This is a genomic window from Flavobacterium sp. 9AF, from assembly GCF_902506265.1.
In the GTDB taxonomy this organism is placed as follows: Bacteria; Bacteroidota; Bacteroidia; order Flavobacteriales; family Flavobacteriaceae; genus Flavobacterium.
Map to the genome: position 1 here is coordinate 288,358 of NZ_LR733556.1, position 115,343 is coordinate 403,700.

Sequence of the window (115,343 nt, forward strand, 5' to 3'; positions counted from 1 at the left end):
TCTTAAAACTCTTAGAAATGATATCTAAATTCTCAAAAAATTGAGTTTCGAATTCAATTTTTGTAGCCGTATTATTTTTAGCAGTATTTTCTTGAACTAAGCTGCTCTTTTCTGTATTACATTTTTGAACATGATATATTGTATTAATATCACTTTTGTTAATCAAAAATGGTATCAAAAATAAAAATATAATATATCTAAAATATAATTTCATCATTGCAATTAGTGAAGTAAAAGTAGTTGGTTTTTAAATGTAAAAAGCAAAAATAATGTTAATTTATTTTTGCTTTTTGAATTATAGTTGGACTTAAAAACATCTCTTTAAGATGTCATTTTAGCTTTTTTCTCTTTATAATAGGCTTTAGAACTTATATAAATTGTTTTATTTACTTCTGTAAAAATTTTCCCTTTTTTATCGGTAATATGTAATTGTTTAACACAATTTATTTCATTTTCTTTTTTTACATCCTTTTTGATTTGATGAATTTCATCTGAAGTAAAATTAAAAGTGGCAAAAGCATTTTGATAAGCTGGCCTTTTAAATTTAATCTCAGTAGTTTTATCCCAAACCACATAATCCTTTCCTAAAATTTGCATTAATTGAATCATGTAAATGGGATCAGTTGCAGCAAACAAACTTCCTCCAAACATGGAACCAACATAATTTTTATTCTTATATGATAATTTAATCTTTATCTTTACGATATGCAAGTCATCAGAAACATGAGTAATTCTTCCACAACTTCTCCTGTACATTGGAGAAACATTAAACATCGTTTTAAATAAGGTTGCTTTTTTAAAAAACCGATTTAAAAATTGGAATATACTGTCATACATAACATTATACTGTCAGATGTGTAACGATCTCTTTTACTGGCAAAATAGCTTTAGTATGCTCTATACTTGGTCCAGCCACCCAAACTGTCTTATAAGTTACTTGTTTAGCTGCTTTTTCAGTTGCTTTCATTCCAATATAAAAGCGAACCATTTTCACCCATTTTTTTAGCGACTTGTTCTTATTTAAAATACGTTCTAACCAACTTTGTTTGGTTCCAACTTTCTGAACGTAAGGTGTATTAATAACAGTACAAGGCGTTCCAGATATTCTTTCAGTCATAACAATGTCTTTTTCTCCGTAATCTACACATGCTTGTTTGTACTCATCAGAAACACCTGCTTCAATTGATGCTATAAAAGGACTTCCCACAGATACACCAATAGCACCATAACGTAACATGGTATCTAGCTCATCTTTGCTACCCACACCACCAGCAGAAATAACAGGTAAAGAGGTGCCTTCATTTAATTGTTTTATTAATTCTTCCGGATTAATATTACCTCTATGCCCACCCGCTTGATTGTTTACGGCAATTAAAGCATCGGCTTGTAAACTTTCCACTTTTTTAGCAAAATTTAAGTCGGTAACATCGCAAAAAACTTTTATTCCAACCTTATGTGCTTCTCTAATAGTTTCTTCTGGACTACCTAAAGAAGTGATGATAAAATCTACTCCTTCTTCGCATAAAACACGAAGTTGTTCTTTATATTTTACGTTAGATTTATTTACAATTAGGTTATAACCAAAACTACCACCTTCAATTTTTGCAGCTTTTAATTCTTTAATTGAAGCTCTTAATTCTTCTAAAGTTCTATAATTTAATGCTGGTATACAACCTGCAACACCGCTTTTCATTCCTTCAATCACCATTTTAGTATTGGATACTAAAAACATCGGGGCCATGATTATAGGATGTTTGATACCTAATATAGAGGTTAAATTTGGTTTTTCCATTTTACTGTATTTTTATTCAAATATAGTAAAATTTTCCCAAATAGTATGCATGCATACTATTTGGGAAAAGTAATTATCTTTTTTTACGTGTAGTAGATGTCTTTGTACTAGTACCTCTTTTAATTTCATACTTATTTGTAGTTGTATTATATACATAAGTATCGTTTTGAGTTTTATTTTTTAAAGTAAAATCACCATTAGGTAACAAATTAAATTCAAAACCTTCTTTTCTGTTTCTTTCTTGGGTTTCAGAAGCTGTTTTATTTTTATCCAAGAAAACCGTTTCTACTATGTGACTATTCTTTTGTATATTTCCTAATAATAATTCTTTTTTTTCTACATTCCATATTTGTGATTCAATAATACTTTGATCTTCTTTCTTCAATTTTGTATTTGTAGAATTATTTTCTTCCCAATGTAAATAATAGAATTTAAGATTGTTTGTTGTAAAAGGTGTAATTTTAAAATTTAAAGGAGAAAAATTGGAATTATCTGTAGTCTTTACTTTTATGGTATCTTGTACACTTCCATTAGAAACAAATAAAACAATTTGCTTCTGATTCTTAATCGAAATCATTTCGGCAGTAACATTATCAACTTTAGCTAAGACTGTTTTATTATTACTCTTTTTTGAAGTTGTCTTTTTCTTTTGAGAAAAAGAAATGGCTGAAATAAGTAGTATAGCAATCAAAAATATTTTTTTCATATTCTTTTTAATTAAAAGTTTTATTAAATATCTATTCTAAATAATAGTAATAAACTTAAAAAATAAAAATTTATTACATTTAAGTTTACCAAAGTACAAAAAACATTATATAAAATAAAGAAAACACAAAATACTTCTTTTTTGTAATGAAAAAATGGTAAATGTTAAAAAAATGTAATAATTTATGATTATCTAAATAAATCCAGTTTTTTCAAATATTTTTGAACAAAACAAAACCCATCTAACCCATTTTTTATTTATGTTAAAAAAAATAACATTATTTGCAACTTGTGCACTACTTCTATTTGGAGTTGAAGGTTATGCACAAAAAAAAAACAAAAAAAAAGATGCTAAAGCAAACACTACTGCTCTAGCAAAAAAAACAGAAGAAAAAAAAGGCCCAAAGCCTTATAACAAAGTTATTGATTCTTCTGCTGTAACTCAAAAAGGACTTATCGATATACATAAAGTAGATAAAAAATTTCTTTTTGAAATTTCTGATTCCTTAATAGGGAAAGAAATTATGACCATTACTCGATATTCAAAAACTCCTGCAGGAGGTGGAATTTTTGGTGGAGAAGAAATTAACAGACAAGTAGTAAAATTTGAGAAAGGATTAAATGATAATATCCTTTTACGTTCCATTACTTATGTAATTATGTCTCCTGATGAAGACAAACCTATTGCTAGAGCTGTTAAAAATTCTAGTTCAGATCCAATAATTGGAAATTATGACATTTTAGCTTATAAAAAAGATGTAGCAGGTAAAGAAAATATTGCTTATGTAATTGATATGAATAGTACTTTTGATGCAGATGTTCAAACATTTTCATTAAGTCCGATTAACAAACAATTGTTAAGCATTCAATCGTTCCAAAAAGATAAATCTTTTATACAAGATATTAAAAGTTTTCCTATTAATACTGAAATTAGAAGTGTAAAAACTTTCACAACAGAACAACCTAGAATATCTAGAACTCCTACTCCAAAAATTGGTGTAGATTTGCCATCTGGTTTAGATGCTGGAGTAGTTACATTAGAACTAAACACATCTATGCTATTACTTCCAGAAAAGCCTATGCGAAAAAGAGCTTTTGATAAGCGTGTGGGCTATTTTGCTAATCATTATGATGTTTTTAAAGAAGAATCTCTAAAAGCTGATCAAGAAGTATTCGCAGTAAGATGGAGATTAGAACCAAAAAATGAAGAAGATGCACAAAAACAAAAAAATGGAGAGCTAATAGAACCTAAAAAACCTATTGTCTATTATATTGATCCGGCTACGCCTGATAAATGGAAACCTTACATTAAACAAGGTATAGATGATTGGAAAGAAGCCTTTGAATTTGCAGGTTGGAAAAATGCAATTCGTGGAGAATACTGGCCTGAAAATGACCCAACCATGAGCCTGGAAGATGCGCGTTTTTCAGTTTTACGTTATTTTGCAGCAGATATACCTAATGCTTATGGCCCTAATGTACATGACCCAAGAACTGGAGAAATTTTAGAAAGTCATATTGGCTGGTATCATAATGTCATGAGTTTGCTAAGAGACTGGTATTTAGTCCAAACTGCTGCTGTTGATCCTCGAGCTCGAAATAAAAATTTCGATGATAAATTAATGGGAGAATTGATTCGCTTTGTATCTTCTCATGAAGTAGGACATACTTTAGGTTTACGTCACAATATGGGTGCTAGTAATGCTACACCAGTAGAAATGCTGCGCAACAAAGAATTTATCGAAAAAAACGGACATACATCTTCCATTATGGACTATGCTCGTTTTAATTATGTAGCACAACCAGAAGACAACATTACCGATTTATTCCCAAGAATAGGTGATTATGACAAATGGGCAATAAAATGGGGGTATTCTTATTTTAAAGATGCAAAAAATGAAGCACAAGAAAAAGCTTTATTAAATACAATGACTAAAGATGCTTATAATAATCGTCGTTTATGGTTTGGAACGGAAACTAGCCCATATGACCCAAGGTATCAAACGGAAGATTTAGGAGACAATGCTATGAAAGCTTCAGATTATGGAATAAAAAATTTGAAGAAAATTTTGCCTAATCTAATAGAATGGAGTAAGGAAGATGGTGAGGATTACTCAGAATTAGAAGATTTATATGGCTCATTAGTGGGACAATTTAGACGCTATATGGGACATGTAACTAAAAACGTAGGAGGTATTTATGAAACACCAAAAACCTATGACATGGAAGGACCACAATATGAAGTAGTACCAAGTTCTATTCAAAATGATGCTGTAACCTTTTTAAATCAAAATTTATTTAGAACTCCTACATGGATTTTAGATCAAAAGATTCTCTCAAAAATAAATCCAGATAATGGAGTCGAAGCTATAAAATCATTACAAAATAACACTTTGTCAAGTTTATTATCAGGTGATAGATTAGTACGTTTAATTGAAACTTCTTCTTTAAGCAAAGAAAATTATTCTGTAGATGAATTAATGAGTGATTTAAGAAAAGGGATTTTTTCTGAATTAAAAACGGGTACAGCAATTGATATTTATAGAAGAAATTTACAAAAAATGTTTGTAAATGAAATCGTTATTGCATTAGATATTGAGGGTAAGCAGACAGCTAGAACATTAAATAGAAGAACTATTAAATACAATGAAACCGACATTCCTTCTATTGCTAGAGGACAATTATTAGAATTAAAAAGAGACATTAGAAATGCATTAGCTATTACAACCGATAGACTAAGTAAATTTCATTTACAAGATGTATTATCTAAAATTGATGTTGCTTTAGAACCAAAGTAACATCCATCTCTATAATAAAATAAAAAACCCGAGCTTTAACTCGGGTTTTTACTTATATTAAGAAATATTATTTTACTTCTTCAAAATCAACGTCTTGTGTTTGATCGCCTGAAGTAGCTTCCGCTTGAGGTTGTGCTTCTTGAGCCCCACCTTCAGCTTGCGCTTTGTACATTTCTTCAGAAGCATTTTTCCAAGCTTCATTTATTCTTTCTAAAGCTGGAGTAATTGTAGCCACATCTTTAGATTCATATGCTGCTTTCAATTCTTCTAAAGCTCCTTGAATAGTTGATTTATTACCTTCAGATAATTTTTCACCAAATTCAGCTAATTGCTTTTCAGTTTGGAAAATCATAGAATCAGCTTCGTTTAATTTATCTGCTTTTTCTTTAGCTTGTCTGTCTGCTTCTGCATTCATTTCAGCATCTTTCTTCATTTTTTCAATTTCTTCTGGAGTTAATCCTGAAGACGCTTCGATACGAATATCATGTGATTTACCCGTTCCTTTGTCAGTAGCTGAAACTTTAATAATTCCATTTGCATCAATATCAAAAGTAACTTCAATTTGAGGAATACCTCTTGCTGCTGGTGGAATACCATCTAAATGGAATCTACCGATTGTTTTATTATCTTGAGCCATTGGTCTTTCTCCTTGTAAAACATGGATTTCTACCGATGGTTGGTTATCTGCAGCTGTTGAGAAAACTTGTGACTTCTTAGTTGGAATTGTAGTATTCGCTTCAATTAATTTAGTTAATACTCCTCCCATAGTTTCAATTCCTAATGATAATGGAGTAACATCTAATAATAAAACATCTTTTACATCACCAGATAATACACCTCCTTGAATAGCAGCACCAATTGCAACTACTTCGTCTGGATTTACTCCTTTTGAAGGCTTTTTACCAAAGAATTTTTCTACTTGCTCTTGAATAACTGGTATACGTGTAGAACCACCTACTAAAATTACTTCATCAATATCGGAAGTAGATAAACCAGCATCTTTTAACGCTTTAGCCACAGGTTCCATAGAACGCTTAACAAGGCTTTCTGCTAATTGTTCAAATTTTGCTCTAGTTAATGTTTGTACCAAGTGCTTTGGACCAGTAGCTGTTGCCGTTACATAAGGTAAATTAACTTCTGTTTGTGTTGAAGATGATAATTCAATTTTAGCTTTCTCAGCAGCTTCTTTTAAACGTTGCAAAGCCATTGGGTCTTTACGTAAATCAATTCCTTCAGCAGTATTGAATTCATTAGCTAACCAATCAATGATTACTTGGTCAAAATCATCTCCTCCTAAGTGTGTATCTCCATTTGTAGATAATACTTCAAATACACCATCTCCTAATTCTAAGATTGAAATATCGAAAGTACCACCTCCTAAATCATAAACAGCAATTTTTTGATCTTTTCCTTGTTTATCTAAACCATAAGCTAAAGCTGCAGCCGTAGGTTCATTAATAATACGCATTACTTCAAGACCTGCAATTTGACCTGCTTCTTTAGTAGCTTGACGTTGCGCATCATTAAAATAAGCAGGAACTGTAATTACTGCTTTGCTAACTGTAGTTCCTAAATAATCCTCAGCAGTTTTCTTCATCTTTTGAAGTGTCATAGCAGAAAGTTCTTGTGGCGTATATAATCTACCATCAATATCTACTCTCGGTGTATCATTATCACCTTTAACTACTTTGTAAGCAACAGTTGAAGCTTCTTTAGCGCTTTCTGAATATTTATTACCCATAAAACGTTTAATAGAAGCAATTGTTTTCGTTGGATTGGTTACTGCTTGTCTTTTTGCAGGATCACCTACTTTAATCTCTCCTCCTTCTACAAATGCAATTACGGAAGGAGTTGTTCTTTTCCCTTCAGCATTAGCAATTACTACAGGCTCTCCACCTTCCATAACTGCAACGCATGAATTTGTTGTTCCTAAATCAATTCCAATAATTTTACTCATAATCTAATCTTAATTTATTGTGTGTTTTTTATAATAATCTTTAAAACTTGATAGCATATAGTCAATGATTATGCCAATAGTAATTAAATCTTAATTTGTCATATTTTTGTCATTAAACTATTTTTAAAATGACATATTGACATAAAAAAAAGGGTTACCTAATGGCAACCCTTTGACTATTTTGCTAGTTTAGATTATCTTAAATTGATATATTCTTCGTCAGACATCTCTCCTCTAGATATTCTTCCTAATTCTTCCATATGTGACATCATAAAATTATGGAACTCATCTGTTACACCTTCAGGTTTAGCCATTCTATAAGTCCCATTTAATACTCCATTATAATAATAGAAGAAATTATAATCAAAACTTGAAGCTGATAATTTAGAATTTCCTGGGTCTGCTAATAAAAATCCTAAACGTACTGCAGATTTTCTTTGTGGAGGCGTACCGTGGTGACCAGCACTAGTTGTAGAATAATCTCCAATAGCATACGCTGCGTCATAAGCAGTTGCTATAGATGCAAAAGTAGATTTACCATATCCTCTTCTTAAATAGTATCCAGCAAAACCATCTGCTTCTAATTCTGCAGCTCTAGCTGTACTTTCTTGTCTTGATGGTAATCCGTAAGCATATTGCAATTGATGTCCATACTCATGAGCTAGAATCATTACATTGATTAAGTTAGAAGTATCTCTGTTATAAGCCCATTTATAAATTGCTTCTCCAAAATAAATTTTCCCATTGCTATAAGAAATAGCATTAAAAGTAGAGCTTGGATTAGATAAATCTCTTACATAACGAAATGTAGGAGCTGATCTACCCCAAAAGGATGCAATAGCACTGTTTTGAGAAGTAATTAGACTCGAATTTACAGTACTTCCACTATTAGGTAAACTGGTATAAAGACTTGCTGTAGAACTCCAATTACCATCAACATAACCGCAGTCTCCTTCTCTGCTGTTTGGTTGTTGATCCACTACAGATAAAACTTCGTCTTGAGAATCAAGAGTAGTTTCTTCATCTTTACTACATGATAGCATAGTAGATAATGCTAAAGCTCCTAAAAATAGAGATGCATTTCTGAAATTTGTTTTCATTTTAAAATAGTTAAGGTTATTAATGGCACAATATTAAATATTATTTTAATATTAAAATTACATTAAATCTACCTAAAACGTTAATTCTTTACATCATATGCAATATAACTAAAAAATAAAACTTTTATCGATGTTTTTTCTAAAAAAAAAATAAAATTTTAACAAAAAAAGATATTAATAAAAAAAATTTAACTTATCAAGAATTGATAAATAGTAATCAAGATTTAATTTTCTAATTTATATTTGTATCAAAAAAAATTATGGAGTGTATTTCTGTTTTCGATATGTTAAAGATTGGTGTTGGTCCTTCAAGTTCACATACTCTAGGCCCTTGGAGAGCTGCCGAGAGATTTATTAAGGAACTTAAAGAAAAAGAATTACTAAATTCTATAAACCGTATCAAAGTAGATTTATATGGTTCATTGTCTTTAACGGGTAAAGGTCATGCTACTGATTTAGCTGTAATGTTAGGCTTAAGTGGAGCTGATCCAGAATATATTCCTGTTGAAAGTATCGATGTAATTATTACAGCTATCAAAAATAAAAAGGAAATATTTTTAGGAAATGAAATAATTATCCCTTTTCATCTTGAAGCAGATATTGTTTTTAATAGAGAATTTTTACCCTTTCATGCAAATGGTATAAAATTTACAGCTTACTCAAGCAATCACGAATATGAAAACACTTATTATTCAATAGGAGGAGGATTTGTCGTTGTTGAAGAAAGAATTAATTCAGGTATAAAAGAAGAAATAAAATGTGCTTTCCCATTTCCAATAGATAAAGCATCTGAATTGTTAGCATATTGTCAAACACAAAACAAAAAAGTTTGGGAAATTGTTTATGAGAATGAAAAATCTATGCGTAATGAAACTGAAATTCATAATGAATTGATGCGCATATGGGATACCATGCTCGAATGTATGTATATAGGTTGTCACTCCGAAGGCATTTTACCTGGTGGATTAAATGTAAGACGTAGGGCCTATGATATGCATAAAAATCTAATTGGTGTACTTCCTTATGATAGTCCTTATTCTTGGATGCAAATCATTAGACAAACTGAAGTAAAATTCAGGCAAATTTTAAAATGGGTAAGTTGTTTTGCGTTAGCTGTAAATGAAGTAAATGCATCCCTAGGTAGGGTCGTAACTGCTCCTACAAATGGAAGTGCTGGAGTAATACCTGCCGTTTTAATGTATTATTTAGTTATTGAAAACCATCAAGCCAATGAAGAACAAATCAAACAATTTTTAATGACAGCAGGAGAAATAGGTAGCATATTTAAAAAAGGAGCTACAATCTCTGCTGCAATGGGTGGTTGTCAAGCAGAAATAGGTGTCTCCAGTGCTATGGCTGCTGCCGGATTGTGCGAAGTAATGGGAGGTAGTCCAGAACAAGTAATGATGGCTGCTGAAATAGCAATGGAACATCATTTAGGATTAACTTGTGACCCTATTGGTGGATTAGTTCAGATTCCTTGTATTGAAAGAAACACCATGGGAGCTATAAAAGCTATTAATGCTGCTGAACTAGCATTAGAAACAGATGCAAAAAATGCTAAAGTTCCTTTAGACAAAGTAGTAAATACGATGTGGGAAACTGCAAAAGATATGAATACGAAATACAAAGAAACTTCAGAAGGGGGTTTAGCCATAGGTGTCAATTTAGCTGATTGTTAATAATGAAAAATATACTCGCATATCTTATTCTTATTTTATCCTTTTCATCATATAGTCAAAAAAAATATTGGATTGTAAATGATACCCGACTTTATGAAAAGCCATCACTTAACTCTAATTTTCATGGATATTTTAAATATGGAGCTTCAATACAAGTTATCGATGACAATTATTCAGGTTGGGTAAAAATTAAGGCAGATAATAATGATGAAGGATTTGTAGAAAAAAAAGATATTAAAACGGTATTAAATGCTAATGACATCATAAAAACAGATAATGAAAATCCTATAATTAAAGGAAATGATTCTTATCATGGTGGAAATCATTTATTCGTTTTAGTTGCAGGGTTAAAATTAAGAAGTGAACCGAATTCAAATTCGAAAATTATTAAAATTACTTCGACGGGAATGCCTATATCAGTTTCTTATATTCCTATTAATGATGAAAAGTGGGTATGTGTAGATAATGATAAATTTACATTAAGAAAGTTTATTGGAAATAGACCTGATTTAAATAATCTATATACACTATTTAATAAAATTGAATTTACCAATATTCAAGAACGAAAAACAATATCTGAACGCATTGTCGAATTAGCGTGGAATACGGGATATAAGCATTTAAGCAAAGCTTATACTATTTACTATGAAGTTGTAAAACAAATTGGCGATTCTGAATTAATAGAAAAAACTAAAAATTATATTTTACTAGCTAACGGATTATCAAATCAACGCCCATTAAATGAAATATTAGAAATAACAAAAAAAAGTGATTTCATTATTAAAAACTTGAATGTAAATAAATTTCATGCCACTTATTTAGAATTAGAAAAAAACTACAATAACCCATTAAAAATTGCAGAAATTGAGGATGATTGTGGTATATACTTAAATAATCTGTTTCATTACTATTCAAACATGAACGTTTCAGTAGATAAAAAAAATAATAAAATTGAAATTAGTAAAATTTATTTAGATAATAATACAAAATTCAAATTAAACAAAAATACAATTCTAACAAAAGAAACTACTGAAAGAGATTTCCTTTCAAATTTTGGCCAATATATCGATGCTTCAATTGAATCACCAAATAGATATACTTTCGCTTTAGAATACGCTACTCTAATTTTGGAGTTTAAAGTTGGTAAATTATTTTCTGTTGAAGTAATGAATTATTGCTAATCTTTATTTCTGGTATCAATTACATGTATAATTACCCATGCTTTATTCTGATTTAACAATGTAAAAGAGTTCACTCCTTTATGACTTAAAACATTATTAATATAAAATTCATAAGGAGTCCATACATGTGCTAACTCTCCGTCTATTTTAACCTGATATTCTAAAATCCTTTCTTCAAATTTCATAGTATTAGGTATATTACATATAGATTTTATAAAATCAGCATATTTTTCAGTAATTAATTTATCACCCTCCTTTTTTGACCCAATTGTCTGCATAATAATTTTTTCATGACAAACTTTTTGTAGACCTACAGAATCTTTTCTATGAAAAGCATTGAAAAAATCAATTATTGTATTTTTTGGACTCACTTCTTGAGCCCATAAAATAGATGAAGAGAGTATAAAAATATACAGTACGTATTTTTTCATTTTAATTTTATTAGATTACTATTAGTAGTTTTTTACTAAAAATAGTTACAATTTCTAAGAATATCTTAATTTTACAAAGAATTTTGATTTTAAAAACGAGAGTTTCTCAAACTATACTATAATATTATGTCAGTAGCCAAAAAAGATTACAAAAGAATTACCACAAAAACATTAATCGAGATGAAAGAAAATGGAGAAAAAATCTCCATGCTAACAGCCTATGATTACACTATGGCTAAAATTGTGGATTCATCTGGTGTTGATGTAATTTTAGTGGGTGATTCGGCAAGTAATGTAATGGCTGGGCATGAAACCACGTTACCAATTACCTTAGATCAAATGATTTATCATGCTTCTTCTGTCATTAGAGCTGTACAAAGAGCTTTAGTCGTTGTAGATTTACCATTTGGTAGTTATCAATCTGATCCTAAAGAAGCCTTACGTTCAGCCATACGAATTATGAAGGAAAGTGGTGGACATGCCGTTAAATTAGAAGGGGGAAGTGAAATTAAAGATTCTATAAAACGAATTTTACATGCTGGGATTCCTGTTATGGGCCATTTAGGTTTAACTCCACAATCCATTTATAAATTTGGAACCTATACGGTTAGAGCAAAAGAAGATGCGGAAGCTGAAAAACTAATGGAAGACGCTAAAATGTTAGAGCGTATAGGTTGTTTTGCCATTGTCTTAGAAAAAATACCCGCAGCTTTAGCTGAAAAAGTAGCTAAAAGTGTTTCCATTCCTGTAATTGGTATTGGAGCTGGAAATGGTGTAGACGGTCAAGTCTTAGTGTTACATGATATGATTGGAATGACACATGAATTCAGCCCAAGATTTTTAAGAAGATACATGAATTTGTATGAAGATATGACTACAGCAATTAGTCAATATGTTACTGATGTTAAGGCTGTTGATTTTCCAAATGAAACCGAGCAGTATTAAGAGATTTTTTTGATTATTAGATCTTTAGATTACCTAAAAAATAATTATATGCATCGATTTAAAGATTTGGAAATTTGGAAATTAAGTAGAAAGCTTTCTACTGAAATTTATTCTATTACAGCAAATTTCCCTGATAACGAAAAATTTGGATTATCAAATCAACTAAGAAGAGCTTCTGTATCACTTCCTTCAAATATAGCTGAAGGTTGTTCAAGAACTAGTAATAAAGATTTTTCAAGATTTTTAGAAATTGCTATTGGCTCTGCTTATGAAATGGAAACTCAATTATTAATTGCTTTTGATTTAGGTTATATAGATCAAGATAGACTTGAAGTTTTAATAAATAATTTAGATCAAATAGTAAAAATGACTTCGAAATTTCGCTCAACATTAATTTCAAAATAATTAAACGATCCAAGTATCTAACTATCTAATTTTCAGAAATGAAAACAATATCCACAAAAGATAACCTTCAAATTCTTCACGAAGACAATCATATCATTGTGATAAATAAGCGTGCTGGAGATATTGTGCAAGGTGATAAAACGGGAGACAAACCTCTTTCAGATGTTGTAAAAGAATATCTTAAAGAAAAATACAATAAACCTAGAGAAGTTTTTTTGGGCGTTATTCATCGTTTGGATAGACCTACAACCGGTATCGTTGTTTTTGCCAAAACATCAAAAGCTTTAACCCGTTTAAATGAAAGTTTTAAAAATAGAGAAACTAAAAAAATCTATTGGGCAGTCGTAAAAAATTCCCCACCAAAATCTAACGACACCTTAGTTCATTTTCTAAAAAGAAATCCCAAAAACAACACTTCAAAAGCGCATACAAAAGAAGTCCCGGATAGTAAAAAAGCGAGTCTAGAATATCGCCTATTTAAAAAATTGGACAATTATTTTGGCCTAGAAATTCTATTACATACAGGAAGACATCATCAAATTAGAGCCCAATTAACAGCTATAGGTTGCCCAATAAAAGGAGATTTGAAATATGGTTTTGACAGAAGTAATTCAGATGGAGGCATTCATTTGCATGCTAGAAAATTGGAGATTATGCATCCGGTAACCAAAGAAAATTTAGTTTTTGTAGCTCCCACTCCAAATGAAGTGATTTGGAATGCCATCATACAATAAAAAAGGGAACTGATTGTTCCCTTTTTTATTATCTTAATATTGCATTATTTTTTTTAATTCCGCTTCAAATCGATTTTTAGGTAAATATTGATCTTCTAATGCTTTTACAAATGGAATAGCCGTTTCAATACTACCTACTCTTTTCACAGGGGCATCTAAATATTCAAAACAATTTTCCATAATCAAAGCGGAAATATCGCTTGAAATACCACCAAATAGTGTGTCTTCTTGTAAAATAATAACACGACCCGTTTTCTTCACGGAATTGAAAATCGTTTCTACATCTAACGGTTGTAACGATCTTAAATCTATTAAATCTGCTGAAATATCAGTATTATTTGATAAGGTTTCTAAAGCCCAATGTACTCCAGCACCGAAGGAAATAATAGTTACTTCATTACCTTCTTTTAATACAGCAGCTTTTCCAAAAGGAATGGTGTAATAATCTACTGGAACATCTTGATATATACTTCTATACAATTGCTTGTGTTCAAAATATAAAACAGGATTTGGGTCATTAATGGCTGTATTTAAAAGTCCTTTTGCATCATATGGAAAGGCTGGATAAACTACTTTTAATCCTGGCGTTTTGGCAAACCAAGCTTCATTGGTTTGTGAATGAAAAGGACCCGCTTGAGTTCCACCACCACAAGGCATTCTCACTACAACATCCGCTTTTTCGTTCCAACGATAATGTTGCTTTGCTAATAAATTTACAATCGGGTTAAATCCTGTAGAAACAAAATCCGCAAATTGCATTTCCACAATCGCTTTATATCCATTGATTGACAATCCGTTTGCAGCAGAAACGATAGCACTTTCGCAAATTGGTGTATTTCGAACTCTATCCTTACCAAATTCGGCTACAAAACCTTCTGTAATTTTAAAAGCACCTCCATATTCAGCAATATCTTGTCCCATGATTACTAAATTCTCATGTTTTTCCATGGATAATTTTAAAGCACTTGAAATGGCATCAATAACTCTAATATTTTCGGTTACATCAGAATGGAAGAATTGTTCGTGCTCATAGGGCTCGTACATATCATTTAATTCTTCTTCTAAATTGGCTTCTACTTCAGGTTCTAACTGTGTTTTTGCCCAATGCTGATCAATTTCTGCTTTAATGCGCTCTTTAATTAAAACATCATCCTCTTCATTCATAACAAAAGTCCTAAATAAATAATCTTTAAAATTAGCAATCGGATCTTTTTCTGCCCATAGATCCATTAATTCTTGAGGTACATATTTAGTTCCACTCGCCTCTTCATGACCTCGCATTCTGAAGGTTTTAAATTCCAGTAAAACGGGTCTCGGATTTTCAATCATAGATGCTTTCAATTCAGTAATTTTATGAAAAACATCTAAAATATTATTCCCATCTATAACATGACTTTCCATTCCATAACCTACTCCTTTATCTGCTAAATTTTCACAACGATATTGTTCATTTGTAGGTGTCGAAAGTCCATATCCATTATTTTCAATCACAAATAAAACTGGTAAATCCCAAACGGAAGCTATATTTAATGCTTCATGAAAATCTCCTTCTGAAGTAGCACCTTCACCCGTAAAAACAGCTGTAATCTTACCATTTTGCTTCAATTTATTAGCTAAAGCGATTCCGTCTGCAACTCCCATTTGAGGACCTAAATGAGAAATCATTCCTACAATCTTAAATTCTTGTGTACCAAAATGAAAACTTCTGTCTCTACCTTTAGTAAAACCTGTCTTTTTTCCTTGCCATTGTGAAAACAAACGATGCAAAGGAATTTCTCTAGTTGTAAAAACACCTAAGTTACGGTGCATCGGTAAAATATATTCGTCTTTGTCTAAAACCGCAGTAATTCCAACAGAAATTGCTTCTTGACCAATTCCTGAAAACCATTTAGAAACCTTACCCTGACGCAAAAGAATGAGCATCTTTTCTTCAATCATTCTTGGTTTTAAAAGTTTTTTATACAAATCTATAAGTTGAGGATTGCTTAACTCTTTTCTATCAAAGTTCATGGTAATGGGTTTGTAATTATTTGAATTCAAAAATAGGAAAAATAACATTTTCAAATGGAATTGTTATAAAATTTATTTTACCAAAATGTAACAGTATCTCAAAATGTTGATAACTTCCTCATTTTAAATTAAAAATAAATCAATACATTTGTATTTACTTGGGCTAAGCGCCTTTAGATTTATTAACAATAAAGTTTTAGTATGCAACAAATTCCTAGTGTTGACTTACGTGATTTCCTGTCGGATGATCCGACACGTAAACAAAAATTTGTAAATGAAATCGGAAAAGCCTACGAAGAAATCGGCTTCGTAGCATTAAAAGGTCATTTTCTAGATGACAAATTAGTAGAGGACTTATATGGTGAAGTTAGAAATTTCTTCAGTTTGCCTCTAGAAACCAAATCAAAATATGAGATTCCTGGTATTGGAGGACAAAGAGGTTATGTATCTTTTGGTAAAGAGCATGCTAAAGGTCGTTCTGCTGGAGATTTAAAAGAATTTTGGCACTTTGGACAATATGTTTCCGAAGGGTCAAAATACGAAAACGAATATCCTGATAATGTTCAGGTAACGGAATTACCTAATTTTAACCCAGTTGGAAAACAAGCCTATCAAATGCTTGAAAAAACTGGTATTTATGTTTTAAGAGCTTTAGCCTTATACATTGGTTTAGATGAATTTTATTTTGACAAATACATCAAAGACGGAAATAGTATTTTAAGACCTATTCACTACCCTCCTATTACAGATGAACCTAAAGATGGAGCTGTTAGAGCTGCAGCTCATGGAGACATCAACTTGATTACATTATTAATGGGTGCTCAAGGAAAAGGGTTACAAGTACAAAACCATAATGGAGAATGGGTTGATGCCATTGCGCAACCTGATGAATTAATGATTAACGTGGGTGATATGTTATCGCGTCATACAAACAATAAATTGAAATCTACAATTCATCAAGTGGTAAATCCTCCAAGAGAATTATGGGGAAGTTCGCGATATTCAATTCCATTTTTCATGCATCCAGTAAGTGATATGAGTTTAAACTGTTTACCTGAATGTATTGATGAAAATAATCCAAAATTATACGAAGATATAACCGCTGGTGAATTCTTACATGAAAGATTAGTGGAGTTAGGATTAATCAAAAAATAATCGGAATAGTTCCAAATTATAAAATTCCAAATTCCAATTATTTTGGGGTTTGGTTTTTTCTTTTAATTTAAAATCTTAGAAACACAGATTTAAGAAATTGAAAAAATTTAAAATCTATTATAATTTTATTGAAAGTAATTACTTTGATTATATAGATTTATTTAATCTTTTTTAATCTGAATTTTAAAATAATGATAGCAATTAATGAAATTTTTCCCTCATCAAGAATTAACAAAATCAATTATAGGTGTTTATTATGATGTTTACAATGAGCTAGGCTACGGATTTCTAGAAAAAGTATATCATGTTATAACTACATTATTATTTTTTGTTTTACTTATTATAAGTTTCGTTTTACTTTTTGTACCATTAATCATTTCACAAGGAGAAAATTTATCTCTTTTAGATATTAATTCCTTAGAAATTGGTTTTAATGACATGGTTTCTAGCATAAGTAATTATTTAGAAACTTATCATGTTAATTTTAAACAACTTATAGATTCTTCAAATCTAACTTCAAAAATCAATTTTAATTTTATTCCAGATATTTTTAATGGAATAATAAATATTGTAGGCAATCTAGGAATGGGTTTAGCTTCCGTTTTATTTATATCTTTTTTTCTATTAAAAGAAAAAGAACAAGCATTTAAAATTTTCAAATTCATTTTACCTAGAAATCACAAAACAAAAATTTTAGTTTCTATAGATAAAATTCAACATTTACTTTCACGTTATTTTATTGGTTTATTATTACAACTCTTTATTATACTAATTTTATATTTAATTGTGTTCTTAATTTTTGGAGTTGATAATGCTTTTATTATAGCATTACTTTGTGCAGTTCTAAATATCATTCCATATTTAGGTCCTCTATTAGGAATGATTGTTGCTACTTTATTAATAATGATTAGCGGCATAGGTGATGATTTTATTCAAAGTACGTTGCCAAATACTATATATGTAATTTGTGGAATGTTTATTGTTCAATTAATAGATAATAATTTGAGTCAACCTATAATTTTTTCAAAAAGCACCAAATCACATCCGTTAGAGATTTTTTTAGTTATTTTATGTGCTGGTATTTTATTTGGTATAACAGGAATGATTATTGCTGTACCCAGCTACACAGCACTAAAAGTAATAGGGAAAGAATTTTTACCAGAAAATAAGATTATAAAAGCATTAACAAAAGACTTGTAATGAGTATACAAGAAGTATTATTAAGAGAAGACATTCAGAATTTCATTAATACTAACATAGAAAAAGACCCTAGTCATTTAGCACTATTAAAAAGTAGTTTTCCAATTGATCATATAACAATTGTTAATCAAATTGTCTCAAAACAAAAAGCCAGAAAAAAATTACCGACTTGGTTTAAAACTAAAAACATTCTTTATCCACCAAAGATTTCTATTGAACAAACTTCATCTGAAATAACTGCAGCTTACAAAGCTTCTCTTGTTTCTGGAGAAAGTCTAATTGACTTAACGGGTGGTTTTGGTGTTGATGACTTCTATTTTTCAAAAAAAATTACCTCTGTTATACATTGCGAAATTAATGCAGCTTTATCAAACCTTGTGCAACACAATTTTGAACAATTCAATTCAAAAAATATTGTTTGTCTATCTGGAGATAGCACTACTCTTCTTAAAGAGATGAATAAAACATTCGATTGGATTTACATTGATCCTTCAAGAAGAAACGATATAAAAGGAAAAGTCTTTTTATTAGGCGATTGCGAACCAAATGTCCCTAAAAATTTAAGTTTCTATTTTCTATATACTAACAAAATATTAATTAAAACGGCTCCTTTACTGGATATTCAATCTGGTTTATCTGAATTACAATTTGTAAAAAAAATACATATTATTGCCGTTGAAAATGAAGTTAAAGAAATTTTATGGGAAATTGAAAAAGATTATAAGGACCTTATCATTATAAGTTGTGTTAATATTGAAAAAGGAGAAACAGATATTATAAATTTATCACTAAAACAAAATTATATTCCCACTTATTCGTTACCTAAATATTTTTTATACGAACCGAATTCTGCTTTATTAAAATCGGGTTATTTTAATGCAATTTCGGAAATTTTCAAAATTCATAAACTGCATCAACATTCACATTTATATACTTCTGAGGAAAAAATTGATTTTTTTGGAAGAACTTTCAAAATTGATGCAATATTTCCTTTTCAGAAAAAAGAAATCAAAAAACATCTGGAAAATCAAAAAATGAATATCACTACTAGAAATTTCCCTCTTAAAGTAGAAGAAATTAGAAAAAAATATAAAATTAAAGAAGGTGGTTCAATTTTTGCTTTTTTTACTACAGATATTGAAAATAATAAAATAGTTTTGCTTTGCTCAAAAATTTAATCTAAAATGAAGAAATTATTCCTATTCCTTAGCTTAGTTCCATTATTATGTCTTGCACAAAAAAAAGATTGTAAATATGATTTTGAAGAAAAAACAGATACAACCTTTTTAAAGGCTTTGCCTGATAAATTGGTTTATGAAAAAATCTTTGGAACATCAAAAGAATTTATTCAATTTAAATTATTGAATCATAATGGAGTTCCTACATTGAGCTTTCAACAAATTCAAAAGAGTCAGGATTTTATTCCAGTAAAATGTTTTGATGCTAAATCAAAAATTGTTTTTCAACTTGAAAGTGGAAAAATTGTAAGTTTATTAAGTGTAAATACAGAAACTTGCTCTACCCTAACCTATTTATCTGAAGAAAATAGCAATATTCGACTATTAAAAGGTTATTTTGTATTTACAAAATTAAATTATGATGAACTTAAAAAATCAAGAATTACTGTTATGCGAGTGCAATATACAGGAGAATCAAAAGATTATATCATAAACGATGCGATTCAATCAGAAATTTTAAATGAAAATATAAAACCCAGTTCCTACTTTATAGAAAATTTAGAATGTGTAGAATAAAATAATTCTAATATATTAAAACAAAAAAGCCTAGCAATTGCTAGGCTTTTTGTGATCCCGTCAGGATTCGAACCTGAGACCTACTGCTTAGAAGGCAGTTGCTCTATCCAGCTGAGCTACGAGACCAATACTTTTTTAGTCGGGGTGGCAGGATTCGAACCTGCGACCTCCTGCTCCCAAAGCAGGCGCGATAACCGGGCTACGCTACACCCCGAAAACAAAAAAGCGGAGAGACAGGGACTCGAACCCTGGCATCGGTTACCCGATGACAGATTAGCAATCTGCTCCGTTACCACTCCGGCACCTCTCCAATAATCTTACAAAGAACTGATCTTTTTTGCGGTTGCAAATGTATATCTTAGTATTGTAATTTACAACATTTATTTAAGTTTTTTTTTCTTTTTTTTAATATTTTTTCTGAAAAGCTTATCATTCAACAAGATACAAAATAACTTTTTTTTAACTTAAATGAATATTTCATAGTAAGAAACTTCACAAGACCTAATATATTGTAAAAATTACATTTTTTATCAATAAAAATAGTAAATTCGCAATTCAATTAAAAAAACCTTATCATGAAAAAAGTTGTTATAGTTGCTGCAGTAAGAACACCTATCGGTAGCTTTATGGGTTCATTATCTACTGTTCCTGCTACAAAATTAGGAGCAACCGCTATAAAAGGAGCTTTAAATAAAATAAATTTAGATCCAAAAGAAGTTGATGAAGTATTAATGGGAAATGTAGTTCAAGCTGGAAACGGACAAGCACCTGCACGACAAGCTGCTTTATATGCTGGAATACCAGATACTGTTCCTTGTACAACTGTAAATAAAGTTTGTGCCAGTGGGATGAAGGCAATTATGCAAGGTGCACAAGCTATCATGAGTGGAGATGCTGAAGTAGTTGTTGCTGGAGGTATGGAAAATATGAGTTTAATTCCACATTATGTACACTTGAGAAATGGAGTTAAATTTGGTCCTACATCATTAATTGACGGATTACAAAAAGATGGTTTAACAGATGCTTATGATAACAATGCTATGGGAGTTTGTGCCGATTTGTGTGCTACTGAACATAACATTTCAAGAGAAGCACAAGATAATTTTGCTATTCAATCATATGAACGCTCAGCTAAAGCTTGGGAAAATGGTAAATTTGATACTGAAATTGTACCTGTAGAAGTTCCTCAAAGAAGAGGTGATGCTATTATTGTATCTAAAGATGAGGAATACACTAACGTAAAGCTTGATAAAATACCAAGCCTTGCTCCTGTTTTTACAAAAGAAGGTACAGTAACAGCTGCAAATGCTTCTACTATTAATGATGGTGCTGCTGCTCTAATCTTAATGAGTGAAGAGAAAGCAAATGCTTTAGGATTAAAACCATTAGCGTATATTAAATCTTATGCAGATGCAGCGCAAGAACCGAAATGGTTTACAACTGCTCCTGCAAAAGCGTTACCTATTGCATTAGATAAAGCCAATTTAACTATTAATGATATTGACTTTTTTGAGTTTAACGAAGCTTTTTCTGTTGTAGGTTTGGCCAACGCTAAAATTTTAGGTATAACAGAAGACAAAATAAATATAAATGGTGGAGCTGTATCGCTTGGTCATCCGCTAGGATGCTCAGGAGCAAGAATTGTAGTAACCTTACTTAGTGTATTACAACAAAATAACGCTAAATTAGGAGCAGCTGCTATTTGTAATGGTGGTGGTGGTGCTTCTGCCCTTGTAATTGAAAGAGCTTAAATTTAAATTATGAATTATGAGTTAGGAGTCGTAATTTTGCCTAACTCATATTCATAAGTATTTATCATAACAAACCATGTTTGGAATTTGTAATCTAGCCATTGTGCCACTTCGTTTAGAACCATCAGATAGAAGCGAACAAGTTTCACAATTATTATTTGGTGATCATTTTAAAGTTTTAGAAAAAATTGAAAAATGGACAAAAATTGAAACCGCTTTTGATCATTATATTGGCTGGATAGACAATAAACAATATCTACATATTAGAGAAGATCATTTTGCTATACTTGAAGAATCTCCTATAGTGCTAAATGGTGATCTAATTGAGTATATTTCTACACCAAATAATCAATTAATTCCTATTCCACTAGGAAGTTGTTTGTCTTTTTTAGATAATGAACAAATTAATTTTTCAAATTATATTTTTGAAGGGATAAAGATTTGTGGTATTAAAGAAAAGTCAAATTTAATTAAAACTGCTTATATGTATCTCAATGCCCCTTATTTATGGGGTGGAAAAACACCATTTGGTATTGATTGTTCTGGTTTTACCCAAATGGTTTACAAATTAAACGGGTATAAAATTTTACGTGATGCTTCTGAACAAGCCACTCAAGGTGAAGCACTGAGTTTTATTGAAGAAAGTGAGCCTGGAGATTTAGCCTTTTTCGATAACGAAGAAGGTAATATTATTCATGTAGGAATCATGATGGAAGATAATTATATTATTCATGCTTCTGGAAAAGTACGTATCGATCGATTGGATCATTTAGGTATTTATAATGCTGAAACAAATAGACATACGCATAAATTGAGAGTCATAAAAAAGATTATCTAAATCATTCCTCTATTTTTCTTTACCAAATAAAAAAAACCGTTTCAAAATAAAACTTGAAACGGTTTTTTTATAATTTCTCTTAGGTCTTATTTAATCAAAGTCATTTCATCAACTATGTTTTTAGCTCCGGAGAAGTTTTCAATTACCCATAAAACATAACGGATATCAACATTAATTGTTCTTTGCAATTTTTTATCGAAAATTACATCCCCAGCCATAGCTTCAATATTTCCATCGAAAGCTAAACCAATTAGTTCACCTTTACCATTTAATACAGGAGAACCCGAATTACCACCAGTAATATCGTTATCAGTTAAAAAATTAACATGCAAAGATCCATCTTTATCGGCAAAACGACCAAATTCTTTCTTAGCGTTCATTTCTAATACTCGAACAGGTAAATCAAATTCCAAATCTCCTTTTTTGTATTTTTTAACTTGACCTTCTAAAGTTGTATAATTATTAATAACTGCATCATTACGTTTGTCTGCTGGCAATGCTCTTACTTTACCATAAGTTAAACGTAAAGTAGAATTAGCATCTGGGTATTTAATTTCACCTATTTTTGATTCTCTTAATCCTTCTACTAATAATCTAAAAGAAGCTTCAAAATCATTTTGTGCTTTTAGTAATTCTTCACTCTTGAAAGAATAGTGTGTTAATAAATCGTTTGATAAAACATATAATGGATCATTTTTAAGTAATTCTTCAGATGGTAAATCTAAAAAAGCTTTTATTCTGTCTAATGAAGTAAAGATACTTAAATCAAAAATTTCGTTAACATATTTTGAAAAATCACCTCCATTTTCTTTTGCTAATTTTTCTACAATCGGTGCTAAAGTATATCCTGCTTTTTTATTATACAAACTCAATTGAGCAGCCAAGATATCTTTTTCAGCAGGTAAATGAAGCTCCTTGTGCATTCCTTCTGCCATTTCCATTATTGTAGGTGCCATTTGAGTTCTCTTAGTTGCATCTGCTTTGATATAATTTTCTAATTGTCTACCTAAACCTCTACTTACGGTTCCAAAAGCAGAAGTTCTAAATAATTGCATTAAATAATTATCATGACGCGATTTCTCATTTGTCATCGCATAGTAAGCATTAATAGTAGCAACAACATTTCCATATTTCGCTTTATTTTCTGGTTTATTTGCCCATTTATCAAATTTAGCTTCTTGAGCGGCTTTCGTCTTTGCTGTTTCAAATTTGGTTAAAGCATCAATCATCCCTTGACGGTTTTTCCAATAATTGGCAACACCTGCAAATTTTGAAGCATAAACTAAGTTTAAAGCATCACTTTGCACCATATATTTTTTCATGTTATCCATACCTGTTTTAGAACCTTCAACCCAAGCAGGATAAGCAAATTTTACGTTTTGTTCAATTCCACCAGCTGGCATCCAACGATTCGTTCTTCCAGGATATCCTAAAATCATCGCAAAATCGTTCTCTTTTACACCTCCAATATTAACTGGTAAATGATGTTTTGGTTGTAAAGGCACATTTTCTTTAGAATAATCTGCTGGGTTACCATTTGCATCAGCATATACTCTAAACATTGAAAAATCTGCAGTATGACGAGGCCATTCCCAGTTATCTGTATCTCCTCCAAATTTACCTAAACTTTCTGGTGGTGTTCCTACAAGACGAACATCTTTATAGTCTTGGTAAACAAAATAATAATATTCGTTTCCTTGAAAAAAAGGTCTAACTGAAACAGTATATTTACCTCCTTCATTGTTTTCTTTCTCAATTTTTGAAATTTCAGAATTGATGGCTTTTGCTCTATCTGCCTCACTCATAGATGGATTTACAACCGATAAAATTCTTTTAGTACAATCGTCCATACGAACAAAAAAGCGCACATATAAACTTGAAGGTTTTAATTCTTCGGCTCTATTTTTTGCCCAATAACCTTCTTTCAAATAATTTTTATCAGCTGTTGATAATTCAGCGATAGCATCATAACCACAATGATGATTTGTTAAAACTAACCCATCTTTAGAAATCATTTCTGCTGTACAACCACCATTAAATTGAACTATAGCATCTTTTAAGCTATGATTGTTTATACTGTAAATTTCTTCAGCAGTTAACTGTAAGCCCATTTTTTGCATATCTCTGTGATTTAAACGTTCTATAAACATTAAAAACCACATTCCTTCGTCTGCTTTAACCGATGAAGGTAAAAGCGTAATTATGGCAATAAGCGATAATAAAATTTTTTTCATATTAATATAATTCTTTTGTAGCGCGAATATAATCTTTTTTAAAGGAGCAAAAAAATGTTAGATTATCAAAATATGTTATTTTTTTTATAAAATTCTTAATTTATCTAGGTAATTTACTTTTCATTATTAATTAATTCCCAAATTTTTTCATTGTAATTTTCCTTAGTAATTCCAGTAAGTTTTTCAAGTGTTTTATAATATTTTTCATTTCCAGCTTCAGAAGGCCCTACATTTAATAGTTCCCAAACACCTTCAAATCCTTTTTCTTTTTCAATTTTCTTTACTAATAAAGCATTTACAATATAGTCTGCACTATTATTATAATCTTTTGTTTTAAAATTAAATCGTTCTTCCTTAATTTTTTTCCAATCCATTTTACTATCAATGGCAACTTGGTCTAGAAACGCTCTAAAAATTTCATCCCATGATAAACCCCAACTGCCTCCATATAAATAGGCACAACCTTCATCAACTGGCTTATTTATTTTGCTTCTAGAAATAATTAAACTCAATCTATCGTGCCATAAATCATGTGGATCAAAATAATCGAATTGACTATTTTGATTGGCTAGAAAAATCAACTTTTTGTTCGTAAAAACGATACTCCAAATTCCTTCGTTTCTACCATTATAATCTAATTTATAGGAAACACCTATTAAATTTAGAAAATCAAAAGCTGTATTGCAACAATAAAAAGTTGTTTCTTTATCAGAAATTTTAAGTTTTTTATCAAAAAGAGTTGCTAATTTCATATACTGTTTAACTCTTTTTACATTTATACTATTCTCATAGATAAACTGAGTTTTATCCATCTGTATCTGTTTCCAATTCTTGATATTTTTAAGAAATGGAGAAGAAAATAAAAAAATATCATTATTTTGGTGTGCAATTAAATTAAATTGTGCTTTTAATTGAGGTGTATTTTCATTATTCCCTAAATAGGCTATTTGAAGCAAGTATTCGCTATCATTTTGTTTTACTATATTGATAAGATAAGGCTTGTAAAAAAAATTATCATTTAATTTTTCATTTCTTTCCACATTTTTCATTTCATCAAGCAAGATGAAGGTTGTTTCTTTTTGTGATTCCAAAACGAAGGTATTTTTATCATTTTCGTTATCCTTTAAATTTAAAAAATGATTTAATGAAGTTATGATTCTTTCAAAAGCCAATGTATCCGTTGGTTTTCGTAGATTCTCATTCCATAAGACACCTCTGTTTTGTGAAAACAATGGTAAAAGTCCTAAAAGTAGTACTGCTGTAATAGTCATTTTTGATTTCATCATTTTTGTTTTTAGTTGGTTTAACAAAGCTACGTTGCAGTTTTAACTAAAAAAGTTAATGATTTTCAAATCTTGTTAACTATATGTTATTGTTTTACTTATATTTTTCTTAATTCTAATAACTTCTTTTTAATTTCTTCTTTTATTTAATTTAAATCGCAAAGCATCTTTCGTAAAAGTAGTGTTTTGAGCATTTAAATAGTTTAATTCGGAAACAATTTCAGGGTTTTTATCAATATATTCTGCCACAATTTCATAAGAAATTGTTCGTATATTTTTATCTAATTGCTCATTTTTACCAAATTGTTTTTTAATTACTTGTAAAAATATTCGTTTATTATTATCATTTGTTTTTGTATCGTAAATCGTTTTGATTTCTTCATCAATACTATTCTGATTTTGTATAAAATGAAAATAATTTGATAAACAGTCTTCTCTTTGAATGCCTTTCTCCCAACCATCTAATAATAATTGTTGTGCTTCAGTTACATTCTTAATTTTATTTCTAATCAATAGAGCTGCTTTAACATATTGTCCCGATGCAATTTCTTGATTTACAGTTTTATAGAACCATTTTTTTGCTTCTTCTCTATTGTTTAGACAAACATACATATCCCCTACTTTCTCAAAATTATTATGTTTTTCATATAACTTTAAAGCATCGGTATAGGCATTACCTTTTTCAAAACATTCCGCAGCTTTCTTTTCGTCTTTTAAATATTTTAAATGAATTGTAGCCACTTCAATATATAAACCTCCTTCATATAAAACATTTGCAGCTGTATAATTATCTTTTAAAAGTTTCATATATACATGAGCCGCTTTTTTATATTCTTTATTTTTAATATACTCTTTCGCCAAATCTCTATATTTTTGTTCAAGAGTATTATAAACACTAGATTCTAATAGTACATTGTTACCTAAACCTTGATTGTAGGAATTTTTATTATTTCCTAAAGAGGTTAATTTTTTTAATATATTATACAAAACAACGGAGAATATTACTGTAGTAAACATTAAAATTATAAATTGATTACTACTAAGATAGAATCCTGAAATTAAAGAATATATAATCTTGATTATAAGTATTATAAAGACAACCTCAATAACTTTTTTTTCAAAATTGTGTTTATTTTCCATCTTCATCTTTACTTTTAAATATTTCTTTTTCAACATTGAATAAACGATAAATTAATACCGAGATGAAAAGTAAAATCAATAATGAATGCCACTTTGTAAGTCCAAAATTAGAATACATAAAACTTATTAAATAATAGAGTGCTAGTAGTAAGATTAAAACCATTATAACTTTATTAATTGTTGAAGTTTTGCCTTTAAAATCAAATTTAGATTGCATCCACAAACGAATAATTCCCACACTACATATACCTATAAATAAAATAAGTACCAATAGGTTACCCAGCGAAGATCCTGAAAAGTCTTTTGTTATACTTTTTGAATCCAATATAGTATAATTAGTAAAACTCTTGATAAGACTAAACATAAAGAAAATACCTATAACTAATAAAAGTAGATTTAAAATTTTTGAACTTTTTTCACTAGCATTATGAGTAATAGGATTACCCGCATTGTCTGTCCACCCAAAAAAACGAGAAAAAGATTCTTTAAAACTACCTCCAAACTGAAATACTCCAGAATGATTTCCTCTAGCTGTTCCCAATGTATCTAATGGTAAAGCATATTTCATCGCAGCTTCTGGATTTTTATCCATAAACGCTAAAAACTTTTCCATTTCTTTTTTATTTCCAGCCATGAGTTTTTTCATATCAAAAGGCAAGCTTTCTAAATATTCTTGTTCAGATATTGGTTCTTCTAAGGCTTTTAAAATAGTTTCTTCATCATATTCTACATGAACTGATTGTAACTGCTTAGGTATAAAAACACTTGGATAAGGTGTTTTTAGTTTCACATTTATCTGACGAATAGGATTTAGAATTTTACCCCAATCAATCGCTTCTTCTAGTTCGATTAAACCCAATTCTGGATGTAAAAAATGGAAATTAGCTCCTAAAATCTTGTTTGCCTCTTCTTTATTTATAAAGGGAGTAATTGTTGTGAATTCTGGAATAAAAATCTTTTCTTCATAACATTGAACTCTCAAATGTGAATACGCTTTCTTAATTGCCTCAACAGGAAGTATTACCAAACACCCATAGAGTTCGTTTGCCTTTTTACCAGGTATCGAATAACACATATAATCAATTATAGTAATTTCCAAGATTTGCAATTGTTGCAACCATACTAGTGGATGATCTCCTTTGATCAGAATTCCTGAAAGAGGGTACAAATTTTTTCTACACGGTTGCAACGTTAGTTTCATAATCTATAATATGTTGGATAAACGGATTGTAATACTTTTCATGAAAATCTTCTGTTGGGATTGTCTTTAAATTACTTCCTTCTGGCAAAAAATAAGGATTTCCTGAAAATTCCTCATCTGTAGCCATAGCAGAAGGATAATTAGCTATAAAAGGAATATATATTTTTGGAATATGGGTATTACTGCTCTCTAATTCTAAAACACCATTATTACACTTGATGGTACTGCCATCTTTGGAGACAACATGTGTTTCTTTTATATAACATATAGCTCCTAAATTTTCAATATCAATTTTATATTTTAGTGCTTCTTCTTTAGTTATATTTTCAACGATGTTTCTGTATTCGTCATCAACTATCATTTTTGCCTCACTTAAAGAATAACCTAATTTTTCTTTCAAGTATTTTATAATATTAATATGATTACTCACAACTCTTTTTAATACTAATGAGACTCTATTCTCTAAAACTATATATTCGCTTCCTCCTAAACCCTTAATGTAATATTCTACAAAGGTATTGGAATGCAACTTGTATTTATTGTATTGGATAATTTTCTTTCTATCCACTTTATATGGATTAGCTTGCATGTTATCATTTAAAACTCGAACTATTTTCAAATTGTTAAATACAGTATATACCGTACTTCTTTGTTTAAAATTAGTTGTAAATTGATTCTTTTTTGAGAAATAATCTTTAAAATATTCCTTAACAGCTTCATGAGATGTTACTATGCAATCAAAATCATTTGTAATCTTATAGAAAAATTCACCATCCGAAAAATACACGTTTTGTTCTTTTGCAAAAAGTTTTAATTCTAATTCTGTATTAACCACTATCTCTTTACTAGTAAGTTTTTTTTCTTTTAAATTATAAAATGATAAAATTCTTTCCTTTTCTATCCAATTGGCTAATTGAAACATTCCATTTTGATCTTTAAAAAGCGCATATTGTCCTTTTACAAAAGGAATTTGACTCGCTATTATTTCAACACCTTTTTTTAGTGAATCTTCTTGAAAAACAAACAAGTTAGAATTGGTAAACATATAGTAAATCTCTTCATAATGAAATATCGAATTATAGTTTCTTTCTACTGGATACAAAAGCGGAATTTTACTAGTACTAGTTGTTTTTGTAAAGTTACGCTTTGGAATTGACTTAGGGAGATTACTCCATAATTCCTCTAATGGTAGTTGTATCTTTTTAACATGATTACGTGTTCTATTCTTTATCTTATAAATATCTATGGTTCCCAAAAAATCTGTTGTAATGACGAAGTTTATCTTGTCATACGCTTCATTCATAACATTTAAAAAAGGAACAGACTCATAACTTTCTGTAGTAGTTATAACAAATAATTCTACTTCATTAAAGGTTTGATATTCCGTGTCCAAAAAAGTTTGCAATCCTTCAGCACCATTTAAAACACTACTCAACTGATTTTGACTATGAATCACCTGAAGAATAGTATCTAATTTTATAGATAAAAAATCATTTCCAAAAGTATATACCACACATTCAATATCTGTCTTTGGATGTTTAGCAATGGCTAATGCTGTTGCCAAAGCTACTATTTTTGGGTTTCCCCAATTTTTTAACGAAACATCGAGCAACAAAACACGTACTTTTTTATTGTCTTGTGGAGGAATTTCCCGTTGAATGTATAAGGCTTCATTATTAGCTAAACGCGATAAAAAAACAAGATCATCATTGGCAAACTCAGACAATAATAGTCTATCAAAATCTCCTTTATTTGTTAAATCAGAAACACCCCCTAGAGGTTGTTGACTTGGTACATTATGATGAAAAGGAATATTTAATCCAGACCAGATGCGTTGTATTAAACTACCTATTTGAAACGTTTTTTCTTCTTGTATTAATTCTTCAATAAAATCAATCGTTTTATTTGATTGAACTGGTTGACTTACAACTTCTTCATCTATTTCTTCAATTTTTTCAGGTTCGGGTAAAACTGTTAAAGCTTTTAATAAAGATTCTTTGGTTGGAAACTTTTGCTTTAATAAAGCAATCGTCCTAAAATCTTTTATAAAATTGGCTTCGTTGAATGGAATTGATCCAATTATTTCTATATAATCACCTGTAATGGCTGCAAATTCACCAATTAGCTTCTTAGCTACTTCATTACCCACTCTATTATGGCATTTTTCAAAAATAGTTTTGAAAAGCAAAATACGATTGTCCCCTGTTTTATATTCCTCAGGTAAGCTCGCAAGTATCTTTAAAAAATCAAATGCAGCACCTGTTCGATACAAATTAGCATTAGGGAAAGAGGAAACGGTTTCTTTTGATTTTGCATAATCATATAATGAATTCAAAGTAGCTTCACTATTTGGATTCGTTGCCACAATAGCTAACAACAATGAACCAAAAGGCGGAATACAATCATCCGAAAGTAATTCTAAAACTTCTGTAACATATTCTTTATACGCTATCGATGTACCATCTAATGATTCAAAAATGTAACGAAAATTATCCGATTCGTCAAAATAGAAATTACATTTCCAAAAGTAGTCTTCGTATTGTTGAAAGTATTTTTTAAAATCCATTTTTTTATTCGTTTACCGTTAGTCGAAACGAACTAAGGGTTAAAGGTTTACATTCACTCAAAGGAATAGACAAATAACTATTGTTATTTTGAAACAAAAGCAGGCTATCATTATTAGGGTTGAGTTCCTTTTTTATAATTGGGAACAAAATTTCGAATTCCAAGGCATAGCCTGTTGGAAACAAACAATTGTCTTTTAACCAATAGGTTTGTCCTTGAATTGGTAATAAAGGCATTCCTAAAAACAAAATGCTGTCTTCAATAATTATCCATTTTAAGTTTTGCAAACGTACTTTAGGTAAAGCTTCAATATATTCTTTAATTTCTTCTATTTTGGTAATAAGACCAAAAGCTTCTTGCTCCACATTACTTTTTACTATCTTGATATCAATTTTATCATGAATACCAAAATAATTCATATTATATTTAGGCAAATCAATAGGCAATGCATTCAAAATAGGCATCCATAACAAAGCGGTAGGCAATTTTTTAGAGGGCACTAGTTTATCCTTACGAAACAACAATTGCTCCTTCAATTCATACACTATAATGTGTGGAATTTGTAGTAACACGGTATCGTTGATTTGTACAGCAGTAAAGTCTTTAATAAAAACTCTTTCTCCTTCAAAAGCCAATTTCAGGTTGTCCCAATGACGAATTGGAGCCAAATAGTCCAAATGACTTTTTTCTAATTCTACATAGTACATTATGCAAATGTTTTAAGCATTTTCTGCCACAATTGTTCAATTTCCTCTTGAATATACTTTTTTTGTTCTGGATTTTTAATCCAATCGCATCTTGTTTGTACGTAGCGCAATTTATCTTTTATAATATTCTGCTCTTCAAATGATAAAGTACCACTATTCCATTTTTCAGCTAAATATTTCACTTCTTTCATCACTTCTTCAGCATCAGGTACTTTATTGTACATGGCTTGAGGATGTGGCTTTTCACTGGAATCTTTTTCTATAACATGATTTACGATACCTTCTAAAACTTCCATTTGTTCTTCGGTATCCCAAATGTATTTTAATACCCATAAATCAGATAAAATAGCGGTATCTCTACCACAAATAAAAGCACTGGCTGCAATTAAATTTTGAATTTTAACCGCTCTACGATCGGAAACATTGATACCCGCATTACGCAAAGAGTGAATTAAATCGACATATTCTTTACGAATAGGAGCCAAATCTACTTTTCGAGTTGCTGCTTGCAATGCTCTTATCTCATCAGCTTTAATGGTTGGAGTTGTTTCAGCCGTTTTATTTTCTAATTTCCAACCCGCCAAAAGTACTTCGTTCAATAAATCAGGGTCCACATAATCACATTTCACGCGAATTAAAAAACGGTCTAACAAGGCATTTAACGCTTCATCTTCGGGCAACAAATTACTCGCTCCCACAAACATTAAGGCGGGTAATTTCTTTGTTTCTTTACCTCTACGGAATATTTTTTCGTTCAAAGCCATCAATAAACTATTCAAAATAGCCGAATTGGCATTGAAAATCTCATCTAAAAAAACCATAGACGCTTCTGGCATCATGGCTTCGGTATTGGTGACTAATTCACCATCTTTTAATTTTCGAATATCAAAAGGTCCAAAAATTTCATTAGGTTCTGTAAAACGAGTTAATAAATATTCGAAGTTTTTACCATCTTCGATACCATTTGATAAGGCTCTTACAACCGCACTCTTTGCAGTACCCGGGGGGCCTAACAAAAAAGCATTTTCTCTCGCCAATAAGCTAATACCTAGCAAATCGACAATTTCATTTTTACCAATGAAGGTTTCTTTTATATGTTTTAAAAGGGCGTTTAAAGTATCTAATGTGTTCATTTATATCTATAAATAATTTATAATTCGTTCCAAAAAATCGTTTTAAAATCGCCAAAATTGGCTAAAAGCAAAGGTTTAATTACTTCTAAATTGCCTCTGTTTTTATCTTTTTTTTCCACTACTCTATCTAAAAATAATTGGGTCATACAATCGTCTGATAAAACAACGCTATGATCCAAATTTTCTAAGTCCATATCATATCCTATTCCTGAATAGGAAAACTGTTTAAGCTTTTGTTCCAAGACAGGAAGAATCATATCATCTGCATCCATGTGTTGCAATTGCAAAAGCAATAGCGGCAAAAAGCGCAGACACAAATCGGCTGAAAGCATTGCTGATGGTGTAATGGCTTTGCCAAAGTCTGGAAATAACGCACTTATTTTACTAGCGGTATCTTCTCTATTTAAGACCAATTGCGTTGCGAAATAGACTATTTTACTTCCCCATAACGCAGCTGATTCATCAAAATCAGGAGCTTGAAAAGGATAATTGAGTTTTTCTTTTTCATATTCATCCCTTAGAAGTTCAATAACTTCCTGCTCTTCCTCCTTTGAAATATCCAACTTCTTATCATAGATAATCGCATGTTCTCGGGTTCGTAAATGATAAATAGTATCTAAAAAAGGTGTTTTTTTGTTAGTCATTGATTTTGTTTAATTTTTTGATACTTCTTATTTAAATAATGCAATCATTTCCTCATTCTTCGATTCATGAGAAAGTCTATTTCCTAATTTCCAAATCTCATTTTCCCAATGTTTCCAATTTTCACTATTAGGGTTATTCACAGTAATAAAAGTTTTAATATTTCTCGCAATTACTTCATAATCATAGGAAACCCCATCCAATGTTATTCCTTCATTAGCCTTGAATAATTCTAAATTTTGTATCTTATATATTGAATCTGTAAGATCATTTACTTGCTCTTCAAAATAGAACGCTCTAATCTCTCCTTTTTCATCATAAAGAAAAATACCTTGAACTAATTTTTCAGGATTTTTGATACTGCGAAAATGACTTTCTTCTAATTTTATAGTTATCAATCCACCCCAACCAACAAATGACCTACTTATTTTAGTAATCCAAATATAATCTATACTTATTTCATTATCTCTAAATCCTTTTTCATTTCTAATAACATGTCCTCCAGAATAAAGCGCTGTGAAACCTAATTTTATTGCTAAAGATTGCTTCAAAATTTCTCTAAATTTCAAATTTTCAAATTGTATTTCTTTTCTCATCTCTCTTCTATTCATAACAACTACTTAATCCTCCTTCGTTATTTGATCCATTAACTTTAATAAATAAGGCAAACGATAGTTTCCATACATATTTTTTACATGCATTGCCGCTACTTCTTTGTCTAAACCAATGGCAGAAACAAATAGCGGATTTTTACTTTCTCCTCGTAAGATTTCAACTACGGTATCTTTATTGCTTTGAAAGGAAGTTTTTGCAACTCCTATGATAGGAAACTTTTTATCCAATGCTTCATACAAATGTCCTCCAAGACCATATTTCCCTTCGTTATCCACATATATGTATCCATCAATAATTATGATTTCTATTGCATCTAATGAAACTGTTTGTAAAGCATTTAGAATACAAGGCAATTCTCTTTTGTAAAAAGAACCCGGTTCATACTCCATCACGTCTTTAGTAATATGAGTTACTACATTACTTGGGTTTTCACTTTGCCAATTTTCAAAAAATAGCAAAACAGTTTTGGCATAATCGGTTTTATAATGGACATCTATGGTAACAATCATTTTTCTAAGGGTTATAAAAGCAAATATAACAGAATTGCTTTTCTTTTATAGTTCTATTTCAAATTAATAATAGAAACCTTTACCAAAGAAAATCAAGTTAAAGACAACTTCAGTAAAGGCACATCAAGAGTATTTTTATTATAGTAAAACTAATCACTAAGGACTAAGAACTGATCACTCATTCTCAAGACACCAATGTAAAATTTTAGCAATATTCTTGGCATCATCTACACCTCTGTGGTGCGTACCTTCTAACGGAATATCTAAAATTTCCAATGCTCCGTTCATCCCAACTTTTTTATTCAGTCCTTTCACTTCACTAAACCATTCTTTTACGTTGATGTGATGACTTCCCATCGGGTAATTAATTTTCCTAAAAGAGCATTGTTTTTTCAGCATGTTCAAATCGTACTGACCGTAACTTGCCCAAGTGTATTGATCGGGTTGGTATTCCTGTTCCAGCATTTCAATAGCATCTTCAAAAGATATTCCATCCCTATCCAATAATTCTTGCGTAATCGTGGTGAGTTCTGTACAAAAAGGACTCACTTCTGAATGTTGGGGTTGTATTAAAATACCTTTGTTTTTTGTTATAGCACCTGTATGAATATCCAATTCACAAATGCCGATTTCAATGATTTCATTGACTTGCCCTTTAGGTACAGGACCATTCCAGCAAGTCGCTTCTAAATCGATTATAATTATTTTTTCTGTTGTTTTCATGTTCTAAATTTTAACTATTACAACTTATAATAGCTGCGATACATTTTATAATTAGAAGTATTACTTTTATTACTTCTTTAATTTCTATGTTGTTTTCCTCATTTCTCATTATTTCAAAGTTTTTAAAACCTCGAAAAATGAATTCCGAGGTTTTAATTAATCAATCAATAACTGAGTAACAGCTGCTGCATTGATTGCCCATTTTTGATCGTAAACTTCATCCGCTTCAGCTGTGTCAACAATTTGTAAATTTTGAGCTTTTGCTTTAATCGTTAACAAACTACCAATATTTAATTTACTCGATAATTTAGCTAGTAAAGCTTGTACTCCTTTATAATCCAAACCTTGAACAACCTGACCTCCAAACGTCATTTCTAACCAAACAATTTCTTTTTTAGTTACATCCAGTACACCAAAAACCAAACCTTTCGCTACATTTTGTGTTACTCGTACTTGGTGATCTACACAAGAAGCATCATAAGCTACACCTGAACGTTCTGAAATAGTCATTGGATATTTACTATTCATCCAACCTACAACTAGATTAGGTGTAATACTTCCATTGCTATAGGCATTACAAGTAAAGGTTACATATTTTGCTCCAGCTTGTGCCAATTCATTTACATTGATATTAATATATTCAGCTGTACCTATTTGATTTGGAATACTCCTGATATCTCCACTATGTTTGCAACCCGTTGCTTGTAATTGACTATAAGAACAAATCTCTGATTGATTTGCATACGCAATATGACAACTCAAATCCATATCCAAGTGTTGGGCTGGTAAACCTTGTCCCCATTGCATAAACAATCGTACTGTATTTCCTTCTATAGGGAAACGCGTTCCCATTAAGGCTACTGGCAAATCTTGAACTGTAGAACCTCTATCACCTATAGCTACAGGCATATTGAATAATTGTGGAGCAATGTAAATCGTTTTGTTCTCATTCTTTTGAGCCCCAAATCGTTTTTCCATTGCCAACAAACACAAATCTTCAATTTGATTTTGCATCGCTTGTAATTGGTCTTCATTGTATAAACCTAACAAACGGTTAGATGGAATTCTTTTGTTTATTCCTCCTAAAGGTTTTACGCTTCTATTCAGACTTTTGTCAAAATAGTTTTGTGCATACATGTTCAATGTAAATACTAATCGAGCAGGAACTTTATCAATTATTTTCTCAAAAGCGGCTATTGTTTCATTAGGTCCAAACCATAACATATTAGAGAACAATGAACGTGCAAACAAACCTGGTCTCTCTTGTAATAACGCAAATGTTTTATCTGCATTAGAACGCAAACGATAATAATTTACTCTTCCTTGCCATACTTCATACGTTTGATTATAAAATACATCTAACAATGTTTTTAATCCTTCAAAGCCTTTTCTTTTACTATATTCTGGTAAACGCAAAGCTCTAATAAAACGCACCCACATGGCTCTTTTTGGATGCATCATTTCACATGCTTTTTCTGCTTCTAATGGCAAATTATTCAACCAAGTCGCTACCATTAAACATTCCTTTCTCGAATATTTTAATTTCAAATCTATTGCTGTAATCAGTCTTGCCTTTGCACTATTATCTGCAGGAATAAAAAAATGTTGGTGATTGCTTGCAATTCTATTGATGATTGTTTTGGGTTCAATGATTTGCAATAAATTCGTTTTTTTATACCATAAATAACGTAAAATATCTGTAGGAGAACTGAAAAGCATACCCGCCATTTCTTCTTTATCTAAATCAATTAAAGTGTCTATTACTAGCATCAAGGTTTCTTTGATTCCAATAGTAACCTCTTTTGGTAGTGGTAAATAATTCAATAAAGTCTTTAAACTTTCAACCTGTGTAGCATCTAAAGCCGTTTTAGAGCCTAGCAGAGACTTATAAAAATCATTCAATTCCTTTTCAGTCCAAAGTTCCAAAACTTTTAATTTACTACCTTGACCTTCATATTTAGTCCCATCAAACTCAAACGGAGTACCACAATAAGGACAGCCATTATAACGCTCTAATGGAAACGTATTCGCAGGAATAATGTGTCCACATGCTAAAGTAGTTCCTTTATTGGTTTTAAAAACATTGGCAAAAAAAGTAGCAATATGATCGTACAATGATTCACCTGTTGGAACATCCCAATTTTTTACCAATGGTGTCCAATTTTTATTCACTCCTAAAACTTCTTGTATAACATCTTGAATTTCTAACTTATACTTTGGATGAACTGCATTAATAGCTTGTAAAGTGGTTTCTGAAAAAACAAAACCTAACTTGGCAACATTAGCTACTAAAACCGATGTGGGTCCAGTTAAAGTGGTTGTTTTTCCAGTGATGAACTCAGTAGGAATGTATATGGCGTTTTGACGCAAACTGATTTTTAATAATTCTTTTGTTTTCATTTTTATTTGTTTTAAAAATTTAGATAATGGTACTTCTATATTTAACCACAAATCTGAAGTAAGAAGTACTTGACCTTAATTCTAGAAGATAATGGACTAACTAGTTTGACAAATTTTAAGTTTGTAGTTGAAGTAAGCTAATTTTGACCTTCTATAGTGGAGCAGATGGGATTCGAACCCATGACCCTCGCATCCAAATAGTTGGAGTAAGTTTGAATTGACCAAAACACGAATTGAAAATGTACCAACATTTTTGGACTCGAACCAAGACTTCCGAAGAAGTCTAACCTGTTTGAAGTATGTTGGTATTGTCCAACTAGTTCTGATTTTTTGATAATTTTAAAACTAAACATTGCGATGCTCTATCCAACTGAGCTACTGCCCCAAAAGATAAATCAACTGATAATGGTAAAAGTGTACTTTCTGGAAAAAATTTGAAGTAACTTATACTTGACCTTGTTGATTCATTTTTAGTATTTATAAGAACGTTTTATTTTAAATCATTTGGATCAATACTTGTTCCAATCGTGTCGCATTTTTGTTTTAATTCTTCTCCTGTTAGTAAGCCAATTCTAAAGCATCTTAAAAGAAAAAAATAAGCCGTATTAACTAATTCTTTCCTCATATCATTTACTTCATGTTTGTGTTTAAGTACGGGCAAGTTTGGCTTTCCTGAACTAAACTCACATTTTCCATTACAAATGGGACAATATTCATGAATAATAGTGCCGTGGTCTTCAATCCATTTTTTTTGAGCATTATAAATATTATCAAATCGCATTTTGTATTCATCTATAACTTCTAGAGAGTTTATAACTTCATTAAGCCAAAAATCGATATTAGCGAACTGACCAACAACATGATGAGCATAGGAAGTTGTAAACCTTCTCAATTGTTCTTTTATTAAATTTGCTTTTTTTATTGTGTATATCATTATAACTTGTTTAATAGATTCTATTGCTTTACAAAGATTTTAAACATACTACGCAATTATTTTACGTATTATAAAATTTAATATAACTATTTATAAATCAATATTAAATTAAAACAATTTGCCTTTGCGTTAAAAGAACGGAAAAAGAAAGGTTATCTAAAGTGTTACAATGGTTGTCTATCTTTTGCAACAAAAGCTAAGGGTTGCAATTTGATTGAAAAGCAAAATAACAGTTATTTCAATGTTTACTTATTCAGGTCTTCTTGGTTAGTTTCTTTAATAAAGAAAGGGGTACAATTGCAAAAGCAAGTTGTTTTATAATAATTTAAAAGAACGTTTTATTTTCTGATACAAAGATTTTAACAGTATCGCGCAATTATTCTGCGTAGAATAGAAAATAAACTTATTTTTAATGATATCCTAGTTTACAAGCTATTGTAATCATTAATGAGACCCTTTACAGGATGACAAGATTGAGAATAAAATCTGCATGCTTATTTGAACGTAATAAAACTTTACAAAATCAATACAATCAATAATTAATTTAGCCATTAATAAATGCAATAACAGTATCCAGATAAGCTTCTCTAACCGCTTCAAATCGAGTGATGTTTGGAATATGATTTACTTCTAATAAATACTTCTTACCGTCTTTACCTATTATGTAGTCATTTCCAATCATATCCATTTGCATGGCTTTTTGAATGTGTAACGTATCTGCTAATAATTCAGCATCAATTGGCATAAAACCAGCACTCTCAGGATGAATGGATTTTAACCACGTTTCTCCTTCTAGTTTAATTTGCCAATGTTTATTGCCAATCACCATAATCCGAACCGCTTCCCCTTCATAATAAGGTTCAATAGTTGCAGTGTTTTCACATTCCCATTCCCCTGTAAAACGATGTTTGTTTTCGCCACAATGCCAATTACCCCACTTCGCAATCGTATCTTGAGCAGTGGTAACTGATGTTCTTGCGCTTACAAAACCTCGAGGTGCACTAAACTGTGTAAATGACATGGCTTTTACCAAACAAGGAATTTTCAAACGACAATCTAACATTCCCATTGCATTAGGAAAACAAGGTCCGTTCCAAATAGCTAAACCGGAAATAAAATCAAAATCATCATTATAAATACCATAATAGACCACCTTATCGACAGGTAACATACCTACTCCATTCGCTTTTTCCATATATAAGACTTGATCTTTTACTACAATTTTTGGAATAGCTTGATGCCAAATTATACCTCCTGTATAATTAGATCTTATTACTTCATATTCTAGCTGTTCGATGCCAATTAAGGCTATTCTATTATAGGTTTTCATAACTTATCGTTTTAATCGTTCTTGATGTGCTTTATCTCTTTGATCAATGGCTCCAAAAGGGCTTCCTTTGCAATAACCAATATTTACAAAACCATTTTCTTCTGTTATCAGAGATTCTTTTTTTGTCACTGCTCCTGTAAATTTTGAGCCATAGTTGCCTTCTATTTGACCTGTAGCAGGGTTTAAATCACCCCATTTAGGGGTTTTTCCATTATAAATGGGTTCAACAAAATAGATAATTCCTGTTATCCTCGATTTCATTAAAAATCTACCCGTTTCGTCTGTATTCGTTAAAAATCGTTTTAGTATATCTTGTCGCATTTTTTTATTTTTTAAATTGTTCTTTTATTCATTTTTTACAGTCAAAAACTCTTCTTTTATCAAACTTAAAACTTTGTTATTGACTCTTTTGTTAATACTCTTTTGTTCTTCTTTCTCTAATGTTTCCAAAGCGTTTGCATAGTCTTTTTTAAAATCTATCATAACGTCTTGTGAAAACAATCCCGTTAACTTACCTATCATTTTTGGATTAAATTCTCCTTCTTTACTCAACACGTTATACAATCTGTTAATGGTTATATACTGTTGCATTTGTTCCCAAACTATTTGCGATGCTTCTGAAAAATAAACTTCTTTATGTTCTTTTTTCGGTTTATTATTTTTACCTACTTCAGCCCATTTTTCATTTTTATTCTTTAAAATCAATCGTGAACCATTACCAAAATATTTGGGCTCTTTTGGTTTTATAATTACACCTTCACAAATGTTTGTTTCTATTTTTGGTAAACCCAACCATTCTGGAATCAAAGAGTTAAATTCGTTAGGATAACACAATGCATCTTCTAATGTACCCTCAAATAAGGTCTTTGCATAGAAGAATTCTGTTTCATCAAAGACACGATTTACTGAATCCACTGTTAAATAATGTGTACCATTTACTTTAATATCAAAAGCATAAAAATCATTTTCAGGGCTATACTCTACTCCTTTTTGCACTTTGATAGCGTTTTTTACAGCAGGTACTTCTTTGTGATTGTAGCTTCCTCCAAACAACTCTCCAAAAATGACAATGAACTTTGTTTCTTGAAATTCAGATTGAATGATTTTAAAAGCATTTATTACTTTTTCAGTATATTTTTCCAATACTTCATGAGCATTGTAAAAAGTCTCTTCTTCTGTTATGAAATCGGTACGCTTTGCAATTTTTATGGTTTTCCCATCTGTGTAGAATGAGAAGTTTGCTCCGTGTACTTTTTCTTGTACTATGTAGGTTTCTTTTTCAAAACCATGCATTATGATTTGTTCCAAAACTTGTTTTTGGTATGTATTTTCTATTGAGTTATATTTTCTAAATTCCATTTTTTTGTTTTTTTTACGTTTAAACTAATAATCTTCATCTGTGTCACTTGGAGTGCAAAACGTATCGAGAAATTTTCATTTTAAAACTAGTTCTCGATACATTTTTAATGAAATTGCTATTCGCATTTCATTAAAAACACTCGAACTGACGAACTCTGCTAAGGACTAAGTACTAAATCTTAATTACTAATCACAACGGTTCTCGATACTTTTTAACTCCGTTGCTCTTCGTTAAAACACTCGAACTGACGAACTGCTAAGGACTAAGTACTAACTCCTAATCACAACCGTTCTCGATANTATAAAAACTTCTTTTAACGAATTTATTGAAGAAAATAACGTTACTTTTCATTTAGAAATTGATCAAACAATTAGTCCAAATATTATTGGAGATCCTACAAAAATATCACAAATCATCATTAATTTAGTAAACAACGCTATTAAATTTAGTAAGAATGGAGATGTATGGCTATCAATTAAAAATAAATCTGAAACTGCTTCCGAAATTTGTTTATCTTTTGAAGTCAAAGATAATGGTATAGGAATTCCTAAGGATAAACAAGCAACTATTTTTGAAAGCTTTAGTCAAGGGTCTGTTGAAGTGAATCGCACTTATGGTGGCACAGGTTTAGGTTTATCTATTGTAAAGAAAATTGTTGAGATACTAGGAAGCGACATTCATTTGGAAAGTGATACCAATAAAGGAACTAGCCTACATTTTGACATAACTTTTGAAAAAGGAAAAGAACAAGTGGTCACTAAAGAGAACAATTTTTTAACCATAGAAAAATCACCAATAGTAAAAACTAAAAAAATATTATTAGTTGAGGATAATAAAATCAATCAAATGATTACTCAAAAAATGCTCGAACAAAAAGGAATACCCTCTTTTACCATAGATAACGGTGAAGAAGCCATAACGCATTTAAAAGAGAATGATTATGATTTAGTACTGATGGATGTCCATTTACCAGGAATAAATGGTACAGAAGCTACAAAAGAAATTAGAAAATTTAATCCTACTATTCCTATTATAGCTTTAACCGCTATCTCTTTAAACGAAAATAGAGAAATGCTACTTTCTTATGGTATGAATGAAGTTATTATGAAACCATTTGTCCCAGAAGAGTTTTATGAAATTTTATTCCGTTTCTTAAACCCTAATACTGAAGAATAAAATTTTTAATCAAATTTCTTACATGTGGTTCCGCTTTTTTCGCTGCTTGTAATACTTCTTCGTGATTTACTTCTTCGATATTTTCTTCATTACCCATATCGGTAATGACAGAAATACCTAAACAATCCATATTCATATGCTTGGCTACTATAACCTCAGGAACAGTTGACATTCCTACACAATCCGCACCTATATTTTTAACCATTTTGTATTCTGCTAATGTCTCAAATGTAGGTCCTTGCAAAGCCAAATATACCCCCTCCTGAATTTCTATTTCCATCTCGTTTGCTATTTTTTTTACTTTAGCAATCATAGCTTTTGAGTAGGGTTCACTCATGTTTACAAAGCGTGGCCCAAAACGTTCTTCATTATGACCTCTTAAGGGATGTTCAGGCATCATATTCACATGATCTTTAATAATCATGATATCTCCTACTTTAAAATTAGGGTTTACTCCACCTGAAGCATTGGAAACAATTATTTTTTTGATCCCTAATTGTTGCATCACGCGAATGGGAAAAGTTACTTGCTTCATATCATAACCTTCATAATAGTGAAAACGTCCTTGCATTGCCAAGACTTTTTTATCTCCAATTAAGCCAAACAACAAAGCTCCTTTATGACCTTGAACAGTGGAAACTGGAAAATTAGGTATTTCGGTATATGAAATGGTATGCAAAATTTGAATATCATCTGCAAAACCACCTAAACCCGAACCTAAAACAATTCCATATTCTGGTTTAAAATTTGTTTTCTCTACTATATAATTAACTGTTTCTTGTACTTTCTCCCACATAATTTAATATTTTAGAATTAAAAACCGACTCCTTTTGGATTATTTTACTTTTAATTGGCAAATAATAGAGTTGGTTTTTAGGTAATTTACCTTTCAATCTTACATAATCTTTTTCGGTAGTTACAATCTTTCTTGAATTGGCTACAGCCAAAATCTTACGAATATCCTCCTCTGTAAAATGATGGTGATCTGGAAAAATTAGAACAGAATCATTCTGTTTTTGCAAATATTCAAAAAACAATTCAGGCTTAGCTATTCCTGCCAGCAATACTTTGTCTTCTTTACAATCTTCTACAGCTATTTTATCTTCTTCTGAGTACAAAAATTCATCATATTGAATTGTACTAAAAAAAACAGGAATGTTTTTCACTACCAATTGTTGTCTAATTTTATCTTGTGCAATTTCAGATAAATCTTCGGGACATTTAGTGACAATTATCAGGTTTGCTCTTTTTTTTCCTATTTCGGGTTCTCTTAGGTTTCCAAAAGGTAAGATATAATCGTCACTAAATAAATCATTATAAGCAGTTAATAATATATAAAATCCGGCCTTCACTTTTCGATGTTGAAAGGCATCATCTAGTAAAATAACGTCGGGTTTAAGTGCTAATAATTGCATAATTCCTTTTCTTCTATCGGCATCAACTGCAACTAAAACATCTGGAAACTTAGAAAAAAACTGAAAAGGCTCGTCTCCAATTTGTTTTGCGGTAACCGATTCATCAGCTAAAATAAAACCTTTAGATTCTCTTTTATATCCTCTACTTAGGGTAGCAATTTTATATTCGTGTAATAAGCGAATCAAATACTCTATTTGTGGTGTTTTTCCAGTTCCACCTACACTTAAATTTCCAACAGCAATAATAGGTATCGTAAAAGAGTGGCTTTTAAAAACACCCAAATCGTAAAAAACATTTCGTATAAATGTAACAATCCAATATATAATTGCTAGTGGAAATAATACTTTTCTTAAAAAAATCATAGTACGAAAGTAGCATTTTTTTATCTTTGAAATAAATATTTGTACATGAAACTTTTTGAAATAATTGCAATTCTTGAAGAACTAGCTCCATTAGCTTATGCAGAAGATTTTGACAACGTAGGTTTATTAGTTGGAAATCAAAATACAGAAATTAATGGAATTTTAGTTTGTCATGATGCTTTAGAAAATATAATTGACGAAGCTATTTCAAAAAAGTGCAACCTAGTAGTTTGCTTCCATCCTATTTTATTCTCTGGTTTAAAGAAAATTACAGGCAAAAATTATGTTGAAAGAGCAGTTATAAAAGCTATAAAAAATGATATCGCTATTTATGCTGTTCATACTGCTTTAGACAATCATCAATTAGGAGTCAATAAAATTTTCAGTAATGTGCTGGGCTTAGAAAATACTAAGATTTTAATTCCCAAAGAAAATTTCATTAAAAAGTTAGTCACTTATACCATTCCTGAAAATGCAGTGACTTTGCGAAACGCTTTATTTGAAGCTGGTGCTGGAAAAATAGGTAATTATGAAGATTGCAGTTTCTCTAGTCAAGGTTTAGGAACCTATATGGGAAATGAAAATAGCCGTCCAGAAATTGGTGAACAATTCGAATTTGTAGAAAATCCAGAAATAAAAATTGAAGTAACTTTTGAAAAACATTTAGAATCCAAAATTCTATATGCTCTATTTAAAAATCATGTGTATGAAGAAGTAGCTTATGAACTTTATAGTTTAACCAATAAACATCAAAATATTGGATTAGGCATGATTGGAGAATTTAAGGAAGGAAAATCGGAAATAGCTTTTTTACACCATATAAGAGAAAAAATGCAATGTGGAGGTATTAGACATAGTGCTTTTACAGATAAAAAAATAAAAAAAGTAGCTGTTTTAGGCGGTTCAGGCAGTTTTGCAATAAAAGCTGCAATTCAGGCTGGAGCAGATGCATTTATTACTGCAGATTTAAAATATCATCAGTATTATGAAGCCGAAGGAAAGCTTCTTTTGGCAGATATTGGTCATTTTGAAAGTGAAAGATACACAAAAAATTATATTGTTGATTATCTTAAAGAAAAAATCACTAATTTTGCAGTCGTTTTATCAGAAGAAAATACAAATCCTGTTCAATACTTTTAATATGGCTAACAAAAAAGAACTTAGCGTAGAAGATAAATTAAGAGCACTTTATGCTTTACAGCTAGTGGACTCAAAGATTGATGAAATACGTAATGTAAGAGGTGAACTTCCTCTTGAAGTGGAAGATTTAGAAGACGAAGTTGCCGGTCTAACTACTCGTTTAGATAAATTAAAATCAGATTTAGAGACTATCGATGCGCAAATTAAAGAAAAGAAAAATGCCATTGATGATCATAAAGCTAACATCAAAAAATATTTAGAACAACAAAAGAATGTTCGTAACAATAGAGAATTTAACTCTTTAACCAAAGAAGTTGAGTACCAAGAGTTAGAAATTCAATTAGCTGAAAAGCATATTAGAGAGATGAAAGCTTCTATTGAACATAAAAAAGAAGTTTTAGCTCAATCTAAAGAAAAATTAGAAGCGAAACAACAACATTTAAAACATAAAAAAGCTGAATTAAGCGATATTATGTCTGAAACTGAAAAAGAAGAGAACTTTTTACAAGAAAAATCAGCAGAATATCAAGCTCAAATTGAAGAGCGTTTATTACAAGCTTACCAAAGAATTAGAGGAAGTGTAAGAAATGGTTTAGCTGTAGTTTCTATTGAAAGAGGTGCTTCTGCAGGTTCTTTCTTCACTATTCCACCACAAACGCAAATGGAAATTGCGGGTCGTAAAAAAATCATTACTGATGAGCATAGTGGTAGAATTTTGATCGACAATGTCTTAGCAGATGAAGTAAAAGAAGAAATGGAACAATTATTTGCTAAGTTATAATTATTCCTTTTTTATAAAATAATAACAAATCCCGAAAAAATTCTTTCGGGATTTTTTTTGCTTTGTAGCTAAAAGTAATATTTTTTATAGCCCCGATAGCAGCGGCATCCTTTTTTATTTTGGATTGCTTTTTAGTGGTTTACCTAAGTAGTCATGAAAAATAAAAAAGATATAGCGAATAGCGGGACGGTTGTAATTAAAAGCCATTTTGTGGAGCTTCAAGTAACCAAAAATATACTTCTTCCCTTTATTAATTTCTATATATTAACAGGTAAAAAAACTATCTTTGTCACATGGAAGAAGGAAATCTAATTAGAGTTAATAAGTTTTTATCTGAATCGGGGTTTTGCTCACGAAGGGAAGCCGATAGGTTAATTGAACAAGGTCGTGTAACTATCAACGGACAAGTACCTGAAATGGGAACCAAAGTGGGGCCAAATGATGAAGTGCGTGTAAATGGCCAATTGATTCAAGAAAAAAAAGAAGCTAAAATTTATTTGGCTTTTAACAAACCTCCAGGTATTGAATGTACGACCAATTTAGAGATTAAAGAAAACATTATTGATTTTATCAATTATCCAGAACGTATCTTCCCTATTGGGCGTTTAGACAAAGCTAGTGAAGGCTTGATTTTTCTTACCAATGATGGTGATATTGTTAATAAAATTCTACGTGCTAGAAACAATCATGAAAAAGAATATATCGTAACAGTAAACAAACCAATTACCGATCGTTTTATTCAACGAATGAGCAATGGTATTCCAATTTTAGACACCATTACTCGCAAATGCAAAGTAGAACAAGTAAGTAAAACAGTCTTCAGAATTATTTTAACACAAGGATTAAACCGTCAAATACGCAGAATGTGCGAATATCTAGACTATGAAGTTGTGGCTTTAAAACGTACACGAATTATTAATATTGCGCTAGATGTTCCTGTAGGCAAATACCGATTATTATCTGAAAAAGAAATTAAAGATTTAAATCAATTAATTGCTCCTTCTAGCAAAACAGAAGAAGCCAGTTTACCCAGTAATAAAAGTAAATTTTCAGGCAAACGAAATTATAGAGATAGAAACAGGTAATTTTAAATGTTTCTACTTTTTACTTTTTACTTTTTACTTTTAATTAAACACAATAAAAAACCCTCAAATAGTTTATCACTTTTTGAGGGTAATGCGAAATGCAATCTTTTATTTAGTAAACAATACTAATTGTTTTCTTGTTCCGCTTGTTTTTTAGCTCTCTTTTCTTTGATTAATTCATTAATAGCACCACCTAACCAATATGGAACGAATGAAGCTAAAAAGATCATTAACCAAAAACCTATTGTTAAAATAGTTAAGAAAAGTAAAAAACCTAAGTACTGATCAAATTCAAACATGTTTTCCGGAATTTATGAATTCTTGCCAAAGATAATAGTAAATATTTTTTTTAGCAATATAATAACAGTTTTTATTTCTACACCGAGATGATAAATTGTAATTTTATAGAAATAAATAGACCTATCATCATGAAATATAGAATTGAAAAAGATACTTTAGGAGAAGTTCAAGTTCCAAATGATAAACTTTGGGGTGCACAAACGGAACGTTCTCGTAACAATTTTAAAATTGGTCCCGAATCATCTATGCCTTTAGAAATTATAAAGGCTTTTGCCTATTTAAAAAAAGCGGCTGCTTATGCCAATGAAGCATTAGGCGTTTTACCATCTGAAAAAAGAGATTTAATTTCAGTTGTTTGTGAAGAAATTTTAGCCAATAAATTAAATGACCAATTCCCATTAGTGATTTGGCAAACAGGTTCGGGAACTCAATCTAATATGAATGTAAATGAGGTAATTGCGAATCGAGGACAAATGCTATCTGGTAAAAAGATTGGTGAAGAACCTGTCTTAAAAGCGAATGATGATGTGAACAAATCACAATCTTCAAATGATACTTTTCCTACAGCAATGCATATTGCGGCATATAAATTATTAGTTGAAAAAACAATACCACAAATTGAAAGCTTACAACTTACTTTAGCCGAAAAAGCCAATGTATTTAAAGATGTCGTTAAAATTGGACGGACTCATTTAATGGATGCAACTCCACTTACTTTAGGACAGGAGTTTTCTGGTTATTCCCAATTATTAGTAAATGGTATTAAAACTCTTAAACAATCATTATCCGCTTTATCAGAATTAGCTTTAGGAGGAACGGCAGTAGGTACTGGTTTAAATACTCCAAATGGATATGCTACTTTAGTAGCTGATTATATTTCAAAATTTACAAATTTGCCATTTATAACTGCTCCCAATAAATTTGAATCACTTTCTGCTCATAATGCTATTGTGGAGAGTCATGCTGCATTAAAACAAATAGCAGTAAGTTTAAACAAAATTGCCAATGATATTCGAATGATGGCTTCTGGGCCACGTTCTGGGATTGGGGAAATTTTACTCCCTGAAAACGAACCAGGTTCATCGATTATGCCAGGAAAAGTAAATCCCACACAATGCGAAGCACTCACTATGGTATGTGCACAAGTAATGGGAAATGATGTTGCTGTAACTATTGGTGCTACTCAAGGACATTATGAACTAAATGTATTTAAACCCATGCTTATTGCTAATTTTCTAGAATCTGCTAACTTATTAGGAGATGCATGCCATTCGTTTAACGAACATTGTGCTAGAGGTATAACTCCTAATCTTTCAAAAATAAATGAATTAGTAAATAACTCGTTAATGTTAGTTACTGCTTTAAACACTAAAATTGGTTATTATAAAGCAGCAGAAATTGCTCAAATGGCTCACAAAAACGGTACAACCTTAAAAGAAGAAGCTATACGATTAGGTTATGTTACATCCGAAGATTTCGATCATTGGGTAAATCCTAAAGAAATGGTTTAATTAAAACCATTTCTTTTTTTTAAAGTAATATAACATCAGTAACACTAAAATCAGCATTACACCTAGAGTAATAAAATACCCATATTTATAATGTAATTCTGGCATATTTTTAAAATTCATACCATACAACCCTACAATAAATGTTAACGGTAAAAAAACAGAAGAAATAACGGTTAAAGTTTTCATTACTTCATTCATCTTATGATTTTGGGCTGTATAGAAGAAATTTGTTGCACTATCCAATGTTTTCATATCATAATCTATTTGCTCCAAAAGCTCAATTGCCTTTTGATGTAATCTACCAAAGAAAATATAATTAGAAGGTTCTATACAATTAAATTCATCATCTTCTTTAATTGTTTTTATGGTGAATAAAGCATCTCTTAATGGCACAATAGCCCTTTTTAGCAAATGAAAAACTTCTCTAAGCCGTTCTATATCCTCCATAATAACTGGACTATCTGCTATTTTAGAAGCTAATAATAATGATTCGATATCATTTTCTTTATTTTCAATTGTAATATAAAAATTCTCAATAATAGAATCGAGCATGAGATAAAGCAAATAATCTACTTTTTTCTTACGAACAATTCCAGTATTTTCTCTCAAACGTTCTCTAATATAAGTAAAAAAATCACCTCGTTTCTCTTGAAAGGAAACAATCAAATTATCTTTAAGAAGGAAACTTATTTGTTCGATAAGTATCGTTTCGTCATCATTTTCATTAGGTAATATTGATTTAATACTAAAAAACAAAGTATCATCTAATTCATCTAAACGGGTTCCTCTAGAAATATTTAAAATATCGGAAACAATAATGGTATTAAGTTGTAAGTTTTCAGAAAGTGTTTTAATTAAATCAACATTATTTAAGCCATGGATATTAAGCCAATTATTGAGCGATAAATCTTTAGCTTCATTAAATTCTGCAACCGAAATATTTTGTATTTCCTTCACTTTCTGTTCATTATACACAAACAATTGCATTTCAGTAGCTTTGCCAGTATAAACACCCGTGTATTCTAGATTAGAAACACTTGCTTTTCTTCCTTTTTTATATCTAATTTTTCTCAAAATTATCTGTTTTAAAGCTAAAGGTACTGGTTTTTAAAAAAATCGTACTTATTTTTACAAAAAAATATACTATGCAAACTCTCTTTATCAATATTAAAGAATTACTACAAGTAAGAAACGAACCAATAAATATGGTTTCAGGTAAAGACATGGCGGTTTTACCTAAAATAGACAATGCTTATTTATTGATACAGGATGACTGCATAGTAGATTTTGGTTCTATGCAAAATTGTCCAAAATTAGAGTATGGAGATGTAATTGATGTAACAGGAAGAGTAGTATTACCTACTTGGGTAGATAGTCATACGCATATTGTATATGCTGGAAATAGAATTCAAGAATTTGTAGATCGAATAAACGGGTTATCTTATGAAGAAATTGCCAATCGTGGTGGTGGTATATTAAATTCCGCTAAAAGATTAAATGAAACTTCAGAAGACATTATCTATGAAGAATCTAAAAAACGATTAGAAGAAATTATGCGATTAGGAACTGGAGCAGTTGAAATTAAATCGGGTTATGGTTTAACAATTGAAGGAGAATTAAAAATGCTTCGTGTGATTCAACGGTTAAAAGAAAATTACAGTTTACCCATTAAAGCAACATTTTTAGGAGCACATGCCTTTCCTTTAGAATATAAGGAAAATCACAGCGCTTATATTGATTTAATAATCCATGAAATGTTACCCAAAATCGATGCAGAAAATTTGGCTGATTATATTGATGCATTTTTAGAAACAGGCTATTTTTCGGTAGAAGAAACGATTAAAATAATGGAAGCTGGGAAAAAATTTGGTTTACCTGCAAAAATACATGTTAATCAGTTTACTGCTATAGAAGGTATAGCTGCTTGTGTAGCAAATGATGCACTATCAGTTGACCACTTAGAAGTTGTTACTGACGCAGACATTGTGGCGTTAAAAAACAGTAAAACTATGCCTGTAGCTTTACCTAGTTGTTCTTATTTTATTAGCATACCCTACACACCGGCCAGAAAAATGATTGCTGCAGGATTACCTTTGGCCTTAGCCACAGATTATAACCCTGGAACAACTCCTTCGGGGAATATGAATTTTGTTGTTGCAACTGCTTGTATAAAAATGAAAATGACTCCAGAAGAAGCTATTAATGCAGCTACTATTAACGGCGCTTACGCTATGGAAATTTCTGCTACACATGGAAGTATTACCAAAGGTAAAAAAGCCAATATTATTATAACTAAGCCTCTTACCTCTTATTATCAGTTGCCTTATGAATTTGGAAACAATTTGATAGAACGAGTAATGATTGATGGGAAATTTGTTTAATTTTTTTTTTTTCAATAATTTTAAATTTTGGAAAGTAAGGAATTAGTTTCGTTTTAGTCGTATTAAAAACATATCTATTTGTAAACAAACTATCGGTTTCTATAATAATATCGTTTCTTAATAAGTATAACGTATCTTTATACATTTCAAAATCACCTACGAATGTACAACTGAAATCAGCATAATTATGCGTTGCTTCAAATGTATTGTTTTTGTACAAAGACAAAATACCATTTTGAGGTTTTCCTTCCATTTGGATACTCCCTGACCAAGTTATTGAAGTCCATAACTTTTTATTGCCTATTTTCTCTAAAAACAGTTGAGAAATTATAAAAAAGATAAAAATTAGGTATATTTTAAAATCAATTTTTACTTTTCTTCTAACTACTTGAATTACGTTTTGAATACTCAATATCAAAAATAAAACCAGAAAAAGTCCTCCAAAAAGAATGAATTTTAACCCCTCAAATAGTCCTTTACAATAATCTCCAAAAGGGAAATAATGTTTAATAAATAAAAAACCAAATACACATAGGGCAATATATTTTAATTGCTTCATCCTTTACAAAGTATCTGGTAGCACTTTCCCAGGATTCATAATAGCAAGAGGGTCGAAAAGTTGTTTAATACCTTTCATTAAATTCAATTCAGTAGCATTAAAAGCTAAAGGCATATAGTCTTTTTGTACATATCCAATGCCGTGTTCTCCTGAAAGTGTTCCTTTTAATTGTACGGTTAATTCGAAAATTTCAACGATTCCTTTTGGTACTTCTGTAATCCAGTTTTCATCAGACATCTCCCCTTTTACAATATTGATGTGTAAATTACCATCACCTGCATGTCCGTAACAAACTGTGTGAAAACCATACTTTTTTCCTGCATCTTTTACTCCTTTTAATAAAATGGGTAAAGCATACCTTGGCACCACTGTATCTTCTTCTTTATACACCGAATTTGATTTTACGGCTTCCCCTACTGCTCTTCTCAATTTCCATAAGGCATTTTTTTGATCTTCCGTATCAGCAAATAACACTTCGTCAATCTCAAATTGTTCTAAAACTTCTGTAATTTTTTCAGCTTCTTGAAACAAAACTTCCGGATAATTGCCATCTACTTCAATTAAAAGATGGGCTTGTATTTCCTCTTTTATAGATACACTTACGCCCTCAACATATTTCATGGTCCAATCAATCGCGTCTCTTTCCATAAATTCTAAGGCACTCGGAATAATTCCTGCTCTAAAAATAGCCGAAACAGCTTCGCAGGCTTGTTCTGCTTTGTAAAAAGGGACTAACATTAATATATTATGAGTGACTTTAGGAATTAACTTCAATACAATTTTTGTAATAATTCCTAGTGTTCCTTCACTACCTACCATTAATTGAGTTAAATTATAACCTGTCGAATTTTTTAAGGTATTGGCACCAGTCCAAATAATTTCACCATTGGGCAAAACAACTTCTAAATTCAACACATAATCTTTGGTTACACCATATTTAACAGCTCTTGCTCCTCCCGAATTTTCAGCGATATTACCGCCAATAAAACAACTTCCTAAACTACTCGGGTCAACTGGATAAAACAAACCTTTTTCTGCAACAGCATCTTTTAGAACTTGAGTAATAACTCCTGGTTCAACAATTACTTGAAGATTTTTATCGTCTACCTCTATAATAGAGTTAAATCGTTCCATAGAAAGTCCTATACCGCCATGAATGCTTAAAGCACCACCACTTAATCCTGTTTTAGCACCAATGGGTGTAACGGGTATTGTATGTTCAGTAGCCAATTTCATAATGGCTGAAATTTCCTCAGGTGTTTTTGGTTTTACCACAACTTGAGGAGGAAAATTATAATCTTCAGTTTCATCATGACCATAATTTTTCCTTGTATCTTCATCTGTAAAAACATATGAAGTACCTATTATATTTTGAAGCGATAGAAGGATATCTGAATTAAAAGACATAAATAAATAGTTTGTATAAATGTATTAAAATGTATTGAGAATCCAATACCATAAAGCTAATGTAATAAACGACAAGGGAATACCTATTCCAATCATCATACTGCCTAATTTAGGTTTTAACCCATAACTTGAAGCCAAAATCACTCCTGTTATCATAGGTGCCATAGCTGCTTCCATAATAGAAACATCAATCACTATACCAGAAGCGTGTGCTATTTTTTTATATAAAATGTAAAAAAACAAAGGTGTTAGAAGTAATTTAAAGCCTAAACCTAACCAGAGGAATTTCCAATGTTTACTGTTTCTTTCGATTTTTAATTGTAAGCCTACTGCTACTAACGCAATAGGTGTAACCGTACTTCCGATGCGTTGAAAAGCACTTTGCAACACCATAGGAAAATCAATTTGTATAAAATTCATTAGTAAAGCTATAGAAAAAGCAATAAATGGAGGAAAAAGAGCTATTTTTAGCACCATTGTTTTGGCACTCAATACTTCTCTAGAAAATAACGTTGCCGTAATAATTCCTAAGGTTGCCATTACCACAAAGGAACCTGGCTGATCTACAATAATGGCTGTTTTCAAGCCTTCAGTTCCATACAAAGCTTCAATTACTGGAAAACCTACAAACGACGTATTCCCTAAACCTGCAGTAACAATTAAAAATCCAGTTAATTTTTTAGACCAACCAAAGTATTTTCCGAGACTAAAAAAAAATATAAATGATACTATGAACCCGAACCAAGCTATTCCTAAAGGGTATAACAAAGCTGTAGAGATTTGAATTTTTGGAATATAATACAACCCTAAAGCAGGCAATGAAACATAAATAACAAACTGATTTAAAGACAAGTGCATGTTTTTAGGAAATACTTTTACAAATTGAAAAGCAACACCTATGAATAAACAAATAAATAATAGTAAAATATTGTCCATGTAGTCCTAAAAACACAAAGGTATAAGCTTTATTCGATTCGCCATCGGAAACCTATTTTTTTTCAAAAAAATTGTACTTTTACAACAACAACTAGGATTTTGGAAAATAAAAATAACAAATCGACTTTATCAGAAATTAATGGAGTAGATCAACCTGACTCTATCAGTACTACTGTTGCTCAAAATATTTTACAATTTCGTAGAAAACAACCTTCTGCAAAAGAATTAATTTCAGCCATTACTAAAGGTGATAAAATTGCTTTAAGTAGAGCCATCACTCTTATAGAAAGTACCAATGAAACACATTTAGACAAGGCTAATGAAGTAATTCAAGGTTGTTTGCCTTATGCCAATCAATCGGTTAGAATAGGAATAACAGGTGTTCCTGGAGTGGGTAAATCTACCTTTATTGAAGCTTTTGGCAAATACCTCACATCCTTAGGTAAAAAAGTAGCAGTTTTAGCGGTTGACCCTAGTTCGTCTATTAGTCATGGTAGTATTTTGGGTGATAAAACCCGAATGGAAGAATTAGTAAAAGACGAAAATGCTTTTATTAGACCAAGTGCTTCTGGTGATAGTTTAGGTGGTGTCGCTAGAAAAACCAGAGAAAGTATCATTTTATGTGAAGCTTGTGGTTTTGACACCATTATTATAGAAACCGTTGGTGTAGGACAAAGTGAAACTGCTGTACACAGTATGGTGGATTTCTTTCTTTTATTGAAAATAGCTGGTGCTGGAGATGAATTACAAGGTATTAAAAGAGGTATCATGGAAATGGCTGATACCATCGTTATTAATAAAGCGGATGGCGACAATAAAGCAAAAGCCAAACTAGCAAAAACAGAATTCAATAGAGCATTACATTTATTTCCTGCAAAAAAAAGTGGTTGGATACCTAAAGTTACTACTTGCAGTGCTATTGATAAAGAGGGTATTGATACTGTTTGGCAATTGATTGCTGATTATATAGAAATTACAAAAAAGAACCATTATTTCGAACATAAAAGACAAGAACAAAACCAATTTTGGATGTTAGAAACGATTAATGAACAATTAAAAAATCGTTTTTACCATCATTCTGAAATTATTACTTTACTGGAAGCCAATAAAAAAGCGGTTCAAAACAACGAAATTTCTCCTTTTGCTGCTGCCCAAATTTTACTAAATCATTATTTTAATAAATAGTTATTTGTTGTTTACTTTTAGAAAATCTTCTAAATTAATTTCTTCAGCTATTAAAAGCCTAATGTCATTTAAAGGCAGATCAGTCTTTAGTTTAATAGCACCTGCTTTTAGCTGCTCGTTAGAAATAATAAATTCCCAAATGGTGTTTACAAATTGTTCAAAAGGTTGATCAACATCATAATTAATCAATTTCATTTCTCCCATTATTAATAACATTTGTCTTACTAGTTCTCTTGATTCTTGCGTTTTTTTTTCAAATGGTTTAACAACTTCTAATATTGTTTTTTGAAGGTCATATAACACTTCTGAAGCTACTTTTAAAACAACCTTTTTTTTTGAATTACTGTTGGACTCATTAAACCTTTGTGCTATAATCTTACTTCTTAGTCCAGCTATTTCAGAAGTTTCACTTATGTTATAAGTAGCTAATATTTCTTCTACAGTTTTCATCCAAATAAATAAATGTTCTAAGAAATAGACTTCTTTATGTTCTAACCGATTAACTAGAATAGGAAATTCTATTAATTTTTCTCTCAAAACATGTATCAGATTTAAAATTGATTTTTTCATTTTTTATTATTCTTTTATTCTGGTAATAATTTTGAAATAATTTCTCCTTTACTATTTTCTGAATTATTCCATTCCATTCCTTCTTCTGAGATTTTCACCTTAATATAAACTAAGCTTTCTGGAGCAAATTCTTTTAACTTACTTGCTTCTACGATTACATTAAGATTCTCAATGCTACTTTCTTTTTTTGTTACCACAATGGCTTCATGCATAATCTTTTGTAACGATAACGCCATACTTTCGGCAGTAACTCTCAGTTTAATAGTTTTGGTAATCAAATTATTTTCTGTTGCTAGAATATAACACTTCTCTGAGATAGTATCACTATATAAACTAACTAAATCATTATAATTAGTAATTTCAACCTTATTTACAAATTCACTAATTTGACTTTGAATTGCATTTAGAAACTTTGTTTTTACATCAGTATTAGTAATAGATAACTTTAATGTATTTACAACAGTATTATAAATTGATGTAGTTAATGGGTCTTTTTGTATGGGTTCTAATTGTACATCAGATTGTACATTCATTGAATTAATCCCGACTGGAATTGTCATTTCAATATCGTCGATACGCATTCTAGGCACAGAAAAATGTTGCAAAAATTGATGATTTGCATATTGTTCAGCAATTTTTGTGGTTTGCAAATCCGAAATAACTCTAGCATTAGTTATACTCGTCATTATACTTCCTAAATATTCATTTAAATTTGGCATATTTTTACTTTTAAAGACAGGTTACTTATCTAAGTAACCTATCTAAAATTAAACTTATTAATTATTTACACTCGCAATACTATCTTCTAACATCGTTAAAACCCTATCTAATCCAGCAGGAATTTCGTCATTTACAGCTCTAACGTGCACTCCCATATTGTATGTTTTTTCAATATTTGAACCCGAATTAGAGGTTCTTTTATAAGAAGCAGAAGCTTTAAAATTTACAATCTTATAGTTGATTCCTAATTCTGCTGATGCTGCAAACTCGCTAGAAACATTTGAGGTTTCAGTTGAAGTTAATTTTGCATTGAAATCGATAACTACTTCTTCAATTCTTAAACAAGGAATACTTAAAGTTGTTAAGAAAGGTACAGCAATAGTTACTTCACTGTCAATGAACTTTTGATTTGATGGGCCTGTTGGCAAACTCGAATCATAATCTGGATTAGGGACAGATTTTTTATAATTAAAATCTACATATCTTAATTTTTTAGGTAAAGGATTGGTAGCTGTTGATGAAGGATCTTCTTCAAAACCTACAGATTGAATAAAATTTACTTGCGCCATTGAAGCTGCATTTTGTGCTTGAACTGCTGCTTGTAATGGTCCTCCAATATAGACGCTAAAGTCTAAACTGTTTAATTCTGCTACTAAATTTGGCATAATACTATTTTTTAATTTTTTTACCTACTCTTACTACAGTTTTCGGTTTCCCTGTTTTTCTGTGACAAAATTGGAAAACATTCAAAAAACTATTGACGAGTCATTAACTCTAATTTAGAAAGGAGAAATAAGGTATTTTTAGGGTTAATTAACCCTATATAAAAAACGTTTTTAAACTTTCATTAAAAAAAGTAAAGAGTTGTTTCTTTGTAATGAATAAAAAAGTAATTTCATAACTTAAAAAAACAAGATGATAACAACAGTACTTTTAATTGTAGTAGCAATTGCATTTGGAGTTTATGTATATAAATTCCCTCCTAGAAAAAATCCATGTCCTTGTGCAGATTCAAATAAAATATGTTTGGATTATAGTAATAGCCAAATAAATGAACTAAGAGTGGATCTTATTCATACTATGACGAATAAATATCGTAGTAATCAATTGAACTTTGTCAATAGAAATACTGATTTCTTAGGTTACAATAAAAAAGATGCTCATTCCATATGGTTTGATTTGATTACCTTAAAAAAATTCATTTATCATATTGAAAAAACATCTCGTGATTTGGGAGCTGGGATTAATAGAACTATTTCGGATAAAGATTTAGGAATACGCATTTACTATGCGGCTTATCCAAAAAAAGAAGAAAATTGGAAAGCTAAATTTCCTGATTTAATTGATTTGTATACTGACCCGAATAAACAATTATACGAACATTTACATACATTAGTAATGGTTCCTACTCTTAATATTGAAGGTAAAATGGTAGATTTTAATCCAAAAGACACAAATACCTATCCAAATGGACTATACGACATGCCAGGTTATATAGTAACACCATCAATTAGTAGTTCTTTAAAAACCGTAGCAATGACTGGATCAACAGAGAATGACCCAAATAATTTAACTGGTTCTCAAAATCATGGAAATTTAATACCGCCAGCTAACCCAGATTCAGAAGGCTTTTAAAATTTATCTTGAATGTATAACTCCTATCCTAATTTATTAAAATTGCTGTTAGGACTTGAATTTTTATCCTGTATAACAGCAATTTTTTATTTTAAAAATTTGAATAAATCATTTTGGGTTTATTTTTGTTTTTACCTTATCATTCTAACTTTTAGTGATTTTTTTATTGGTGCTATTTCTAAAGCAACACATATAAAAAAACAACATATATATGCCTATTTTATTATTCCATTACAATTTATTTTCTTTTATTGGCTTTATGCCTATAAATCGTTACAAAAGAAAAAATTATTCTGGTTGTTTTTGTTTTTATATATTCTTTCCTTTATACCAGTCGAATTGTATTTTGCCCGTTTAACAGTAGTTTATTCATTTAATTATACAGTGGGTTCCTTTTTATTAATGATTTTGGTATGTTTAGAATTTCTAAAACAAATAATAAATGATGATATTTTAAAATTCAAGCAAAATAAAATGTTTTACATAAACATAGGTATCATGCTCTTTTATGTGGGCACTTTACCTTTTTTTGGTTTGTATAATTTAATAGTAAAAGAGCCAGAAATATGGAATATCTATTATCTTTATTTTTTACTTTCTAATTGTTTAATGTATTTGTTATTTACAGCATCTTTTATATGGGGAAAAGCGAAATTATAGTCACTATAATACTTTTTAATTTATTTTTTATCCTATTCTTATTAGGAATAATTGTATTTATAAAACAATACAAGGAAAAGAAAAAGGAACATGAAAATAAATTATTCCTACAACAAAAAGAACATGAACAAGAATTATTAACTACACAATTGGAAATACAAACGCAAACCATGCAGTATATAGGTAGAGAAATCCATGACAATATTGGTCAGAAATTAACACTTGCGAGTTTATATACACAACAATTAGCGTATGAAAACAAAGCACCACAAATTACTGAAAATATTGAAAATATTAGCACTATTATAAATGATTCGTTAAGTGAATTAAGACAACTATCCAAATCTCTAACAGATAATAATATTGAACAAAATTCAATTTTAGACTTACTAAAAGCAGAATGCAAAAAAATTAATGAATTGAAAAAATGCGAGGTTCATTTCTCTTATCAAGAAAGTATTGACATTCCTAGTTATCAAAGTAAGAGCATTCTATTACGAATTACACAAGAATTCATTCAAAACAGTATTAAACATTCAAAGTGTAAAAATATTACTATCACATTAGAAAAAAATGGCTCCTATGTTCAACTTACTTTAAATGATGATGGAACCGGTTTTGATATTTCTCAAAAATCGAATGGTATTGGCTTATTGAATATGAAAAAACGAACAGAAATGATTGGTGGCGCATATACTTTAGATAGCATAGAAAATCTTGGAACTAAATTAACGATACAAATACCTTTTTCAAAATGAAAAAAAAAATAGTTGTTGTAGATGATCATATATTAATAGCTAATGCGTTAGCTGGTATTATTTCAAATTTTGAACAATTCGAAGTGCTATATGTATGTGAAAATGGTAAAGATTTACAAACAAAAATGCAATCTCAACCTTTACCTGATATTGTACTTTTAGATATAAGTATGCCGATAATGGATGGATTTGAAACCGCAAATTGGTTAAAAAAAGTACATCCCCAAATTTTAATCATGGCTTTAAGTATGCAAGATGATGAACACAGCCTTATAAAAATGATAAAAAATGGAGCCAAAGGGTACTTATTAAAAAATGCGCATCCTAAAGAATTAGAAGAAGCATTAGATAAAATGATAAAAAATGGACAGTACTTTCAAGAATGGGCAACTAGTAAAGTATTATCTACATTATATGGAAATGGTAAATCTTCAGATGGAATTACTATTTCAGATAGAGAAAAAGAATTTTTAAAATACACGATTACCGAGATGACCTATAAAGAGATTGCTGAAAAAATGTTTTGCAGTCCACGTACTATTGAAAATTATAGAGATAGTCTTTTTGAAAAATTGGAACTCAAAACAAGAGTAGGTTTAGCAGTTTATGCCCTTAAAAATGGATATGAAGAGTAAATTACTCTTCATATCGTTCCATTTCTCTATCGTAAAATTCTCCAGCTAGTGTTATTAAATGTTCCATTTCTGATTCTAACTCTTTTTCATCTTCATCTTCAATATCTTCTAAAAATTCTACCTCATCATCTTTTAAATTAATAATAAATTGAGGAAAATCTAAATGAATGATAAAGATATCGTCTGGAAAATCGGAATTGTCAGCAATGACAAATTTTGGTAAATTCATGATTTCTATTTTAGTTTACAAAAGTATTAATTCTGCCCTATTTATGATTGGAATGGATTAATTTTTTAGTCTCTGCATTAAAACGTACAAAAAGAAATAATGCTGCAGCAGTTAAACCTGCCAAAAGCCCGATCCAAATTCCCGTTGCCTTTAAATTAGTAAATAATCCTAAATAAATTGAGGTAGGAAAACCAATAATCCAATAAGCAACAAAAGTAATGTACATCGGTATTTTTACATCTTGCAAACCTCTTAAGGCTCCTAAAACCACAACTTGTAATCCATCCGAAATTTGAAAAACTGCTGCAACTAATAATAATTGTGAAGCAATTGAAACAACTTCTGTATTCTTAACCAAGTCTGAAACATTAGACAAATCAACAAATAATGCAGGCAATTGTGAATGAAAAATTACAAAAATTAATGCAAAAATTATTTCTAAAATTATGGCTAAAAAGAAAATAGAAAAAGCTACTAAACGCAATTTTTTATAATCTTCTAATCCTTTTTGATTTCCAACTCTAATCATTGCCGCTACACTTAGTCCCATAGCAAACATAAAGGTAAATGAAGCTAAACTCAAAGCAATTTGATTGGCAGCTTGGCTTGTAGTTCCTAAACTACCCGACAACCAAATAGCACCTGTAAACAAAGCTACTTCAAAAAACATTTGCATCGCTGAAGGAGTGCCTAATCTTATAATTTTTAAGTTGATTTCTCTTTTAATTTCTTTTAAGCTAAAACCTTTAAAAAAGGGATGAAACTTCTTTTTTAAATTCATCATGTAATGCATATATCCTAACATGACAAATCGAGAAGCAATGGTTCCAATTGCTGCACCTACAATTCCTAATTTCGGAAAAACCCATACACCATAAATGAATAAATAATTTAATCCTACATTCGTTACATTAGCCAAAATAGTAGCCCACATAGAATATTTGGTTTCACTCATTCCATCTGCAAACTGCTTATAGGCTTGAAACATAATTAATGGAATCAAAGAAAAAGCTACAATATCTAAATAGGGCTTGGCTAATTCTACCACGTGCTTGGGTTGACCCATAAAAGCAATTAATGGTTTTGAAAAAAAGATAATAGTAAAAAGAACTACTCCTAAAATCGTACACAAATACAACCCATGATGAAAAGCACTTCTTCCTTTAGCCACATCTCCTTTTCCATCTGCTTCTGCTACCAAAGGTGTTATCGCTGTAGAAAATCCAATCCCTAATGACATGGCTATAAACACAAAACTATTCCCTAAAGAAACGGCTGCTAATTCAGTAGGGCCAAGTTTTCCAACCATAATATTATCGACAATCCCTACAACGGTATGTCCTAACATTCCTAAAATAATTGGATAAGCCAATTTCAAGTTATAGGAAAACTCTTGAAAATAGGTTTTTAAATGCATTGTATTAAATTAAGTCTGCAAAACTACGCATTCTTCCACAAACGTTTTGAGGTATCCTCAAAATATTTCATTTTCTTAAACATTAAAAACCAGCAATTTAAAAAATAATTATACTTTTTTTGTTTTTTTATGTAAGATTTTATCAGGTTGTGTTTCTAAAGAATAAAATCAATATCCAATCCAAAATAACATCATATGAAAAAATCATTCTTATTCTTAGCATTAACTTTGTTTAGTTTTACAATCTCTTTTTCTCAAAATGCTGTAACGATAAACAAAATAAGTTCTAAAGGTGATCCTATTTTCTTTTTCCCACACATTGGTTGTTCTTCAGAAATGTGGGATGAAGTAGCACAAAAACTAGCCTCCAAAAACAGTATTTATTTAGTAGATTTAGCTGGGTTTAATGGAAACGAACCTATTCAAGATAATTTTACAACTACTTATCTTACTGAAGTGGTGAATTATATAAACAAAAACCAATTAAAACACATTACATTTATTGGACAAAATTATGGTGCTTTTTTAGCGTATCAGGTTGCCAATTCCATCCCAAAAAAAACAAAAGCCTTTATTGGTTCTGATTTTTACCCAAAATTAAGCATGATTTTAGGTAATCCTGATCAGGAAAAATTAAATCAATTTGTAACTTCTTTGAGAGACATGACCATAAAAACGGATGAAGCTACGTTTACTAACAATCAAAAACAAATAGCACTTTCTATGAATTTTATAGATACTACCTATGTAGATAAATTTGTTTCTTGGCAAAAAAAATCGGATCGCAATACCTTAGCTGAAACTTTAGTAGAACAATTACAAGGCGACTTAATTCCCATGTTTGAAAAAAATGAAATACCTACTTTAGTATTTAATACTTGGTATTTTGCAAAAAACTATAAAAAAATGGAAATTAGCGAAGCAGAACCTATGATGCAATCGATGTTTCCCAATGCACAAAATGTGACGCATAAAGTAACAGAAGAAGCCAAAGATTTTATTGCGAATGACCAACCGGAATGGTTTGTAACAGAGGTAAACCAATTTTTAAAAGACAAATAATAAACGTGACAATAGATAAAAACAAATTGTTTGAAAGTTTATTTTCAGACTACAAAGAAAAAATTTATCGCTTATGCTATTCCTATTCTAATGATAACGATACAGCCAAAGATTTACTTCAAGAAAGTTTTTCTAAAGTTTGGACCCATTTGGATACGTTCCAAAATAAATCGGAGTATAGCACTTGGATTTATCGAATTGCAGTGAATACTTGCTTGAACTACTTGAGAAGCACTAAAAATAAACGGGTTGAATTTAGAGATGCGCTTCCAGAAATGAGAGAGGAAGAAATAGATGTGGAAACCCAAATTAACCACCTTTACATCGCAATAAAAGAATTAGAAGAAATAGACCGATTACTCATCTCAATGGTTCTTGATGATATTTCCTATAAAGAAATAGGTACTATTTTGGGAATTTCCGAAAATAATGTAGGTGTTAAAGTACATCGCATAAAAAAACAATTAAAAGATATTTTAACTAAAATGAACCCATCATGACACAAGAATTAGATAATTTTAACGAATTAAAGTCTCTTTACCAACAAAAGAAAGAAACAAAAAATAATATTTCCTCAACTGAAATAAAACAAAACGCAACCCACAAAATTGAAGTACTGAAAAAGAAAAATTTCAAACAATATTTCCTTTTCTTAGCTACTGCTGTTGCTCTTGTTTTTATAAATAATATTAGTTCAAAAACAATTGAAACCTCCAAACTTGGCTTTGGTATTTTATTGAGTTGTTCTCTATATTATGCGATTTCGAAAGTCTATTTAAATCAAAAACTTAGTAAAATTTCACCTTTAAATTCAGCTAAGGAAAATTTAGAATCGTTAGTAAACTATAGCAAACTTGTTACTTTTGTAAGTATCTTTCTAGAATTTATATATGCTGTTGTATTGAGTATTGGAGTATATTTATACATGCAACCTATTATCGAAGCGAATAGTGCTTCAGGGAACTATTTTCCATTACTTGCGAAGCTGGTTTGGGTGTTTTATTTAATTTGGGCTTTTATTTATACCTTTATCATTAAAAGAAAGGAAGTAACAAAAGAGAAAAAAATAATAGAATGTATGATACAATCCTTAAAAGAAAATCTATAAAATGAAAAAAACGATCCTTCTCATTGCCTTTTTTATTTGCTTTTCCTGTCAAGAAGCAGAAAATGCTACTCTAGCGCATGCAATTGCTTCACAAAACGAAAAATTACATGAAGTAGTTCTTACTAAAAACATCGATTTATTAGACGAAATATATGCTGAAGATGCCTATTTTTTGGCTCCAGGAGATACGGTTGTTAAAGGAATTAAAAATATAAAATTAAAGTGGCAATCCAGCATTAACTATATGTCAGACATGCATTCTGAAACGCTTGATGTAATTGGTAAAGGTGAAATAATAACAGAAGTAGGCATTGTTAAAACCACCATTAAAACTTCTGATTCTACCTATATTTATAAAGCAAAATATACTAATGTTTGGAAAAAAGACAAAAAAGGCACTTACAAACTAACTGTCGACATATGGAATACCTTATCCAATTAGCTCCAGAAAATGTTACTTTTCTGAAGCTAATTTATCATGATACATTTTAATATTTTCTTTTACCTCATCTTCTAATTCTGGCTCTTTAATATCGGTATATTGTTGTAGTGTTTCTAAAATAATTTTGGCAACTAAATAACGACAAGTTTCTTTATTATCGGCTGGAACAACATACCAAGGAGCGTATTCTTTAGATGTTCTGTTGATAGCATCTTCATAACAGTTTTGATACGCATCCCAAAGTTCACGTTCTTTTAAATCGCCTGGAGAAAATTTCCAATTATGCTTTTCGGTTTCTAATCTTCGTAACAAACGTTGTCTTTGCTCTTCTTTGCTCAAATGCAAATAGAATTTTAAAACGATGATTCCATTAGTCGCAATATGCTTTTCAAAAGCATTGATACTTTCAAAACGGTTGTCCCAAAATGCCGAAGTAATATCTTCAACCGTTTCAATACCTGGAATATTTTCATTTAAAATATAATTAGGATGCACGCGAGTAACTAATACGTTTTCATAATGGGTTCGATTAAAAACTGAAAATTTTCCCTTTTCAGGCAAAGCCAAATAATGTCTCCATAAATAATCGTGTTCTAGTTCCGTTGAATTAGGGGTTTTAAAACTATGCACCACTACGCCTCTAGCATTAAATTCTTTAAAAACTTCTCTAATCAAACTATCTTTTCCCGCTGTATCCATACCCTGCAAACAAATCAATACGCCATATTTATTGTGTGCATACATTTTATCTTGTAGACTGCTCAGTTTTTCTCTTATTTTTTGTAACTTTTTTTCTTTCTTTTTTTCTGAAGTGGCTACATCAATAAATGTGGGTATTTTATGCAATTGTATCGTTTGTGTTACTTTTAAAGACGAAGTATCAATATGTTTCATTTTGTCATTTTTATTTATAAAGATAAATGTATTTTTGAAACCTTAAAAAATTATCATTCAAAAATGGAAAAGTTTCAGTTGCAATTGTTTTTTCAAATTATTGGGTTAGGTTCTGCTTCTGGACTTTTATATCACAATCATTTACTTTATTTAATTTCAGACAATAGCACTTATTTATATGAATATAAAATAGAATCGAATGAATTAACTAAAATTGCTTTAACAGAGAATCCTGCTGAAAATATTTCAAAAAAAGAAAAACTTGATTTTGAATCCATAGCTCTTAAAGGAAATAAAATAGTTTTTTTGGGTTCGGGTTCTACTGAAAATAGAAATATTGCTAAAAGTTTTCATTTAAAATCAAAAAAAATAAAAACTTTTGATTTCATTAAGCATTTTGAAAATTTTAGAAAAATTACATCTTTATCAAATGATGAGTTAAACATTGAAGGATTAATTATCATTGAAGATAAAATTCTATTTTTCCAGAGAGGAAATGCTATAAATGCCTCAAACGGAATATTTATAATGAATGAAATTACTCAAAATATTATATTTAAAACGGTTAGTTTACCAAAGATAAATAATGTAGAAGCTTCTTTCACTGATGCTATTTTAGTAGATAAAACTATTTATTTTTTAGCCACTGTAGAAAATACAATTTCAACCTATGACGATGGAGAAATACTAGGAACATTTGTAGGAGAAATGAATCTTGAAAATTTTAATATAGAAAATACTATTTTAATTTCCAAAACAAATAAATTTGAAGGAATAACTTTGTTTAAAAATACAGAAAGTGAAATGGAATTTTTACTTTGTGAAGACAATGATACCGAAGAATTAAAATCAAACATTTATAAATTAACAATTAATAAAAAATGAATCCTATTTTATCCAAGAATGTATTTCTTGTTAAAGAGCATGTAGGCATGTTCAAAGCTTCAAACAATTTCGACATCTTTAATCCAGAAACAGGAACACTAATGATGACTTGTAGAGAACCTAATTTAGGTTTTTTTACAAAAATGTTTCGTTTTACAGACTACAAACGAATGACTCCTTTTCATATTGTTATTAGTGATGCTCAAGGAAAAAAGATACTTAGCATTAAAAGAGGTGTTACTATCTTTAGATCCGATGTGGAAGTCTTTGATGAAAATGACAAAAGAATTGGCGTTTTCAAACAAAAATTTTTCTCTTTTGGCGGCAAATTTGAAATTCATGACAACCAAGACAAACACTTGTGTACTTTACAAGGTAAATGGACTGGTTGGGATTTTAAATTTTTACAACATGGAAAGGAAATTGCAACAGTTTCAAAAAAATGGGCAGGTATAGGGAAAGAACTTTTTACAAGTGCAGATAATTATGTTATTAACATCAACGAGTCTGTTGCTCCTGAGGACAATTTAAGATCATTGATTGTGTCTGCTGTTATGTGTATTGATATGGTGTTTAAAGAATAAGTCAAAAAAACTTTTAAAATAAAAAGGCATATGTATTTAAATACGTATGTCTTTTTTTATTTTTAATGTCTTGTCCTGAAATAGCGATACACAAATTTCATCGTTATGGAAACACCTCAAGAAATTAGCTATGTAAAGCGTACTCAGAAAGACTATTCCATGTCTTTAAAACTTCAAATTGTTCAAGAAATCTGCGTTGCTCTTCGTTAAAACACTCGAATTGACGAAATGCTAAGGACTAAGTACTCTTCAATAATCACTAATTACAACGGTTCTCGATACATTTTAACTGCGTTGCTCTTCGTTAAAACACTCGAATTGACGAAATGCTAAGGACTAAGTACTCTTCAATAATCACTAATTACAACGGTTCTCGATACATTTTAACTGCGTTGCTCTTCGTTAAAACACTCGAACTGACGAACTGCTTAGCACTAAGTACTCTTCACTAATCACTAATTACAACGGTTCTCGATACATTTTAACTGCGTTGCTCTTCGTTAAAACACTCGAACTGACGAACTGCTTAGCACTAAGTACTCTTCACTAATCACTAATCACTAATCACTAATTACTAATCACTATTTACTTAAACACCAGAAGGAATCGAACCTCCATCTTCAGCATACTAAGCTGTTGCTCTACCCTTTGAGCTATAGCATTTTTTTGTCTGGGAAGCAGGATTCGAACCTACAACCTCTCGCATCCAAAGCGAGTAAACAACCATCGTTATCTTCCCAGCGGTTACTCAAAGTCAAGTCTTTTTGAGAGACAGTCAAAAAAACCATCATTTGAGTGGGTGTTCCTTTCTAAGAACGTTTGTTGATTTGTCAGGATTCGAACCTGAACAAAGAGAGTCAAAGTCTCTTATGCTAACCCATTACATCACAAATCAATATTCTCCATCTACGTCACTTCGAGTGCAAAGCGTATCGAGAAGTTTTCATTTTAAAACTAGTTCTCGATACATTTTTTATAAAATTGCTATTCGCACTTTCTAAAAAACACTCGAACTAACGAGCTACTAAATACTAATCACTAATTACAACGGTTCTCGATACATTTTAACTGCGTTGCTCTTCGTTAAAACACTCGAACTGACGAACTGTTAATCACTAAGGACTCTTTACTAATTACTAATCACCAATTTCAATGATTCTCGATACATTTTTTATAAAATTGCTATTCGCATTTTCTAAAAAACACTCGAACTGACGAGCTACTAAATACTAACCACTAATTACAACGGTTCTAGATACATTTTAACTGCGTTGCTCTTCGTTAAAACACTCGAACTGACGAACTGCTAAGGACTAAGTACTCTTCACTAAACCAGCGGCTTATACGAGAATCGAACTCGTAGCTCCCGAGAGACAGTCGGGAAGGTTAACCATTACCCCAATAAGCCAAAGTCCCTTTCTAAAGACTAAATGTGATGCCAGAAGGAATCGAACCTTCAACCGTCGGTTTAGAAAACCGATACTCTATCCAATTGAGCTATGGCATCTTCTGTGATTTTGTCAAGATTCGAACTTGAAACCTATTGCTTCGTAGGCAATTGCTCTGTCCAGTTGAGCTACAAAATCAGTTGCGGAGAGCAAGGGAATTGAACCCTCATTACCTTGTGAGTAAACCGATTAGCAGTCGGATGTAACAAACCAATATTTACCTACTCTCCTAGTTTTAAGCATAAAAAAAGCACCTTATTAAGGTGCTTCATGTTTACAAATAAGATACTATTATCTCATTGCCTATATTGATGCACCTGCCTATTTCTTCCCTCTGCAAAGTCGAAACTTGGTTTAACTGAAAAACTACGATCTAGTGAAATTAAATTCATATTTTGTTGTCCGTTATATTGTATATCTAGTGTTCTCATTTTCTTAATTATTTTGTTGTTAGTACTTTGTGGATAGTCCTTAGTACATAACTATTGTTATTAATTTTTAGTTTTTAGTTATTAACTTTTAACTAACTTCTCTTTCAAAATTTCTGCTGCAAAGATAAAGTCAAAAAAAAGTAATTTCCAAATATTTTTTAAATTTATTTTATTGATTATCAATTAGTTATACTTAATTTTAAACAAATAATACCCTGTCCGTTTACTAACAGATATTTTGAAAATGGTCAAATGACTGTCTCTCATTTGTTTGGCTTTCAAGTTTTATTTTGTATTATTTTTACTACGCATTAAACATTTTTTTATTTTTTTTTCATTTTGTTGTTGTTTACCCTTGTTTTTGGATTGTTTCAACGTCATTAATATTTATTTTTTTTACTATTTTATCTTCTCTGCTCAGCCCTAACTCCTATTTCCTAATTCCCAATTCCTAAACCCTATTTAGCTAAACAAAAAAAGCGCCCTCTTTTGAAGGACGCTTAGGTATTTTGGTTGGTATAAATGTAAATTCTTAAACCGGATAAAACACGACAAACGACCTAGTTCCCTTAGCAGGAAATGCTCCTACTAAACGGTAGTTACTATCTTTTGATAGCGCAATATGTTGTCTTTGTGTGCTCATTGTGTGGCAAATATAGGACTTTTTTTAAAATATGCTCTTTTTTTTATTCTAAAAATTCTTCAATTGATATTACATTTTCTTTTCCAAACCAATTTCTTGCAGTTGCTAAAACTTTTTCAGAAGGTGTTATATAATAAACTACTAAGTTTTCTTCAGTTCTTGCGCTACTTATGGGATGCTTACAGCATGACAAGTTTGTGGAAATTGTGGTTGGTTGGTGGTTAAACTTTAATTATTAATCACAATATTGTCACCCTGTAAGGGTCGCATTAAAAAACATCAATATAGTTAAGATGCTGAAACAAGTTCAGCATGACAAGATGGTGGATGTGGTTTGTGGTTATTGGTTAAAATTTAATTGTAAAATCACAATATTGTTAGCTTTAATTTGGAAGTTTACCAGTTTGTGGTAATTGGAATTATTATCTTAGATTGTGTAATGAGTTGTTTACATTTTTTCTGTAAACATAGTTAAAGTGCTAATAGTAAAACCTTTAAATTCTATTTTTTACTTACTTTTAGGATATTAACAATCAAATTTAATCGTTATGACAAACAAGATTTTAAAACTAAAAGGTGTTACTCAATTGGAAAAAAAAGAATTAAAAACCATTCAAGGTGGTCGAATGAAATGCAAAGATGAATATGGAAATTGCATTAAATTTGGTACTATGTGTGCAGAATTAGAATGCGTTTATTTGATTGACTAATTTTCTTTTCCGTATAATAAAAAAGGGTATATGAAATTCATATGCCCTTTTTACCATTAACTAACCAAAATTAAAAGCGATTTTAATTAATCCCTTTATATGGATTTAAACTATAAGTAGTACTGAAACTGCCTAAGTTTTTAAAGTAATTATTTACCAGTTTCGCTGGATCTGTAGCTAATTCTCCTGCTCCTGGATTATCATCTTTGTCATCCCAATTCCAAGGTGTATTTGCATTACCTGAACCTTGTGTAGAGGGAAAGGATTTCGCATTATTTAAAAAAGCCGTATTAAATCGTTTGTCCCAAAAACCATTGGCTTCAAAAATGTTGACTAATTTGTATTTTACATCGCGATCATCATTATTTGATGGAACTTCTGCTGTGGTTAAACTTGGATAGTATTTAATTCCATCGCCTATGATATTATACGCGGGCCAAGCTTTTAAACCATGTCCTTTCGATTCTTGAGCGGTTACTGGGTGTGCTTCATTATTGTAATTTTCAAAAGAAACGCTTCCATCTATACTTTCTTGATTACTTTGTAACGGACTTCCTGATGGTGTAAAAGAATAAAAATCGGAATGTGCAACAGTAACCATTCCTTGAAATTCTCCATAACCATTATTTGCCGCCGATTTTTTAATAATGGATAATTGTCCTTCTAAATCATTTTCATGATAATCAATGCCAAAAAAACAAATATTGGCCCAATCTCTTGGGTGATAAAACGCATAAATAATAAAATAATGGGTACTTGTTTCTACTACAGAATAATAGCAATGTGCGGTAGGTTGATATCCTTTATTAGGTTCTATATTATTCCAATTGTTAGTAGAAACCCAATCGTTATCAAAATTAATTGCTGTAATATAATCGCCTCTTCCATTCATGGAACCACAACCTGCGTTATCTACATCTTGATAATGTATAGGTGCCCATCGCAACACTAAATTATCATAGAAAGCAGTAGCTTGTTTTGTAGCCACATTTTTTTGTTTATTAGAAACAACCTCATCTTCTAATTCGGAGGAACAACTAGTAAGTAGAACTAGGCAACTTGCCATAAAAAATAGAATTTGCAATTTTGTTGCAAAAAGAGCATCGTTTTTTTTCATGTTTGTTTATTTATTTGTTAAGGTCAAAGTAAATAAACCCTTATTAAGTAAGTATTGTTAACTGATAAAGAAAAGGTTATGTTTTTTTTATAGATGTTAACTAAAAATAAACAACCTCTTTTCTATGTAGAAAAGAGGTTGCTACCTACTTAACAAACTAAAACTATTATGACATCATTAGAAATTTACTGTTCCATTAAAATTACCTTCATAAAAACTATGTAGATTGACTACCGAATGCAATTGTCTACCAGGTTGCAATGAAATACTCCCATCTCGTAAAGGCATCTCGTATCCGTTTAAAGCAACAGATACAATAACGTTGGCTGCACAATGCGGATTAGTTGAATAATGATAATTATAATCGTTTGGGTTATTGGTACGAATTATAATTTCAAGTGTTTCATTCGTATTTGTAAAATAAGTTACACTTTCTAATCCATTTCCAATATTTTCTATAGTAACATCTAAAATTGCTAAATCTACTCTATCGTATCTACCATTTTGATTAGTAATTACACCTAATACTTCAGGATAAGGTTCACAATGATGTTTTTTGGGTTTATAAACTTTACATTTTTTAGGTTCTTTGTGTTTATAAACTGGTCTGGGTTCTTCTTTAACGATAATTACTTTGGGTGAAGGAAAGTTAATACTAATATCTACGCTTCCTCCTATTCTAACTTGTGCATTGACTTTTGTAAAAAGACTTACTACAAGGATAGCTACTACTAATTTAAATTTTTTCATATTGTTTGTTTTTGTTCTATAATACAGAAAACAAAGTTTGTGCCAATATGAATAGAAAATGAATTAAAAACAGTAACTTGTTAATAATCAAACACCTTTTAGGTAAAAAAAAATTATCTATATAAGATTTCTCGAATTGTAATTAAATTATGTAGTGCTTTATCATAATTTGGCAATTCGGGTAAGGTAGAAACCAAATAAGCTTCTTCAATAGATTGAATCAAATTGTCTGCTTTTTGCAACAAATTATCATACTCTATTTCCCCTTTTTTAATCGATAGAAGTTCTTCTCTGTTATTTACCTTTGTTATTAATGTTCTTGTAGTAATAATTTGATAAGCCGATTGCAATAATCTTATAGTATGCATCATGTTTTTAGAATCATAGTTTTTCCCATGTTGCTGATTTGTATTAAAACGTTCTTCGTTACGTTTTTCAATCCATTCCCAATATTCTGTATATTCTTTACAATATTTCGAATATCCGTCTAAATTACAATACAAATAAGCTTGCTCTTTTTCACCTTTAGGAATGGAAGAAACAGAAACTTCATTAGATTTTTCATTTTTTATAATTCCTTTGTAACCTAACACATTATTTTCATCATAAAAAAGAGCAAACATTCCTTTGGCATGAGGAATATTAATTAAGCCACAATGCTCTTGAGAAAAATTATTTTGGTTTAACCAATCTAACAAAGAAATAGTATTATAACCTTGCAAGATAGAGCAGAAATGCAATAGATTCTTTCTCTCCTTTTCAATCGGATTTACAATTTTCTTTTTTAATCCTCTCGCCTTTTTAATCTGTGTTTGAGCATAGCCTGCAAAACTATCTTTGCACAATTTAGAAATAAAGTCTTCTAGTTTTAAATAATCCATTAACGGATGTTTATATAAAATACAATCGTTTGATGTGGCTAAAACTTCAAGAATATTGGGGTTATTTTTTAAAAGTAATTCTACAAAACGACCTATTTCATAATAAACTTCATCATTAGTTTCATTACTAATTTGTGGTATGTACTCAAAACCATAAAACTGTTCTTTTGGCAAATAAAATACGCCCTTAATATCAGTATCTGATGAAGGAGTGTCTAGCCCAAAAGATTTGCTTCCAGAAATTACTTCAAATAAAATACAATTTTTATCTTTTAAATCTTGTATGGTCATATTCTAGGTGTATTTTTAAGTGTTTTGATGGGTTTAAAAGTAATGATTTTGATTATTATTTTTGTAAATTGATTTTATCTTCAAAAATATTAATCAATTTTTAAGATGAAAATGGAATACTAATATAAAAAATTAGTATTTTTAAAACTTATGGTTAGTGGCCAACGTTTTTTAGATTGTTGTAAATTTGTCGTTTACTTAGATTAGAAGAAAGTAAAATTAAAAAATGGCATGAAAGATATAGAAAAAGCATATGAAGCGCTTCTAAAAAAAACGAAAGAACAAGAAGAATTAATAAAAACACTTCTTGAGGAAAAAAGAATAGAAAATAGTTTAGAGGCAGGAAGCGTTGATACTTATAAAAATATATATCATGCCCTTTTAGATAATAATGACAGTATTTTTATCTTAATGGATAAAAATTTTGATACCCTTTACAGAAGTAAATCTACAGCCTTAATTACAGGTTGGACAGATGATGGTATCGAGACTCCTTTAAAAAATTATATCCATCCTGATTATCTTGATTATGTTGACAAAATGATTGATCAAGCCATAGATAATCCCAAATTACCTTTAAATATTTCTTTACAAGTTAAACATGCTAATGGAAATTATATTTGGTTAGAAGGTGTTATTAATAACAGAATAGATGACCCAAATATTAGAGGTATAATTGTTATTTTAAGAGACATTACAGATAGAAAAAAGTTTATTGAACTGATTACTGAAGAAAAAGAAAAGTTTGAAAAAGTAGCTGCTACTTCTCCAGGTTTAATTTATTCCATGCGTCAAAACAAAGACGGTTCATTAAGCTATCCTTATGCCAGTGAAGCTATAGGTGATATCTATGGTTTTAGCTATGATGAGATTAAAAATAACCCAGAAAAAATTTTAAATTTAATCCATCCAGAGGATATTGAGCATGTTATTTATAGTATTACCGAGACAAAGACTAAATTAATACCTCTTAATTGTTCGTATAGATATTTTCATCCTAAAAAAGGATTAGTATGGCATGAAGTCAATTCGCTTCCTGTAGTAGAAGCAGAAGGAACAGTGATTTGTCATGGAATAGCTACCGATATTACCGAAACCATATTAGCACAACAAAAAATTGTAAAGGCCAATAGATTGTACCAATTTATTAGTCAGATGAATCAAATGATTGTGCGTACTACAGATGAAAACACATTATTTCAAGAAGCTTGTTCAATTGCTGTAAATGTGGGTAAGTTTAAGATGGTTTGGATTGGAATGAAAGATGAATATCTTGAAAAAGTGGTGCCAAAAATAATTGCTGGTGATGACAACGGTTATGTAGAAACTATAAAAAATAAAGTATTAGACAATCACAAGGATATTGTTGAAAGTAGATGCGAAGCCGTAAGAAATGATCGGTATGTTGTAGTAAATGATATTTCTAAGGATGAAGTAATGTCTTCATGGAAAGATGAAGCTTTAAAAAGAGGTTACCAATCGTTAATGATTCTTCCTATTCGAAAGTTTGAAGAATCGGTAGGTATATTTTGTTTTTACTCTGGTGAAAAAGATTTTTTTGATGATGAAGAGATTGCCTTGTTAGAAGAAGCAACTTCTGATGTTTCATTTGCGCTAGAGGTAATTGAAAATGAAAAAATTAGAAAAAAAGCTTTAAAGGAGATGACCGAAAGTGAAAACAGGTATCATATTCTCACTGAAATTTCACCAGTAGGTATTTTTAGAACCGATGCTACTGGATACACTACTTATGTTAACCCCAGATGGTCAGAAATAACGGGAATGCCTTATGAAAAAGCCTTAGGTAATGGTTGGTTAGATGCAGTACATTATGAAGACAGAGAATCTTTATATAAAGGTTGGGAAAATGCAACTGAACATCAAGATTTATCGCTTTCAGAGTATCGTTTTATTCGCCCAGATGGTTCTATTGTTTGGGTTATGGGACATGCAATTCCTGAACGAAATGAAAATAATGAAGTAGTAGGTTATGTAGGTACCACTACTAATATTACCGAACGTAAAAAGATTGAAGAAGAATTTAAAAAATCGTATGAAAAATTAGAAGCTATCATCGATGCTATTCCCGATTTATTAATAGAAATTGATTTGGAAGGACGCATTTATAATTACCATACGCACAAAGAGAATTTATTATCACATTCCTCTACAGCGATAATTGGAAAATTATATAATGAAGTATTACCTAATCCTGCAGCAGAATGTTTGTGTGCAGCTATGAAAGAAGTGCATGCTAAAGGCTTTTCTACTGGAAAACAATATGTTTTGGAATTACCTAGTGGCTTACACTGGTTTGAATTGTCGATAGCTCCAATGGAAGAAAGTGATTCTAACGAGCCTCATTTTATTTGTTTATCAAGAGATATTAGTATTGCCAAGCAATCGGAAATAGAATTACAAAAAAGTAAAGAAAGATATCAGGAAATTTTAAACAATTTAGATGCTGGTATTATTGTTCAAAATACAAAAGGACATATTATTTTAAGTAATCTTAAGGCTACAGAATTATTAAACATAAAAGCTACTGAAAATTTCAATTCAACATGGGTCTTTTTAAATGAAGATGGTAGTTTAATGCCAAAAGAAAATTATCCTATAAATCAATTATTAAAAGGAGGTTCATCAATCAAAAATTCAATTTTAGGTGTTGCCAAACCTAAAAATGAAAAAACAACTTGGTTGTTATTCAATGCATTTGCAGTGACAAATACAAAAGGACATATTATTGAAATTGTATCTAGTTTTATTGATATTACGGAACGTAAATTGATGGAAATGGAAATAACCAAAGGGAAAGAACAAGCAGAAGCTGCGAATAAAGCCAAAACCGATTTCCTTGCTAATATGAGTCACGAAATTAGAACCCCTTTAAATGGAATTATTGGTTTTAGTCATTTATTAATGGAATCCAATTTGGAAAAAACCCATTACCAATATATGTCCACAATAAATGAATCTGCTTCTTCCCTATTAAAAATTGTTAATGATATACTGGATTTCTCTAAAATTGAATCGGGTAAATTTGAATTAAACATTGAAGAAGTCGATTTATTTGAACTTTCACAACAAGTAGTCGATTTGTTCCAATATCAAGCCAGTCAGAAAAAATTAAATTTGATACTGAATCGTCAGGAAAATGTAACACAATTTATACAAGCCGATCTGGTTCGTTTAAAGCAAATTTTAATGAATTTATTAAGCAATGCTTTAAAATTTACCGAATTTGGTGAAATTCAATTAAATATCTCTCAATTAGAAAATACAGATGAACATGCTGTATTAGCATTTTCTGTGAATGATACGGGTATTGGAATTAAAATAGATAATAACGAAAAAATATTTGACTCTTTTGTTCAAGAAGACAACTCTACCAGTAGAAAATTTGGTGGTACAGGTTTAGGATTAGCTATTTCTAACCAACTACTCGCTTTAATGGGAAGTAAATTAGAATTAGAGAGTAAATACGGTGAAGGAAGTAAATTTTTCTTTACCATTAAAGTTAAAAAAGTCCCTAATAAACAAGTGCATTCGCTATTTGAGAAAAAAAACGTTAATGAAATACTCACTCATGAAACTGAAATACTAAAAAAATACACCATTTTAATAGTTGAAGATAATAGAGTAAATATGTTATTAGCGAAAACATTATTACAAAAAATAATTCCAAAAGTAGGAATCATTGAAGCATTTGATGGTGAAGAAGCTGTAAAATTTTTTCAACATCATACCATAGATTTAATATTAATGGACGTGCAAATGCCTAACAAAAATGGATATGAGGCAACAGAAGAAATACGACAACTTTCTAAAGGGCAAAAGACACCTATTATTGCTATTACAGCAGGAATTTTAGCACATGAAAGAGAAAAATGTTTTGAAGCAGGTATGAATGATTATCTATCTAAACCCATAATTAAAAGTGATCTAGAGGAAATTTTAACAAAATGGTTGACCTAGTTTCTAAAAATATTATACTATAATTTTTAATAAAAACTCTCGATAAACTTCTCTTATAGGTAAGTCATTAATAATGACCACTTCTTTTCTGTTAAACATTATTTCAGTATTATCTCTTGGGTTTATACCTGTTTTTTGCACATTTTCAAAATATATACCTACACCTCTTTTTTGCCAAGAAGGCAAATCATTATAATTAATTCCGTTTTGAAATAACAAATCATTTTTATTAGCAATAGAAAGATTTTCAATTTCTTTTGTAGCTTCATTATAAGCCAAGCCATTTTTTCTTAAAGTCCAATAACAATAGGCTGAAAGCGAATTTCTATGAGCATCTTCTTGTCTCCAAGAGAAATAATCTAAAATCATAGTAACATTAGGTATCGAAATAGTTCTACAATCTAATACCGATAAATGATTGAAATACATACTAAAATAAGCACTCGCTTCACCTGCTAAAACAGAATTAATTTTTCTTACTTTTCTATTAAATGTGTTGTCGTCTTTATCAATCAGTAAAGAAATTTCATCACTTTGTGTGTAAGCATAAATGACTTTAAAACCCACAGTTAAAAGATGTTTTGTTGTTGCAATCATGGCTTCATGAAAACGAATATCGAAAGGTTTTTCTAATTCTAAACTTTCTTTAGTTAATTTTGTAAAACCTTTACCATCTAATCTAACTATAATATAATTATCCGGTAAAACATATTGATCAAAAAGTATTTCGTTTTTTCTCATTTTTGAATCCAAGGTTTCAAATTTCATAAGCAACTATTTTAAATTCATTATTTACTAATGTTACCTTATAAATAGCATCAAAACCTTCGCTAAAATTGGGCATTTCTAATAATTTATATTTCGCTTTCACTCCAATGTCTGGAATATTTTCTTTTCTCATTTTATTTCTTTCTAAGGCTTGTTCTAAACTACAATCAAAATAATAGGCAAAAATTTTATATTTTTTTTCTTTCAATAAAGAAATATATTTAGCCCGCTCTTCTTTAGTCGTATTGGTATTATCTATTACAAATTTTGATTGGGTAACAAAACAATATTCTATTAACTTACTTTCTTTATTTCTAGTATTCAATAAATCTAAACTTACTCTAATATGACTATTAAAGAATTTTTCTTTGTAAAAAGAACTCTTACCACTAGCTGGAATACCAATAAACATTACACACTCCATATGCTCTTATTTAGCGACTCTTTGAAACGCTTTAAAAAAATCGGTTTCAATCTCAACAATGTCTTCTATTGTATATTTTCTTGAAAAATGAATGGGAATCGCTTTTTTGACTTTGGATTCGTACATAATTTTACCCGATTGTGAAGCATAACTATGATAATTGCGTGTTGCCTTTTCTTTATCCTCATTTTTATAAAAACATTCAATTAGTACAGTATCACATTCATAAAACAATTGCATAATTTTATCATGATTTCGTTTATGAGCAGCATGATCTAAAATGATTCCTAAGGTATTTCCTTTTTCTATTTTTAAATATTGAAATAACTCTTTAGCCTGATAGGTTATATCATCAATTTTTATAATTTGTTGTTCCTTTTTTAAGATATAAGCTTCTTTTAAATCATTAATCCATTTTCCAGGTAAATAAGGAATTTGAGAAATTTCTATATTAATGTTGTCTTTATCTTTAAAATGATAACCAATAACATCTGTCTTATGATCCAAAATAACAAAACGAACAGTAACCCTTTCATCTTGATATAATGATGTTTCTTCAGAAATAAAAACCAATTCCCAATAAGGCGGTTTTAATTCATATGTTATAATCTTTTTTTCAGAAATAATTTCTCGCACTTCATAAACAATAGCATCATCCTCTATTAAGTTCCATGTAAAAGATTTAAGCTTGGCTTGAACTTGTAATGCTATATTTTTAGGCCCACAAATAATATATTGTTGCTTAGAGCCAATTTGATATCTCATGATTTGATCAAAATTTATAAAATGATCTATATGAGTATGGGAAATAAAAATGGCTCGAGCAGATAAACAATCTTTTACACTTAACAAACTTGCTTCTCCACAATCTACTATGTAATTCCATTTGCAATTGTTTGGATAAACAACAATACAAACGTCCTCTCCTATTTTACTTTTACTTTCTGCTAATAACATTTAGATAAACTGAATTACAAAGATGCTATTTTTATTACAATCTTCTAATTTTATGAGTTGAAATAGTCAATAAATATGGATTTTTTAAAATTCTAACCTTTATTTCTCAACTATTTTATAATTTTGCACTTTCCAAATCGTTTTTGGAAAACTAGTATTTAGAAATATGAAACAAAAGGTTGAAATTTTGGCACCTGCTAAAAATTTGGTGCAAGGAATTGCTGCGATTAATGCTGGTGCAGATGCTGTGTATATTGGTGCTCCTTTATATGGTGCAAGAACAAACGCTACAAACTCAATTGAAGATATCGCTGAAATGGTCTCTTATGCACATTTATTCAAAGCGCAAGTTTTTGTGGTACTAAATACTATTTTATATGAAAAAGAATTAGAGCCTTGTGAAAAATTAATACACGAATTATATGCTATAGGCGTAGATGCCATCATTATTCAGGATATGGCTATTTTGGAAATGAACTTGCCACCTATAGTTATTCATGCCAGTACGCAAGCCAATAATAGAGATCCAAAACATGTGAAATTCCTTAAAGATGCAGGAATTCAACGTGTAGTTTTAGCTAGAGAATTAAATTTAGATCAAATACGTGAAATTCACGAAGCAACAGATGCTGAATTAGAATTTTTTGTTTCGGGTGCGCTTTGTGTCTCTTTTAGTGGTAATTGTTACATGAGTATTGCCGGTGGTGAACGTAGTGCAAACAGAGGTTCGTGTGCTCAAAACTGTCGTTTACCTTACAATTTAACCGATGGAACAGGAAAAACTTTAATCTCAAATAGTCATTTATTATCTATTAAAGATTTAGATTTAAGTGACCAATTACCTAATTTGATTGAAGCGGGTATAACTTCATTTAAAATCGAAGGCCGATTAAAAGACATTGTTTATGTAAAAAACAATACCTCTTTTTTACGTAAAAAATTAGATGCCTTTTTAGAAAATAACGACCAATATGTAAAAGCTTCCTCAGGTAAAACCTTTTATAATTTTGAACCTGAAATGGATCGCAGTTTTAATAGAGGGTATACTGATTATTTTGTAAACCAAAGAAAAGCAAAAATTGGTAACTGGGAAAGTCCAAAATCGCAAGGACAATACATTGGTAAACTAATTGAAACCAAAGCCAATGGTTATGTAATTGAAAATTCTGATAAGTTAAATAATGGAGATGGTTTATATTTCATTAACGAAGCAGGTGAAGCAGATGGTGCACAAATTAATATCATTGTAAATAATATTGTTGTACCTAATACTTTTAAACCACTTCCTGTAGGTACAGAAATTTACAGAAATTCGGATGCAGAATTCAATAGAATTGTTGAAAAAGAAAACAGTGCCGTTCGAAAAATTAGTGTCAATTTAGTATTCACAGAAACCCAAGACGGGTTTATGCTTGTTGCTACAGATGAAGACGGTCATACCAGTATTGCAACTTTAGAAACAGAAAGAGAAATAGCAAAAAATGGTAATGATACCCTTCCTAATATTAAAACTAATTTAGTAAAAACTGGTAACACCCCATTTATGGTAGAAGAGGTTCGTGTTGAATTTTCTAATAATTGGTTTTTACCTATTTCAAAAGTAAATGAAATTAGACGTACTGTTTTAGAACAATTAATTGATATTCGTATTAAAGAATATCATAGAGAAGAATTTCAAATAAAACCTACAAATCATCCTTATCCTGTTCAAGAATTAGATTTTACCTATAATGTTTCAAATAATCTAGCTAGACAATTTTACAAACGTCATGGTGTAACAGAAATTGAAAAAGCATTTGAATTACAGTGGGATCCAGGAAAATCTCGTGTAATGGTAACCAAATACTGTGTTAAATATGAATTAGGCAAATGTTCTCGTTTTCAACGAGATACAATGGGAGAAAAAGTGGTTGAACCCTTAACTTTAACTCATGGAGAAAATGCATACAAACTTAAATTTAATTGCAAACCTTGTGAAATGGAAATTTGGGAAAAAGATGCTGAATTAGAGTTTATTGATGAGGACGAACAGTTCTTTCGATAGGAGTTGATGTAATTAGTTATTAACTTATAAATTAAAAACTAAAAATTAAAAACTAATTACTAACTACTAATTACTAATTACTAATTACTAATTACTAACTACTAATTACTAATTACTAACTACTAATTACTAATTACTAATCACTAATTACTATTATAAGTATCAAATAAATACTCCAAAGTATCGGGAATAGTATTTGCTTTTACTTTTGGATAAATAACGTTACTGTTCAACCAATTTTCAATTACTAAATTAAAATCATCTTTTACCTCATATTCCACAGGTACACCCATTGATTTTAAAGCAGCTGAATTACATTCTTGTTCATAATGTGCTTTAATAGGAATAGATAAAATCATTTTTTCCAAATATAACGCTTCCGAAGGGGTTTCAAAACCACCTCCTGTAATAATACCATCACAAGTAATAAGACTATTATTATATTGCTTTTGATTGACAGGAAAATAAGTGATATTTCTTCTTGTATATCTTTCTTTAACGGTATCTAAGAACCAATGAAAATGAATATGAGGCAATGAAAAAAAAGCTTTTTCAAGACATTGTCTATCAAATGAGGGTAAATATACCGTAATATGACCTAAGTTGGTAGGAGTTGCCTGAACAATTTCATCTTTTATAACTGGAGGGTGAATAAAGGAATCATAGGATTGAAAATGCAAACCCAAATTTTGAGGAGCCGGTGCATAATTTTTAAATATGAACTCGCCTACTTTACTTCTACTTTCTGGTCTAGGCGTTTTTTCAGATATAAAACTCGCTTGATGGCCAAATTGAACAGAATGAACCTTTTGCAATTTACAAGCTAAAGCAGTAACTGCATCAAAATCATTAATGATTACATCATAGTTTTGTAAAGGCAACTCATTCGCATCTTTGTAAATTTGGTAGGGTTTAAATTTTTTTGCAATATTCCAATAATCTAATCCACCACACTTACTATAAAATAAACTACACCCTTTACTTCTATATTTCACTGGAATTTCAGCTTCCAAAGTAGCATTACTACCACTCAAAAAGAAATCAACTTCACCATATTTTTTAAGATACGGATATAACTGTGTCGCACGACTAATATGTCCATTACCAGTTGCTTGAACTGCATAAAATATTTTCATCTCTTGCTTTTAAAACAGCGCAAAAATAGTAATAGCAACTATTCAAAATAGGACATAACCTAATCTTAATTATTTTTTAAAAACATTCACATCAATACCTATTATTCTTTAAATTAAGGTTAACAATCCTTAATCATTTCATTTTATAATTTACCAAAAGAGAAATATCAAGATAGGAAAGTTATGCAATTTATAAAAGAGGTAACTTAAAGAACAGTTTCAATAGTATAAAGATTAAACTCAAAAAAATATTAAAATCCAGCTGCTGCAAGAAAATCTGGAACACTATAATTTGTTCCTGGAAGCTGATGCCATGAAACATCGTTAGATTGTGTTTCTTCCATAAATGCCCAATGGGTAACTACATTACTTGTACCTGAAGCCATTTGCATTTCAAATGCCCAAGTTTTGCCTTCTTCCTTTAATGTACCAAAACCTGTTGTTTCTAATATTGCTCCTAATTGATTTATAGGCATAAAAGCGATAAGTACTTTCCCTTGTGGTGTAATAGATCCCATTATTTTAAATGAAGAAGGAGCATCTGTAGGTGTTGAGTCTTTTTCGTACAACAAAGCGGCACAATTTCCCCAAAAATACCCACCTTCATAGTCCGTAATTTGCCATACGGTTTGATCTATCATTTGAGTTATTGTTCCATCTGTTGGACTCATTTGCATTGCTAGTAATGATTTAAAAGGCACATACCAATAAGTTCCTTTTAAAAAGTTCCATGTTGTTGTCATTTCATCTATTTGTAAAGTGTTATTTGCCAAATTTATACTACTCCATTCTTCTGCAAAAGGGTATTTATACCTGTTTTTATAATTAAAATAATTATTTATTTGTTATTGATTAGAATCTACTCGTAGCTTATAAATTAACGAATGAATTAAATTTGAAATTAATTATCTCATCATCCTATAAAGACAATCCATTAGTTTATAAAGGAAAAATGCCTAAAAAAGATAAAATTCTCAAATTGAAATGTTCTCTACTTTACATCGGTAAATTTTAAAACATTCCCACCCATAAATTCTAACAGATTCTTTTTTAGGCATTTTTTAAAAAAGCAATGGCAAATTATATCATTAAGGTTTCAACATAAAATCATAAATAGCATAATGAGGTTGTCCTGATGTGGTTGTATTGAGTAAGAAATTAGGAAATGAAGCGGTACATGCTGTAATATCAAAATTATTCGATATGATTCCTGAAGAACTACCCACAACCCATCTTTTGCAACAGCTATCAAAATGAAAGCCCAATTCTTTCATGGTATAGATATTATTTGCTGGCAAATTTTTATAGGAATATCTCGATGTTAAAATACCCGCTAAATCATATTCAAAAATATCACCATAATTAGGATTACAAATCATATTTGTTAAACCAGAAATAACATGTACTTTGTTATTTACAAAAGTGAGTCCGTTATACTGATTCGTAGGTGAAATTGAAGAAAAGACAGTACAAATACCTGTAGTAACATCCATTTTCATAATGGTAGAACTTGCTTCTTTTATGGCTAAGAAAAAACCAGTATTCCCATAATTTTCAATATCTTGTAGAGGAACAGTTGTAGGAAAAGCAACAGCGGCATTTCCTGTAGCTAATTGTACTTTTAATAATCTAGAAGGAAAATTAGAATTTGCTCCCGTTACTGCCCAAGCTAAACCTGCTGCTCCAGGCATATCACAAAGACCTGTTACACTGGTTACAGGTGTTCCTCCAATTTTTATAGTGGACAAATAATTATAAGCCACTGGAGAAGCACACACATCTACTTTATAAATATGAGAAGATAATCCTGCTGGAACGGGAGTACTGGTTCCTGCTGATAAAACCAAAGCATACATCGTGCCGCATGCTGCTGCTGCACGATTTGTTGTTACTTCTTGCTTATTTAAAGCATTGTTCTCTTGAGGTTTTGATTCATCTGGAGTTTGACAAGACCAAAAAAAAGCTACTAAACTGGCAAAAGCCAATTTTTTTAAAAAAATGTTTTTCATAATATGTGTTTATTTGAATTGTAAATTACTTAAAGTTAGAAATTAATATGCAACAAAAAAAGTATTTTAAAATATTAATGTATTGAAATACAATATTTTATGATTGTTTACATTTTTTCTGTAGCCATCTTATCAAATTAACACATTTCTCATAGTTAAGAGGTGAAAGTAAAAGCTTCGATGTTGAAGAATATGTTATTTATTGGTAAATAACGAGAAAAACTATACCGATTTCATTTAAATACTGAATAGCTGAATATTTTTACTTTTTATATAATTATTTAATACAAAACACAGCCATAGTATTTTGACCCTTACAGGGTCGCATTAGTTAAGCTTTTATATTGCTATTGAAGTTGCCATTAAATTGTGAGCCTTACTCATGGGACGCTTTTACTTCGACAAGCTCAGTACAAGCTTTATGACAAGATTGTGGAGAGTGTTTGTATAAATAGAAAACGAAGCACGCTGATTTTACTAATTCTTACTGATTTTTTTACACATCATTGTCACCCTGTAAGGGTCTCATTAGAAACTCCATAAAGTATTCTTGAGCTACTTATGGGATGCTTTTACTTCGACAAGCTCAGTACAAGCTTTATGATAAGATTGGAGTAAAAATAAGAGTTTAATGTTTGTAACTAAAATTTCAAAGCTTTTAATTAATGAAAAAATGTATGTCATCTTTAGTTTCAAAAGAAAAATCATTTAAAAATAAGACCGATTCAAATTGGTATTGATCTAAGATTGGTTTAAAATCCAACTGAAACCATTCACATAGAGCTCTTATGATGACATAAGTAACAATTATATCTCTTGTATCTACTGGAAACCATTTAATATTTTTTATGGTAATGGTAAGTTCTCCTGAAAAATGCTCTTTATAAAACGCATAAAAAATAGCAATTCCTTCCAAAGTTGCTTCTTTCCATTGTGCTTCATATTCATCAATAGCGAAATCAACTGTCTTTATTGAAGTTTCTTGTTTTTTAAAACTACAATTTAAAGTAAAACCAGCATGATTGCCTATTTGATTATTTTGTTTCCTGATTTGGTAAATTCTATCCATTAGCTAACTATCTTTTTCATGTTCTCTGCTATCTTTTTAGCTTCAAATAAAGTACAATCTAAGGCATCAAAAATTAAAGCTGTTGCTAATGATAATTTATCTTGTTTTAGAGCTATAAGCACTTGGTGAACAGTTGATTGTTTTAAGTTTTGCTCTTTATTTATTTTACTAATACTGCTCTTTTCTAAATTATATCCCATTTTTTCTAAAAGGAATAAGGCTTTTCCAACGATATAGTGTTTCTGTTTTGAAAAATCGTATTGCTCTATTTCTAAAGCAACAATTACTTCTTTTACAAAATGAGGTTCGTGTATATTTAAGATTAATTCTTCTTCCCCTTTATAAACACGAAGACAGCCTTGCCAAATTAGATTTCTAGTATAGTTAGGGTCCTCTACATCATATTCAAAATCGACTATAATAAACTTGTTTTTATCTGTGGCATCTACAAATAGTTTTAGTTGCCATTTTTTAATAACATAGGTATAAGTAGTAGTATCAATTGTAATATGTCGTAGTTTGTTTTTCATTGTTTTACTACTCTATAAAATAAGGAGAAAAATCTTTTCCTTGAATACAACCTACAATAGGCAAAACATTATCTCCATTCATCGTTACTTCGTATGCGTCACAAGCTAATTTGGTTACATTTTGATACCAATTCTTGATATATTCTGGTTTAATATCTTGCAATTTAATTAAACAATGCAAACCACCATTGGTACGAATAAAAGTTAAACAATCTCGATTTAAAACGTTACTTATATCTTGTTTAAATTTTTCAATAGTGGCATCAAAATCTACAGATTTGAAATCGATATCTAAATCAAAAAACAATTTTCTGGAAGTCGTAATTTGGATAGCATTTAGAGCCAAACTTTGTGGATTAAAACTTGTATCATTTTTCATTACTTTGTCGGTAATGTCTTTAATCGTTTTTAAACCTGCCAAATATAAATCTCTAGGATTTGGTGTAATATAAATGGCTAAATTTTCTTGACATACTGCTAAACTTTCAGAGAAATACGTTCCTTCTTCCGTTTGCAATTGTCTTATTTTGTCAATAATTCTTTCTTTGTTGGTAGTAATGCGTTTTATTTGCCCTTTATCTGCTTTTAAACCCGATTCAGGATAGTATTTCTTTCGTGCCAAAAGGGTTATATAATATTGTTCGTTAGGCAATAAATCGGGTAACCAATCGACAAATTGCTTTAGTTTTTCTTCGTTTATGATGATTTTATAGTTCATGTTTGATTTTAAAATTAATATTTAAATCCACTTAAAAATAGTCTTTTAATTTATATCATAATTGCGATAAAAAAAACCTATCCAATTCCTCATTATCAACCTTGCCTCCTTTTAACCTTTTAGCCTGTTCTTGGTTAAAAGCAACCGTTTCTTGCAAGAAGTGGGTTATTATTTCTTCTTTTGGGTGCAAATAACTTTCGTTTCGGTTGGCTTTTATTTCCATTAATTCAATCACTTTTTCTTGTATGTTTTGCGGAGCAATGGGTAGCAATTCCTTAAAAGCTACCGGTGGAAAGGTGTTGTTTTCTATAATCCATTTTCCAGCTAAAGCGGTTCGCAAGGCATAGAAATAGCTTTTTAGTTTAACCTTTTCTTGCTCACACGCTTCCATAAAGTTTTTTGTAGTTCCTAAATAATGGTGCAAACAAGCTATAGGCGAAAAACAATTTTCTGCTATTTTTTTTAATTCTTTTGCAAAATACTCCTCTTGATCATATACAATGGGTGAATGAATCCATTCTAGCAAAGATGCATTGGATTTGGCTAATAATCGTAAGGTTTTCCGTAAATCCCAACCCGAACCGTCTAAATCATCAGCAGTCATGAACTCAATAACATCGGTTTTTTCGAAAAGAGATAAATAATAAGCTACTTCCTGTTTGTAAATAAAACGAATGTCATAATCGCTGTCTGGGGAAGCAAAACCCCAAGCTCTGCTGCCCGATTCTACAGCAAATAGTATTTCAACTTTTTTTTCCTTTTCAATTGTTCTAAGCTGGTCAATTATTTTTTCTTTCATGACTCTTTTTTTGGAGTAGTTACAAACGCTTTTATTTCAACACTTAAAAATGACTGTCTAAAAACGTATAATAATCTGTATAATAAGTATTATTATTTCTTTTATCTAAAAAATCGCTATGACTTATTGTTTTCTCTTTAAACCAAGCTTCCAGTTCTAAACAATCGTATCCTTTTTCATCGTAGGCACAATTTAATCCGTCGTGCTGCTTTAGTTTAATTTTTTTATTTTTATGAAGTACTGCATTTTTAAATACAAGATAACAACCTAAATAAAATTTGAATTTATCTAAATCTGAATTGGACTTTAAAACATAATCTAATTGTTTATCCAGTAGCTTTTTTACTTTCAATAACTCATTCTTTTTAGCTAAAAAGAATAATAAATAATACACATTCGTTATTTGTGGTTCGTCTAAATTGAGTTTTTTAACTGATAATTGATAAAATTCTTCTGCTTTTAATGTATTACCCAACATAAGATGTGCAAACGTTACTTTTGGATAGGTTGTTTTTGGTACACTTTTACAAGAATATTTTTCAGAGACTAAATCTTTAGCTTCAGAAATTACTTTTTTATAATCTCTTTTGGCCATATGTAAATCTAGCATGTTGTTTATTTGACAGGCATAACAATCGTCTAAATCTGATGTTTTTCTTAATTTTCTATATTTCTTGTATTTTTCTTCAGCTGCTTCTAAATTTCCTATTCCTAGTTGTACGATAGAACTGAAGTATTCGATTACCTTGTCTCCTGCTCCATATTCTTTAACTTCATTTTCAAATTGTTGGAATAAGCTATTAATTTGCGCTAAAGGTATTTTTCCATAAGAAGCCACCCGAATGATTATCCATTTAAAACTCCATACCAAATGGTGGTAATGATAATACCCTAATGGATTGTTTTTTTTGTAATTTAAAAACCAGGGAAAATAAGCAATGGCTTCGTCATAAAAATTTAAAAAAACCAACTGAGACAAGTATTCTAATCTGGCTTCAAATTCTAATTCTTTATCTTTTGTTTGTATGGCTTTTTGAACTAAATCAAAAATGATATCTTTATTCTTTAAAGTATATTGACCATCTAATTGATACAATTGATCATAAATACTATCTATTTGTTCTTCTAAGTTCATCTTTATATTTTATTAATAATATTTAAAATATTGTTATTCATCATTTGTAATTCTTTGGCTGATACAGGATAATGTCCCATCATTAATGCATTGATATATAGCATTTCTAAGATAATTTTTTCAGTATCATTATTATTAGTAGTTAGTAATTTAGATACTATAGGATTTTCTAGATTTAAAAATAATTTAGACTGAAATGTATCTGTACTGTAAACACTTTCAGAAATAGAAGCCCAAAAATCGTCACTATCTTCTTTAATATTGTTCAGGTCTTTTCCTAAAATTTGGTCATTATCCATATAAAACAAAGCAGGAATAGAAATAGGTTTGAACTTTTTAAGTTCTACAAAACATTTGAATTCTTTTAAATTGTATTTTAAGTTTTCAACCTTAGTTTCATAAGTGTTAAATTCTTCTACCGATAAATCGTTTAATATATTTCCAAAAAATTCAACTGTTATTTCTTGGTATTGGTTTTGAAAATCAAATTCGCTTATTTTATGCAACACTTCAGTATCATATATGTAACCCGAATTAATTAGCATCACTTCACTAGCGATTGCAATAGGAACTAATTGTCTAAAACCATCAATACTATCGATAAATAAAACATCTTTCTTCATTTGTTTTATTTCTTCCAATGTTAAATTTCCAAAATTGGTTTCAAAAGTGAACCATTTAAAGACAAATTTTAAAAATGAAATATCTTTTAAGCAAAGCGATTTAAAAGCTACGTTATGATTATTAATGATGTTTTTTAAAGCAATGGGATTGCTATTACTTAAATCAATCAGGTAATTTTTAATGGCTATTTCTAACTCATTCTTAAGGCTTTCTAGCTCATCATTTGAATATATTTCCTCTCTAGATGCTGTTGGAGATAAACTTTCTGAATTGAGTAATAATCGAACGAAAAACGCCCATTCTGGTAATATGTTTTTGGCTTCATCTGTAATAAACATATTCTTTATATAGACTCTATTTTGTTGTTGACTACCATGATGAACTGGTTTGGGTAAAATATATGCTATACCACTATTTTTGCCATCTTTTGTCTTCAGATGGAAATAATTAGTAAAAGTTTCTCCAAAAAATTGATTTCCAAAAAATTGAATTTTGTCATTATCTTTTTCATTCCAAGCCATTGGGCTTCCTATCGCTTTTTTAGATTTTCCGTTGTATTCGACATGTATTTTGTACCCTACAAATTCTCCATAAAGTAAGAGTAAATCGTTAAGAATTTCAAAATTGAATTCAAAATCGGGTCTGAGTTTTAGAATAATTTTTGTACCTATTTCACTTTGTGTCTCGTTATATTCTGTGTGATAGGTTCCATCAATATAGCCGGTCCATTTTACGGCTTCTTGTGATTTGAAAGATTTTGATAAAACAACAATCTCATCTGAAACCATAAAACAAGACAACAAACCGATTCCAAACTGACCTATAAAATCTTTTCTATTTTCAAGCAAATTAGATTTTGAACTGGCTCCAATTTTTGATAAAAACTCATTTACTTCATCATAGGTTAATCCGATTCCATTGTCGGAAAATATCAAACCCTTATCTTGCTCATTCTGATAAAATTCTACTAAAATATGAGGCGTAAATTGATCTTGTAATTCTCTAAACTTTATAGCATCAACCGCATTTTGAATGAGTTCTCTAATGAATACATTCTTACTGGAATACATGCTGTCTGATAATATTTTTAAAATACCCGATAAATTGACTTGAAAAACTGATTTAGACATTTTGTTACTTTTTTTCAAATTTAAATAAAAACGTTTTATATCATTCAAATTATTTTCTTACAAAAAGCATAGGACTAGTCCTTGAGAATCTCAATTACTTTTCCATATACTTGTTTTGTCCAACCGTTGATATGCCCATGATTGTTTCCAATGAGTAAACCGCGTTTCTCATTCTTACCTTTAACCAAATGAGTAAAAACATTACCTCTTACTTTACAATACACCATATCACCTACTTGACATGCTTCCCAAGTTATGGGAGCTAATCGAACAGCTTGCTTGGACTTTAAAATAGGCAACATACTGTTGCCCGCTTCTCGAGAAATTATGGTTTCTCCTGCTAATAGTTTTTGAATTTTAATGTTATTCATTTTATATATTTATTGTTTTGAAAACAAACGGTTAAACTTATTTTCAAGGCTATACCTATTGCTATTAGACAAAACAAAATAACAAAACCCCTACGCAATTATTTTACGTAGGGGGTGTTATTAAATACTATTCTATTTAAACTAAACTATTTTTAAGCCCATTTAAATAAGGCTTTGAGGGAGCAAAAAAATATTCTCCACCTTTAAAAGTGACCAATTTTGGTATATCGTAATTACACAAGCTAGTCGGATCTCCATATATTTTTGCGAAACTAAATGTATTTATATCAGAATTGTTTTGACCAATAATAGAATCAAACTGATTTATGCTATTGGCATTTTTTTGTATAAATTCAAATTGATTTGCAATACTACTTTGAAAACACATAAATAATAAACCTACACCTTTTGTAGGTTTAGGTTCAGGTTTATCAATGTAATCACCGTAAGGAATAGCTCTTCGAATTATTCTATGTGATTTGCTTGAATCATCACGTGGATTAGTTACTCTTATATGAGCATGCATAGGACATTTTGAGCCTGTTATGTCATTAGTAAAGTCAAAATCATTCATTTCTGTATTTGATTCCACATCATTAGATAGAACAACTGGAACACCATTTTCAAAACGACCTATAAGTAGTGCTCCTCCATCAATTTCAAATTTTTTTTCAATTTCATCTTCAATTTTTTTAAATAGATTTACATTTTGTTCTAGTTTTCTAAAGACCAAATAGCTTCCATAAGCATCAGGATTAGTTACGAAAGGATCTTGAACTAATGCTAATGCTAAAGGAGCAAAATCATCGAAATAGTTTATATCCCTTTTGTTCTCATCTAAAAAAATAGGATTACTTATTCCATCTTTGTAACCAAAATGCTCTTTATCACTTATTTCTCTATTAATCTTTAGTTTATTCCCTTTTTCTACAAAACTTTTGATAATTAAGTCTGAAATGGTATCTAAAATAACTTTTGTTTCTTCTTCAATTATTTTTTCATCAGCATTAGCTACTAAAATCATTATATGAATATTATTCCAAGAGGCATCAACTGGTGAATCATTTAAGTCTGCTTCTTTCATTTGATTAGTAAAAGAAGCTTCAAAATGTTGCTTCATATTTTCTCCGAGATACTTGTAAAATAAAGCCGTAAAATAGATATTACAAAAAGTTTTTTTATCAATATTATTTTTATTAAATTCCTCATGCTGCTCAATTTGTTTATGGAAATAGGTAATTTTATTTTCTGCTAAACTTGCAATAAACGCTTTCGCCTCTTCTACTTTGTCATTTTTAAATGTTATAAATATGTGATTACTAAAAGTTCTTCCATGAGGTTTTAAAATGTTTCCTTGAAGATTAGAAAAAAGATTAAAATACATTGGATCGTTAATCTTAATTGGTGTTGTGTTATTTGTTATCATGCTATTAAAAATTATTTTTTAATTAAATTGGGGTATAATTTGCAATCCTAAAATTACTTTTCCACTTCGCACTGCTTCATCGCTACCAAAAGAATTTAGAATAGCAGCCAATCTAAATTTGCTTAAAAATGTTACTCCTACTATTAGCTTTCCTTGAAAGAATGGTTGTTGCTTTGCTAATTGCAAGTTTTGATAAAATAATTTTGAAGCAAGAATAACATTAAAATCAGTTTGTACAAATACATTAAATTTTTTTTCATCAGAATTCATACCGAAATATAAATTACTACCTAACGAAGTATTAAAAGTATTAGTATCAATTTCGTTACTAAATCCTTTAATTTCTGTAGCAGTTTTATTATTGAAATAGGAATACAATGCTATTGTATTATTGTGAACTGTTAGTACTGGTAAAATAGTTTCTATATAAAAATTGCCGCCACCATTTAATAAAGTTTCTAAATGATCCTGTTGTTTTTGTTTTGTCAATTCTTCTTGGGTTTGAGGAACTTCATCATTAGATTGAACAACAGTTCCAAGACTAATTCTTAAGGGACCAAAAGTATCTGCAACTAACTCAGATTGAATAACTGTACCTGAATTATTGTAGTTTAAAGCTAACGAATTTAAATAGGATGTTTTAGAATCGTTATTTTTATAATAATATCCAAAAAAATCGTTTCTATATTCTTTTTTCCATGAAGGGAAAAAACCTGTGTATTTATTTTTATACTCTTTTATAATACTATCCTTTTCATTTTCTATGTCGTTTATCTCTTTTCTAAGTACATCAATTTTTTCTTTTTTTTCTAATGCTATTTGAAAATCTTCAATAGCAACTATTTCCAACTCAATTTTTTCAATCTCCTCAATTTTTGCTTCAACTTTCTTTTTAAATAATTTTTCGAAATAATCTATATAATCAATTTGTGACCACCTAGCATCGTTATATTCATCCTCTTCAGACTCTGATTCATTGTTTACTTCTTCTGTATCTGATAACATTTCACTAATTTTTTTAGTTCGTTCATTTTCTAAATCTTTGATTTCCTGATTTAGTTTTGCTTTATTCTGTTCAAGATTTTGTTTTGTTTTTTTATCTTTTATATTTTCTAATTCTTTCTCAATAGATAGATATTCATCTTTCTTATTGTTTATTTTCTTTTCATAATTTTTAAACTCTTTAAGAATTACTTCTTTTTCCTCAACTACTTTTTCGTTCAACACAGTATTTAACATTTTTTTTGTGTGTTCTGTATGATAAAATTTACTATAATAATTTTTCTCAGCCAAACTAGGTAACTGTGCTTGTACACTCATTGTAAATAAAACAAGTAGTAGCAATATTCTTTTTGTTTTCATGATATTATTTTTAAGTATTATTATTTCCAATATTCAATTTCTATATAATCTTTATTACAATCGATCATAGAGTTTTACTGTACCGTTCAAACTAATTTTCAGTAATACATATTCAGGGTAGGCTAGAATATCGGATAATTTTAATGATTGTGTTTCTCCTTTTATTGTTCCTAATGGTGTTTTTATATCCATTTTTTCATCAATTCCGTTATTAGCTTCAATTACTTGTTTTGCTACACTTTTACAACTATTTTTTTCAGCTTCTTTTAGTATAGATTTTTTAATAATTCCTTTTCCGAAAAAAATCAAAACATTTGAACTTTTTATTTTAACATTTGAGGCTTTTACACAAACTGTTGTATCAGATTCAGTTGTAAAAAAACGGGCATCCATACTTATATTTCCAATTTTCTTATTGTTTTTTCTTTTAAATAAATCAACTTTTAAATTCACATTTCCATTATCCGAATAAACTGCAGTGGGTTCATTGATTATGAATTTCTTAAGTAAAAATTTATCTTCATTTTTTTTATTAAAATCAGATATAAAGGGTTTCAATTGTGAAGCAACAAAATCGTAAGTTAAAAATGCAGGTAGCATTATGTTAATACCTTCACCTACTATTACATCAGTATTAAAGTTTATTAGAGAATCTTTATTCTTAATTGGAAGTGGTTCTGTATCAAATGTTGCAAAGGGTTGAAATGTAACTCCAAACTTAATTTCAATTCGATTGTTATTGTCTACTTTTTTTCCATTTAATTGAGAAACAAATAAACCCGTTACATTTGGATAAATAAAACCAGTATCATTTAGCTTAATAGGCTTGTCAAACTGCTCAATAAGGTTTAATGCATAAGCTTTAATATTAATTTTGTCAGTGTTCTCTTCAATTAATTTCTTCACTGCTTTATCAAGTTGTTTATTCACTTCCTTATCCGCTAAATCTAACAGGTAATCTGTTACAGGTATAGTTTTTGCTCCTAAATCAATTGCATCAACAACAAATTCAGATTCAAATGCTTCAGCAAATTCTAATTTTGATGTGGGTTCTGAAATTTTTATAGAACCGTTTGGATTGATTTCTATATAGCCTTTTTGCACAATCTTTATTTTAAATTTCGAATTAAAATTCCCTTTAGGGGTTATAGTTTGAGGCAAATAATCCATATATACCGTTGTCCTTAAATTAGTATCAAAAAAACCCGTAATCGTGTATTTGTTTCCTTCAAATTCAACAGTAATATCATCAAGATTTATATTATATTTAAAATTTCCTTTTATGGCAAAAAGGGTTTGATTAATTTCAATGAAAGGAACCAAAACGTCTTGGTAAATTGCTTCTACAGCTGGAATTCTAACTTTAACTTCATCAATAATAGTTTCTGTTACATTTTTATATACATTTCGCCAACATTTTTTCCATTTCCATGGTCTTAAATAACATTTATAAAATTCGGTACCAACCTTTACTGACTTTGTTATTGTTCTAGGAATTCTCTTTATCTCATCATAAGCTTCTTTAGCAGGTGTTACTAAAACATTTTGTATTTTTTCAATAGTTATTGATTCATCTGCATGAAGCATAAATCCAAGCTCAGTACTTTCTCCAGCAACTATAGGGTTTTGCAACTGTGTTTTTAATAAACTTGCAATTTCTTTACTCTTAATATTTGCTGTTAGTCCAATACTTGAAACTTCACTATTAGCCGAAAGGTAATTATTAACGTTGTCTTCAAATAATTGTCCACTTACAATCATTGGAAAAATAAATAGCATGTAAAGATTTAAACATTTGATCGTTTTACTCTTTTTTTTAATTTTCGTTATCATAATTTAATTGTTTTAATTAGTATTCCAAAAATACCTACACAACACTATACCAATCAATTACCCTTTTGTGTGATATTTTACTATGGCAATAAAAAAATAGCATACACATTCCATTTTTGTAGTAAGATTTGTATATTTAAAATGATTTTTAGAAATATTACACAAAAGGGTAATTGTGAGTAGTTTATTTATTCTTCAAATTTGTAATGAAAATGAAACGACATGAAAATAACTGTGGCTATAGTAGAAGATGATAAGAATTACAACCAAGCGTTGCAAAAAATCATTGCCTTTCAAAAAGATATGGAATGCATAGCTCAGTTTTACAACGGCAAAACGGCTTTATTAGAATTGGAAAGTATAGAACCAGACGTGGTTTTAATGGACATTCAATTACAAGATGTATCAGGTATTGATCTTGTTTTCCAACTAACCGAAACCATGCCTCATACCCAGTTTATCATGTGCACCAGTTTTGAAGAAGATGAAAAGATTTTCTCTGCTTTACGAGCAGGTGCTAGTGGTTATTTGGTAAAAGGCGAACCCATGGAAAAAATAATACAAGCCATTCAAGAAACCCATTTAGGAGGCGCACCTATGAGTTTTACGATTGCCAAACGTGTTTTACATCATTTTCAAGAATCTAAAATAACGGTTCAAAGCATTGCGTTACTTACCCCAACGGAAAGAGAAGTGCTGGAATGGCTAGCAGAAGGCCTTTTGTATAAAGAAATTGCCGATAAAAAATGTGTGACTATCGACACCGTGAAAAAACATATTGGCAATATTTATAGAAAGTTGCAGGTAAATAACAAAATTGAAGCCATTAATAAGTTAAACCACAAAAACTAGAAATTATGGAAACAAAAGTAAAAAGAACACATTCAATTGAATCTATTTCATTTTATAAAAAAATTAAACCCGAAGAAGAAGAATTATTTGTACTTAAATATAAAGCTTTAACAAAAGTTATTCCTGGTTTAGTTGAGGATTTTTCCATAGATATCAATTTATTTAAGTATTTAATTGCTAAAAATAGTCAAAATGCTAATTTTTGTAAATTTTATTTAATTCAAGAACATGATGCAATAAATTTTGGAATGACATTTTCTAATACTAAAACTTTTGAAGTTGAAAAAGAAGATAAACTTTATGTTTTAAATTCTAAATTATTTGTTGAAAGTAATTTAAATGACTTTAATAAATTTATAAATAATTTTAATTCTGGAATTAACTCTAGATTGATTCAGAATATAAATTGTGAAACAAAAATGGTTTACTATGATTTAGAAATAGTAAAAAATTATATTGATACTTTGGAATTACATTTTAAAATAGATAATTTAAAATTCAATTTTATTCAATATAGTGATATTGATTCTAATGGTAATCATTTACCAAATTATGAAAAGATTAATAACAAAATATCTTTTTCTGTTCATGCTAATGTTAAAGACATATATAATAATACTATTGTAAGTATAGGCTACGACTTCGGTACTATTTATCCCTAAATAAATGCTAACATTACTATTTTTATACATTGTTTGTTTATTTTTAACAACTTGTAATGCAATAGTTTTGGGTATGAAATATTCGTTTCGTACCCAAAACTATTTAGCTATATATTTATTTGTTACTTTTTTTTTAGAAACCTATGGTTTTGTTAAAACATGTTTGCAAGAGCAAGACTTTGCTATATATTTTAATTTATATTCTATTTTCAGTATACTTTTTTTCTGCTTTTACTTTTCTAAAATATTCTTTATAAACTTAAAAAAGATACTATTTATAACTACTTTTATAATACTACTATATATCTTTATTTTTATTGATTTTTTAAGCACAGATTTTGTAATATCATTAGGTCTAATTGTTGCGATTTTTTATATTTTTAATTCTCTTCTTTGGTTCAATCAAAAATTCAAACTACCTGTTAAAGATAAAATTACCAATGACCCTAATTTTTGGATTGCAACAGCTCTACTTTTATGGAGTACTTATATCATTTTTAGAATTTCCCCAATGTATTTATTTCAGAAGGAAGATAGCTATTTCCTAGCTATTTTAAAAAAAATTAGCTCCGTAGTTAATATAATAATGTATTCTTTATTTTTCATAGGTTTAGAAAAATACAAATATTTAATTAAAAAATAATCTCAATGAAAGAACTTCCACATGAAATGAAACTTACTTACATCATTGCCATTGTCATAATGCTTGTATTTGTAGGTTTTATCATTATGGTGGTTCTTGTGTATAACAAAAAACAACTCATTCAACAGCAGGAAAATCAAATTAAAGAAGCTGAATTTCAGAATCAATTGTTACAAAAAGAATTGGAACGACAAAAAGCCATTCAAATCGAAAGAGAACGTATTTCTCGAGATATGCATGACGATTTAGGTGCTGGAATTTCTGCCATTAAATTACAGGCTGAATTTTTAAAATATAAAATCCCAATGAATACTTATTCCGAAGATATTGAGGCTATTATTGCCACTTCTGAAGATATGAATGTGGCCATGAGAGAAATTCTATGGAGTTTGAATTCTCAAAATGACACCATTGGTAATTTTCTAAATTATACAATTGGCTATGTAGAGCGTTTTTTGGATAAAACGGACATAAACATACAATTTGATTCTAAAATCCTTGACAATGAAACCAATTTACCTGTAAAAGCGAGAAGAAACCTCTTCTTAGTGGTAAAAGAAGCGGTTCATAATGTGTACAAGCATAGTAAAGCAAAAAATAGTAACATTCGATTTGAGCAAACTACTACTTACTTTAAGATTGATGTTATAGATGATGGTTTGGGATTTTCAAAGGAAATTATAAAAGGAAATGGTTTAACCAATATGGAATTGCGAATGCAAGCTATTCAAGGTGTTTTTGTGGTTGTTCCAACAGAAACTGGAACTCATTTATCGTTTCAATATACTTTTAATGCTTAAAGAATCTTGCATTAATATAAAAAACATAACTTTTCAAATGGAAGACCATTCTTAGTCAATATTCTTTTTAGTAATCAATTAATGAATAACATCTCGACTCCGCTCGATGTGACAACTGTTTAAAATTAATTACTACAATTTAATAAATAGTTATTAATAAATATTCTAGTAAATCTCGAAGAACTCTTTAGTATTTTTAGTGGTTTCCAAAGCTACTACTTCTAAAGAAATCTCTTTGAAGCTAGCAATTGTTTGCGCTACATAGGGCAAAAAAGATGGTTCGTTTCTGCGTTCGTGGTATTTTGTTAGACTTATTTCGGGTACATTTTTAGGCAACATAAAGGGCGCATCCGTTTCAATCATCATTCTATCTAGTGGAACATATTGTATTACTTCTTCTAAATGAGCAAATCTTTTTTTGTCAGTAATTGCACCCGTAAAACCTAAATAAAAGCCTTTATCTAAATAGACTTTTGCTTCTGTAAGTGTTCCTGTAAAACAATGTATAACAGCTTTAGGCAGTTGTGGTAAAAAATCATTTGTAATAGCTATAAATCTATCAAATGCGGCTCTTTCGTGGAGAAAAAGCGGTTTTTGCACTTCGCAAGCCAATTCTAATTGTGCTTGATAACATTTTTCTTGTTGGGGTCTTGGAGAAAAATCTCGATCAAAATCGAGTCCGCACTCTCCTACTGCTACTACTTCTTTATTTTTTAATAATTCTTTAAGTTTAACAATGCTTTGGTTATCCATACTTTTAGCATCATGTGGATGAATACCTGCTGTACTGTATAAAATAGTAGGAAAATCTTTTGTAATGTTAAAAGCTTCTTGACTTCCTTTTACGCTTGTTCCGGTAAGAATTATTTTTGAAACTCCTGCTCTTATCGCCTTGTTAATAATGTTTTCTTTATCATTTTGGAATTGTTTATTCGTTAAGTTAATTCCTATATCTATATAATTATTCATATTGGTAATGCCTTCCAGATGGCGTTTTCTTGTTTGTTTTAAAGAAGACTTCAATAACATTATTTCTTTTTATTGCATCTTCTAATTGTTTATAAGATCTATAGCTTGTATAAACAGAGGAAATTCTGTCATTATGTTCTATAAATTTTATTTTAACTTTAATATTTTTCTTAGGTTTCTTTTTGACTACAGGATTTCTAATGGCATTTGTATCGTTTTGGTCTAAAGCAACTGTTTCCTCTATTACTGCTTCTTCAGTAGCGCGCCATTTTCTATTTGCATTTTTTTTCCAATATGGGCGCAGATGTTTAGCACGTTCATAACCGCGATAAGGCCCTTTATTATAGAGATTTTTCATTTGTTTTTATTTTCAACAAATGTTTAAAAATAAGTACGCAATTATTTTTCGCTCATAGAAATTTTATATAAAAGGGGAATAAGCAAGACTCGAACTCGCATCTTCAGATTAGCATTCTGACGTTTTCCAATTGAACTATTATTCCCATTTTTAGAAGGTGTACAAGACTCGAACTTGTATATCCCATTTGGTATGGACATTTTTCCAATTAAACTAACACCTTCATAAACACTATCAGGATTCGAACCTGAAACTAAAGCTTGCAGAGCAATCGTTTTTCCTATTAAACTATAGTGTTGTATTATTCACCATGATGCCACTTTATAATTTTTAAGTAGTACACCATAAAGATAATTTCCTTTTATTCCTTCAATAATTGGATGAACTATTCTGCTTGCTCCATCAACAGAATCTAAAGGTGGAATATATCCTTTTTCAAATTGCTTTTTTCTTAACTCTTCTTTTGCACCAGTTGAAATCCAACCTACATCAACACAACTCATATAGATTTGATCATTAGCAAATTCTTTTCCTGAAGTTAGAGTCAACATATTCAAGGCTGCCTTAGTCATATTTGTATGTGGGTGAAACGTAGTTTTATTTGTATAACTAAATATGCCTTCAGAAGAAGTTACATTAATAATAAACTTCTCATTAAATGTTGAATTCAACAATAAAGGTTTAAACTCTTTTATTAAATAATATGGAGCCATTTGATTAATTAAATTCACTTCAACCAATTCATGTAATGAAACTTCATTCAGAGTAGAATTCCAACTTGTTTTTTCTCTTGCATCAATAGGCTGACCAAATCGATTTAATTGAATTTCTGTAAATTCTGAAACATTATATTCTAAAGCTTTAATTTCTTTTGAAATGGGTGTTTTGTTTGCTATTAAATTAACTACATTCTGGTACTTTTCTATTAGCTTTTCTTCTTCTTTCACCATAGGTAAATAATACTCATCTGGATATTTAATAGTTTGTGCGGCATTGTTAATCAAAATATCCAAAGTTGTATATTTTGATTTATAAAATTCGATAAAATTATGGATTGCTTTTAGATTTCTTAAATCCAATCCATAAATTACTAGTTGATTTTTCCATTCTTCATAATCGTTTTCTGCTTCAAATTGCTTTAGAGCTAACGCAGGGAAACGTGAAGTTATGACTACATTCGCTTTACTTCTCAATAACTTTAAAGCGGTAGCAAAACCAACTTTAACTCGACCTCCAGTGAGTATTACATTTCTGTTTTCTAAATTTATATTTTGAAATCTATTCTCATAATTTTCTGTGGCACAAATTGGACATAATCTGTTATAATATTCATGAGCCATTTTATAACTAACATTACAACAATAACATTTTTTAGGCAAATTTAATTCAGTGAAAAATGGGGCTAATGCTTTTTTTTGATCTGCATAAAGTGTTTTACCTTCTATTGCTTTTTGCGATAAAGTAGTTTGTAAAATAGTTTCTAAGTCGGTTTCTTTTTTACTTTTATAGCTATCATTACGCAAATTTTTCTTCGCTTTTTTATGAATCTTAGTAATCAAAGTTGCAAATCGATTGTTTTCAGGATTATTCAAAGGATTATCTTTTAAGATTGTCAATACTTTAAGACAATTCTCCCATTCTTCTTGCGTAAAATTATATTTAGTATCTATTGAATTCATTTTGTTTATTTAAAACTGCATATTTTCGTTTAGTTATCGTTTTTGTAATAGCTAAATTTAATAGAAGATAGCCCGATAAATTATTTTTTACAAATATTCAAAAATAAGTACGCAATTATTCTACACTATTACATTATTCATTTAAAAATTGTTCCAAAAAACCGATAAATTGCTTACCATCACTTGTCCAACGCATACCTTGACCATTTTCCATGCGTATTTCATAGACCAAACCGTGCTTATAATGATAAAAGATATTCCACCAGGTTTGATTTTCTATAATGTAATCAATTTGTTTACTTATCGTGATTTCTTTTTCTTTCTGATTACCTTTTAAAGTTTCGAAAATACTTTCTGGATAACGACCTACATGCTTTTCCCAAGCTTTTACTACTACTGTTGTTTCTTTGTTCAAAGGCTGGAAACAACTTTCTAAAAGTATTTTATGGATTGGTGGAATTGCTTCTTCGTCTTGTTTACTTGCTGAAGTGATACGCTGCCCCATTAACCATAAAATAACAGAAAATGGCGTGTTTTCAATTAAAGTACAAATCTCTTTGTTATCTATTTCATTTTCATTGGTGAAAACCGCTTTAAATTGAGATACTACATCTGGATAATTTTGAATAATTTCTTCTTCAAAAAAAGGCAATCTGACAGCGTTAGGAATTTCATTAAACCGTTTTACCAATTCTTTAGAGAAAAGAAATTGTATCTCTTCTTCCAAAAAAGTACCGTGTTTCCTTTTCCATTCTAAAGAAAAAAAAGTCTTAGACTCTAACAATATAGCCTGTATTTTTTGCTGAAGACTCATGTTATTTATCGTATTTAAATCTTTATATTACTTTCAAAAATAGTTTGAGATGCAATTTTCTTTTCTATTAAATGACTAGCTAAATTAAACCATTGGTTAGCATAATCCAATACCATTTTGTCAGAAGAAACTACAATAGCCTCAGTCTGTATTAAAATTTGGTCTGCATTATCTTCTAAACGAACTTCCCATCGCATCTTATTTGCTTTTGCCATAGCTTCTATTTTGGCTTTTATTCTTCCACTATTAGAAACTTGCTTGTCAAAAATCCAAAGTACAACATCTAATTTATTTTCTTTACAAAAATCTATAACTAAACGTATTACTTGTTCTGTTTGATTAACCGTTTTATAATTTCCATGTACGCTCGATAAATCGCGGTAGCAACCATCTAAACCCTTAAAAATATACGCTTGCGAAAGCGTGCTTTCTAATAAAATGAGCAAATTAAATCCATCGATTACCAGCTTTTTATTTGCTAAATTCTCGTATTTTACTTCCTTCTCTTTTCTAAGAAGCAATTGTTCTTTTGAAACACTCATACCTTGTACCGCTTTTTGTTGGCGACTGGCTAATTTATAACGATTACCCACAATTGATAAGGCATTTTTTTCAGAATAACCACGAGACAGCAAGTAATGCATATCCAATAAGGCTTCTTGTATTGCCGCTAGAAATTTTGGTGTTGAAAAAAAGAAATCATCTTTGGCTTCTTTCCCTCTATTGCTTTGTTTTGACATCTTTTAAAAATTAAAATTCATTTTAAAACGGCTTCTCGATACTTTTCAAAATTAGAAATTTTGAAAAACTCGAAGTGACGTGAAAATAACATTTGGGCTTAGATACTAATATAATCCAAAAACATTGTTTATTTTTCTTCGCTATTCATAAACGGTTTTTCAAAAGTAGGACGAATTCTTTTCCAAATCTCATGTTCGTAGCTTTTATTATCTAACATTAAAAAAAGTACTGCTGGAAATTGACAAGTATAAAAATAAGCTGCTGTCTCTTTTCTTGTTTCTAATATTTTAAAGTCGTTTTTACACTGTTTTTCAATTATTTGAAATTCTTCATTTAAAGTATTCATTTTATTTTTCACCCAATTAAAAAATTCATCTGGAACATGTTCTATTATTTCATCTAAAGGCAGTTTATTCATTAAATGTTCCCAAATATCAATACTGGTTAATTGCGTAATAATTCGATGCAAACGAACATATTCATCAAATTTGACTTTCATTCGGAAACCATTTTCAAATCTAATTACAAAACCTTCTTTGTTCTCTTTTTCGAGATTTTTTAAAGTCAAAATATCTTCAATTCCATCGTATTTTTCAACTATAGGAAAACCAATGTCTTCCAAAGGCAATTCTTTTCCTGAAGCTATTTCGATAATTCCTAATAAAACCAAAGCTTCAGCTGTACCATAATCTAGAACAATACGGTTTTCTGGATAAATAATTTCAAATAAATAGGTTTTGTTTGGATTTAGATGTTTCCAATTTTCTTTATAAATCGTATGAAGTAATTTTGTTCCTCTTGTCGCTTGCTCACTAGTAAAAGAACCTCTACTTGCTATATACGGTATTTGGTTAACCCAATACAAAATACCTAACGACCCATCCATCTTGTCATAAACTTCAAAAGAGGTTTTAGGAATTTCGACACCTTCTTGTTCGCCCAAATTAAAAAACTTAGGAAATGGTCTTGCAACAATATTTTGATTACCATCCATAATAATACCACGACAGGCTAAGGTTACTTCATTCCAAAGCCTTTCAAATTGGACAGTTTGAGAATAGTTGTATATAAATAAATCCCATTCAGGGTGTTTATTTACTTTAATGTATCCTTCATCAATCATTTGTTGCAATAAAGCTTTATTCATAACTTTAATTTTTAATAGCACAAAGTTGCATTCTATTTACGCAGTTATTTTGCGTATATTTTAAAACCCTATTCCGTTGTATGTTCCATTTTAGGGATTTCACTTTCAACAGCATGAATAAAAAGATGAATATACTTTTGAATAGATCGCATAGTTGTATTTGAATCTCTTCTTAAATATATTGCCAATTCTGGATAAAAAGTGGCAACCTCATCTTTAGTATATGCTTCCTTATTATCGTACAAAGCCAAAGTTTGTCCTAATTGAAAAGCTAATGATTTTTTCAAATCCAAAGGATTACTTCCTTTTCCAAAATCTTCTATTTCATTAAAATCAATTGTTTTTAAAACATCCATTTTAGCATAAATATCTTGCTGTAAAGCTTGTTTCACTATTGTTCGATATTGTGTTTTAGAGATAAAAGATAAAATCATTCGTAAGCCACGTATCATTTTTAAATGTAAATTTCTAGGTAGTTTTTGCTTTATTAGAAGTTCATACTCCTGTGCATGTAAATGATAGGTACTCAAAATAGCATTGTTGAGTTCGTCAGGTGTTCCTTTATAAACAGAAACAATCTCACCTGCTTTAACAACGGCTAGATTAGCGTTTATTAGCTTTTCAGAATATTTTAAAGCTATTTCTTGACTCAGTTCTTTACTAAGACTTAGTTTTTCTAAAATTGTATTTGGCATTTCTTCAATAAAAAAAACGACATCATAATCGTTAGAATCAATTGAACCAAAAAAATGATAAGGAGTATTAGTATTTTTCATTGATCATGTCTATTAATTCATTATTACATTGTAACATACCATTCATTGAATTAAAAATTCCAAAATTTTCAATTATAGAAAGCCATTCTAAAATTGTATTTTGTAAGAAGATTTTATCTTTTTCATGTAGATTTTTCCTATAAACAAGACGATATGATTCTGGAGCATAATCCACAGCTTCTTTTTTTGTATATATTTCAATATCTTCGATTAATAATGCTTTATTTTGGACAACATAAAAAGTAATTATTTTCCATATATCTAAATCAGTAGCATTTTTTTGGTTAAAAGAATTCAAACTAATGAAATCTATTCTCTTGAGAACTTTTATTTTAAGATTAAAATCATGAACCCCTTTAAGCACTGATTTGATTTCTGTTCTATATTTTGTTCTTGTCAAAAAGGTTAAAATTGTACGAACTGCTTTATAAATGGCTAGTGTTTTATTTCGCTTTAACACTTGGCAAATCAACAAAGGAAAATGTTGTTCATGCAAATCATATGTCCTTAGCAATGCATTATTTAATGAATCTATCCATGATTTAGTATATATAGTATCTGTCATCACGTTATTTTCAATAACAGCCAAAGTAGCATTCCATGAAAGATTATATTGATGTTGTAATTCCAATACAAGTCTTTTCCTTTCTTCTTGTGTATTTGGCATATCTTTCTTTGGAACAACTATTATAACATCTTTGTCGGTAGAATCAGCTGAACCATAAAAATAATAAGTATAAGGAAATGTTTTCATCTTTAAAGGATTTAAAGTAAAAGTAAAACTTAGATACGCAATTATTTTACGCTGTAAAAATGTAACGAAGTTTAAAAGAAATTACGGTATTGCATGACTCTAAAATCAAAAGTATTGAAAGCTGGATTTTGTTTTTTTAGATTCTGATACAAAGGAATTTTACTAATAGAAATATTTGCTGCTCCAGAAACAGAAGTTAATGAAACAGTTTGTATGATACGATTCGTATCTTTTTCTTTTGGATAAATAGAAGGCAAAGTGAATTGATGAATTCTTGGTATTTCATCGGAAACTAATTCTAACTTCTTACCATACAATTTAAGTTGTTTTCTAAAAAAATATTCAGGTCCGTTTTTACTATTTCCACCAGTAAAGAGTAATGTAGTAATTGCAGGATAACCTGTAAGATATTGTATTAGGTTTCTTAGGATCACGTTTTCCATACCTAAATCGGAAGCATCAATTTTTGAACGTTCACAACTTTCAACTATATCACAAACACCTATTTTATGTTTGATTAAAAACGCTTCTCTTTGTTTTACAGCTTCTATAGAATTATCATATCTCAGATTTAGATGATGTATTGCATCGATATACAACCAAAGGGAATTGTAATAACTACCATAACAAAAATCGACGTCTTTTTCTAAAAGTTTACCAGTCGAAAATCGTGGAGGTGGTAAAGTACCTACAATTAATTTTTCAGTATTGGGCTGAATAAAAGGTTTATATGGATGCTTGTGTAAAAACAATTTTATGCATTTAAGGAATTATAATTACCCGACAGTTTTTTGGAAACTGTCGGGTAAAAGTTAAAAATCTCCATAATATACTTGAAAACAAGGTAATTTAAGCTCTTTTCGCCACATATCTACTACTTGATTTCTATCATCTAAAACAAATTCAATATAAAACTTATCTTTTATTTCTTCATTAAATAATTCGGTTTTTATAATACTATCTTTTCTACTGTCTTTAGATTTTCTCATAAATAAGTGATCGTATTCAATGGCATATTTTTCAAGAAATCGCAATGTAGGTTCTTTATATTTGTCTTCTCTACCAGAAAGTAAAATAATAGTGTAACCTAAATTTTTATAATTTTTCAATACATTCGCAACGGGTTCGTTCAATACATCTTCATCACATTTACTGGCATCAAAAGGATTTCTTCCACTCATTAAAGCCAGTGTTCCATCTAAATCACAAATAATAGCTTTTGGCAAAGTTGCATCTTGAATAGCATATTCTAAATCTTTTCTTCTTGTTTTTTTAATAGGTTCAAAATCAAAATTAGTTTTTAAGTTTTCCAATTGCTTGTACATTCCTTCAATAACAGATTTTGGAACAACTCTGCTTCTTTTTTCATTTCTTTCCAATAATTCTTCCAAAGGCACATCAAATAATTTGAATTGGATATCAGCCAAATCTTGATAATCTTTAATTGCCGTTTTTATATAGTCTTTTTTTACATGACAATTATCTAAAACTACATTCCAGTTATTGGATAGCAATGTTTTTACTTGTTCGTTTACTAATTTAGTAATAATTTTTTCTGCATTTTCATCCATACTTTCCTGGAATTGGGAAAATCGGATTTCATCTCTACTAATTCTAAAGGTTTTAGGTTCTGACTTAACTAACCATTCTGCATACGTACTTTTCCCAGATGCTGGACAACCTATTAGAAGTGTTAGTTTTGGTGTTTTTTTCATTTTTATATTTTATTGAATACGAATTGTACTTCTTATTCGTGTTAATTCTTTATTTCTAATTTTCTCAATTAACGTCAATTTGAGTATGACGTGCATCGAAAAGTTTTGTTTTTAATACACGCGTTCTCGATACATTTTTGTTCCGTTGCTCTACACAAAAATACTCGAACTGACGGTTATGATTTAATTTTTTTTCTTTACACCATCAACTTCAATTTGAGTATGACGCGCATCGAGAAGTTTTGTTTTCAGTACAAGAGTTCTCGAAACATTTTTAATTCCACGCTGTTTCATTAAAAACACTCGAACTGACGGAAAATAGACCATAATAAACCAAGGTAATGTTCGAAAAGACACTATATTACAGAGTGTTACCATTACACCATTCCTTTCGGAATCAGGAATCGAACCTGAAACGTTGTACCCTTAATCGAAGTAATTCTTTTCTACGACACTTGATGTTTTTTAGTATTTATTGATTAGCTGTTAGTACTTAGTTTTTTTATTTATATATAAAACTTCTAATTTTTTATCATCAATCTTCCATTGTGTTTTTCTAAACTTTTTCCAATTACGTTGGTTGTTTTTATCCGTTGAATTTGATGTTTCCCAACCATGTGGAAAACATCTAGAGCAACCTCTATCTTCCCCATTCTTAATTCTTGATAATTGTACATTAGACATTTTAGTTGGAAAAGAAATACTACCCATTTTGTCTTTACCAAATGCTTTTTTAAATCTTTTAAATTTTCTCATACTATTCCATTAAGTTAAACTTAATAGAATGCACCTTTTAATATTCGTTTATAATTTTTCATTTTTTTTTAATATATAAAATCTAGATAAAAATCGAAAAGATACTATTGCAGCGTCCTACCATTAGACGACTCCTCACGGAATCAGGATTCGAACCTGAATTACTGGATCCTAAATCGAAGTATTTCTTTTCTACGACACTAGATGTATTTTAGTGATTAGTTTTTAGTCATTAGTCCTAATCATTACATTTTAGTTTATAATTTAAAAGTAACAAGGCAAAAAGCGATAAGTGAATCGTACTCTACCGCTGAGCTACTCTCCCATTTGTTATTTTTTGTGGAAGAGACGGGAATCGAACCCGCGACCACGTCGTTAAAAGCGAAGTAACACTTATCTACGGCACTTGTTTATTTAGTGATTAGTGATTAGTCATTTAATTTCAAAAAGAAAAGAGTAAAAAGCAAAAAAAGGCTTTGATGCTTTTGCCATTAAGCTATCTTGAGTACTATCCCTGATAGTTTAAACAAGTGTAGGAATCGAACCTACCTATCTGTCTTAGTTTCGAAGGATCTCTTTTTTACGACATCTTTTCTTTATACCTATTGCAAATTTATTCTTTCACTACGCAATTATTTTTCATTGTTTGAAATTACCGCAATTTATATTTACAACTGCGGTAATTTGCTACTATACTTCAATTTGTTTAATCTTTGTTAACGTACTATCTCCATTTTCAAGAGCGTCTAATACATCAAATATTTTATCTGACCAACCAGCAATTAGATACACATCATTTCTTTTAATATCTAAAGGTGTTTGTCCATAACCTGCTAAATCAAACAAATATAATTTAGCTTTTGGAGCGATTTGTTTATACTTGTTCCAAGAATTTTCCATGGTATCATTGGTTCGGTTGCTATTCCATAATTGTACATCGGTAAATAACATAACTTTATCTACGATTTCTTTTCGTTTGATTAAGTCTTCAATTACCAAATAGCCATTAGTAGCATATCCTACTTCTCCTTCACGACGATAAAACTCTTGAACATTCGCTAATACATTTCGTTTGGACATATTAATAATTTTCCAAGTATCACCAAACATACCACTGATTACGTTTTTACATTGTGATTGCATTAGCATACCAAGCATTAAACCAATATCATACAATTGTATTTTACTTTTTGCTGAAATAGGTTTCTGCATGGATCCAGAAACGTCACAAGCGATTACAACAGCTGTATTACTATCGAAGCCTTTAATATTTTGAGCAGTTTGCATCACAGCATCTTCCAATGCTTCCAAAATTCTAGTTGTATAGCGAGACTTCAAAACTTTAATTTCTCGATAAGCTGCTAAAAATCGGAATGGCAATTGTTTTGCATTAGCTACCGCTTTTTCATTGCTTAAATAAGCACAAACTTTATCTATATGTTCACTTGAAACTTGAGCCTCAATAATGTTTCGTAAGTTTCGCATTGTAGCCATATATCCCATACGATTACTATCTATTAACTTTTCCCAAGTTTGTGTAAAAGCTACATTTTTTGCTTTTCCATTTTCATATTTTCTTTGACCTATTTCAGACAACTCTGTTTCCCAAGTATATGGCGTTTCTAAAGTATTGTTTGCAATTTTATTGAATACTTCTTGTTGGTTTTCATCTTTTGCTTTTGGATGTACTAAAAATAATGCATCGCGTAATTTCACTTCTCCATTTCGGTTGTATTTTGCAAATTGGTATTCATCAAAAGAATTAAAAGATAATGCCAAACCTTTTTGAATTTGTTTCGATAAGCGGTTTAACTTTTTAGTTTCTTTTCGTTCGTTTGCCAATTGATAGTAAGCTAGCAACTCGGTGATTTCATCTGCACGTTTTACCACATTTTTTACGGTGTTTTTAATCAAACTATCGCCTTGAACTTGTTTCGCTAACTCAACTGTTAAAACCATTGGTATGCTTCGCATATACATTTGGTTACGAGTATATATTGCTAATTTTGCTGTAAATTCTGGATTGCATTTTTGAATTAACTTTTGAATACGTTTTAAACGATCCGTGTTTTTTTCGTAAGTAACATCGTTTAATCCTGTTGTTACCACGGCTGAATATAATTCCATTTCAGGATTCGTTTTATAAGCTTTTGCTCCTTCATAATTTGAAATAACATTTTTTTGCTTGTTGAAGTAATTAAATTTCATGGTTTCTTTTTTAAATTAAACTTTGTTACTCATTGACAAGACAAAGATTCAAATTGTATTACGCAATTATTTTACGTAGTGGAAAATAATTTGTATTTTTACTAAAAAAATGTCATTAGAAGCCATTTATACTGATTTATTACTACAGTTAGGTTTTGAAAAAACCAATATTGATAAGCATTGGAAAGTTTTAGAAAAAAAATATTCTTCAAAGAATAGAAAATATCACAATTTAACTCATATATCTAACATGGTTCTTTTATACGAAACATACAAAGAACGATTAAATCATAAAAACGAAGTATTATATGCGCTATTTTATCATGATATTATTTATAAAATTACAAGAAAAGATAATGAAATTGAGAGCGCTAAATTTGCAATTCAATTATTGCCAAAAATTACAACTGCAAATAGAAATTTAATTTATAATATGATATGTGCTACTCAATTGCATAAGCATAATATTGTTGAAGATATCAATTGGTTGATTGATTTTGATTTGCATATATTAGCATCTGATTGGGAAAATTATCAAGTTTATTTTCAACAAATACGAAAAGAATATAAGATATACCCTAATCTACTTTATAATCCTGGCCGCAAAAAAGCATTGGAACATTTTTTAGAAAATGATTTTATATTCCAAACAAACGAATTTAGAATCAAATATGATGCAAAAGCAAGAGAAAATATTCAAAAAGAAATAAACCAACTCTAAAAAACTATTCACTAATCACTAAGTACTAACAACTTATTACTAAAATGGCACAAAACAAAAACGCACTCATTCGATATAAAACAATAGATAAATGCCTTCAAAACAAATACCGTCAATGGACTTTAGATGATTTAATTGAAGCATGTAGCAATGCTTTGTATGAATATGAAGGAAAAGAAACATCGGTAAGTAAACGAACCATTCAATTAGATATTCAAATGATGCGTAGTGAAAAACTAGGTTATAACGCACCTATTGAAGTTTATGATAAAAAATATTATCATTATGCTGAAGATGATTTCTCAATTACTGATATCCCTTTAACAGAAACAGACATCAATGTTTTGACTGAAACCGTTTCTATGTTGAAACAGTTTAAAGATTTTTCCCTCTTTAATGATGTATCGGATATTTTACAACGTTTAGAAGACAAAATTTACGCTGAAAAATCGCACACTCAACCCGTTATTCATTTGGATAAAAATGAAAATCTAAAAGGGTTGCATTTTTTAGACGAGATTTATCAGGCAATTGTTAAAAAAGTGGTCTTAGTTATTACTTACAGATCTTTTAAATCTAAAGAAGCACAAATACTGCCTTTTCATCCTTTTATACTGAAAGAATTTAATAACCGTTGGTTTTTGATAGGAAAAACAAAAACAAATCAACCGATTACCAATTTAGCATTAGATCGTATTGAAAAAATTGATTATGACTTTAATATTCCTTTCTTAGAAGAAGAGTTTAATGCTGAAAAATATTATAAAAATATTGTAGGTGTTACCGTAAATCAGGGTTTATATCCTATGAAAATTGAGTTATGGATCGATCAAATGAACGCACCATATGTAATAACAAAACCGTTACATCATAGTCAACGAATTATAGAAACTTATGAAGACGGAAGCATTTTAGTACATTTATTTTTAATTCCGAATTATGAATTGGAACGCTTATTATTAGGTTTTGGAAATGGTTTAGAAGTTTTAAAGCCTAATAATTTAAGAAAACGTATGATTCGTATAATTGAAAAGACTTATGAACGCTATCAAACTAAATTAGAAGAATAAAAAAAACGGAACTGAGACAGTTCCGTTTTTTTTATTGTTAAAAGTAACAGGTATTATTTTAAAACAAAGCTTGTTTTAGAAACATTTTCTCCTTTTTCGCTAAATACATTTACAAAATATGTCCCAGCTTCAAAATTGTCTCCTGCTAATTCTTCAGTAACTTGTACTGATTTATTTTCATACTTAACTGTAGTAATAAAACTATACGTTAACGTTTGATCGTCACCCATTGGAATTGTTTTCTTTTCTCCTAAGATATTTCCTTTAGTGTCCATTACTTGAACATAATATTTTCTATCACCTGAAGAAGCGATTTGATTTTCAGCAATTACGAAGCTAATTTTTAATTTATCTGCTCTACTCGCTTTTGTAGTTTCAACTTGTTTTCCTGAGCTTCTTTCTTTAACTGCTAATACATTTAAGTTTAATACTGCTAATTTAGAAGCTTTTTCAATAGTTTTAGTCATGTTATTATTTTGAACTAAAAGCGTATCTGTAAACCTTCTATTTTCTTCTAAAGCAGTAGCTGTACTATCTAAAGAAGTTGTTAAATTAACGTTTTGTTCTTTTAACAATTTGTTTTCCGCTACTAAATTATCCATTTCTTTTTTCAAACGGAAATATTCATTTTTATATCGAGCCATAGCTTGAACATCACCTTTAGATTTTTCTAATTCTTCTAAAAGTTTTGTCATTTCTTCTTTTTGAGCATCGATGTCTCCTTTTAGAGCCGTATTTTCGCTAGACATAGCTTCTAGTTCTGCAATTCTAGCTTTAATATCCTCTTCTAGAGCTGTTTTTTCAACAGTTAATTCATTTAATTGTTTTTTATTGTCTGAAGTTAGTTTATAAATATAACCTATACTTCCTAACAATAATAATGCTAAAACAACAATCGCTGCTTTTAAACCTGAGTTACTCTTTGTGTCTGTGTTTTCCATAAAATTTTTGGTAATTACTTAATTTTTTTAACAAATGTACAATTTATAAAGTATTTATTCAATCTTAGAACGAAAGTTATATTAAAATAGTATTTTTGAAATGAAATTTTTTTAAATAAATGGAAAAAATTAATTTATTAACGATTAAAGAATTGGCTAAAATTACTCATCATAGAAGTGGTGAGATAAAGTTAGGAGAAAAAGCCATAACCATTCCTTCAGAAGATAATATTTGGGATTTTTTATCTGAATGTGAAGCACAATTTGTAGTTTTTGGGATTCCTGAAGATATAGGAGTTAAGGCAAATCTAGGTCGCCCTGGAACAGCATCAGCTTATGAAAGTGCATTAAAAAGTTTAGTAAATGTACAACATAATAAATTTTGCAAAGGCAATAATATTGTACTATTAGGTCATTTGAATATTTCTGAAGAAATTAACGAAGCTAAAGAATTAAAAAACACAAATAAAGAACACAAAAAGAGACTATTTAAGTTAGTTGAAAAAATTGACAAAGAAGTCTCTCATATTATTCATCAAATAATTAAGTGTGGAAAAACACCTATTATTATTGGCGGTGGGCATAATAATGCTTATGGTAATATTAAAGGACTCGCTTTAGCGAAAGGCAAACCTGTAAATGCAGTAAATTTTGATGCACATACCGATTTTAGAATTTTAGAAGGACGACATTCTGGTAATGGGTTTAGTTATGCCTTTGAAGAAGGTTTTTTAAAAAAATATTTTGTTTTTGGTTTACATGAAAATTTTGTTTCAAAAAGTGTTTTTAATTCCATTAAAGAACAAGAAGCACGATTAAAATATGTTTCATATGAAGAAATCGAAGTGAGAAAGCAAAAGACTTTTGATTCTCAATTACAAGAAGCCATAAATTTTATAAAACAAGACCCTTTTGGTGTAGAATTAGATTTAGATGCTATACCTCATATTTATTCTAGTGCAATGACTTTAAGTGGTTTTAGTGTGCAACAGGCCAGAGAATATGTCCATTATTTTGGTAAACATAAAAATGCCGCTTATTTACATATCTGTGAAGGTGCTCCCGATTTAGATTTAACAAATAACAATCATTTGACAGGAAAGTTAATGGCTTATTTAATTACAGATTTTATAAAAAGTAAAGTGTTGTAATTGTTATTTACAAATCCTATTCATTTTAAAACTCTATTTTCTTTTACCTACCTTTGCAAAAAAAATCACAAATGACTTTTAAAGAACTTCACCTAATTAATAATATACAACAAGCTTTGGAAGAAGAGGGTTACAAAACCCCTACTCCTATTCAACAACAAGCCATTCCAGAAATTTTAGCAGAACATGATTTAGTAGCTTGTGCCCAAACAGGTACAGGTAAAACCGCTGCATTTGCTATTCCTGTTATACAGCTCATTCATAAAATTGTTGGATCTGCAAAAAAAGTGAAGCGAATTAGAACATTAGTAATTACACCTACAAGAGAATTAGCTATACAAATAGGAGAAAGCTTTAATACCTATGGTAAGTATACCCATATTAAAACATTAGTCATTTTTGGAGGTGTTAATCAAGTTCCACAAGTAAATGAATTAAAAGAAGGAGTAGATGTTTTAATTGCAACTCCTGGACGATTGTTGGATTTATACAAACAAGGTTTTATCGATTTAAATCACATGCACCAATTGATTTTAGATGAGGCTGACCAAATGCTAGACATGGGATTTATTAATGATGTAAAAAAAATTATTAAACTTACTCCAGAAAATAGACAAACGTTATTGTTTTCAGCTACTATGCCACTTGCCATAAGGGAATTAGCCGATACTTTTTTAAAAAAACCAAAATATGTTTCGGTAGCACCTATTTCAAGTACGGCAGAAAAAGTGAGTCAAAAAGTATATTTTGTTGATAAAACTGAAAAAAGAAATTTATTATATCATTTATTAACTGAAGAAAAAATTAAAAATGTATTAGTTTTTACAAGAACGAAACACGGTGCTGATAATATTGTTAAAGCATTACATAAAAAAGGAATCGAAGCCGGTGCCATTCATGGAGATAAATCACAAAACTCAAGACAACGTATTTTAGAAAGCTTTAAAAAT

At 29.9% G+C, this 115,343-nt stretch carries 109 protein-coding genes and 12 tRNA genes (1 of these 121 running past the window's edge); 39 read left to right on the forward strand and 82 right to left on the reverse strand.

The window, feature by feature from the left end; all coding sequences use genetic code 11:
• Nucleotides 1–321 precede the first annotated feature (321 nt).
• From HALO113_RS01420 to HALO113_RS01430, 3 genes are all read right to left on the reverse strand, one after another.
• Nucleotides 322–837, reverse strand: coding sequence for a DUF4442 domain-containing protein (locus HALO113_RS01420; RefSeq protein WP_159777327.1), 516 nt, complete (start codon nucleotides 835–837; stop codon nucleotides 322–324).
• A gap of 4 nt (nucleotides 838–841) precedes the next feature.
• Entirely contained in the window at nucleotides 842–1,792 is a 951-nt protein-coding gene (locus HALO113_RS01425) for a nitronate monooxygenase family protein (protein ID WP_159777328.1), read from the reverse strand.
• Between the two features lie 73 nt (nucleotides 1,793–1,865).
• Nucleotides 1,866–2,498 carry a hypothetical protein gene (locus tag HALO113_RS01430; protein ID WP_159777329.1) on the reverse strand — a complete coding sequence of 211 codons (633 nt, stop codon included), beginning with the start codon at nucleotides 2,496–2,498 and terminating at the stop codon, nucleotides 1,866–1,868.
• Nucleotides 2,499–2,757: 259 nt separating this feature from the next.
• Between HALO113_RS01430 and HALO113_RS01435 the strand changes: the two genes are divergently transcribed.
• Nucleotides 2,758–5,295 carry a zinc-dependent metalloprotease gene (locus HALO113_RS01435; RefSeq protein WP_159777330.1) on the forward strand — a complete coding sequence of 846 codons (2,538 nt, stop codon included), beginning with the start codon at nucleotides 2,758–2,760 and terminating at the stop codon, nucleotides 5,293–5,295.
• A 67-nt stretch (nucleotides 5,296–5,362) separates the two neighbouring features.
• Here HALO113_RS01435 and dnaK read toward each other — a convergent pair whose 3' ends face one another.
• Together dnaK and HALO113_RS01445 are read right to left on the reverse strand one after the other, a co-directional pair.
• Nucleotides 5,363–7,252 (reverse strand): molecular chaperone DnaK, encoded by a 1,890-nt coding sequence (dnaK, locus tag HALO113_RS01440; RefSeq protein WP_159777331.1) that lies wholly within the window; start codon nucleotides 7,250–7,252, stop codon nucleotides 5,363–5,365.
• Between the two features lie 194 nt (nucleotides 7,253–7,446).
• A complete protein-coding gene (locus tag HALO113_RS01445; protein WP_159777332.1) occupies nucleotides 7,447–8,352 on the reverse strand; it encodes a metalloprotease in 906 nt (301 codons plus the stop codon).
• A 260-nt stretch (nucleotides 8,353–8,612) separates the two neighbouring features.
• Between HALO113_RS01445 and HALO113_RS01450 the strand changes: the two genes are divergently transcribed.
• Complete coding sequence (locus HALO113_RS01450) at nucleotides 8,613–10,034, forward strand: L-serine ammonia-lyase (RefSeq protein WP_201297545.1); 1,422 nt, start codon at nucleotides 8,613–8,615, stop codon at nucleotides 10,032–10,034.
• A gap of 2 nt (nucleotides 10,035–10,036) precedes the next feature.
• Nucleotides 10,037–11,215 carry an SH3 domain-containing protein gene (locus HALO113_RS01455; protein WP_159777333.1) on the forward strand — a complete coding sequence of 393 codons (1,179 nt, stop codon included), beginning with the start codon at nucleotides 10,037–10,039 and terminating at the stop codon, nucleotides 11,213–11,215.
• Here the strand turns inward: HALO113_RS01455 and HALO113_RS01460 are convergent.
• On the reverse strand, nucleotides 11,212–11,646 hold the full coding sequence (locus HALO113_RS01460; protein WP_159777334.1) for a nuclear transport factor 2 family protein: 435 nt from the start codon (nucleotides 11,644–11,646) through the stop codon (nucleotides 11,212–11,214). The two genes, HALO113_RS01455 and HALO113_RS01460, sit on opposite strands and share 4 nt — an antisense overlap.
• A 126-nt stretch (nucleotides 11,647–11,772) precedes the next feature.
• On the opposite strand from HALO113_RS01460, the gene panB reads away from it, so the two are divergent.
• From panB to HALO113_RS01475, 3 genes are read left to right on the forward strand one after another with little or no spacing between them, the layout of a single operon-like run.
• Nucleotides 11,773–12,591 (forward strand): 3-methyl-2-oxobutanoate hydroxymethyltransferase, encoded by an 819-nt coding sequence (gene panB, locus HALO113_RS01465; protein WP_159777335.1) that lies wholly within the window; start codon nucleotides 11,773–11,775, stop codon nucleotides 12,589–12,591.
• Nucleotides 12,592–12,639: 48 nt separating this feature from the next.
• Nucleotides 12,640–12,996, forward strand: a complete 357-nt coding sequence (locus tag HALO113_RS01470) for a four helix bundle protein (RefSeq protein ID WP_159777336.1) — start codon at nucleotides 12,640–12,642, stop codon at nucleotides 12,994–12,996.
• A gap of 38 nt (nucleotides 12,997–13,034) precedes the next feature.
• Complete coding sequence (locus HALO113_RS01475; protein ID WP_159777337.1) at nucleotides 13,035–13,730, forward strand: RluA family pseudouridine synthase; 696 nt, start codon at nucleotides 13,035–13,037, stop codon at nucleotides 13,728–13,730.
• 33 nt (nucleotides 13,731–13,763) lie between these two features.
• Here HALO113_RS01475 and HALO113_RS01480 read toward each other — a convergent pair whose 3' ends face one another.
• On the reverse strand, nucleotides 13,764–15,740 hold the full coding sequence (locus HALO113_RS01480; protein WP_159777338.1) for a thiamine pyrophosphate-dependent enzyme: 1,977 nt from the start codon (nucleotides 15,738–15,740) through the stop codon (nucleotides 13,764–13,766).
• A 201-nt stretch (nucleotides 15,741–15,941) separates the two neighbouring features.
• Between HALO113_RS01480 and HALO113_RS01485 the strand changes: the two genes are divergently transcribed.
• From HALO113_RS01485 to HALO113_RS01500, 4 genes are all read left to right on the forward strand, one after another.
• Nucleotides 15,942–16,895 carry an isopenicillin N synthase family oxygenase gene (locus HALO113_RS01485; RefSeq protein ID WP_159777339.1) on the forward strand — a complete coding sequence of 318 codons (954 nt, stop codon included), beginning with the start codon at nucleotides 15,942–15,944 and terminating at the stop codon, nucleotides 16,893–16,895.
• 204 nt (nucleotides 16,896–17,099) lie between these two features.
• Entirely contained in the window at nucleotides 17,100–18,095 is a 996-nt protein-coding gene (locus HALO113_RS01490; RefSeq protein ID WP_159777340.1) for an AI-2E family transporter, read from the forward strand.
• Nucleotides 18,095–19,273, forward strand: coding sequence for a class I SAM-dependent methyltransferase (locus tag HALO113_RS01495; protein ID WP_201297547.1), 1,179 nt, complete (start codon nucleotides 18,095–18,097; stop codon nucleotides 19,271–19,273). The genes HALO113_RS01490 and HALO113_RS01495 overlap by 1 nt, the downstream gene beginning before the upstream one ends.
• A gap of 6 nt (nucleotides 19,274–19,279) precedes the next feature.
• Complete coding sequence (locus HALO113_RS01500) at nucleotides 19,280–19,849, forward strand: hypothetical protein (protein ID WP_159777341.1); 570 nt, start codon at nucleotides 19,280–19,282, stop codon at nucleotides 19,847–19,849.
• Between the two features lie 52 nt (nucleotides 19,850–19,901).
• Here the strand turns inward: HALO113_RS01500 and HALO113_RS01505 are convergent.
• The 3 genes from HALO113_RS01505 to HALO113_RS01515 form a co-directional block, all read right to left on the reverse strand.
• Nucleotides 19,902–19,975, reverse strand: a tRNA-Arg gene (locus tag HALO113_RS01505).
• A gap of 13 nt (nucleotides 19,976–19,988) precedes the next feature.
• Nucleotides 19,989–20,063 (reverse strand) — tRNA-Pro (locus tag HALO113_RS01510).
• A 12-nt stretch (nucleotides 20,064–20,075) separates the two neighbouring features.
• Nucleotides 20,076–20,159 (reverse strand) — tRNA-Ser (locus tag HALO113_RS01515).
• A 262-nt stretch (nucleotides 20,160–20,421) separates the two neighbouring features.
• On the opposite strand from HALO113_RS01515, the gene HALO113_RS01520 reads away from it, so the two are divergent.
• The gene (locus tag HALO113_RS01520) at nucleotides 20,422–21,600 is read left to right on the forward strand and encodes an acetyl-CoA C-acyltransferase (protein ID WP_305069223.1); all 1,179 of its coding nucleotides are present in this window, start codon (nucleotides 20,422–20,424) and stop codon (nucleotides 21,598–21,600) included.
• A 76-nt stretch (nucleotides 21,601–21,676) separates the two neighbouring features.
• Entirely contained in the window at nucleotides 21,677–22,438 is a 762-nt protein-coding gene (locus HALO113_RS01525) for a C40 family peptidase (RefSeq protein ID WP_159777343.1), read from the forward strand.
• A gap of 86 nt (nucleotides 22,439–22,524) precedes the next feature.
• On the opposite strand, the gene HALO113_RS01530 is transcribed toward HALO113_RS01525, so the two are convergent.
• From HALO113_RS01530 to HALO113_RS01605, 16 genes are all read right to left on the reverse strand, one after another.
• Nucleotides 22,525–24,672 (reverse strand): S46 family peptidase, encoded by a 2,148-nt coding sequence (locus HALO113_RS01530; RefSeq protein ID WP_159777344.1) that lies wholly within the window; start codon nucleotides 24,670–24,672, stop codon nucleotides 22,525–22,527.
• 113 nt (nucleotides 24,673–24,785) lie between these two features.
• The gene (locus HALO113_RS01535) at nucleotides 24,786–25,958 is read right to left on the reverse strand and encodes a hypothetical protein (protein WP_159777345.1); all 1,173 of its coding nucleotides are present in this window, start codon (nucleotides 25,956–25,958) and stop codon (nucleotides 24,786–24,788) included.
• Nucleotides 25,959–26,084: 126 nt separating this feature from the next.
• Nucleotides 26,085–26,972, reverse strand: a complete 888-nt coding sequence (locus HALO113_RS01540) for a hypothetical protein (protein ID WP_236554568.1) — start codon at nucleotides 26,970–26,972, stop codon at nucleotides 26,085–26,087.
• Nucleotides 26,973–27,084: 112 nt separating this feature from the next.
• The gene (locus tag HALO113_RS01545) at nucleotides 27,085–28,296 is read right to left on the reverse strand and encodes a hypothetical protein (protein ID WP_159777347.1); all 1,212 of its coding nucleotides are present in this window, start codon (nucleotides 28,294–28,296) and stop codon (nucleotides 27,085–27,087) included.
• Entirely contained in the window at nucleotides 28,271–30,862 is a 2,592-nt protein-coding gene (locus HALO113_RS01550; RefSeq protein ID WP_159777348.1) for a ribosomal protein L7/L12, read from the reverse strand. Before HALO113_RS01550 ends, HALO113_RS01545 begins: the two co-directional genes overlap by 26 nt.
• 4 nt (nucleotides 30,863–30,866) lie before the next feature.
• Nucleotides 30,867–31,568: a hypothetical protein gene (locus HALO113_RS01555; RefSeq protein ID WP_159777349.1), complete on the reverse strand. Its 702-nt coding sequence runs from the start codon at nucleotides 31,566–31,568 to the stop codon at nucleotides 30,867–30,869.
• Complete coding sequence (locus tag HALO113_RS01560; protein WP_159777350.1) at nucleotides 31,568–32,701, reverse strand: AAA family ATPase; 1,134 nt, start codon at nucleotides 32,699–32,701, stop codon at nucleotides 31,568–31,570. Before HALO113_RS01560 ends, HALO113_RS01555 begins: the two co-directional genes overlap by 1 nt.
• A gap of 17 nt (nucleotides 32,702–32,718) precedes the next feature.
• Nucleotides 32,719–33,345: a hypothetical protein gene (locus HALO113_RS01565; protein WP_159777351.1), complete on the reverse strand. Its 627-nt coding sequence runs from the start codon at nucleotides 33,343–33,345 to the stop codon at nucleotides 32,719–32,721.
• Between the two features lie 27 nt (nucleotides 33,346–33,372).
• Entirely contained in the window at nucleotides 33,373–33,939 is a 567-nt protein-coding gene (locus tag HALO113_RS01570) for a hypothetical protein (protein ID WP_159777352.1), read from the reverse strand.
• Between the two features lie 24 nt (nucleotides 33,940–33,963).
• Nucleotides 33,964–34,467 (reverse strand): endonuclease V, encoded by a 504-nt coding sequence (locus tag HALO113_RS01575; RefSeq protein ID WP_159777353.1) that lies wholly within the window; start codon nucleotides 34,465–34,467, stop codon nucleotides 33,964–33,966.
• A gap of 174 nt (nucleotides 34,468–34,641) precedes the next feature.
• Complete coding sequence (locus tag HALO113_RS01580) at nucleotides 34,642–35,190, reverse strand: 3'-5' exonuclease (protein WP_159777354.1); 549 nt, start codon at nucleotides 35,188–35,190, stop codon at nucleotides 34,642–34,644.
• A 156-nt stretch (nucleotides 35,191–35,346) separates the two neighbouring features.
• Complete coding sequence (locus HALO113_RS01585; protein WP_159777355.1) at nucleotides 35,347–37,590, reverse strand: hypothetical protein; 2,244 nt, start codon at nucleotides 37,588–37,590, stop codon at nucleotides 35,347–35,349.
• A gap of 490 nt (nucleotides 37,591–38,080) precedes the next feature.
• Nucleotides 38,081–38,524 (reverse strand): hypothetical protein, encoded by a 444-nt coding sequence (locus HALO113_RS01590; RefSeq protein ID WP_159777356.1) that lies wholly within the window; start codon nucleotides 38,522–38,524, stop codon nucleotides 38,081–38,083.
• A 544-nt stretch (nucleotides 38,525–39,068) separates the two neighbouring features.
• Nucleotides 39,069–39,854, reverse strand: coding sequence for a hypothetical protein (locus HALO113_RS01595; RefSeq protein WP_159777357.1), 786 nt, complete (start codon nucleotides 39,852–39,854; stop codon nucleotides 39,069–39,071).
• A gap of 3 nt (nucleotides 39,855–39,857) precedes the next feature.
• Entirely contained in the window at nucleotides 39,858–40,175 is a 318-nt protein-coding gene (locus HALO113_RS01600) for a hypothetical protein (protein WP_159777358.1), read from the reverse strand.
• A 24-nt stretch (nucleotides 40,176–40,199) separates the two neighbouring features.
• Nucleotides 40,200–41,213 (reverse strand): RNA ligase family protein, encoded by a 1,014-nt coding sequence (locus HALO113_RS01605; RefSeq protein WP_159777359.1) that lies wholly within the window; start codon nucleotides 41,211–41,213, stop codon nucleotides 40,200–40,202.
• A 385-nt stretch (nucleotides 41,214–41,598) separates the two neighbouring features.
• Between HALO113_RS01605 and HALO113_RS01610 the strand changes: the two genes are divergently transcribed.
• The gene (locus tag HALO113_RS01610; protein WP_255477914.1) at nucleotides 41,599–42,390 is read left to right on the forward strand and encodes an ATP-binding protein; all 792 of its coding nucleotides are present in this window, start codon (nucleotides 41,599–41,601) and stop codon (nucleotides 42,388–42,390) included.
• On the opposite strand, the gene HALO113_RS01615 is transcribed toward HALO113_RS01610, so the two are convergent.
• Together HALO113_RS01615 and lpxK are read right to left on the reverse strand one after the other, a co-directional pair.
• Nucleotides 42,374–43,186: a purine-nucleoside phosphorylase gene (locus HALO113_RS01615; RefSeq protein ID WP_159777360.1), complete on the reverse strand. Its 813-nt coding sequence runs from the start codon at nucleotides 43,184–43,186 to the stop codon at nucleotides 42,374–42,376. The two genes, HALO113_RS01610 and HALO113_RS01615, sit on opposite strands and share 17 nt — an antisense overlap.
• Nucleotides 43,158–44,168: a tetraacyldisaccharide 4'-kinase gene (gene lpxK, locus HALO113_RS01620; RefSeq protein ID WP_159777361.1), complete on the reverse strand. Its 1,011-nt coding sequence runs from the start codon at nucleotides 44,166–44,168 to the stop codon at nucleotides 43,158–43,160. The genes HALO113_RS01615 and lpxK overlap by 29 nt, the downstream gene beginning before the upstream one ends.
• A gap of 45 nt (nucleotides 44,169–44,213) precedes the next feature.
• Between lpxK and HALO113_RS01625 the strand changes: the two genes are divergently transcribed.
• The 3 genes from HALO113_RS01625 to rluF all read left to right on the forward strand — a co-directional run bounded on the left by HALO113_RS01625 (nucleotide 44,214) and on the right by rluF (nucleotide 47,174).
• Nucleotides 44,214–45,308 carry a Nif3-like dinuclear metal center hexameric protein gene (locus HALO113_RS01625; protein WP_159777362.1) on the forward strand — a complete coding sequence of 365 codons (1,095 nt, stop codon included), beginning with the start codon at nucleotides 44,214–44,216 and terminating at the stop codon, nucleotides 45,306–45,308.
• 1 nt (nucleotide 45,309) lies between these two features.
• The gene (locus tag HALO113_RS01630; RefSeq protein WP_159777363.1) at nucleotides 45,310–46,089 is read left to right on the forward strand and encodes a zinc ribbon domain-containing protein; all 780 of its coding nucleotides are present in this window, start codon (nucleotides 45,310–45,312) and stop codon (nucleotides 46,087–46,089) included.
• A gap of 293 nt (nucleotides 46,090–46,382) precedes the next feature.
• The gene (gene rluF, locus HALO113_RS01635) at nucleotides 46,383–47,174 is read left to right on the forward strand and encodes a 23S rRNA pseudouridine(2604) synthase RluF (RefSeq protein ID WP_159777364.1); all 792 of its coding nucleotides are present in this window, start codon (nucleotides 46,383–46,385) and stop codon (nucleotides 47,172–47,174) included.
• A 125-nt stretch (nucleotides 47,175–47,299) separates the two neighbouring features.
• On the opposite strand, the gene HALO113_RS01640 is transcribed toward rluF, so the two are convergent.
• Nucleotides 47,300–47,473 carry a hypothetical protein gene (locus HALO113_RS01640; protein ID WP_201297549.1) on the reverse strand — a complete coding sequence of 58 codons (174 nt, stop codon included), beginning with the start codon at nucleotides 47,471–47,473 and terminating at the stop codon, nucleotides 47,300–47,302.
• Nucleotides 47,474–47,602: 129 nt separating this feature from the next.
• Between HALO113_RS01640 and fumC the strand changes: the two genes are divergently transcribed.
• The gene (fumC, locus tag HALO113_RS01645; protein WP_159777365.1) at nucleotides 47,603–48,985 is read left to right on the forward strand and encodes a class II fumarate hydratase; all 1,383 of its coding nucleotides are present in this window, start codon (nucleotides 47,603–47,605) and stop codon (nucleotides 48,983–48,985) included.
• On the opposite strand, the gene corA is transcribed toward fumC, so the two are convergent.
• Nucleotides 48,986–50,059 carry a magnesium/cobalt transporter CorA gene (gene corA, locus HALO113_RS01650; protein WP_159777366.1) on the reverse strand — a complete coding sequence of 358 codons (1,074 nt, stop codon included), beginning with the start codon at nucleotides 50,057–50,059 and terminating at the stop codon, nucleotides 48,986–48,988. It lies immediately after the preceding gene.
• 71 nt (nucleotides 50,060–50,130) lie between these two features.
• On the opposite strand from corA, the gene hutI reads away from it, so the two are divergent.
• On the forward strand, nucleotides 50,131–51,366 hold the full coding sequence (gene hutI, locus HALO113_RS01655) for an imidazolonepropionase (RefSeq protein ID WP_159777367.1): 1,236 nt from the start codon (nucleotides 50,131–50,133) through the stop codon (nucleotides 51,364–51,366).
• Here hutI and HALO113_RS01660 read toward each other — a convergent pair.
• From HALO113_RS01660 to HALO113_RS01670, 3 genes are read right to left on the reverse strand one after another with little or no spacing between them, the layout of a single operon-like run.
• Nucleotides 51,287–51,925, reverse strand: a complete 639-nt coding sequence (locus tag HALO113_RS01660; protein ID WP_159777368.1) for a hypothetical protein — start codon at nucleotides 51,923–51,925, stop codon at nucleotides 51,287–51,289. The genes hutI and HALO113_RS01660 overlap by 80 nt on opposite strands.
• A gap of 3 nt (nucleotides 51,926–51,928) precedes the next feature.
• A complete protein-coding gene (locus tag HALO113_RS01665) occupies nucleotides 51,929–53,332 on the reverse strand; it encodes an FAD-binding oxidoreductase (RefSeq protein WP_159777369.1) in 1,404 nt (467 codons plus the stop codon).
• A gap of 24 nt (nucleotides 53,333–53,356) precedes the next feature.
• The gene (locus HALO113_RS01670; protein WP_159777370.1) at nucleotides 53,357–54,268 is read right to left on the reverse strand and encodes an AEC family transporter; all 912 of its coding nucleotides are present in this window, start codon (nucleotides 54,266–54,268) and stop codon (nucleotides 53,357–53,359) included.
• Nucleotides 54,269–54,367: 99 nt separating this feature from the next.
• Here HALO113_RS01670 and meaB point away from each other — a divergent pair, with 99 nt between their 5' ends.
• On the forward strand, nucleotides 54,368–55,453 hold the full coding sequence (gene meaB, locus HALO113_RS01675; protein ID WP_159777371.1) for a methylmalonyl Co-A mutase-associated GTPase MeaB: 1,086 nt from the start codon (nucleotides 54,368–54,370) through the stop codon (nucleotides 55,451–55,453).
• Here meaB and HALO113_RS01680 read toward each other — a convergent pair whose 3' ends face one another.
• The 3 genes from HALO113_RS01680 to HALO113_RS01690 are packed head-to-tail and all read right to left on the reverse strand — an operon-like array spanning nucleotide 55,454 to nucleotide 57,408.
• Nucleotides 55,454–56,023, reverse strand: coding sequence for a hypothetical protein (locus HALO113_RS01680; RefSeq protein ID WP_159777372.1), 570 nt, complete (start codon nucleotides 56,021–56,023; stop codon nucleotides 55,454–55,456). It abuts the gene before it with no gap.
• 14 nt (nucleotides 56,024–56,037) lie between these two features.
• Complete coding sequence (locus HALO113_RS01685) at nucleotides 56,038–56,742, reverse strand: hypothetical protein (RefSeq protein WP_159777373.1); 705 nt, start codon at nucleotides 56,740–56,742, stop codon at nucleotides 56,038–56,040.
• A 57-nt stretch (nucleotides 56,743–56,799) separates the two neighbouring features.
• Nucleotides 56,800–57,408, reverse strand: a complete 609-nt coding sequence (locus tag HALO113_RS01690; protein ID WP_159777374.1) for a DUF2589 domain-containing protein — start codon at nucleotides 57,406–57,408, stop codon at nucleotides 56,800–56,802.
• A 250-nt stretch (nucleotides 57,409–57,658) separates the two neighbouring features.
• Between HALO113_RS01690 and HALO113_RS01695 the strand changes: the two genes are divergently transcribed.
• The 4 genes from HALO113_RS01695 (at nucleotide 57,659) to HALO113_RS01710 (ending at nucleotide 60,431) form a co-directional block, all read left to right on the forward strand.
• Nucleotides 57,659–58,378 (forward strand): hypothetical protein, encoded by a 720-nt coding sequence (locus HALO113_RS01695; RefSeq protein ID WP_159777375.1) that lies wholly within the window; start codon nucleotides 57,659–57,661, stop codon nucleotides 58,376–58,378.
• A gap of 99 nt (nucleotides 58,379–58,477) precedes the next feature.
• A complete protein-coding gene (locus HALO113_RS01700; RefSeq protein ID WP_236554570.1) occupies nucleotides 58,478–59,038 on the forward strand; it encodes a hypothetical protein in 561 nt (186 codons plus the stop codon).
• On the forward strand, nucleotides 59,017–59,796 hold the full coding sequence (locus HALO113_RS01705; RefSeq protein WP_159777377.1) for a sensor histidine kinase: 780 nt from the start codon (nucleotides 59,017–59,019) through the stop codon (nucleotides 59,794–59,796). Before HALO113_RS01700 ends, HALO113_RS01705 begins: the two co-directional genes overlap by 22 nt.
• On the forward strand, nucleotides 59,793–60,431 hold the full coding sequence (locus HALO113_RS01710) for a response regulator transcription factor (RefSeq protein WP_159777378.1): 639 nt from the start codon (nucleotides 59,793–59,795) through the stop codon (nucleotides 60,429–60,431). Before HALO113_RS01705 ends, HALO113_RS01710 begins: the two co-directional genes overlap by 4 nt.
• A gap of 1 nt (nucleotide 60,432) precedes the next feature.
• Here the strand turns inward: HALO113_RS01710 and HALO113_RS01715 are convergent, their stop codons facing one another.
• Both HALO113_RS01715 and HALO113_RS01720 read right to left on the reverse strand, forming a co-directional pair.
• The gene (locus HALO113_RS01715; RefSeq protein WP_140998851.1) at nucleotides 60,433–60,660 is read right to left on the reverse strand and encodes a hypothetical protein; all 228 of its coding nucleotides are present in this window, start codon (nucleotides 60,658–60,660) and stop codon (nucleotides 60,433–60,435) included.
• A 37-nt stretch (nucleotides 60,661–60,697) separates the two neighbouring features.
• Nucleotides 60,698–62,077, reverse strand: a complete 1,380-nt coding sequence (locus HALO113_RS01720) for an MATE family efflux transporter (protein WP_159777379.1) — start codon at nucleotides 62,075–62,077, stop codon at nucleotides 60,698–60,700.
• 195 nt (nucleotides 62,078–62,272) lie between these two features.
• On the opposite strand from HALO113_RS01720, the gene HALO113_RS01725 reads away from it, so the two are divergent.
• The 4 genes from HALO113_RS01725 to HALO113_RS01740 are packed head-to-tail and all read left to right on the forward strand — an operon-like array spanning nucleotide 62,273 to nucleotide 64,689.
• Complete coding sequence (locus HALO113_RS01725) at nucleotides 62,273–63,139, forward strand: alpha/beta fold hydrolase (RefSeq protein WP_159777380.1); 867 nt, start codon at nucleotides 62,273–62,275, stop codon at nucleotides 63,137–63,139.
• A gap of 5 nt (nucleotides 63,140–63,144) precedes the next feature.
• Entirely contained in the window at nucleotides 63,145–63,639 is a 495-nt protein-coding gene (locus tag HALO113_RS01730) for an RNA polymerase sigma factor (RefSeq protein ID WP_201297551.1), read from the forward strand.
• On the forward strand, nucleotides 63,636–64,247 hold the full coding sequence (locus HALO113_RS01735) for a hypothetical protein (RefSeq protein WP_159777382.1): 612 nt from the start codon (nucleotides 63,636–63,638) through the stop codon (nucleotides 64,245–64,247). The genes HALO113_RS01730 and HALO113_RS01735 overlap by 4 nt, the downstream gene beginning before the upstream one ends.
• 1 nt (nucleotide 64,248) lies before the next feature.
• Nucleotides 64,249–64,689, forward strand: coding sequence for a DUF4440 domain-containing protein (locus HALO113_RS01740; RefSeq protein ID WP_159777383.1), 441 nt, complete (start codon nucleotides 64,249–64,251; stop codon nucleotides 64,687–64,689).
• A gap of 12 nt (nucleotides 64,690–64,701) precedes the next feature.
• On the opposite strand, the gene HALO113_RS01745 is transcribed toward HALO113_RS01740, so the two are convergent.
• A complete protein-coding gene (locus HALO113_RS01745; RefSeq protein WP_159777384.1) occupies nucleotides 64,702–65,583 on the reverse strand; it encodes a PPK2 family polyphosphate kinase in 882 nt (293 codons plus the stop codon).
• Nucleotides 65,584–65,646: 63 nt separating this feature from the next.
• Here HALO113_RS01745 and HALO113_RS01750 point away from each other — a divergent pair, with 63 nt between their 5' ends.
• Together HALO113_RS01750 and HALO113_RS01755 are read left to right on the forward strand one after the other, a co-directional pair.
• Nucleotides 65,647–66,468 carry a hypothetical protein gene (locus HALO113_RS01750; RefSeq protein ID WP_159777385.1) on the forward strand — a complete coding sequence of 274 codons (822 nt, stop codon included), beginning with the start codon at nucleotides 65,647–65,649 and terminating at the stop codon, nucleotides 66,466–66,468.
• Entirely contained in the window at nucleotides 66,465–67,052 is a 588-nt protein-coding gene (locus tag HALO113_RS01755; RefSeq protein WP_159777386.1) for an LURP-one-related family protein, read from the forward strand. Before HALO113_RS01750 ends, HALO113_RS01755 begins: the two co-directional genes overlap by 4 nt.
• Nucleotides 67,053–67,643: 591 nt before the next feature.
• On the opposite strand, the gene HALO113_RS01760 is transcribed toward HALO113_RS01755, so the two are convergent.
• From HALO113_RS01760 to HALO113_RS01795, 8 genes are all read right to left on the reverse strand, one after another.
• Nucleotides 67,644–67,715 (reverse strand) — tRNA-Thr (locus HALO113_RS01760).
• A 6-nt stretch (nucleotides 67,716–67,721) separates the two neighbouring features.
• Nucleotides 67,722–67,793 (reverse strand) — tRNA-Pro (locus HALO113_RS01765).
• Nucleotides 67,794–68,388: 595 nt separating this feature from the next.
• Nucleotides 68,389–68,460: transfer RNA gene (locus HALO113_RS01770), tRNA-Asp, on the reverse strand.
• A 25-nt stretch (nucleotides 68,461–68,485) separates the two neighbouring features.
• Nucleotides 68,486–68,559, reverse strand: a tRNA-Arg gene (locus HALO113_RS01775).
• 5 nt (nucleotides 68,560–68,564) lie between these two features.
• Nucleotides 68,565–68,638, reverse strand: a tRNA-Arg gene (locus HALO113_RS01780).
• 5 nt (nucleotides 68,639–68,643) lie between these two features.
• A tRNA-Ser gene (locus tag HALO113_RS01785) sits at nucleotides 68,644–68,730 on the reverse strand.
• A 66-nt stretch (nucleotides 68,731–68,796) separates the two neighbouring features.
• Complete coding sequence (locus tag HALO113_RS01790) at nucleotides 68,797–68,931, reverse strand: hypothetical protein (RefSeq protein ID WP_255477857.1); 135 nt, start codon at nucleotides 68,929–68,931, stop codon at nucleotides 68,797–68,799.
• A 686-nt stretch (nucleotides 68,932–69,617) separates the two neighbouring features.
• A complete protein-coding gene (locus tag HALO113_RS01795) occupies nucleotides 69,618–69,767 on the reverse strand; it encodes a hypothetical protein (protein ID WP_159777387.1) in 150 nt (49 codons plus the stop codon).
• Nucleotides 69,768–70,122: 355 nt separating this feature from the next.
• Between HALO113_RS01795 and HALO113_RS01800 the strand changes: the two genes are divergently transcribed.
• Nucleotides 70,123–70,284: a bacteriocin gene (locus tag HALO113_RS01800; RefSeq protein ID WP_159777388.1), complete on the forward strand. Its 162-nt coding sequence runs from the start codon at nucleotides 70,123–70,125 to the stop codon at nucleotides 70,282–70,284.
• An 82-nt stretch (nucleotides 70,285–70,366) separates the two neighbouring features.
• Here HALO113_RS01800 and HALO113_RS01805 read toward each other — a convergent pair whose 3' ends face one another.
• From HALO113_RS01805 to HALO113_RS01815, 3 genes are all read right to left on the reverse strand, one after another.
• The gene (locus tag HALO113_RS01805) at nucleotides 70,367–71,401 is read right to left on the reverse strand and encodes a hypothetical protein (protein WP_201297553.1); all 1,035 of its coding nucleotides are present in this window, start codon (nucleotides 71,399–71,401) and stop codon (nucleotides 70,367–70,369) included.
• Nucleotides 71,402–71,578: 177 nt separating this feature from the next.
• The gene (locus tag HALO113_RS01810) at nucleotides 71,579–72,151 is read right to left on the reverse strand and encodes a hypothetical protein (protein ID WP_159777389.1); all 573 of its coding nucleotides are present in this window, start codon (nucleotides 72,149–72,151) and stop codon (nucleotides 71,579–71,581) included.
• Nucleotides 72,152–72,264: 113 nt separating this feature from the next.
• Entirely contained in the window at nucleotides 72,265–73,323 is a 1,059-nt protein-coding gene (locus tag HALO113_RS01815) for a DNA polymerase beta superfamily protein (protein ID WP_159777390.1), read from the reverse strand.
• Between the two features lie 231 nt (nucleotides 73,324–73,554).
• On the opposite strand from HALO113_RS01815, the gene HALO113_RS01820 reads away from it, so the two are divergent.
• Nucleotides 73,555–77,301 (forward strand): PAS domain S-box protein, encoded by a 3,747-nt coding sequence (locus HALO113_RS01820; RefSeq protein WP_159777391.1) that lies wholly within the window; start codon nucleotides 73,555–73,557, stop codon nucleotides 77,299–77,301.
• A 12-nt stretch (nucleotides 77,302–77,313) separates the two neighbouring features.
• Here HALO113_RS01820 and HALO113_RS01825 read toward each other — a convergent pair whose 3' ends face one another.
• The 3 genes from HALO113_RS01825 to HALO113_RS01835 are packed head-to-tail and all read right to left on the reverse strand — an operon-like array spanning nucleotide 77,314 to nucleotide 79,450.
• The gene (locus tag HALO113_RS01825; protein ID WP_159777392.1) at nucleotides 77,314–78,069 is read right to left on the reverse strand and encodes a tRNA(His) guanylyltransferase Thg1 family protein; all 756 of its coding nucleotides are present in this window, start codon (nucleotides 78,067–78,069) and stop codon (nucleotides 77,314–77,316) included.
• A complete protein-coding gene (locus HALO113_RS01830; protein WP_159777393.1) occupies nucleotides 78,059–78,493 on the reverse strand; it encodes an AAA family ATPase in 435 nt (144 codons plus the stop codon). Before HALO113_RS01830 ends, HALO113_RS01825 begins: the two co-directional genes overlap by 11 nt.
• Before the next feature lie 6 nt (nucleotides 78,494–78,499).
• Complete coding sequence (locus HALO113_RS01835) at nucleotides 78,500–79,450, reverse strand: peptidase (RefSeq protein ID WP_159777394.1); 951 nt, start codon at nucleotides 79,448–79,450, stop codon at nucleotides 78,500–78,502.
• Nucleotides 79,451–79,616: 166 nt separating this feature from the next.
• Between HALO113_RS01835 and HALO113_RS01840 the strand changes: the two genes are divergently transcribed.
• Complete coding sequence (locus HALO113_RS01840) at nucleotides 79,617–81,494, forward strand: U32 family peptidase (protein WP_159777395.1); 1,878 nt, start codon at nucleotides 79,617–79,619, stop codon at nucleotides 81,492–81,494.
• Between the two features lie 143 nt (nucleotides 81,495–81,637).
• On the opposite strand, the gene HALO113_RS01845 is transcribed toward HALO113_RS01840, so the two are convergent.
• The 13 genes from HALO113_RS01845 to HALO113_RS01905 form a co-directional block, all read right to left on the reverse strand.
• Nucleotides 81,638–82,630: a glycosyltransferase family protein gene (locus HALO113_RS01845; RefSeq protein WP_159777396.1), complete on the reverse strand. Its 993-nt coding sequence runs from the start codon at nucleotides 82,628–82,630 to the stop codon at nucleotides 81,638–81,640.
• A gap of 251 nt (nucleotides 82,631–82,881) precedes the next feature.
• Nucleotides 82,882–83,403 (reverse strand): hypothetical protein, encoded by a 522-nt coding sequence (locus tag HALO113_RS01850; RefSeq protein ID WP_159777397.1) that lies wholly within the window; start codon nucleotides 83,401–83,403, stop codon nucleotides 82,882–82,884.
• 315 nt (nucleotides 83,404–83,718) lie between these two features.
• The gene (locus tag HALO113_RS01855) at nucleotides 83,719–84,639 is read right to left on the reverse strand and encodes a hypothetical protein (protein WP_159777398.1); all 921 of its coding nucleotides are present in this window, start codon (nucleotides 84,637–84,639) and stop codon (nucleotides 83,719–83,721) included.
• A gap of 658 nt (nucleotides 84,640–85,297) precedes the next feature.
• Nucleotides 85,298–85,708 carry a hypothetical protein gene (locus tag HALO113_RS01860; RefSeq protein WP_159777399.1) on the reverse strand — a complete coding sequence of 137 codons (411 nt, stop codon included), beginning with the start codon at nucleotides 85,706–85,708 and terminating at the stop codon, nucleotides 85,298–85,300.
• Complete coding sequence (locus HALO113_RS01865; RefSeq protein ID WP_159777400.1) at nucleotides 85,708–86,238, reverse strand: hypothetical protein; 531 nt, start codon at nucleotides 86,236–86,238, stop codon at nucleotides 85,708–85,710. Before HALO113_RS01865 ends, HALO113_RS01860 begins: the two co-directional genes overlap by 1 nt.
• A gap of 7 nt (nucleotides 86,239–86,245) precedes the next feature.
• Entirely contained in the window at nucleotides 86,246–86,956 is a 711-nt protein-coding gene (locus HALO113_RS01870; RefSeq protein WP_159777401.1) for a hypothetical protein, read from the reverse strand.
• Nucleotides 86,957–87,011: 55 nt separating this feature from the next.
• On the reverse strand, nucleotides 87,012–87,755 hold the full coding sequence (locus HALO113_RS01875; protein ID WP_159777402.1) for a nucleotidyltransferase domain-containing protein: 744 nt from the start codon (nucleotides 87,753–87,755) through the stop codon (nucleotides 87,012–87,014).
• 43 nt (nucleotides 87,756–87,798) lie between these two features.
• Nucleotides 87,799–88,890, reverse strand: a complete 1,092-nt coding sequence (locus HALO113_RS01880; protein ID WP_159777403.1) for a hypothetical protein — start codon at nucleotides 88,888–88,890, stop codon at nucleotides 87,799–87,801.
• A 2-nt stretch (nucleotides 88,891–88,892) separates the two neighbouring features.
• The gene (locus HALO113_RS01885) at nucleotides 88,893–90,644 is read right to left on the reverse strand and encodes an HSP90 family protein (protein ID WP_159777404.1); all 1,752 of its coding nucleotides are present in this window, start codon (nucleotides 90,642–90,644) and stop codon (nucleotides 88,893–88,895) included.
• Nucleotides 90,645–90,718: 74 nt separating this feature from the next.
• Complete coding sequence (locus HALO113_RS01890) at nucleotides 90,719–91,015, reverse strand: phage repressor protein (RefSeq protein WP_159777405.1); 297 nt, start codon at nucleotides 91,013–91,015, stop codon at nucleotides 90,719–90,721.
• Between the two features lie 136 nt (nucleotides 91,016–91,151).
• Complete coding sequence (locus HALO113_RS01895; RefSeq protein ID WP_159777406.1) at nucleotides 91,152–92,441, reverse strand: Dyp-type peroxidase; 1,290 nt, start codon at nucleotides 92,439–92,441, stop codon at nucleotides 91,152–91,154.
• Between the two features lie 18 nt (nucleotides 92,442–92,459).
• Entirely contained in the window at nucleotides 92,460–93,803 is a 1,344-nt protein-coding gene (locus HALO113_RS01900) for a hypothetical protein (RefSeq protein WP_159777407.1), read from the reverse strand.
• Between the two features lie 54 nt (nucleotides 93,804–93,857).
• Nucleotides 93,858–95,582 (reverse strand): DUF4403 family protein, encoded by a 1,725-nt coding sequence (locus tag HALO113_RS01905; protein WP_159777408.1) that lies wholly within the window; start codon nucleotides 95,580–95,582, stop codon nucleotides 93,858–93,860.
• Between the two features lie 276 nt (nucleotides 95,583–95,858).
• Here HALO113_RS01905 and HALO113_RS01910 point away from each other — a divergent pair, with 276 nt between their 5' ends.
• The 3 genes from HALO113_RS01910 (at nucleotide 95,859) to HALO113_RS01920 (ending at nucleotide 98,593) form a co-directional block, all read left to right on the forward strand.
• Nucleotides 95,859–96,488: a response regulator transcription factor gene (locus HALO113_RS01910; RefSeq protein WP_159777409.1), complete on the forward strand. Its 630-nt coding sequence runs from the start codon at nucleotides 95,859–95,861 to the stop codon at nucleotides 96,486–96,488.
• Between the two features lie 5 nt (nucleotides 96,489–96,493).
• Nucleotides 96,494–97,150 carry a hypothetical protein gene (locus HALO113_RS01915; protein ID WP_159777410.1) on the forward strand — a complete coding sequence of 219 codons (657 nt, stop codon included), beginning with the start codon at nucleotides 96,494–96,496 and terminating at the stop codon, nucleotides 97,148–97,150.
• A 648-nt stretch (nucleotides 97,151–97,798) separates the two neighbouring features.
• The gene (locus HALO113_RS01920) at nucleotides 97,799–98,593 is read left to right on the forward strand and encodes a sensor histidine kinase (RefSeq protein ID WP_159777411.1); all 795 of its coding nucleotides are present in this window, start codon (nucleotides 97,799–97,801) and stop codon (nucleotides 98,591–98,593) included.
• A 165-nt stretch (nucleotides 98,594–98,758) separates the two neighbouring features.
• Here the strand turns inward: HALO113_RS01920 and HALO113_RS01925 are convergent, their stop codons facing one another.
• The 15 genes from HALO113_RS01925 to HALO113_RS01995 all read right to left on the reverse strand — a co-directional run bounded on the left by HALO113_RS01925 (nucleotide 98,759) and on the right by HALO113_RS01995 (nucleotide 110,510).
• Nucleotides 98,759–99,562: a TatD family hydrolase gene (locus HALO113_RS01925; protein WP_159777412.1), complete on the reverse strand. Its 804-nt coding sequence runs from the start codon at nucleotides 99,560–99,562 to the stop codon at nucleotides 98,759–98,761.
• A complete protein-coding gene (locus HALO113_RS01930; RefSeq protein WP_159777413.1) occupies nucleotides 99,555–99,920 on the reverse strand; it encodes a hypothetical protein in 366 nt (121 codons plus the stop codon). Before HALO113_RS01930 ends, HALO113_RS01925 begins: the two co-directional genes overlap by 8 nt.
• Nucleotides 99,921–99,994: 74 nt before the next feature.
• A tRNA-Ser gene (locus HALO113_RS01935) sits at nucleotides 99,995–100,065 on the reverse strand.
• A 7-nt stretch (nucleotides 100,066–100,072) separates the two neighbouring features.
• Nucleotides 100,073–100,144, reverse strand: a tRNA-Trp gene (locus HALO113_RS01940).
• A 2-nt stretch (nucleotides 100,145–100,146) separates the two neighbouring features.
• Nucleotides 100,147–100,218: transfer RNA gene (locus HALO113_RS01945), tRNA-Ala, on the reverse strand.
• Between the two features lie 7 nt (nucleotides 100,219–100,225).
• Nucleotides 100,226–101,599 carry an SDR family oxidoreductase gene (locus HALO113_RS01950; RefSeq protein ID WP_159777414.1) on the reverse strand — a complete coding sequence of 458 codons (1,374 nt, stop codon included), beginning with the start codon at nucleotides 101,597–101,599 and terminating at the stop codon, nucleotides 100,226–100,228.
• A 133-nt stretch (nucleotides 101,600–101,732) separates the two neighbouring features.
• Nucleotides 101,733–102,413 (reverse strand): hypothetical protein, encoded by a 681-nt coding sequence (locus tag HALO113_RS01955; RefSeq protein ID WP_159777415.1) that lies wholly within the window; start codon nucleotides 102,411–102,413, stop codon nucleotides 101,733–101,735.
• A gap of 14 nt (nucleotides 102,414–102,427) precedes the next feature.
• The gene (locus tag HALO113_RS01960; RefSeq protein WP_159777416.1) at nucleotides 102,428–103,153 is read right to left on the reverse strand and encodes a DUF434 domain-containing protein; all 726 of its coding nucleotides are present in this window, start codon (nucleotides 103,151–103,153) and stop codon (nucleotides 102,428–102,430) included.
• Nucleotides 103,154–103,281: 128 nt separating this feature from the next.
• Complete coding sequence (locus HALO113_RS01965; RefSeq protein WP_159777417.1) at nucleotides 103,282–104,301, reverse strand: RNA ligase; 1,020 nt, start codon at nucleotides 104,299–104,301, stop codon at nucleotides 103,282–103,284.
• A 68-nt stretch (nucleotides 104,302–104,369) separates the two neighbouring features.
• Complete coding sequence (locus tag HALO113_RS01970; protein ID WP_159777418.1) at nucleotides 104,370–105,077, reverse strand: hypothetical protein; 708 nt, start codon at nucleotides 105,075–105,077, stop codon at nucleotides 104,370–104,372.
• On the reverse strand, nucleotides 105,064–105,831 hold the full coding sequence (locus HALO113_RS01975; RefSeq protein ID WP_159777419.1) for a hypothetical protein: 768 nt from the start codon (nucleotides 105,829–105,831) through the stop codon (nucleotides 105,064–105,066). Before HALO113_RS01975 ends, HALO113_RS01970 begins: the two co-directional genes overlap by 14 nt.
• Before the next feature lie 71 nt (nucleotides 105,832–105,902).
• Complete coding sequence (locus tag HALO113_RS01980; protein ID WP_159777420.1) at nucleotides 105,903–106,583, reverse strand: uracil-DNA glycosylase family protein; 681 nt, start codon at nucleotides 106,581–106,583, stop codon at nucleotides 105,903–105,905.
• Nucleotides 106,584–106,643: 60 nt separating this feature from the next.
• Nucleotides 106,644–107,546 carry an AAA family ATPase gene (locus HALO113_RS01985; protein ID WP_159777421.1) on the reverse strand — a complete coding sequence of 301 codons (903 nt, stop codon included), beginning with the start codon at nucleotides 107,544–107,546 and terminating at the stop codon, nucleotides 106,644–106,646.
• Nucleotides 107,547–108,032: 486 nt separating this feature from the next.
• Nucleotides 108,033–108,302, reverse strand: coding sequence for a phosphate ABC transporter substrate-binding protein (locus tag HALO113_RS01990; protein ID WP_159777422.1), 270 nt, complete (start codon nucleotides 108,300–108,302; stop codon nucleotides 108,033–108,035).
• Nucleotides 108,303–108,992: 690 nt separating this feature from the next.
• Nucleotides 108,993–110,510, reverse strand: a complete 1,518-nt coding sequence (locus HALO113_RS01995) for a TROVE domain-containing protein (RefSeq protein WP_159777423.1) — start codon at nucleotides 110,508–110,510, stop codon at nucleotides 108,993–108,995.
• A 109-nt stretch (nucleotides 110,511–110,619) separates the two neighbouring features.
• Here HALO113_RS01995 and HALO113_RS02000 point away from each other — a divergent pair, with 109 nt between their 5' ends.
• Together HALO113_RS02000 and HALO113_RS02005 are read left to right on the forward strand one after the other, a co-directional pair.
• Nucleotides 110,620–111,231 carry a hypothetical protein gene (locus tag HALO113_RS02000; protein WP_159777424.1) on the forward strand — a complete coding sequence of 204 codons (612 nt, stop codon included), beginning with the start codon at nucleotides 110,620–110,622 and terminating at the stop codon, nucleotides 111,229–111,231.
• Nucleotides 111,232–111,275: 44 nt separating this feature from the next.
• A complete protein-coding gene (locus tag HALO113_RS02005) occupies nucleotides 111,276–112,301 on the forward strand; it encodes a YafY family protein (protein ID WP_159777425.1) in 1,026 nt (341 codons plus the stop codon).
• A 53-nt stretch (nucleotides 112,302–112,354) separates the two neighbouring features.
• On the opposite strand, the gene HALO113_RS02010 is transcribed toward HALO113_RS02005, so the two are convergent.
• Nucleotides 112,355–113,242, reverse strand: a complete 888-nt coding sequence (locus HALO113_RS02010; protein WP_159777426.1) for a hypothetical protein — start codon at nucleotides 113,240–113,242, stop codon at nucleotides 112,355–112,357.
• A 119-nt stretch (nucleotides 113,243–113,361) separates the two neighbouring features.
• Here HALO113_RS02010 and HALO113_RS02015 point away from each other — a divergent pair, with 119 nt between their 5' ends.
• Together HALO113_RS02015 and HALO113_RS02020 are read left to right on the forward strand one after the other, a co-directional pair.
• Nucleotides 113,362–114,393, forward strand: coding sequence for a formimidoylglutamase (locus tag HALO113_RS02015; RefSeq protein ID WP_159777427.1), 1,032 nt, complete (start codon nucleotides 113,362–113,364; stop codon nucleotides 114,391–114,393).
• Nucleotides 114,394–114,464: 71 nt separating this feature from the next.
• Nucleotides 114,465–115,343 carry the 5' portion of a DEAD/DEAH box helicase gene (locus tag HALO113_RS02020; RefSeq protein ID WP_159777428.1) on the forward strand. The gene runs 387 nt beyond the window's last position, so only the first 879 of its 1,266 coding nucleotides appear in the window; it begins with the start codon at nucleotides 114,465–114,467; the stop codon falls past the right edge of the window.

Excerpts from the sequence above, each read along its gene's own strand:
- HALO113_RS01420 (WP_159777327.1), bottom strand. The coding sequence starts at position 837 with ATGTATGACAGTATATTCCAATTTTTAAATCGGTTTTTTAAAAAAGCA.
- HALO113_RS01425 (WP_159777328.1), bottom strand. The coding sequence starts at position 1,792 with ATGGAAAAACCAAATTTAACCTCTATATTAGGTATCAAACATCCTATA.
- HALO113_RS01430 (WP_159777329.1), bottom strand. The coding sequence starts at position 2,498 with ATGAAAAAAATATTTTTGATTGCTATACTACTTATTTCAGCCATTTCT.
- HALO113_RS01435 (WP_159777330.1), top strand. The coding sequence starts at position 2,758 with ATGTTAAAAAAAATAACATTATTTGCAACTTGTGCACTACTTCTATTT.
- dnaK (WP_159777331.1), bottom strand. The coding sequence starts at position 7,252 with ATGAGTAAAATTATTGGAATTGATTTAGGAACAACAAATTCATGCGTT.
- HALO113_RS01445 (WP_159777332.1), bottom strand. The coding sequence starts at position 8,352 with ATGAAAACAAATTTCAGAAATGCATCTCTATTTTTAGGAGCTTTAGCA.
- HALO113_RS01450 (WP_201297545.1), top strand. The coding sequence starts at position 8,613 with ATGGAGTGTATTTCTGTTTTCGATATGTTAAAGATTGGTGTTGGTCCT.
- HALO113_RS01455 (WP_159777333.1), top strand. The coding sequence starts at position 10,037 with ATGAAAAATATACTCGCATATCTTATTCTTATTTTATCCTTTTCATCA.
- HALO113_RS01460 (WP_159777334.1), bottom strand. The coding sequence starts at position 11,646 with ATGAAAAAATACGTACTGTATATTTTTATACTCTCTTCATCTATTTTA.
- panB (WP_159777335.1), top strand. The coding sequence starts at position 11,773 with ATGTCAGTAGCCAAAAAAGATTACAAAAGAATTACCACAAAAACATTA.
- HALO113_RS01470 (WP_159777336.1), top strand. The coding sequence starts at position 12,640 with ATGCATCGATTTAAAGATTTGGAAATTTGGAAATTAAGTAGAAAGCTT.
- HALO113_RS01475 (WP_159777337.1), top strand. The coding sequence starts at position 13,035 with ATGAAAACAATATCCACAAAAGATAACCTTCAAATTCTTCACGAAGAC.
- HALO113_RS01480 (WP_159777338.1), bottom strand. The coding sequence starts at position 15,740 with ATGAACTTTGATAGAAAAGAGTTAAGCAATCCTCAACTTATAGATTTG.
- HALO113_RS01485 (WP_159777339.1), top strand. The coding sequence starts at position 15,942 with ATGCAACAAATTCCTAGTGTTGACTTACGTGATTTCCTGTCGGATGAT.
- HALO113_RS01490 (WP_159777340.1), top strand. The coding sequence starts at position 17,100 with ATGAAATTTTTCCCTCATCAAGAATTAACAAAATCAATTATAGGTGTT.
- HALO113_RS01495 (WP_201297547.1), top strand. The coding sequence starts at position 18,095 with ATGAGTATACAAGAAGTATTATTAAGAGAAGACATTCAGAATTTCATT.
- HALO113_RS01500 (WP_159777341.1), top strand. The coding sequence starts at position 19,280 with ATGAAGAAATTATTCCTATTCCTTAGCTTAGTTCCATTATTATGTCTT.
- HALO113_RS01525 (WP_159777343.1), top strand. The coding sequence starts at position 21,677 with ATGTTTGGAATTTGTAATCTAGCCATTGTGCCACTTCGTTTAGAACCA.
- HALO113_RS01530 (WP_159777344.1), bottom strand. The coding sequence starts at position 24,672 with ATGAAAAAAATTTTATTATCGCTTATTGCCATAATTACGCTTTTACCT.
- HALO113_RS01535 (WP_159777345.1), bottom strand. The coding sequence starts at position 25,958 with ATGATGAAATCAAAAATGACTATTACAGCAGTACTACTTTTAGGACTT.
- HALO113_RS01540 (WP_236554568.1), bottom strand. The coding sequence starts at position 26,972 with ATGTTTACTACAGTAATATTCTCCGTTGTTTTGTATAATATATTAAAA.
- HALO113_RS01545 (WP_159777347.1), bottom strand. The coding sequence starts at position 28,296 with ATGAAACTAACGTTGCAACCGTGTAGAAAAAATTTGTACCCTCTTTCA.
- HALO113_RS01550 (WP_159777348.1), bottom strand. The coding sequence starts at position 30,862 with ATGGATTTTAAAAAATACTTTCAACAATACGAAGACTACTTTTGGAAA.
- HALO113_RS01555 (WP_159777349.1), bottom strand. The coding sequence starts at position 31,568 with ATGTACTATGTAGAATTAGAAAAAAGTCATTTGGACTATTTGGCTCCA.
- HALO113_RS01560 (WP_159777350.1), bottom strand. The coding sequence starts at position 32,701 with ATGAACACATTAGATACTTTAAACGCCCTTTTAAAACATATAAAAGAA.
- HALO113_RS01565 (WP_159777351.1), bottom strand. The coding sequence starts at position 33,345 with ATGACTAACAAAAAAACACCTTTTTTAGATACTATTTATCATTTACGA.
- HALO113_RS01570 (WP_159777352.1), bottom strand. The coding sequence starts at position 33,939 with ATGAGAAAAGAAATACAATTTGAAAATTTGAAATTTAGAGAAATTTTG.
- HALO113_RS01575 (WP_159777353.1), bottom strand. The coding sequence starts at position 34,467 with ATGATTGTTACCATAGATGTCCATTATAAAACCGATTATGCCAAAACT.
- HALO113_RS01580 (WP_159777354.1), bottom strand. The coding sequence starts at position 35,190 with ATGAAAACAACAGAAAAAATAATTATAATCGATTTAGAAGCGACTTGC.
- HALO113_RS01585 (WP_159777355.1), bottom strand. The coding sequence starts at position 37,590 with ATGAAAACAAAAGAATTATTAAAAATCAGTTTGCGTCAAAACGCCATA.
- HALO113_RS01590 (WP_159777356.1), bottom strand. The coding sequence starts at position 38,524 with ATGATATACACAATAAAAAAAGCAAATTTAATAAAAGAACAATTGAGA.
- HALO113_RS01595 (WP_159777357.1), bottom strand. The coding sequence starts at position 39,854 with ATGAAAACCTATAATAGAATAGCCTTAATTGGCATCGAACAGCTAGAA.
- HALO113_RS01600 (WP_159777358.1), bottom strand. The coding sequence starts at position 40,175 with ATGCGACAAGATATACTAAAACGATTTTTAACGAATACAGACGAAACG.
- HALO113_RS01605 (WP_159777359.1), bottom strand. The coding sequence starts at position 41,213 with ATGGAATTTAGAAAATATAACTCAATAGAAAATACATACCAAAAACAA.
- HALO113_RS01615 (WP_159777360.1), bottom strand. The coding sequence starts at position 43,186 with ATGTGGGAGAAAGTACAAGAAACAGTTAATTATATAGTAGAGAAAACA.
- lpxK (WP_159777361.1), bottom strand. The coding sequence starts at position 44,168 with ATGATTTTTTTAAGAAAAGTATTATTTCCACTAGCAATTATATATTGG.
- HALO113_RS01625 (WP_159777362.1), top strand. The coding sequence starts at position 44,214 with ATGAAACTTTTTGAAATAATTGCAATTCTTGAAGAACTAGCTCCATTA.
- HALO113_RS01630 (WP_159777363.1), top strand. The coding sequence starts at position 45,310 with ATGGCTAACAAAAAAGAACTTAGCGTAGAAGATAAATTAAGAGCACTT.
- rluF (WP_159777364.1), top strand. The coding sequence starts at position 46,383 with ATGGAAGAAGGAAATCTAATTAGAGTTAATAAGTTTTTATCTGAATCG.
- HALO113_RS01640 (WP_201297549.1), bottom strand. The coding sequence starts at position 47,473 with ATGTTTGAATTTGATCAGTACTTAGGTTTTTTACTTTTCTTAACTATT.
- fumC (WP_159777365.1), top strand. The coding sequence starts at position 47,603 with ATGAAATATAGAATTGAAAAAGATACTTTAGGAGAAGTTCAAGTTCCA.
- hutI (WP_159777367.1), top strand. The coding sequence starts at position 50,131 with ATGCAAACTCTCTTTATCAATATTAAAGAATTACTACAAGTAAGAAAC.
- HALO113_RS01660 (WP_159777368.1), bottom strand. The coding sequence starts at position 51,925 with ATGAAGCAATTAAAATATATTGCCCTATGTGTATTTGGTTTTTTATTT.
- HALO113_RS01665 (WP_159777369.1), bottom strand. The coding sequence starts at position 53,332 with ATGTCTTTTAATTCAGATATCCTTCTATCGCTTCAAAATATAATAGGT.
- HALO113_RS01670 (WP_159777370.1), bottom strand. The coding sequence starts at position 54,268 with ATGGACAATATTTTACTATTATTTATTTGTTTATTCATAGGTGTTGCT.
- HALO113_RS01680 (WP_159777372.1), bottom strand. The coding sequence starts at position 56,023 with ATGAAAAAATCAATTTTAAATCTGATACATGTTTTGAGAGAAAAATTA.
- HALO113_RS01685 (WP_159777373.1), bottom strand. The coding sequence starts at position 56,742 with ATGCCAAATTTAAATGAATATTTAGGAAGTATAATGACGAGTATAACT.
- HALO113_RS01690 (WP_159777374.1), bottom strand. The coding sequence starts at position 57,408 with ATGCCAAATTTAGTAGCAGAATTAAACAGTTTAGACTTTAGCGTCTAT.
- HALO113_RS01695 (WP_159777375.1), top strand. The coding sequence starts at position 57,659 with ATGATAACAACAGTACTTTTAATTGTAGTAGCAATTGCATTTGGAGTT.
- HALO113_RS01705 (WP_159777377.1), top strand. The coding sequence starts at position 59,017 with ATGGGGAAAAGCGAAATTATAGTCACTATAATACTTTTTAATTTATTT.
- HALO113_RS01710 (WP_159777378.1), top strand. The coding sequence starts at position 59,793 with ATGAAAAAAAAAATAGTTGTTGTAGATGATCATATATTAATAGCTAAT.
- HALO113_RS01715 (WP_140998851.1), bottom strand. The coding sequence starts at position 60,660 with ATGAATTTACCAAAATTTGTCATTGCTGACAATTCCGATTTTCCAGAC.
- HALO113_RS01720 (WP_159777379.1), bottom strand. The coding sequence starts at position 62,077 with ATGCATTTAAAAACCTATTTTCAAGAGTTTTCCTATAACTTGAAATTG.
- HALO113_RS01725 (WP_159777380.1), top strand. The coding sequence starts at position 62,273 with ATGAAAAAATCATTCTTATTCTTAGCATTAACTTTGTTTAGTTTTACA.
- HALO113_RS01735 (WP_159777382.1), top strand. The coding sequence starts at position 63,636 with ATGACACAAGAATTAGATAATTTTAACGAATTAAAGTCTCTTTACCAA.
- HALO113_RS01740 (WP_159777383.1), top strand. The coding sequence starts at position 64,249 with ATGAAAAAAACGATCCTTCTCATTGCCTTTTTTATTTGCTTTTCCTGT.
- HALO113_RS01745 (WP_159777384.1), bottom strand. The coding sequence starts at position 65,583 with ATGAAACATATTGATACTTCGTCTTTAAAAGTAACACAAACGATACAA.
- HALO113_RS01750 (WP_159777385.1), top strand. The coding sequence starts at position 65,647 with ATGGAAAAGTTTCAGTTGCAATTGTTTTTTCAAATTATTGGGTTAGGT.
- HALO113_RS01755 (WP_159777386.1), top strand. The coding sequence starts at position 66,465 with ATGAATCCTATTTTATCCAAGAATGTATTTCTTGTTAAAGAGCATGTA.
- HALO113_RS01790 (WP_255477857.1), bottom strand. The coding sequence starts at position 68,931 with ATGAGAACACTAGATATACAATATAACGGACAACAAAATATGAATTTA.
- HALO113_RS01800 (WP_159777388.1), top strand. The coding sequence starts at position 70,123 with ATGACAAACAAGATTTTAAAACTAAAAGGTGTTACTCAATTGGAAAAA.
- HALO113_RS01805 (WP_201297553.1), bottom strand. The coding sequence starts at position 71,401 with ATGAAAAAAAACGATGCTCTTTTTGCAACAAAATTGCAAATTCTATTT.
- HALO113_RS01810 (WP_159777389.1), bottom strand. The coding sequence starts at position 72,151 with ATGAAAAAATTTAAATTAGTAGTAGCTATCCTTGTAGTAAGTCTTTTT.
- HALO113_RS01815 (WP_159777390.1), bottom strand. The coding sequence starts at position 73,323 with ATGACCATACAAGATTTAAAAGATAAAAATTGTATTTTATTTGAAGTA.
- HALO113_RS01820 (WP_159777391.1), top strand. The coding sequence starts at position 73,555 with ATGAAAGATATAGAAAAAGCATATGAAGCGCTTCTAAAAAAAACGAAA.
- HALO113_RS01825 (WP_159777392.1), bottom strand. The coding sequence starts at position 78,069 with ATGAAATTTGAAACCTTGGATTCAAAAATGAGAAAAAACGAAATACTT.
- HALO113_RS01830 (WP_159777393.1), bottom strand. The coding sequence starts at position 78,493 with ATGGAGTGTGTAATGTTTATTGGTATTCCAGCTAGTGGTAAGAGTTCT.
- HALO113_RS01835 (WP_159777394.1), bottom strand. The coding sequence starts at position 79,450 with ATGTTATTAGCAGAAAGTAAAAGTAAAATAGGAGAGGACGTTTGTATT.
- HALO113_RS01840 (WP_159777395.1), top strand. The coding sequence starts at position 79,617 with ATGAAACAAAAGGTTGAAATTTTGGCACCTGCTAAAAATTTGGTGCAA.
- HALO113_RS01845 (WP_159777396.1), bottom strand. The coding sequence starts at position 82,630 with ATGAAAATATTTTATGCAGTTCAAGCAACTGGTAATGGACATATTAGT.
- HALO113_RS01855 (WP_159777398.1), bottom strand. The coding sequence starts at position 84,639 with ATGAAAAACATTTTTTTAAAAAAATTGGCTTTTGCCAGTTTAGTAGCT.
- HALO113_RS01860 (WP_159777399.1), bottom strand. The coding sequence starts at position 85,708 with ATGGATAGAATTTACCAAATCAGGAAACAAAATAATCAAATAGGCAAT.
- HALO113_RS01865 (WP_159777400.1), bottom strand. The coding sequence starts at position 86,238 with ATGAAAAACAAACTACGACATATTACAATTGATACTACTACTTATACC.
- HALO113_RS01870 (WP_159777401.1), bottom strand. The coding sequence starts at position 86,956 with ATGAACTATAAAATCATCATAAACGAAGAAAAACTAAAGCAATTTGTC.
- HALO113_RS01875 (WP_159777402.1), bottom strand. The coding sequence starts at position 87,755 with ATGAAAGAAAAAATAATTGACCAGCTTAGAACAATTGAAAAGGAAAAA.
- HALO113_RS01880 (WP_159777403.1), bottom strand. The coding sequence starts at position 88,890 with ATGAACTTAGAAGAACAAATAGATAGTATTTATGATCAATTGTATCAA.
- HALO113_RS01885 (WP_159777404.1), bottom strand. The coding sequence starts at position 90,644 with ATGTCTAAATCAGTTTTTCAAGTCAATTTATCGGGTATTTTAAAAATA.
- HALO113_RS01890 (WP_159777405.1), bottom strand. The coding sequence starts at position 91,015 with ATGAATAACATTAAAATTCAAAAACTATTAGCAGGAGAAACCATAATT.
- HALO113_RS01895 (WP_159777406.1), bottom strand. The coding sequence starts at position 92,441 with ATGATAACAAATAACACAACACCAATTAAGATTAACGATCCAATGTAT.
- HALO113_RS01900 (WP_159777407.1), bottom strand. The coding sequence starts at position 93,803 with ATGAAAACAAAAAGAATATTGCTACTACTTGTTTTATTTACAATGAGT.
- HALO113_RS01905 (WP_159777408.1), bottom strand. The coding sequence starts at position 95,582 with ATGCTATTTATTTTTCCAATGATTGTAAGTGGACAATTATTTGAAGAC.
- HALO113_RS01910 (WP_159777409.1), top strand. The coding sequence starts at position 95,859 with ATGAAAATAACTGTGGCTATAGTAGAAGATGATAAGAATTACAACCAA.
- HALO113_RS01915 (WP_159777410.1), top strand. The coding sequence starts at position 96,494 with ATGGAAACAAAAGTAAAAAGAACACATTCAATTGAATCTATTTCATTT.
- HALO113_RS01920 (WP_159777411.1), top strand. The coding sequence starts at position 97,799 with ATGAAAGAACTTCCACATGAAATGAAACTTACTTACATCATTGCCATT.
- HALO113_RS01925 (WP_159777412.1), bottom strand. The coding sequence starts at position 99,562 with ATGAATAATTATATAGATATAGGAATTAACTTAACGAATAAACAATTC.
- HALO113_RS01930 (WP_159777413.1), bottom strand. The coding sequence starts at position 99,920 with ATGAAAAATCTCTATAATAAAGGGCCTTATCGCGGTTATGAACGTGCT.
- HALO113_RS01950 (WP_159777414.1), bottom strand. The coding sequence starts at position 101,599 with ATGAATTCAATAGATACTAAATATAATTTTACGCAAGAAGAATGGGAG.
- HALO113_RS01955 (WP_159777415.1), bottom strand. The coding sequence starts at position 102,413 with ATGAGTCTTCAGCAAAAAATACAGGCTATATTGTTAGAGTCTAAGACT.
- HALO113_RS01960 (WP_159777416.1), bottom strand. The coding sequence starts at position 103,153 with ATGTCAAAACAAAGCAATAGAGGGAAAGAAGCCAAAGATGATTTCTTT.
- HALO113_RS01965 (WP_159777417.1), bottom strand. The coding sequence starts at position 104,301 with ATGAATAAAGCTTTATTGCAACAAATGATTGATGAAGGATACATTAAA.
- HALO113_RS01970 (WP_159777418.1), bottom strand. The coding sequence starts at position 105,077 with ATGAAAAATACTAATACTCCTTATCATTTTTTTGGTTCAATTGATTCT.
- HALO113_RS01975 (WP_159777419.1), bottom strand. The coding sequence starts at position 105,831 with ATGAAAACATTTCCTTATACTTATTATTTTTATGGTTCAGCTGATTCT.
- HALO113_RS01985 (WP_159777421.1), bottom strand. The coding sequence starts at position 107,546 with ATGAAAAAAACACCAAAACTAACACTTCTAATAGGTTGTCCAGCATCT.
- HALO113_RS01990 (WP_159777422.1), bottom strand. The coding sequence starts at position 108,302 with ATGAGAAAATTTAAAAGATTTAAAAAAGCATTTGGTAAAGACAAAATG.
- HALO113_RS01995 (WP_159777423.1), bottom strand. The coding sequence starts at position 110,510 with ATGAAATTTAATTACTTCAACAAGCAAAAAAATGTTATTTCAAATTAT.
- HALO113_RS02000 (WP_159777424.1), top strand. The coding sequence starts at position 110,620 with ATGTCATTAGAAGCCATTTATACTGATTTATTACTACAGTTAGGTTTT.
- HALO113_RS02005 (WP_159777425.1), top strand. The coding sequence starts at position 111,276 with ATGGCACAAAACAAAAACGCACTCATTCGATATAAAACAATAGATAAA.
- HALO113_RS02010 (WP_159777426.1), bottom strand. The coding sequence starts at position 113,242 with ATGGAAAACACAGACACAAAGAGTAACTCAGGTTTAAAAGCAGCGATT.
- HALO113_RS02015 (WP_159777427.1), top strand. The coding sequence starts at position 113,362 with ATGGAAAAAATTAATTTATTAACGATTAAAGAATTGGCTAAAATTACT.